Here is a 97,208-nt window from a genome sequence, read left to right on the forward strand (position 1 = left end):
CGGGTCTCGCAGCCTGCTACGTTATCGGCCAGCGTGCGGCCGTTGACGGTGAGCGCCTCACCATGCAGCTTGCCGGCACCGAGTAGCTCGTTGACCACCGCCGGTACACCGCCGGCGCGGTAGAACTCCTCGGAGAGATAGGCCCCGGCGGGCATCACGTTGGCTAGCAGCGGAATCGCATGGCCCAGCGCCTGCCAGTCGTCGTTGGTCAGCTCGATGCCCGAGTGACGGGCAATGGCGTTGATATGGATCGGCGCGTTGGAGGAGCCGCCCAGCGCCGAGCACACCACGATGGCGTTCTCGAACGCCTGGCGGGTGAGAATGTCGCTGGGGCGCAGATCCTGCCACACCATATCGACGATGCGTGCTCCGGTGTCGTAGGCCACCATGGCGCGCTCCTTGTAGGGCGCCGGAATCATCGCAGAGCCGGGCAGGCTCATGCCCAGCGCCTCGGCCATGGAATTCATGGTCGAGGCAGTACCCATGGTGTTGCAGTGCCCCACCGAGGGCGCCGAGTCGGTGGCCCGGGCGAGGAACTCGGCGTAGTCGATATCGCCCGCCGCGAGCCGCTTGCGCAGCTCCCAGATGATGGTACCGGAGCCGACCCGATCGGGACCGCGCCAGCCGTTGAGCATCGGCCCCCCGGAGAGCACGATGGCGGGAATGTTGACCGTGGCGGCGGCCATCAGGCTCGCCGGGGTGGTCTTGTCGCAGCCGGTGGTGAGCACCACCCCGTCGAGCGGGTAGCCGTGCAGCACCTCGACCAACCCCAGGTAGGCCAGGTTGCGATCCAGCGCGGCGGTGGGCCGCCGCGCGTTCTCGTGGATCGGGTGCAGCGGGAACTCGAACGGCACCCCTCCGGCCGCACGAATGCCCTCCTTGACTCGCTTGACCAGCTCGATGTGGTGGCGGTTGCACGGCGTCAGGTCGGAGCCTGACTGGCAGATGCCGATGATCGGCTTGCCGCCGGCGAGCTCCTCCAGGGTGAGGCCGTAGTTCATGTAGCGCTCGATGCACAGCGCCGTGGTACCGGGCGATTCGGGGTTGTCGAACCACCAGCGCGAGCGCAGCTGCTCGGGGCCGATCTTATTATTCGTTGCCATATTCTCCGCTCCATTGCTGGATTAACGACGCCGATGCAGCCCACCAGAAAGTCGAAGTTACACCCCTCGTCGGCCACAAACTCGTGAATCGAGAGACATGGAACCAACGTTAGCCGCCTTCTCCCGACTAGTCGACACATACAAAAGCATATGTTGAACAAATCCCTCGCCACAACGGTTGAAACCGCTCTGAGCAACCGGCGACGCCATGCACACCATGGCCGTGCTCGCTTCCCCGAGCATAAAAAAACCCAGGCCGGTACCCGGCCTGGGTGTCGTTCGCCTCAGCCGCCGTAGCGGCCGAGGGTGCGATCAAGCGCTGGTGCGACGACGCACCGGCGCATCGCCGTCTTCACGGCGGCGGCGCGGGGCACGCTCGGGGGCACCGCTGTCTTCGCTGATCTCCAGCGCACGACCGGCGACGCGGGCACGGGCCATCTTGGCCAGGATGCTGGGCGGCAGCGAGCTCGGCAGTTCCACCACCGAGAAGGCGTTACGGATGTCGATACGGCCGATCCGCGAACCTTCGATGCCACCCTCGTTGGCCAGCGCGCCGACCAGTTGGCCCGGCTTGACGCCATCCTTGTGGCCGACGGCAACGCGATAGCGGGTCATGCCTTCACTCGGAGTACGGTCGCGACGCGGGGCCTTGCCGTCACGCGGGGCACGCTCGCCGCCACGCTCGACACGCTCCTTGCGCGGCGCCTGCAGGCGGCCGATGGGCGCCTCGTCGGCACGTGCCAGGGCGGCAAAGGCACAGGCCAACTCGACCGGGTCATGGCCTTCCGCCACCAGACGCTCGACCAGAGCACGCTGCTCGTCGGCACCGGCAGTCAGCGTGCCGATGATACGCTGATGGAACACCTCGTCACGATGGGCGCGAATGGCCGCTTCGTCGGGCAGCGCCATCTCGGTCATGCGCTGGCCGGTGGCTTGCTCGATCCAGCCCACCTTGCGGCCTTCACGGAAGCCGACGAAGGTGATCGAGATGCCGGTACGCCCCGCCCGGCCGGTTCGGCCGATACGGTGGGTATAGGCTTCGCTGTCCTGGGGCAGGTCATAGTTGAAGACGTGGGTGATGCGCGGCACGTCGAGGCCACGGGCGGCCACGTCGGTGGCGATCAGCACGTCGACCTTGCCGCGCTTGAGGCGCTGGATGGTGCGCTCACGCAGGCTTTGGTCCAGGTCACCGGAGAGGCTGGCCACGTTGACGCCGCGAGCGGAAAGCTGCTCCATCAACGTGGTACAGGCGGCACGGGTGCGCACGAATACGATGGCGGCATCCACCGGCTCGACCTCGAGGATGCGTGCCAGCGCTTCCAGCTTGGCCCCGCCGTCGACCCGCACCAAGCGCTGTTCGATGTTCTCGCCCGTCGTGGTACGCGACTCGATGGCGACCTTGACCGGATCGACCAGGTAGCGATTGACGATGCGCTCGATCTCGGCCGGCAGGGTGGCGGAGAAGAACACGCGCTGGGCTTCCTTGGGGGTATCGGCGACAACGCGCTTGACGTCGTCGATGAAGCCCATGCGCAGCATCTCGTCGGCTTCGTCCAGCACCAGGGCGGAGAGGCCGTCGAGCTTGAGGCTGCCGCGGTCGAGGTGATCGATCACCCGGCCCGGCGTACCCACGACCACCTGGGCGCCGCGCTTCAGCGCGCCCAGCTGTTCCCGATATTCCTGACCGCCGCACAGGGTGGCCACTTCCAGACCCTGCAGGTTCTGGCCGTACTTGGTGAAGGAGACGGCCACCTGCTGGGCCAGCTCACGGGTCGGAGCCAGTACCAGCACCTGGGGCTCGCGGCGAGTCAGCTCGAGCCGCGACAGCAGAGGCAGCGCGAAGGCTGCGGTCTTGCCGGTGCCGGTCTGTGCCTGGCCCAGCATGTCACGCCCTTCCAGCAGCGCCGGAATGGTCTGTGTTTGAATCGGTGAAGGAGTTTCGTAACCCAGTGTTTCGACAGCGGCGAGAACGGCAGGCAGCAGAGCAAGATCGCCGAAGCTCGGCGAGGCGACAGAAGTCGAGGTCATCAATCACACCTTGGTAGGCCGGCACTCGCCGGCAAATCACATTGAGGCATCCCCGACGCCGCTCTTGGCAGGTCGGTGGCTCTGTCTTCACTGGCCGATAGGGCCTGGACAGAACGGATCACGTTATCGTGGGATGCCGGTCGCACCTGGCATCCGGTTCGCGCCAATAGGCGGGAACCGCTGTGGCGACCTTTTTGCGCCGATGTCGCCCGATTGGCGGCATCCTGTAGCGCTCCATCTTCACATCTCGGACGTTGCAGCAGTTGCTGTCGGTCTCGGTGATTGCCTCTCGAACGCGTGGCGCTCGGAGCGAATCGTCATGATGGCGGGGTCAACACATGCGAGGAGCGCGCATGCTAACATCAAGACTGGTTTCCTGACCAGTACTTTCAACGCTGCGCTTACACTCAACCTTCTTTTGCCTTCGAGGAGCCCTGCCGAATGCCCACGCTCTGGGTCGATGCCGACGCCTGCCCCAAGGTCGCGCGCGAGATCATCGTTCGCGCCGCCGAGCGCACCACCACACCCACCTGGTTCGTGGCCAACCACTCGATCCCGCTGCCGCCCTCGAAGTGGGTCAAGCCGCTGTCGGTGAGCCATGGTTTCGACGCCGCCGACAACGAGATCGTGGCACGTCTCGCCGCCGGAGATCTGCTGATCAGCTCCGACCTGCCGCTGGCCATGGAGGCCATCGACAAGGGTGCCGCGGTGATGACCACTCGCGGCGAGATGCTCGACAAGAACAACATTCGCGCCAAGGTACAGCTGCGCGATTTCATGGAGACGATGCGCTCCAGCGGCGAACACACCGGCGGGCCGAAAGGCTATTCGGACACCGACCGGCGCGAGTTCGCCAATGCCCTGGACCGCTGGCTGGCCAAGAACCGTTAACCCTTCTCGCGAATGCCCTGCCCCGGCAGCCGCTCCCGATCATGGGGCCGGTCGAGGTCGAGCAGCGGCCCCTTGGGCACGATACGGGTCGGATTGATAGTGTCGTGGCTGTAATAGTAGTGGCGTTTGATGTGATCCAGGCTCACCGTCTCGGCCACCCCCGGCCACTGATACAGCTCACGCAAGTAGTTCGAGAGGCTGGGGTAGTCCTCGATACGGCGGAAGTTGCACTTGAAGTGGCCATAATAGACCGCATCGAAACGCACCAGGGTGGTGAATAGGCGGATGTCAGCCTCGGTGAGCCACTCCCCGGCCAGGTAGCGGTGCTCGGTCAGCCGTCTCTCGACCCGTTCCAGCGCCTCGAACAGCGCCGTGACATGCTTCTCGTAGACCGCCTGTTCAGTGGCGAAGCCCGACTTGTAGACCCCGTTGTTGATGTGGTCGTAGACGTCATCGTTGATCGCATCGATGGTCTCGCGCAGGTCGGGAGGATAGAAGTCGAAGCGATTGCCGGTCAGGTCATCGAAGGCATCGTTCAACATTCGCAGCAGCTCGGCCGACTCGTTATTGACGATGCGTCCCTCGTGCTTGTCCCACAGCACCGGCACCGTGACCCGTCCGGTGTAGCGGGAATCGGTCAGCGTGTAGAGTTCGCGGTGATACTCGACGCCGTTGACCGGATCGCCGCTGGCGCCTTCGTTCTCGTGATAGGTCCAGCCTTGATCGAGCATCAACGGGCTGACCCAGGACACCCCGATCAGGTCGTCCAGCCCCTTGAGCTTGCGCATGATCAGGGTGCGATGCGCCCAAGGGCAGGCCAGCGAGACATAGAGGTGAAAGCGCCCCGCCTCGGCCGGCACGGCACGCTGACCTTCGGGACCGGCGCTGCCGTCACGCGTGACCCAGTCGCGCAGCTTGGCGGATTCACGCACGAACTCGCCACCGTGCTTCTTGGTGTCGTACCACTGGTCGTGCCACTTGCCGTCGATCAGCAGGCCCATATCATTCTCCGCAATCAAGATTTGCTAGCCAGAGTAAACTGCTCAGCCCCACGCTCAAGCGCAGTTTTTGCGTTCCATGCAACGAAAATTCCGAACGGTCAAATACGGTCCGCACATTCACTTGCCACGGCTTCCTTGAGTGCCTGCGCCATGGCCAGGGTGGCGGGGCCGGCCCGGTCCCGGTCGCGAAAGATCAGCTGCATGGGCACCTCGCGGACCCCACCGGCCGCCAGCGGCAGCGGCCGCAGCACCCCGCTCTCCAAGTCGTCGTAGATACGGGTTTCGGGCAGCCAGGCAAAGCCCAGTCCGCGCCGCACCATGTCGATGGAGGTTTCGAGATGGCTCACCGTCCAGCGCTGCTCGGCCTTGAGCCAACCGGCATCCATCGACTGGCGCAGCGCCGAGTCGCGCACCACCATCTGACGATGCCGCTGCAGGTCGCGCAGATCGAGCTGCCGCTCGAGCCCATGCAGTTCATGCCCATGATGCGCCACCGCGACGAAACGGATGGTGACCAGTGGCTCGCCGAGAAACCCCTGGGCTGCCAGACCCGATATGGCGATATCGGCGCGGCCGTCATAGAGCATCTCGATGCCGCCGTTGAGCACCGTTTCGTGGAGCTGCACGCGGACATAGGGGTAAGCGGCAGAGAAGCGACTCAGCGCCACCGCCAGCGCATCGTTGGGGAAGATCTGATCGATCGACAGCACCACTTCGGCCTCGAGGCCTTCTGAGAGCCGGCCGGCCACGTCCTCCAGCGCCTCGGCACTCTCGATCAGTTGACGCGCCCGGCGCAGCAGCAGCTCTCCCGCATCGGTCAGCCGTACCTGTCGTCCTACGGGTTCCAGCACCTTGACGCCAAGCTGCTGCTCCAGCTTGTGTACGGCATGATTGAGCGTGGAAGGACTCTTGTGAACCGCCTCGGCGGCGCGAGCGAAGCCGCCGTGATCGACGACCGCGGCAAGCATCTGCCACTGAGCCAGGGTGACGCGAGACATATTCGAATTCCTCGAATGAAAAGAGCAAAACATTGCGATTAATTTTCGAAAAAAACGGCCTAAAATACCAGTCATATCCTCAATGGAGATCGCAGCCATGGCCACCAGCCCCAGCTCCCGGCGCATCGAGCGTCTGTTCCGAAGCCACCCCAGTCAGGATGGCGACGGCGTCCATATCCAGCGTATCCACTGCTTCGACGGCGAGCTCGATCCATTTCTGATGCTCGACGAGCTCGGCTCCGACCGCCCCGACGACTACATCGGCGGCTTCCCACCGCACCCGCACCGCGGCATTCAGACGCTGACCTACATCGTGCATGGCGGCATCACCCATGAGGATCACCTGGGACACAGCAGCACCATTCAGGCCGGTGATGCCCAGTGGATGCACACCGGGCGCGGTATCGTGCACTCGGAGATGCCGCTCACCGACAGCCAGGGTTTGCATGGCTTCCAGATGTGGTTGAACCTGCCCGCCCGGGAGAAGATGAGTGCGGCGCGCTATCGCGACGTACGTAGCGACGAAATGCCGCGTCTGAAGAATGAGAAGGCAGAGCTGATTGCTCTCGGTGGCAGTTGGTCGACACCGGAAGGCGAGAGCGTGTCAGGCCCCCTGGACGCGCTCGCGGGAAGTGGCGGTGTGGCCCATGTCCGACTCGAGGCCGATGGGCAACTCACGCTTACGGCGCCGAGCGAGACGCTGGCCGTCTATGTTTTCGAAGGCGCTCTGCAGATCGAGGGGGAGAGTGTGGCCGCAGGCCAGCTGGCCAGATTAAGCCCCGGGGAGTCGCTGGTGCTTGCCAGCCCGACGGGCGCCCAGTGCCTGCTGCTGGCGGGCACGCCACACCGCGAGCCGATCGCGCATTACGGCCCGTTCGTGATGAACAGCGCCCAAGAGATCGAACAGGCCCTGCGCGATTACCGCAACGGCACCTTCACCGACTGAACAGGCGGTTCAGTAAAAGTTACCGAAAAGGGGTTGTCTTCCTTCTTTTCTTCACGTTCAATGAACATTGTTGAACAGTGTTCGACAATGCTTGACGGCCCGGAATCTCGTTACAGAGGCTCCGGGGCGCACCTTGCTGTATGTGCGTACAGTCTAGGCAGGCCATATATCATGGGTTAAGGTTCCCATGCCTTTTTATATTCTTGTCATCTTTTTTTATGGCCGATACCAATGTTGCGAATCCTTCATTCGCTGCCCCGCACGCATAAGTTGCTGCTGCTACCCGTTGCCACCATGGTGACCGTGCTGGGCGCACAAAAAATCGTTACCGTCGTAGAGAATTCCCAGCGTCAGGGCCAGGTTCCCGAAACCGTGCTGTTCCCCCTGTCGCCCGAGGCTCAACCGGGCCTTCCCGCACTCAGCAGTGACCGCTACTCCGTCGCCGACGCCATCGAGATCGCCACTCAGGCCATCGATGCCACCCGAGACTACATTCCGCTCTCCCAGCTCAAGCCGACCGAGATCATCGACCTCTCCGGGGTTGCTGTGGCCCAGGCAGAACAGACCCCGCAGCCCACTCCCGTCAGAGCCGCTGCCGAGCTCGATACCGCCACCACGCCTGCTGACGGCGCTATCGAACTGACAACGGAACTCGATCCAGGCGCGCTGCACATGGCGATGGTGATCGGCACCCTGGCCAACGGCATGCTCGACGACATCCATACCGATGACGAAGCACTGGCCGCAGCGGATAGCACCTCCTTCGGCGACGCCACCTCCTACGAAGACTTTCCTGACGAAGAGCTAGCGCTGTTCGAGGACGGCCCGATCCTCTTCGATCATGAGATTGCTGCCGCCGAACCCTTCGTGCCGGAGTGGCGCACCTATACCGTAGAGCAGGGCGATACCTTCGCCGTGCTGGCCCAGAACGAACTTGGCATGGGCTACAGCGAGGCCATGCGCCTGCTGGACAGCCTGCCGGACAAGCGCCTGCTGACCAACTGGCGGGTCGGCAACACCTTCGAATATCAGCTCGACGAGCAGGACCGTCTGATCGCCTTGCGCGTGATGCGCAATGCCCGTGAAGGCTTCCTGCTCGAGCGCGACGAAGACGGTTTCGACGTTGCCACCATCGAGCGGGCCGGCGAGGCCACGCAGCGTCTGTTCGCCGGTAGCGTGAGTGGCAGCTTTGCCCGCTCCGCTCAGTCCACCGGTCTCTCCAGTACCGAAGTGGCCCAGGTCACACGGCTGCTGGAGAAGAAGCTCGATTTCCGCCGCGACACCCGCCGCGGCGATGAGTTCAAGGTACTGGTCGAGTCCGACATCATCGACGGCAGCAGCTTCGACTCCCGCGTGCTGGCTATACAGTACACCGGGGCGCGCATGGACCTGACGCTGGTGCGAAACGGCGACGACAACAACTTCTATACCCCGGATGGCCAGAGCCTCGACCCGGCCTTCGCCCGCTACCCCTTCGAGGGCAGCTATCGCATGAGCTCGGGGTTCAATCCGCGCCGCACTCATCCGGTCACCGGCCGGGTCAGCCCGCACCGCGGCACCGACTGGGCCATGCCCATCGGCACGCCAATCATTGCCCCGGCCGACGGCCGCGTGGAAAAGGTGGGTAACCACCCGGTAGCAGGTCGCTACATCGTAGTGCGTCACGACAACGGTTATCGTACCCGCTACCTCCACCTGTCGCGCGCCATCGTGAGCCGCGGCGACCGCGTTTCCATGGGCGAGCGCATCGCGCTGTCGGGCAATACCGGTCGCAGCACCGGCCCCCACCTGCACTATGAAGTGATCGTCAACAACAACGCCGTCGATGCCATGAAGGTCGATCTGCCAGAGAGCAAGAGCCTGGAAGGCGAACGCCTGATGGCCTTCCAGCGCCAGGCCGAGCCGCTGCTGGCCACGCTGCGCTCCGGCCAGACCGGGCCGGCAGTGGCACAGGCCAGCGCCAGCGCCGAGAGCGACGACGATTGATCCGGTGTCCTCGCCGATGCACGCCAAACGACGCCCTGCCCAAGCGCAGGGCGTCGTTTGTTGAGCACCACTCCCAGGCCGTCTCCAGCTAACCCATGCGCCGCGCCATCCCAGCCCCGCCGCCAGCCAGTGGCAATCGCCTGACCGCCTTCTTCGGCGTGTTCCGCTACAGTCGTCGCGCGCTGGCCCTGGTATGGCAAACCTCCCGCCCTCTTACCCTGGGCCTGGCGGTGTGCACTCTGGTCGCCGGTGTGCTGCCTGCGGTGGCGGCCTGGATCGGCCAGCTGATCGTCGATGCCGTGGTCGAGGCCATGGCCTATCACCGCGAGACCGGTGCCGCGCTCACCTTCGAGAGCGCCTGGCCGGTGCTGCGCTACGTGCTGGCGGAAGCTGGGGTCATCGCCGCCATTGCCCTGGCCCAGCGAGGCTTGGCGGCTCAGCAGTCGCTGCTGCGGGCACTGCTGGGCCAGAAGGTCAACGTCATGATCCTGGAGAAGGCAGGCACTCTGTCGCTTGCCCAGTTCGAGGACTCCGAGTTCTACGACAAGCTCACCCGGGCGCGTCGTGAGGCTTCGATCCGCCCCCTGGGGCTGGTCAACAAGACCTTCTCGCTGTTGCAGAATGCCATCTCGCTGGTCAGCTTCGGCGTGCTGCTGGTGCAGTTCTCGCCCTGGGCCATCCTGATCCTGGTGATCGGCGCCCTGCCGGTGTTCGTCTCCGAGGCCAAGTTCTCCGGCGACGCCTTCCGCCTGTTCCGCTGGCGTTCACCCCAGACCCGCATGCAGATGTACCTGGAAACCGTGCTGGCCCGGGAGGACAGCATCAAGGAGGTCAAGCTGTTCGGGCTGGAGCCGCTGCTGCTGGAGCGCTATCGCCGCATCTTCGAGACGCTCTACGGCGAAGACCGCCGACTGACCATCCGTCGCGAGAGCTGGGGCTTCCTGCTCGGCCTGCTCGGCACGCTGGCCTTCTATGGCGCTTATGCCTGGGTGGTGGCGGAAACGATCTCGGGCGCGCTGACCCTGGGCGAAATGACCATGTACCTGATGGTGTTCAAGCAGGGGCAGGCGGCACTGTCGGCCAGCCTCACCTCGATCAGCGGCATGTACGAGGACAACCTCTACCTGTCGAATCTCTACGAGTATCTGGAGCAGCCGGTTACACCCGAGCCCGGCCGCCTCACCCAGGGAGCCCACCCCGGTGACGGTATTCGTTTCGAGCGGGTGGGCTTCACCTACCCTGGCGCCGAGCGGCCGGCGCTGCAGGACATCACGCTGCATCTCGCACCAGGGCAAAGCCTGGCCCTGGTGGGCGCCAACGGCTCCGGCAAGACCACGCTGATCAAGCTGCTCACACGCCTCTATGAGCCCAGCGCAGGTCGCATCCTGCTCGACGGCAGCGAGCTGCGTGAGTGGGACGTGGCGACTCTGCGCCGGCGCATCGGCGTGATCTTTCAGGACTTCGTGCGCTACCAGCTCAAGGTGGGCGAGAACCTCGGCGCCGGCGACGTCGAGGCGTTCGGCGACGAAGCGCGCTGGCAGGAGGCGGCCGAGCGCGGCCTGGCCGACGAGTTCATTCGCAACATGCCCGGCGGTTATCACACCCAGCTCGGCCGCTGGTTCAAGGGCGGCCAGGAACTCTCCGGCGGCCAGTGGCAGAAGATCGCCCTGGCCCGGGCCTACATGCGGGAAAGCGCCGACATCCTGGTGCTCGACGAACCCACCGCGGCCATGGACGCCGCCGCCGAAGCGGCCGTCTACGCCGATTTCCGCGAGCATCGCCGCGACAAGATGACCATTCTCATCTCGCACCGTTTCTCCACCGTGCGTGCCGCCGATCAGATCCTGGTGATCGACGACGGCAAGGTCATCGAGCGCGGCGACCACGCCAGCCTGATGGCGCAGAACGGCCGCTATGCCAGGCTTTTCCGGCTGCAGGCGGAAGGCTACCGCTAGATCATTCGTTGACCCTTGTTGAGCGATTGGCTATAAGAAAAGCGTCGCATCGTCGATGCGGCACAAACCATCGTTCATCACCCATCGAGAAACGTCCCTCATGCGCTGGCTAATTCCGGGCAACAAGGCAAATCGGCAACATCGCGTATTTCATAACGCGATGCGTACCCGTTTGCTGCTGCCGTGGGCCGGCCGTCAAAACGACGACACCTGAAGGACGCTGGCCGCGGCACTTGTCGCGGCCGAGCCTGGATAGCACCTTTCCCCGTCTACCGCGCACAAGTTCCCGGCCTCCCTCAAGGAGACCGAGATCATGGCACTGCTTCGTACTACCCGTCGTCTGCTGCGCGCCGTAGGCGCCCACTACGCCAATCGCCGTCGCGATGCTTCGCTGCGCGACTGCGACCCCCGCATGCTCAAGGACATCGGCCTGCGCTGGGAGCGCGGCAAGCTGGTACCGCTCCATCCGGAGCGTATCGCCGCCGCCATGAGTGACGTCGTAGCGACTTCCGGCGCTGCCACCGCTGCGCGCGAAAGCCGGCGCGAGATCTGTCCGCGCTGCGGAGCGCGCCTGGCTTAGCCATGCCCCGGCCACAGGACGTGGCCGGGGCATTATTCACTCCCGCTGGCTCACAGGGCCAGCGGGCGATCCAAAGCACGCAGCAGCTCGTCGTCACGCTCGTAGATGTCGGGGCGGAACGACAGCGCGCCGTCGTCGTCCGGATTGACGGTCCAGTAGTGCAGGATGACCGGCATGCGGTTGGCGAGCGAGACGTTGCGGGTTTCTCCGCTGTCGATGCGCGCGTCGATGTCCTGATCGCTGTCGGTATCGTCGAACAGCAGCCGTGCCAGTTCACGAATATTCTCGACGCGAATGCAGCCGGAGCTGAAGGCGCGCTGATAGCGCGAGAATATCCCCTGTGCCGGGGTGTCGTGGAGATAGACCATATGATCGTTGGGAAAGCGGATCGCGAGCAGCCCCAAGGCATTCTGCGGCCCCGGTGCCTGGCGCAGCACGATGTTGCCAGGATTGTCCCAGTCGACTCGCCAGGGGTCGAGCGGCTGTCCGGATGGACTGAGCACCTGGATGCGCTCACGCCATAGATAGCCCAGATCGCGGCGCACAGCCGGCAGCACGTCCTGGCGCAAAATGGTGGGCGGAATCGTCCAGGTGGGATTGACGGTCATGTGAGTGATCTCGGAACGCAGTGAGGGCGTACGCCGATAGGGCTGTCCCACCACGATACGCGAGCGCCAGATCTCACCGTCGGGCCGATAATAACTGAGCTCGTAGCCGGCGATGTCGACCAGCACGAAAGCCTCGGGCAGGCCGTGCAGCAACCAGCGGGCACGCTCCATGTTGAGTCTGATCTGGTCGATCCTGCGCTCCACCGGGACGTTGAGGGCTGCCCGGGTCTGGCGCCCGACGATACCATCGGGTTCCAGCAGATGGCGCCGCTGAAAACGGCGCACTGCGGCTTCCAGGTCGCTGTCGAAGCGCCGCGGATCGGCGGCTTCCCGCGCTTGTCCGGAAGCGGCACCGTTGTCTGTCACCCTGTTGCCTTCACCCCCATCGCCGGTCGTCCCACTCTCGAGCATGCTCGCCACGGCCAGACGCTCACGCAGGCGCACCACGTCGTCATCGACATCTCCCACACGCAGCGCACCATCGCGTTCCGGCAACCGCTCCCAACCGCCCTGCCGTTCGATGTCGCGATAGCGAGCCAACCCTTCCCGCAGCCGCTGATAGGGTGTGTAAGGCGGTCGCGCCTCCTCCAGAATGCGCTCGAACCGCTGCTGGTCGATGGCATCCGATATCGCGGCCAGATCCAGGTCGGGCGCCTCCACCGGCACCTCCCAATCCGCGCTCAGCGCCTTGGGGTCGACCTTGCCCCGCTGCAGATGCTCGAGCGCCGTGAACAACATGCGGCTGGCAAACAGCTCGTAGCGGATTTGCCGTTCGCTGACTGCGTCCTCGTCGCGCACGCTGCGGTATTCCGCCTCGATATCGTCGGGACGGTAGTCCTCGGGGGTCAAGCCATCCTCCTCGAGGGCGCGCAGCGTTGAAACGAGCCCGGCGACCGTTTCCTCATCCTGCCAGGCCGGCCGATGGTCGCGCTGGCCATAGAACGCCTGCAGCAAGCTGCTCTCATCGGCCAGCGCACGCGTCAGGCCCGGCCTGCCATTGGTATCGTCAACGCTCGACTGGCGCGTCCGCTCCTCCGCCGAGACTCCCGTCATGGCGACAAGCAGCATCACCAGCACTCCCATCCTTGTAATAAAGCGCATCGATCCCCCCTGCTCCGTTGATGGCTGGCCTGGCCTTCCTGGCGTCTCACTTCATAATAGTGCCTGGCTAGTGGCTGCAAGCCAGCCGGGCACGTGCATGATTCACGTTACTTCATATTTACCCCGCATGCGGCGCCGCCGCTGCGGTGTTGCAACGCCATAGGCACGCCGATGCGCTTTCTACCGACTCTGCGACTACCGCTCTCGACCCTGGCCGCCTCTCTGCTGGTCACCCTGCCCACCGCCCACGCCGGCAACTTCCTGAGCCAGGCGGGGCTTTCGTATTCCACTTACGTTCCGCTCGGCCAGACTCTGACCGAGCTGGCTCCCGGCGCCGACCCGCATGTGCTTCAGCTCGCCGCCCAGGCCCTGGCCTGTGCCCAGCCCGACGCCGAGCGCCTGGCCGTCATCGACTTCTCCCGCCCCTCCGTCGAGCCGCGCCTGTGGGTCTTCGACCTGGCCCAGGAGCGCCTGATGTTCGAGGAGCTGGTCTCTCACGGCCGCGGCTCGGGCGATGCCGAGGCCACGGTGTTTTCCAACACCCCCGAGAGCTATCAGTCGAGCCTCGGCCTGTTTCGCACCATGAACAGCTACTACGGACGCAACGGCTACTCCCTGCGTCTCGAGGGGCTGGAGCCAGGCGTCAACGACCTGGCCTATCAGCGTGCCATCGTGATCCACGGCGCCGATTACGTCAGCGAGGCCTTCATCCGCCAGACCGGCCGACTGGGGCGCAGCCACGGCTGCCCGGCGGTACGCCAGGAAGTGACCTATCCGCTGATCGACAGTATCAAGGAAGACCACTACCTGTTCGCCTATTACCCCGATCCCGAATGGCTGGAGAATTCCGCGTTCCTCAGCTGCGAGCGTGAGGCCACCCAGTTGGCCATGTACTGATCCACGCGGAATACCTGCCGACCGATCTCGCCCTCTGCCCCTTGGCACCAGCAGAGGGCATTTTCGTGCGGCACTGCACCATTGTTGCCACCCTGTGACCACTCAGCGGCTGCTCTCTTGCCATTCTCTTCAGGGTCGTCCGACCCCCGATCCATTCATCAAACCATAACCCGATGTTTTACATGAACAACAAGGCAATATGGCAAATGGATTGCTTGATATGAATCAAATTGCCGGGTAGGCGTGGACCAGGCTTCCAGGAAGCACGAGTGCGTCAGACCTGACCTTCAACGGAGAAGGGCGAACTCTTGTATCGACAATCCGTACGAGGTCATAGCCCATGGAAATTCTCAACAAGGCGAACCGAATTCGTCTCTTGAGCCTGCGCACACCACAGATGCGTGCCTTCCACTTCTCCTGGTTCGCCTTTCACATCTGCTTCTTCGGCTGGTTCGGCATCGCCCCGCTGATGGCGGTGGTGCGCGAAGACCTGAACCTGACCCAAACCCAGATCGGCAACACCATCATCGCCTCGGTCCTGATCACCGTGATCGTGAGGCTGCTGATCGGCGTGCTGTGCGATCGCATCGGGCCGCGCAAGACCTACACCGGACTGCTGTTGTTGGGCTCCATTCCAGTGATGAGCATCGGCCTCGCCAACAGCTTCGAGACCTTCCTGCTGGCGCGCCTGGCCATCGGCGCCATCGGTGCCTCGTTCGTCATCACCCAGTACCACACCACCATGATGTTCGCCCCCAACGTGGTAGGCACGGCCAACGCCACCAGCGCCGGCTGGGGCAACCTGGGCGGCGGCACCACTCAGATCGTCATGCCGCTGATCTTCTCCGGGCTGCTGATGCTGGGCGTCAGCGAGACGCTGGGCTGGCGTCTGGCCATGGTGGTACCGGGCGTGGTGATGTTCGTCACCGGCATCGGCTACTGGCTGTTCACCCAGGACGCTCCCAACGGCAACTTCGACGAGCTACGCGCACGCGGCGAGCTGCCCCCCGCCACCGGTGAGAACAGTGCCGGCAAGAGCTTCATGTCCGCCGCCAAGGATATCCGCGTGTGGGCGCTGTTCGTGGTCTATGCCATCTGCTTCGGCGTCGAACTGACCATCAACAACATCGCCGCCATCTACTTCTTCGATCACTTCGACCTGACGCTGGCCACCGCCGGCATGATCGCCGGCCTGTTCGGGCTGATGAACGTCTTCGCCCGCACCCTGGGCGGCGTGTTCTCCGACCTGTTCGCCCGCAACGGCGGCCTCAAGGGTCGCGTGCGCTGGCTGTTCATCGCCCTGATCTGCGAGGGCATCGCCCTGGTGGCCTTCTCGCAGATGCACGTGCTGTCGTATGCCATCGGCATCATGCTGGTGTTCAGCTTGTTCGTGCAGATGGCCGAAGGTGCCACCTACGGCGTGGTGCCCTTCATCAACAAGAAGGCCCTGGGCGCAGTGGCCGGCATCGTCGGGGCCGGTGGCAACGTGGGCGCGGTGGCCGCCGCCTTCCTCTTCCGTAGCGAAGCCATCACCTATCAGCAGGGCCTGTTCTACCTCGGCCTGATCGTGCTGGTGCTGGCCTCCTGCGCCCTGCTGGTGCGCTTCAGCGACGAAACGGAAGCCGAGGAAGCCGAGGCCTATCGCGAGGCGGTGGGCGAGGATACCGGCGCCGGCGCGCTGTCGCTGCGCTGATCGCAAGCACCGCGGCACCCGCTGCCGCATCGCTTGCCCAAACTGGCCGCCGCCCTCGGGGTGGCGGCTGTTGCGTATGAATGAGGTGAGCCATGACACCGGCCGAACGACTGCTGCTGGCAGCCAAGCGCTGCGAAATCGACGATCTCGAGCATCTTACCGCCGCCTGCGACATCGTCGGCGACGTCAGTCGTTTCATCCACGCGCTGCAGAAGGAACGTGGCGCGTCGAACGTCTATCTGGCCTCCGGCGGCCAGCGCTTCGCCGAGCATCGTCAGGAGCGCATCGACGAGTGCCAGGCCACCGAGCGTGCCCTGCGCTCCCGCCTGGAGGCACTGGGCGAGACCGCCGGTCGCCCCGCCACCACCGCCAGGCTGCTCAAGCGGGTCGCCTTCGTCTGGCACGCCCTCGAAGGTCTGGACGCACTGCGCCGCGATATCGCCGCACTCGGCACCGGCCCCGATGCGGCAACCCAATCGTACAATCAGCTCATCAGCGCCCTGCTTTCGGTGGTGTTCGAAGCCGCCGATACCGCCGGCGACCCCGACATCACCCTGGCGCTGGTCGCCGTCTTTCATCTGATGCAGGGCAAGGAGCTGGCCGGCCAGGAGCGCGCCTGCGGTGCCGCCGGGTTCACTGCCGGCAGCTTCGACGACGCGCATCGTCAGCTGCTGCTGCACCTGATCGACGCCCAGCAGCGCTGCTTCGACACCTGTCTCGAGTTCACCAGCGAGGCAGTACGCGAACAGTGGCAACTGGAGATGCCCGGCCGCACGCTGGCCGGCATTCAGCAGCTGCGGGAGATGGCCTGCGGCGACGTTGCGCTGCCGGAGAACGCCTGCACCCTGGGCGAGACCTGGTACGAACTGACCACCTGGCGCATCGATGCCATGCAGCGGGTCGAGACCTTCATGATCGGCGAGCTGACCAGCCTGTGCCTGACGCGAACCCTGGATGCGCGGCGTAGCCTGACCCATCGGGATGAGCTGAGCCAGCAGCTGAACGATGGCTTGCCGAGCGTGTGTCAGCAGCTGGTTGAGTTGCTCGACGGCAGCGCCAGCCAGGAGTTGGGCGAGGTGACCGCCCGGGTGGTGGGCTCCTCGCTCAATCGCTCGCTGGTGGAGCTGATGCGCGCCCAGGCCGGGCGTCTGCAGGCCCTGAGCGACGAGCTGGAGGACACGCGCCGGGCGCTGCGTGAGCGCAAGCTGATCGAGCGGGCCAAGGGCCTGATCATGTCCCACCAGAAGATGAGCGAGGAGCAGGCCTACGCCTTCCTGCGCAAGATGGCCATGGACCAGAGCAAGAGCATGGCCGAGATCGCCCAGACCGTACTGGGGCTGGCCGACATCCTTCAACCAGCGGCGGAAACGGGAATCGAGTCCTGAAAATGGCACAGGCGGCAATGGTGCATCGCACAACCCGAGCGCACCGTCGCGGCGCCTGCCAGTTGAGCGCATCCCTTGACAGGCATCATAGATAAATTTTTAACAAATTGATTTTAAACTAAGTAAATCGATAACAAGGCGCAATGGCACCCAAGCTGCAAAGTCTAATCGTCCGCTGAGTCAACGACGGTTCAGCGCTTCCATGCAGCACCAGGACCAGACAACGGCGTCTGCCCAGGTTCCCGTGACATCGTCATGCGAACCGGGGCAGGCGCCGTCTTTATTTGGCCAGACACTTCTTATTGGGAGCCATACCCATGAACAAGAGCAATAAAGGACCTGCCCTCGACCGCCGCCGTTTTCTTCAGCAGACCGCCAGCGTCGTGGGCGGTGCCGCCCTGCTCGGCAGCCTTCCTGGCGGCTGGGCCGTGGCCAGCGGACGGCCGGAAACCACCTCGGCCAAGCTGGGCTTCATCGCCCTGACCGACGCTGCACCGCTGTTCGTCGGAGTGGAAAAGGGCTTCTTCGCCGCCCACGGCATGACCGACGTCGAGGTACTCAAGCAGTCTTCCTGGGGCACCACTCGCGACAACCTGGTGCTGGGCTCCCAGCGCAACGGCATCGACGGCGCCCATATCCTCACGCCGATGCCCTACCTCATCGCCAGCGGCGCCATGACGCCCAACAACGTGCCGGTACCGATGAGCATCCTGGCGCGACTCAACCTCAACGGCCAGTGCATCTCGGTGGGCAGCGAACACGCCGACCTCAAGGTACGGCTCGACACCGGCGAGTTTGCCGAGGCCATCGCCGCCAAGCGTGCCGGGGGCGATGCGGTCAATGCCGCCATGACCTTCCCCGGCGGCACCCACGACATGTGGATTCGCTACTGGATGGCCGCCGGCGGCCTCGACCCCAACCGCGACATCTCGACCATCGTGGTACCACCTGCCCAGATGGTGGCCAACATGCGCGTCGGCAGCATGGAGACCTTCTGTGTCTGCGAGCCGTGGAATCAGCAGCTGATCAATCAGGGCATCGGCTACACCGCCAACACCACCGGCGAGCTGTGGAACGACCACCCCGAGAAGGCGTTCGCCATGCGCAGCGACTACGTCGAGGCCAATCCCAACGCCACCCGGGCGCTGCTGATGGCAATCATGGAAGCGCAGATGTGGTGCGAAGACCCGGCCAATCACGAGGAGATGGCCCAGATCTGCTCGCGCCGTCGCTGGATCCACGCCCCCTACGCCGATCTGATCGACCGTATTCAAGGCAACTTCGACTACGGCACCGGTCTGGTGATCGAAGACCACCCCCAGCGCATGCGCTACTGGCAGCACCAGGCTTCCTACCCCTTCAAGAGCCATGACCTGTGGTTCCTCACCGAGAACAAGCGCTGGGGCTACCTGCCGCAGGACTTCGACAGCCAGGCACTGATCGAGCAGGTCAACCGCGAGGACCTGTGGCGCGAAGCGGCCGCCGCGCTCGGCATCGACTCCGCCGACATTCCCGATTCCACCTCGCGCGGGGTGGAGACCTTCTTCGACGGCAAGACCTTCGATCCCGAAGATCCCCAGGCCTATCTCGACAGCCTCGAGATCAAGCGCCTCGCCTGATCTCGCACGAGAAGGAGACATCGTCATGAGTAGCATGCAACGCAGCAATACCCTGGCCAAGACGGCCTCGTTCCGCTGGACTCCCGACTTCGCCGCCGCTCAGCAAGTGCTGGTGCAGCGAGTGCTGCCCCCGGTGGTGATCATTGCCCTGCTCGGCATTCTGTGGGAGCTGCTCTGCTCCTCCCCCGGAGCCGTGCTGCCGCCCCCCTCCCAGGTGCTGCGCGATACCTGGGAGCTGATCGTAGACCCGTTCTACAACCACGGCGGCAACGACGTGGGCATGGCCTGGCAGATACTGGCCAGTCTCGAGCGGGTGGCCTACGGCTACTCCCTGGCCGTGGTGGCAGGCATCGCCCTCGGCGTGCTGGTGGGGCAGTCGACCTGGGCCATGCGCGGCCTCGACCCGGTGTTCCAGGTGCTGCGCACCGTGCCGCCGCTGGCCTGGCTGCCGATCTCGCTGGCCGGCTTCCAGGACAGCACCCCCTCGGCGATCTTCGTGATCTTCATCACCGCCATCTGGCCGATCATCATCAACACTTCGGTGGGCATTCGTAACATCCCCGAGGACTACCGAAACGTGGCCCGGGTGCTGCGCCTCAACGGCCTGGAGTATTTCACCCGCATCATGCTGCCTGCCGCCGCACCCTACATCTTCTCGGGACTGCGCATCGGCGTCGGCCTGTCGTGGCTGGCCATCGTCGCCGCCGAAATGCTGATCGGCGGCGTGGGCATCGGCTTCTTCATCTGGGATGCCTGGAACGCTTCGATGATCAGCGACATCATCCTGGCGCTGGTCTACGTCGGCATCGTCGGCTTCGTCCTCGACCGCATGGTCGCCTTCATCGGCAATCGCGTGACCCGCGGCACCGCCCAAGGCTGAGGAGCAACAACATGAGCAACCGCTATCTGAGTATCGAGAACGTCGACATGACCTTCCATGCCAAGGGCGTGGAGAGCCAGGTACTCAAGGGCATCGATCTGACCGTGGACCGCGGCGAGTACATCGCCATCATCGGGCACTCCGGCTGCGGCAAGTCGACCCTGCTCAACATCGTCGCCGGGCTCACCGAATCCACCTCCGGGGCGGTGATTCTCGACGGCAAGGAGGTCAACTCACCGGGGCCCGACCGCAGCGTGGTGTTCCAGAACCACTCGCTGCTGCCCTGGCTCACCGTCTACGAGAACGTGGCCCTGGCGGTGAACAAGACCTGTGCGCGCACCAAGAACAAGGCCGAGCGCCACGAGTGGATCATCAAGAACCTGGAGATGGTCGGCATGGGGCATGCGCTAGACAAGCGCCCGGCGGAGATCTCCGGCGGCATGAAGCAGCGCGTGGGCATCGCCCGGGCGCTGGCCATGGAGCCCAAGGTGCTGCTGCTCGACGAGCCATTCGGTGCGCTCGACGCCCTGACCCGCGCCCACCTGCAGGAGGAGGTGATGCGCATCCAGGACGAGCTGGGCAACACCGTGATCATGATCACCCACGACGTCGACGAGGCGGTGCTGCTCTCGGATCGTATCGTCATGCTGACCAACGGCCCTTCGGCGCGCATCGGCGAGATTCTCGACATCGAGCTGCCACGCCCCCGCGACCGTATCGCCCTGGCCGACGACCCGCGCTACAACCACTACCGCCAGGAGGTGCTGCGCTTTCTCTACGAGAAACAGCGCAAGGTGGAGAGCCTGGCCCAGCGGCGCGGCGCCGTCGGCGAGAAGGAGAAAGGCGAGAAGCAGAAAGACGAGAAGGAGAAAGCCAAGGAGAGGGCCAGAGCCAAGGCGTGAGCCTCGCCCTGCCCCAAGGCCAACGGGCCACCCAAGGGTGGCCCGTTTGTCTGTCTGTGCAAGAGCTAGAGTGAAGCGTCTTCGACCGTCACGCTCATGCCCAGCAGTAGATAGGAGAGCGTCTTGCCGTGGCCATCCAGATTGAGGGCGCCGTTGACCCCACCTTGCAGCACATCATCGATCACCAGGTTCATGCCGGCCAGGCCCGGCATCAGGTAGCGGCGCACGCAGCTGGCACCGCGATGGGCGAACAGCGCCAGCACCCGCTCTTCGGTGACCTGCTCCACCAAGGTGTCGTAGTGGCTTGGCTCATAGGCAAACAGCGCCAGGTTGAGCCGGTCGCCCTTGTCGCCGGCGCGGGCATGGGCCAGGCGGTGCAGGGCGACCGCATGCCCCGCCCGGGGGCTTGCGGCCTGGTTCACGTCAGCGTGCCGCATGGGCAATCCTCCCCTTGTTGACCGGACTAGTCTCGAACTCAGTGGTATCGAACTGGGTTGTATCGAACAGGGCGGCAAAGGCTTCCACGTCGCTGCGCTGCACCAGGTAAGAGGCGGTGCATACGCGCCGCTGAAACTGGCGACGCACCCCGCCTCCACCGGCCGGACCGGCACAGTAGAGCGCCAGCAGCTCCTGGGTCGCGCGCTCCACCCAGCGCCGCTCGACGTGCTCGGCGGCCAGGCGCAGCCGATAGTCGCCGCTGGCGGCTGCCGGCACGCTGCGCTGCAGATCACCGGCATCGCTGTCGAAAACGCTGGCGTGGCCGACGATGTCCAGCCGCGTGCGCAGCTCCGGCGGCGCGCGGAAGGTCAGCCGCTCGCGCAACACCTCGGCGGCCAGCTGCGCCCGAGCCAAGGCATTGGGGCCGGCGTAGGAGATCTCCGCCTCGCCCTGCCAGCCGCCCTCGTAGCAGACGGTGGTCTTGAGCCGCTGCGGCGCCGGCTTGCCGCGAATTCCGCGCACCGCCACCCGGTCGGGGCCGATCTGCTCTACCCGTACGGCGGACAGATCCACCACCACGTCGGGGGTCAGGTAGTTGGCCGGGTCGTGCACCTCGTAGAGCAGCTGCTCCTTGACCGTGCGCTCGGTGACGGTGCCGCCGGTGCCGGCGGGTTTGGTCACCACCAGGCTGCCGTCTTCCTCCACCTCGATGATCGGATAGCCGACCTGGGCCAGGCCCGGCACCTCCTTGCAGCCGGGGTCGGCGAAGTAGCCGCCCGTGACCTGAGCACCGCACTCGCCCAGATGACCGGCCATCATGCCGGCGGCCAGGCGGTCCCAGTCGTTCCAGGCCCAGCCGAAGTGGTGCACCAGCGGCGCCAGGAACAGCGCCGGGTCGGCCACACGGCCGCTGACCACCACCTCGGCACCAAGCTCCAGCGCCTCGACCAGCGGTGCCGCACCGAGATAGACGTTGGCCGAGATCAGCACCTCCTCGCCGGGCAGTTCGCGACTCTCCGCTTCCCATCGCTCGAGATCGACTTCACCGAGCCGTGAGCGGATGTCATCGCCGTACACCCGGCCGATCCTCGCCCCGCCACGCTCGCTGCGGGCAGCCAGTTCGGCCACCACGCCACAGGCGCCGTCCGGGTTGGCTGCGCCGAAGTTGCCGAGAATGGCGATGCCGTGCTTCAGGCAGTCGTCCAGCACCGGGGTGAGCAGCTCCTCCAACAAGGGTTCGTAGCCCGCCGTCGGGTCGTCGCGCAGGGCGCGGTGGGCCGCGGCGAGGGTACGCTCGCCCAGAGTCTCGAAGATCAGCGCGGCGGGCTGGCCACGGTGGATCAGCTCTTTCACCACGGGAATGGCGGCATCGGTACGGTCGCCGGAAAAGCCGGCCCCGCTGCCCAAAAGAAAGGTCATGAGTGGGTCTCCTTGGCCGTCATGCCATGTGCACCCGGGGCCTTCTCAGCGGCCGGAGCCGATGCCAGGCGCTGACGCCGCCGGGCGTAGAGCGCCACCAGCAGCAGCAATGCGCCGGTGGTGGTCAGCCAGCCGGGAATCAGCGCCAGGCCCACCACCAGCCCCAAGCCCGCCACATCGAGCAGCCGGCTGCCGGTGACGGCGACCCGCGACATCAGCGTGGCGAAGGCAAGCACGAACACCACGCCCTGGGAACTGGCCAGCAGAATGTCGATGGCGCTGCCGAAGCCGGCCAGGGCGGGATAGATCAGCAGCAGGAACGGGATCACATAGATCGCCGCCGCCAGGCGCACTGCCTCTCCCGCCGCCGGCAGCCAGTTGGTACCGGCGATGCCCGCCGCGACGAATACCGCCACGCACACCGGCGGCGTGATCACCGACAGGGTGGCGAAGTAGAACACGAACAGGTGGGCGATCAGCGGTTCGACGCCGATACTGGTGAGCGCAGGGGCAAGCACCGAGGCCACCAGCACGTAGGCCGCCGTGGTGGGAATGCCCATGCCCAGGATCAGACACACGCCGCCGACGATGAAGGCCACCAGGAACAGCGACTGGCCGCCCACGTTGACGATCAGGCTGGCCAGGGTCACGCCGATGCCGGTCATGCCGATCATCGCCACCAGCATCTGCGCGCCGGCCAGCAGCACGCCGATGATCACCATGCCCTTGCCGGCATCGATCAGCCCCGAGAGCAGCTTGCCGGCGATCTCGCGCAGCGGGGTGCGCGCCAGCAGGGCAAAGGGCACGAAGGTCAGTATGGTCATCAGAATGCCGTAGAAGGCCGACATCTGGATCGAGCGCCCGGAAAGCACGCCGTAGAAGAGCCCGCCCAGCGCCGCCAGGATGGGAATGATCCGCTCCGGGCGCAGCACCTCGGGCCAGGTGGGCAGCTCCTCGTCGGGCACCACCTGCAGGTTGCGCCGCCGCGCCACCAGATGAATGGTCAGGAACACGCCGAGATAGAACAGGATGGCCGGCAGCAGCGCCGCCAGGGCGATGCGTAGGTAACTCTCGCCGAGAATCTCGGCCATGATGAAGGCCGCCGCACCAAGGATCGGCGGCGCGATCTGCCCGCCGGTGGAGGCCACCGCCTCCACCCCCGAAGCGAAGGGCGCCGGGTACTTGAGGCGTTTCATCATCGGAATGGTGAAGTTGCCGGTGGTGGCCACGTTGGCCACGGCGCTGCCGCTGACCATGCCGAACAGCCCCGAGGCCACGGTGGCCACCTTGGCCGCGCCGCCCGGCGAGCGCCCGCTGATGCGCAGCGCCAGGTCCATGAAGGTCTGGCCGCCGCCGGTGTGCAGCAGCAGGCAGCCGAACAGCACGAAGGCGGCGATGGTGGTGGCGGCCACGCCCACCAGCATGCCCCACACGCCGAGATCGCCGAGATAGAGGGTCTCGGTAATGTAATAAAGATCGAAGCCGCGGTGCCCCAGCGGCCCGGGAATCGCCGCGCCGAGCCAGGCGTAGGCCAGGCCCGCCAGCACCAGCAGCGGGAAGATCACGCCGATGGCGCGCCGCGACAGCTCCAGCACCGCCACCACCAGCACGGCGGTGAACAGCATGTCCCGCGGCGTGGCCCAGGGCAGCTCGACCAGAATGCGCTCATAGTTCATCACCACGTAGCCGCAGGCCAGCACCACGCCGGCTGCCAGCCCCAGGTCGCAGGCCAGCCCCAGCGGGCGCCAGCGCTTTCCCGCGCCCAGCGGATAGAGTGTCAGCCCCAGCAGGATCACCAGCGCAAGAAAGATGCCCCTCTGCACCATGCTCTCGAAGGGGCCGGTCGCCGAGGTGTAGAGGATCAGCCCGCCCAGCAAGAGGGCCAGCAGTTTGGTCAGGTTCTCGCGCATGGCAATCGTCTCCCCTGGCCGTTACTCGACGGGCCGCAGCGCGTCGGGAATCTCCAGGCCCTGCTCCTCGAAGTAGCGGGCCGCCCCGGCGTGCAACGGCACGGTGCCCACTTCCAGCGTCATCTTCGCCAGGTCGGCGTCGCGCACCGCGGAGAAGGCGTTGGCCTGGGGCTCGGGGTTCTCCATCACCGCCTTGACGATCTGATAGGCGGTCTCCTCGTCGAGGTCCGGGTGGGCGTGTACGGCTACGCCGAAGGCCCAGGTGGTGTAAGCCGGAATGCCATCGCCGGCGCCCTCGGGCACGTCGACGATGGCCACGTCGGGCATTTCCTCGCGCAGCGTGTCGGCCTGCTCGTCGGTAAGCGAGATCACGCTGATCGGGGTGAAAGTGGCGATATCCATACTCGAACCGTCGAGGCGGTTGCCGACGCCGGACTTGGCCGAGCCCATTACCCGACCATCCTTCATCGCATCGACGATGTCGGTGGTGGAGCCGCGCACATAGTTGGGCGAGATGCCCAGGGTGCGCATCACCGCCTCGGTGGTCTTCTCGGTGGCAGAGCCGGTGATGCCCGGATTGAAGCGCACGCCCTCCAGCTCATCGAGGGTGGAAACGCCGGCATCCTGACGCATCACCACATTCTGCGGGGCGACGGTATAGACCCACAGCAGGCGACTGTCGACAGGTCGACCGTCGAAGTCTTCCTGACCGGCATAGGCGTGATAGCCGGTGTTGGTGGTGACCAGGCCCATGTCGATCTGATTGCGGCTCAGGCGGCGCAGGTTGTCGACGGTGGCGCCGGTTTCCGCCACCGAGGCGCTCACGCCCTCGACCTGGCTGTTGATGATCTGGTTGACGGCGACGAAGTAGCCGTAGTGGCTCGACGAGCTGGAGGTCGAGCCGATCAGCAGGCGCTCGTTGGCTTGTGCCATGCCCGCAGTGAGAAAGGTGGCGCTGGCGGCGGCGGCCAGCAGGGTCTTCAGCGTTGGCTTCATGAGTGGCTCCTTGGGCCCGGCTTGCGGGCTTGTTCTTGTCGTGTTGCAGGTGGGTTTCCCCATGAAGCAGCTTGGATTGGCGTATCTGTTTTGTATATTGAATTGTTTTTAAATTGTGTTTTACTTTCTAAATGAGACCCAGCATCAAGCAGCTGCGCGCCTTCGTCGCCGTGGCCCAATCGAGCAGCCTGGCCGAAGCCAGCGAGCGCATTCACCTCTCCCAGCCGGCGATCTCCATCGCCCTGCGCAAGCTGGAAGAGGCGGTGGGCGGCGCGCTGTTCTCGCGCACCACGCGCCAGCTCAGCCTGACCCCGGAGGGCGAGGCCTTCCTGCCGGTGGCGGTGCGCCTGCTCAACGACTGGTCCGAGGCCTTCGAGGATCTGGAGGAGCGCTTTTCCAAGCAACGCGGCAAGGTCACCGTGGCCGCCCTGCCCACCCTGGCGGCGGGCCTGCTGCCGGGCATCATCGCCGCCTTCCACGCCCGCTATCCGCGCATCAACCTGAGTCTGCACGACGTGCTGGCCGAGCAGGTCAGTCAGATGGTGCGTGAGGGGCGCGCCGACCTGGGCCTTTCCGTGGCGCCCCACGACACCGAGGAGCTGGCCTTCGAGCCGGTGCTGATGGACCGCTACGTGGCGGTGTGTCCCAGCGGCCACCCGCTGCTGGAACATGAAAGCCTGGCCTGGCGACAGCTGGCCGGTCATCCGTTCATCGGCATCAACCGTCTCTCCAGCTCGCGCCAGGAGATCGACCGCATCATGGCCGAGGTGGGCGAGCCGCTGGAGATCCTCTGCGACGCCAGCCAGATCGCCACCGTGGGTCGCATGGTCGCCGCCGGGCTCGGCATCAGCGTGCTACCGCGGCTCAGCTTCCGTCAGATTGCCACCCAGGGCATCGAGTACCGGCCGTTGACGACGCCGGACGTGGAAAGGCCGCTGGGTATCGTCATTCGTCACCGTCACCCGCTCTCGGCCGCCGCCGCCGCGCTGCGCGCTCTGATTCAGCAGACGACCTTGGATCTAGGCGGCTAGCGTTTTGCAAGCGGCTATCCTGTGAAAACGACACCTGTCCTGCAGGAGCTGCACGTGGCCGAGCCCAACAGCGTCATCGCCTTTTATGACGAGCGTGTCCTGTCCCACCAGCCGGATGGCGAAGCCTCCTTCCTGCCCGGCCGCATGGACCGCCGCATCCGCCAACTGCTCGCGTCGCTCAATGTTCCCTGGAAGTATCCGGAACACGCCGGGCGGCTGGGTGCCATTCTCAACCTGCTAGAGCTCGAACCGATCCCCGGCCTGCGCTTCAAGAGCGGCAAGCCAGCGATCAGGGAGCAGTTGGGACGCGTTCATACTAGCTCCTACCTGGACCACATCTACGAGTTGCGCGGTAAGAACGCCTGGCTAGACGTGGACACGACGGCGGTCTCCGCCGGCAGCGTCGACGCGGCTGAGGTCGCCGCCGGCACGACCATCGCAGCGGTAGAAGCCGTCATGCAGGGGCGAAGCAAAAGTGCCTTCGCCCTGGTTCGACCACCCGGCCATCACGCCGAACCCGTCCGTGCCCGTGGCTTCTGCCTGTTCAACAACGTGGCGGTGGCCGCGGCTCATGCCAGGGCCGAGCTGGGCTGCGAACGCGTACTGATCGTCGACTGGGATGCTCATCACGCCAACGGTACCCAGGATATCTTCTGGGCCGACCCTGACGTCATGCTCTTCGACATACACCGCGCCTCTCCCTTCTACCCCGGTACCGGTAACCTCGAGGATGTCGGGGTGGGCCTCGGAGAAGGCACCACCGTCAATGTGCCCATGCCGGCAGGCGCCGGCGATCGGGCCTACCTCAGAGCTTTCGAGGACATCCTCATCCCCGCTGCAGACTGGTTCCAGCCGGACCTGATTCTGGTATCGGCCGGCTTCGACCCCCACCCTTTCGATCTGGCGCTCAACGTCTCCTACGAGGGATTTGCCGCCATGACGAGCATGCTGCAGGTGCTGGCCAAAAAACACTGTGATGGCCGGCTGGTCTTCGTGCTGGAAGGCGGCTATCACCTGCTCTCGCTGTCACGGGGGGTGAGGACGGTACTGGAGGTGCTAGCCGGCGCAGCCGCCCCCGAACCCGGGTTCATCGGCGTTGCCGAGGCCAAGGCAGCGGCGGACTTTCACCGTCGCGCCTTCGTCGCCGATGACCCCGACGCTCAATAATGCGCCCCAGCGATCATGCTCACCCAGCCCGCCAGGCGTTTGTGCCAAGGGCGCTCTTCCCAACGCTCGACGGTATAGCGAATGGCATCGTCGAGATCGTCCTCGACCAGCCCGCGCACGTAGCGGGCGAAGTCCTCGTCGTAGACGTTGACGTTGCCCTCCTTGTTGATGCGAAACGAGCGATTGTCGATGTTGGTGGAGCCGATACTGGCCCAGCGGTCGTCGACGCTGATCAGCTTGGCGTGGTACATGGAGGGCTGATACTCGTAGATCTCCACACCCGCCTCCAGCATCGGACGCCAGCGATTCACCGAGGCGTGCCTGACGAAGCCGTAATCGATGCTGTCGCCGGGCACCAGAATCCGCACCTCCACCCCTCGCTCTGCGGCTTCGATCAGGGCATCGAGGAAGCTGGGATCGGGATAGAAATAGGCCGAAGAGATGGTAATACGCTCTCTGGCGGCGGCAATGGCGTACTTGAACATCATGCGTATGCGATGCATGCCTTCACGAGGCTTGCTACTGACCATCTGCATGAGCAGCTCGCCCCGGGGTTCGAGCTCGGGGAAGTAGTCGTCGCCATGCAGCAGCTCCCCGCTCGCCTCGAGCCAGACCTCGACGAAGGCCGCCTGCATGTTGCCCACCAAGGGTCCGGTAATGCGGAAGTGATGGTCGCGGTAACCCGGAGCATCATCGTCCGGCAGCCAGCTGTCGGTGACGTTGGCGCCCCCGGTAAAGCCGATTTCGCCATCGACGACGAGCAGCTTGCGGTGGGTGCGGTGATTGAACCGCGGAAGCTGATACCAGGAGGGCTCGCGCCAGCGAATCACCTCCACCCCCGCCTCTGCCATGCGCTCGAGATGCTCCTCCTCGGCGGGCATGGTACCCACGTAGTCGAGCAACGCGCGCACGGCCACGCCCCGTTCGGCCGCCTCGGCCAGCGCGTCGGCGAAGGCCGCCGCCGCCCTGTCGCCGAAGAATTCGAAAACCTCGAAGTTGATGGAGTCTTGCGCCTCAGCGATGGCGTCGAGCTTGGCCGCGTAGATCGCCTCGCCGCCCTCGATGTGCTCGATGTGATTTCCCCCGACCAGGGGATGCGGAAGAATATGCTCCAGCGTCCTGAGGAAGCGTGGGTCATCCAGGCCATACTCCACGACCACGGGTTCGACCAGACGCTTGGGCATGGGGGTCAGGTTGGAAAGCAAGACATTTCCGGCAGCAAAAAGGATCGCTACCGAAAGCGCGGTGCCCCCAATCCACTTGAGCTTCGTGCGTCGCTTCAATGTGCCGCCTCCCTGGCATCACTTGACTCCCCACACCGTAGCAAATTTTCCCCTCTCACCGCTCGCCGGGCTGCGTTGGACGTGCAGGCATTCAGCGTGTAAAGGACATGAGTGGCCTGGTGCCGGTATGGCTACACTGCTGGAGTCGGTAACCCTTTCCGTCGTGGAACAGCAGGAGAAAACGGATGAAGGATGGAATGAATGCACGCGGCAGTTGCTTGTGCGGTGCCGTCAACATAACGGTCGCCACCCATAAGCAGAATGTCGGCGCCTGCCACTGCAGCATGTGCCGCATCTGGGGCGGCGGACCGCTGCTGGCACTGGAGTCGGTCAGCGAGGTCGAGATCGAAGGCGAGGACAACGTAACGGTCTTCTCCTCCTCGGAATGGGCGGAGCGGGGTTTCTGCAAACGCTGCGGCACCCACCTCTTCTACCGGCTCAAGACCGGCGATCACTATGCCATTCCGGTGGGCCTGGTGGATGGCGGCGAAGCCTGGACCTTCGACAGCCAGATCTTCATCGACCAAAAGCCCGAGTACTACCGTTTCGCCAACGAGACCCACAACATGACCGGCCAGGAAGTCTTCGATGCCTATCAGGGCAGCTGAAACTTGCTACATTCGGCAACGCCCCTGATTAAGGAATTGCTCTACAGTATCCAGGCGATGCCAAGACCCCAACCCCAGACAAGGAGCTGCCCATGCCCATCTCGGTAGGCGACAAGATCCCTGACGTCACTCTCAAGACCGTAGGGCCCGACGGCCCCGAGGATATCTCCACGAGCGACATCTTCAGCGGCAAGCGCGTCGTGCTGTTTGGCGTACCCGGCGCTTTCACCCCAGGCTGTTCGAATACCCACATGCCGGGCTTCGTGATCAAGGCCGACAAGGTGCTGGAAAAAGTGGATACGCTGGCCTGCATGTCGGTCAACGACGCCTTCGTGATGCGCGCTTGGCAGAAGGATCAGAACGCCCAGGCGATTCTGATGCTGGCCGACGGCAACGCCGAGCTGACCCGTGCCCTGGGCATGGAGAAAGACGCCAGCGGCGCCGGCATGGGCATTCGCAGCCTGCGCTTCGCGCTGATCGCCGAGGACGGTGTGGTCAGCTACGTGGGTGTCGATACCGAGCGTGGCGTGGTCGACAAGAGCAGCGTCGATACCATTCTCCAACACCTGCCGAGCTGAGCGCCCTAAAGCTTCCCGCCCATCCGCCGATAACCCTAAATAAAGCCGAATGCGGCAAAGTTTGTCACCAGGGTGGGGGGAAGCTGCTTGGACGACTCGATAGGCGACGTAGAACATCAGCCGGCGCAGACACTGGCTCAGTCAGATCCCGAGCCGGCAACACTGCTGCTGGTCATCGAAGACCCAGAGACACTATCGCAACTCTCTGAGATGGCGGAGCAGGTGGGCTTTCACGTCCTGCGAGCGGTAAGCATGAAGGACGCAGTGGCCACTCTGGAGCTTGAACCCGTCGATCTGGTGCTATGCGACGCGAGTACGTCCGGCCATGATGGACACACAGGGCTGGGGCTCATCCAGGCACGTTGGCCGGACAGTATCCGTCTGCTCCTGATCGATGTCGCCACCGGCCTCGATGAGGCACTCCGCACCATCGATGAAGGGGGGGTCTACGGCTGTATCCTCAAGCCTTGGGACGCGGACAGACTCCGCCGGCTACTTCGCCGGTCGCTGGAAGAACTTGGCGCCCGGCGCGAACGGCTGCAGCACGAGGCATCGCTGCAGGTTCAGAACGAGAACTTGCTCGCACTCAACACCACGCTGGAACAACGCATCGAGGCAACCCAGCAAGAGCTCAAGCAAACATCCGACATGCTGGAGAAGGCGTACGATGAGCTGCTTCACATCCATGTGACGACAGCGCGCGTGATAGCCGACCTTCTCCAGCAGCGACTGCCGCGTCATCTGCAGACGAACGACCAGGTTTCCGCCCTGATCACGGCGTTCTGCGAGACACACGCACTCGATCATACGCTGCAGCACGACCTGGAGCTGGCAGCGGCCCTCTATAACATGGGCAAGCTCACCTGGGACGACCATTTGCTTGTCACACCCTCCGAGCAGCTGTCGGCCCAGGAGCGGACTACCTATCAGAGTTACCCGGCCAGCAGCGAGAGCCACTTGATGGCGATGGCGCAACTGAAGCGAGCAGCCAAGATAGTGCGCCATCACCGCGAGCGCTGGAACGGCAGCGGTTTTCCCGATCGCCTCGAAGGCAATGCCATTCCTTATGGTTCACGCCTGCTGGGGCTGGCCGTGGACTTCATCGAGCTGCAGCGCGGCATGGTCCTGCCGCGCGAGGTTCCGCGCCCGCAAGCATTGGCGCTGCTGCGCAAGTTTGCCGGACGCATCTACGATCCCGATCTGTGCCACGATTTCGTCAAGCTGTGTGTCGAAAAGGCGCCAGACCTGCAGACCGGTGGCAAGGCGGTCATTTCGCTGGAAACCAGTCAGGTAAAGCCGGGCATGATCCTGGCCCAGGACATCTACTCCGCCAGCGGCATGCTGCTGCTGCACGAAGGCAAACGGCTCGACAAGCACCTCATGGAGAAGCTCAAGAACTTCGAGGAAATAGAGGGGAGAAACTACACGGTACTGGTCTACCGTTCATGAGTACCCGGGCGCGACGAACGCCCGGGTCGCCTAACGGCCGCCCAGCACCTCGATGTCGTCCCCCAGCACATCGTTGATGTAGAGCGCCTGCAGCGTCACCACGGCCACCACCGCAATAGGGGTGGAGAGAATCACGCCGGCCACCCCGGCGATGGCCGCGCCGGCCAGCTGCACGATGACGGTATAGGCGGGCGGCAGTCGCACCAGTCCCTTGGCAGCCAGCGGCATCACCAGGTTGGACTCCAGGGTTTCAACCACGAAATAGAGAATCAGCGCGTACAGCGCCAGCTGGGGCGACTCGAGAAACGCGATCAAGAGCGTCGGAATGGCACCGATGACGGGCCCCAGGTAGGGGATGAAAGTGAACAGTCCCGCCACCAGGCCCAGAGCACCGGCCATGGGAACACCCAGCAAGGCCAGCCCCAACGCCACGAAAACGCCCACGAACAGCATCGACACGAGCCGGCTAAGCAGCCACAGGCGCAGCGCCCTGCCCTGCATGCACAGCACCTGGGCCAGCCTGTCGCGTTTGGCGGGCGGGCACAGCAGCAGCACGTTGCCGATGTACTTGGCCGGGCTGAGCACCAGATAGAAGCCGATCAGCAGAATCAGAAAGAAGCTGGCAATGGCACCGAAGGTGGTGGAAAAAAAGTTGGTGAAATAGTCGATGACGGGGGCACCGATGAGCTGCGCCGGCTCTTCGACTTCCGCCATGGCAGCCTCGATACCGGGCAGCTCACGAAAGTTGTTCAGAAATTGCAGGAACGCCTGGGGCAGTTCGGCGAGCAACTGCGGCAACTGCTCGCCGAGACGCGGGCCGATCAGCGCCCCCAAACCGACCATGATCAGGCAGATCATCAGCAACGCCAGCATCAGCGCCCAGGGGCGACTCAAGGGCAGATAGCGCTGACACAGCCGTACCGCACCGTCGATGGCCACGGCAACCAGAATGCTGGCGAAGACCAGCAGCATCACATCGATGAGCTGACTGGCGAAAAACATCAGCACCGCCACCAGGCTGGCCAGCCCGATGACGATCAGCGTGCGTCGGGTGAAACGTGAGAGCGCACTCTCGTTCCGCTCGATTTCCTGCATGGCAGCTCCTTGCCGTGAGAGAGGGCATCCTGCCCAACTGCGTCGTGAATCAGCCTAGCCTGTGTCCGAAAACTGGCTGCGCTCGCCGACTTTTCAGACATAGCCTAGCTCTCTTCAGCATGCTGCACCTAATAAGCAGAAGCCAAGAGCGTGTTCCTGAGTGACGAGCGTTACGGTGTCGTCGGCGCTGCCAGCGCCTTGGCTCCGGCGGGGGTTGTCTCGGTCATGCGTACCACGCTGCCCACCACGATCAGGCAGGGTGAAGGCAGCGGCGAGGCGGCCAGTTTGGCCGGCATGTCGACCAGGGTACCCACCAGCGAGGCTTGCTCGGGCAGGCTGGCGTTGGCCACCAGCATGATCGGCCAGTCGTCGGGCAGCCCGTTGCGGCGCAGCCCGGCGCAAATAGCCTCGACCTTGGTCAGCCCCATGTAGAAGATCAGCGTCTCGTCCTGGCGCGCCAGGGTGGCCCAATCGGGCTCGCCGTCCTTGCGACACAGCTGAGCGGTGATGAAGCGCAGCTGCTGGGCGTGGGCGCGGTCGGTGAGCGGAATGCCCATGCCGGCCGCCGCCGCCGAGGCGGCGGTGATGCCCGGCACGATCTCGGCCTGAATGCCGGCCTCGGCCAGTGCGGCCAGTTCCTCACCCATGCGCCCGAACACGCCGGGGTCGCCGCCCTTGAGCCGCACCACGGATTTACCCTGCTGTGCCAGTTTCACCAGCAGCGCACCGATCTCGGCCTGGGGCACGCTGTGGTGGCCGCGCTCCTTGCCCACGTAGTAGCGCTCGCGGCCGGTGGGAATCAACGCCAGCACGTCGCCACCCACCAGGCGGTCGTAGACCACCGCATCGGCCTGCTGCAACAGACGCGCGGCCTTCAGCGTGAGCAACTCGACGTCACCGCTGCCCGCCCCCACCAGGTAGACACAGCCGGCGCGGCAATCGCCGTCCAAGGTCACGGTGGGTGCCGGCGTGGTGCGCGACCCGCCGAACGGCGAGCGCACGATATGGCCGAGGCCGTGCAGGCGCGACAGTGCGGCCTGACCCAGCGTTTTCGGCAGCAGCGCCTTGAGCCAGGCCTCAGGCGACAGCAGGGTCTTCAATTGGCTCAGCGAGCGCATGGGCCTTCTCCTCTTCGATCAGCGATTTCAGCTCCGGAATGCAGCTTCCGCACTGGGTGCCACAGGCTAGCCGGGCGCCCAGCGCCTCGACGCTGTCGTCGCCTTCACGGATGGCTCCTAGGATAGCGCGTTGACCCACCTGATGGCAGCTACATACCACCGGTCCCTGATTGGCGGCGCCATCGTCGCAGCCGGCCAGCAGGCGGCGGCGGTGCTCGGCGGCCATGCTCTCGCCACTGGCCGCCTCGCCGAAGCGCTCGGCGAGCCAGGCCAGGTTGGGCAGCTCCCGGGGCGGCCCCGACATGAACCACCAGCGCAGCCGCCCGGCGTCATCGACACCCGCGGCACGCAGTCGCCCGCTGGCCGGGTCGGTACACCACAGGGTGGGCGGCACCGGCAGGGTCGCCTCGAGCCAGCTCAGCCACTCCGGCGAGGCGCTTTCCACCTCACCGTGGGCGCTGGTCGGCTCTCCGCCGGCCAACTGCCAGCGATGGGCGGCGCCCAGCGGAATCCGCGCCCAGTACCGGCTGCGGTCGCACCAGCGCGATTCCGCCACGTCCAGGTCGTCCGCCACCAGCAGGGTGGCCTCCCACTCCACCGCCAGCGGCGCCAGCGCCACCGCCCCGTGCTTGGATTCCGGCTGGCCGGAAACCGGGTCGACATGGTTATCGATCAGCGCCCCGGAGAGGGCCGAGCCGCTGAAGTAGCCGTTCCAGTGCATCGGCACGAACACCTCGCCGCGGCGCTGTCCGCGCGACACCCGCACCCGGCCGACATAGCGGCCGCCGACGCCTTGCAGGCGGGCCAGGCCCTGCTCCTCCACTCCCAGCGCAGCGGCATCTTCCGGGGCGATCTCGATGAACGGCTCGGCGCGGTGGTTCATCAGCCGCGGCGAGCGGGCGGTGCGGGTCATGGTGTGCCACTGGTCGCGAATACGCCCGGTGTTGAGCCGCAGTGGGCGCGCTGCGTCCAGCTCTTGGGCAGGCGGACGCGAACGTACCGCTACCATCCGCGCCAGCCCGTTGGGCGTGGCGAAGCGGCCGTCGGTGAACAGCCGCGCGGTACCGCGGGGGGCGGCGGCATTGACCGGCCACTGGATTGGTTCGAGGGCATCGTAGGCGGCGCGGTCGAGCCCGGCCAGGCCGGAGATGTCGAATACTCGGCGCCGCTCATCCGACCCCTCCCCGTTCTCGAAGCCCGAAAGCCGGGCGTGTTCGTCGAAGATCTCGCTGGGGTGGGTGTAGCCGAAAGCCTCGCCGAAGCCCAGCCGCTTGGCCACCTCGCACAGCGCCCACCAGTCGTGCCGAGCCTCGCCCGGCGGTGACAGGATGCCGCGCTGGCGCGAGATGCGCCGCTCGGAGTTGGTCACGGTGCCATCCTTCTCCGACCAGCTCGAAGCCGGCAGCACGATGTCGGCATAGGCCAGCAGGTCGGCATTGGCCATGCAGTCGGAAACGATCACCAGCGGACATTTCGCCAGCGCCGCGCGTACCCGGTCGGTGCGCGGCAGGCTCACCGCCGGGTTGGTGGCCATGATCCACAGCGCCTGCACCTCGCCGCGCTCGATCGCTTCGAACAGCGCCACCGCCTTGTGCCCCGGCCCTTCGGGCAGGCACGGCACCAGCCCTTCGGTGGCCCAGAAACGCGTCACACGGTCCCGCGCGCCGGGGGTGTCGTAATCCATATGGGCGGCCAACTGGTTGGCCAGCCCGCCCACCTCGCGCCCACCCATGGCGTTGGGCTGGCCGGTGATCGAGAACGGCCCCGCCCCCGGCAGGCCGATCTTGCCGCCGGCCAGGTGACAGTTGATGATGGCGTTGCCCTTGTCGGTACCGCTGCTCGACTGGTTCACCCCCTGGGAGAACAACGTGACCACATGCAGGTGGCTGGCGAACCAGTAGAAGAAGGTCTCCAGACGTTCCGCATCCAGGTCGCAGTCGGCGGCGATGGCTTCCACACCGGCATCCTGCTCCCGCGCCGCGGCAAGCGCCTCCTCGAAGCCCTGGGTATGCGCCTCCAGATAGACCCGGTCGAGCTTGTTGCGTGCAGCCATCCACGCCAGCAGCCCGGTGAACAGGCGGGCGTCGCTGCCCGGCTTGAGCCCCAGGTAGAGATCGGCAAGCTCGCAGGTATCGGTCACCCGCGGGTCGATCACCACCACCCGCAGCAGCGGATTGCGCTGCTTGGCCACCTTGAGACGCTGATAGAGCACTGGATGGTTCCAGGCCAGGTTGGAGCCCACCAGCACCACCAGCTCGGCCTCTTCGAGATCTTCGTAGCAGCACGGCACCGCGTCGGCGCCGAAGGCGCGCTTGTGGGCCGCCACCGCCGAGGCCATGCACAGGCGCGAATTGGTATCCAGGTGCGGCGTACCGAGAAAGCCCTTGAACAGCTTGTTGGCGACGTAATAGTCCTCGGTGAGCAGCTGCCCGGAAAGGTAGGCGGCAAGTGCCTCGGGGCCGTGAGCGTCACGCACCTTCCGCAGGCGGCTGGCCACCGCATCCAGCGCAGTGTCCCAATCGCTCTCCACACCGTCGACGATGGGCCGGGTCAGACGACCGCCATGACCCAGCGTCTCGTGCAGGGCCGAGCCCTTCACGCACAAACGACCGAAGTTGGCGGGGTGCTGCGGGTCGCCCTGCACGTCGACGATCTCGTTCTTCTCGACGCTGGCCACCACGCCACAGCCAACGCCGCAGTAGGGGCAGGTGGTTCGGGCTTCGCGCATGTCGATCTCCTCTGGAGCACTCTTGAAACGACGATCTCGAAACGACGACGCCCGCCAACTCCCCCGGATCATGCTGAGGGAAAGTTGGCGGGCGTCGTTGCCGCTCGGGCGCTGACGGTGCGCCCATGTCGATATTTACTGATATGGATCAAGCAGAAAGCGTGCCATGGCGAGAATAACCATCCCCTTTCAGGCAGATGTCACGCTTTGCCTTGACGCCCAGTGACTTGTTTCATGCTGCTTCGCACCATGACCCGGCGCTCCGGCCCGGCCATGCACCAGGCTAGTGCCGAGCGGCCAATGCAGGCGCCACCGTGCAGCCTTACGCCCGCCAGGAGAGTGACGTCGAGCGTGACCATGGGTGCGAAAAAAGCGTAACTGGAATGTTTCTTGCAGGTTTCTTGCCAGGTGCTCGGTAGCAAAACCAGAGCCAGCCCCGATAACGTCAGACACGAGCGACGCCTATGCCCTCACCCCTTAACATTCTGCTGGTCGACGACGAGGTAGTACGCGCCGCCATGGTCGAGGAAGCGCTGATGGCCGAGGGGCACCGGGTCATCTGCCGGCTGACGAGCCCCGCCAGCCTCAACGAGATGGTCGCGCGTCACCAGCCCGACGTGGTGATCATCGACATGGAGAGCCCCGACCGCGACACCCTGGAGAGCATGGCCCTGCTCAACCGCGAGAACCCACGGCCGGTGGTGTTCTTCGCCGACCAGCACGACTCCGACATGCTGCAGGCCGCGCTCAAGGCCGGGGTCAGCGCCTACGTGGTCGATGGCCTGGTGCCCGAGCGGGTCAAAGCCATCGTCGAGGTGGCCATTGCCCGCTTCGATGCCTTTCACAGCATGCGCCAGGAGCTCGACAAGGCACGCAACCAACTGGCCGAGCGCAAGCGCATCGAGCGTGCCAAGGGCCTGTTGATGAAGCATCAATCCTGCGACGAGGAGCAGGCCTATCGCATGCTGCGCAAGCTGGCCATGGATCGCGGCCAGCGTATCGCCGAGGTCGCCGATAACGTCATCGACGTTCTCGAGCGCCTGAACCTGACATCGCCCCAGGGGCGAACCGCCGACAAACGGGGTCCCCGCTCATGAGCCACCCGCACCATCACGCCACCTCGCCGGAACTGGCACGCCTCACCCTCGGCTTCGTGCCGCTGCTCGATGCCGCTCTGCTGATCGTCGCGCGCGAACGCGGCTGCTTCGCCGACCAGGGGCTCGACGTCTCCCTCTCGCGGGAGAACGCCTGGGCCACCCTGCGCGACAAGGTCGCTGCCGGCCTGCTCGACGGCGCCCAGATGCTCGCGCCCATGCCGCTGGCCATGAGCCTGGGGCTGGGCCGGGCCCCCTGCGACACCCTGGCCCCGCTGCTACTCAGCCGTAACGGCAACACCGTGACGCTTTCCACGGCCCTGAGCGAGGCCAGCGGCGCGACGCTAGGCGACGCCCCGGTCGTCAGCGCGCTGGCACTTGGCAACTGGCTGCGCGGCCCTGGCAACGGCAAGCGCCCCCGCCTGGCCATGGTCTATCCCTACTCCTGCCAGCACTATCAACTACGCGAATGGCTGACCCTCGGCGACATCGATCCCGAGCGCCACGTGGAGCTGGTGGCCCTGCCGCCGCCGCGCATGGTGGAGGCGTTGCGCAGCGGAGAGATCGACGGCTTCTGCGCCGGCGAGCCATGGGGCACCCTGGCCCGACACTGCGGCGCCGGACGGCTGGTGGCAACCGGCGACCAGCTGTGGCCCGACCACCCGGAGAAAGTACTTGGCGTGACCCGCTCCTGGGCCGAGCACTACCCGGCCACCCTGGGTGCCCTGCTGCGCGCCCTGGTGGCAGCCAGCGAGTGGCTGGCCGCCTCGCCGGAGAACCGCCGACAGGCGCTGGCATGGCTCGCCCTGCCGCCCTACCTGGACCATTCGGTACGGCATCTGGAGTCGCTCGAACTCGACGTTGAGCCCATTCGGCAGCGCCTCTTCGGTGCCGGCATGCTGCGCCCCACCCCGCAGGATGCGCTGCACTTCGCCGAGCCCATCGCCAGGCAGCTGGAAGCCCAGGGGGGGCGCTTCTCGCCCGGTCAGTTGGCCGCGTGCTACAGCCCTGTGCATTTCGATGCCGCAACGCACCATTGATGTGCACGGCCGGTATGGACCAATGTCCGTATCGGCCCTGCTCAGCTACCCCAGCCCAATGAAATAGAAGAGAAAATCATCCGCCAGGCACATCCTGGCCGGCTTCTTGAAACTGATGGGCAAACGGCGATCAAAGAAGGTCGCCACACACAGCAAGCGACAACGACGTCTCTGCGCACCCGGTTCGATCATCGCATCGTCCAGGGGCCGCGCCGAGGCGTCGTTGCGTTTGTGCCCAGCCACTGGGCCACCACCACGACAAGCGCAGCGAAAGGAGGTGTTCGCATGCCACAGCGACATCCCGAGACATCGACAACCGACCGGCTGGTCATCGTCGGCAACGGCATGGCCGGCCACCGCCTGGTCGAAGCGCTGCTCGCCCGGCCCGAGCGGCCCGCGATCACCGTGATCGGTGCCGAAACCGCACCGGCCTACAACCGCATCCTGCTCTCACCGCTGCTGGCCGGCGAAATGGAGCGCGACGCCCTGACCCTGCGCAGCGCTGAGTGGTACGCCGAGCAGGGTATCGAGCTCATTCTTGGCGAGCGGGTGGAGAGCATCGACCGCACCTCACGGCGGCTGACCACCGACGCCGGCCGCGAACTCAGCTACGACCGCCTGGTGCTGGCTACCGGCTCCACCCCGGCCCGCCCGCCGGTGCCGGGGCTGGAGCTACCCGGTGTGCATGTGTTCCGCGACCTGCACGACGCCGACGCCCTGGCACGTGCCGCGGAAGCCGGTCGCAACGCCGTGGTGATCGGCGGCGGCCTGCTCGGCCTGGAAGCGGCAGAAGGCTTACGCAAACGCGGCATGCAGGTGAGCCTGCTGCAGCGTGAAGACCGCCTGATGAACCGCCAGCTCGACCTCACCGCCGCCCGGCTGCTGGAAAGCGAGCTGCGCGGTCGCGGGCTCGACATTCACACCGACGCCCAGCTCGAGCGCCTGGAAGCCAATGCCGAAGGCCAGGTATGCGCCGCCCTGCTCGCCGACGGCACCCGTCTGGCCGCGGACTGCGTAGTGGTGGCCATCGGCATCGTGCCTCAGGCCGAGCTTGGCCGGGTGGCCGAGCTCGAGGTCAACCGCGGCATCGTGGTCGACGAATGGCTCACCACCAACGACCCGGCCATTCACGCCCTGGGCGAGTGCTGCGAGCACCGCGGCAATCTCTACGGCCTGGTCGAGCCGATCTGGCGCCAGGTCGAAGTGCTAGCCGATAAACTCTGCCGCGCTAACGCCGAGCGCGCTAGTGCCGAGCGTGCAGAGAGTGCCCAGGGCTACGTCGAGAAACCGACCGCCACCAAGCTCAAGGTAAGCGGCATCTCGCTCTACGCCTTCGGCCCCACCGAGCCCGAGCCCGAACACGAAGTGCTCAGCTATCGCGACCCCCAGCAGGGCGATTACCGCCGCCTGCTGCTGCGTGACGGCCGCCTGGAAGGTGCCGTGCTCTACGGCGACACCGCCTCCGGCCCCTGGTACTTCGAGCAGGCCCTGGCCGGGCGCGACCTCAGCGACTGCCGCGCCGCCCTGCTGCTCGGCGCCGCCGACGCCCAGGCCCTGCTCGACGACGCATCGAACGAATCACCGCAACGCCCCGCGAAGGAGGCCGCATGAACACGCCCGTCAAACCGCAACTGATCGTCATCGGCAACGGCATGGTCGGCCACCACCTGGTCGAACAGCTGGTCGAACAGGGCGCCCTCGAGCGCTACGCCGTCACCGTGTTCGGCGAGGAGCGTCACCTGGCCTACGACCGTGTGCACCTCTCCGAGTACTTCAGCGGGCGCGACGCCAGCTCGCTCGCGCTCTCCACCGCCGAGTACTACGCCGAGCACGGCATCGAGCTGCGCCTTGCCGAAGCGGTCACCGAGATCGACCGCAACAAGGGCGAGGTGGTCACGCCCCAAGGGCGCTACCGCTACGACCGCCTGGTACTGGCCACCGGTTCCTACCCCTTCGTGCCGCCGATCCCCGGCAACGACCGTGAGGGCTGCCTGGTCTACCGCACCCTGGAAGACCTCGACGCCATCCGCGAAGCCGCCGAAAGCGCCGCCACCGGCGTGGTGGTGGGCGGCGGCCTGCTCGGCCTGGAAGCCGCCAACGCCCTGCGCGGGCTCAACCTCGACACCGCCGTGGTAGAATTCGCACCGCGGCTGATGCCGATGCAGGTGGACACCGAAGGCGGCGGGCTGCTGCGCGAGAAGATCGAATCGCTGGGCGTGCAGGTACTCACCGGCCGCGCCACCCAGGAGATCGTCGACGGCGAACGCAGCCGCCACCGCATGGTGTTCCAGGACGAAAAAGTGCTGGAAACCGACCTGATCGTCTTCTCCGCCGGCATTCGTCCCCGCGACGAGCTGGCCCGCGACTGCGGCCTGGAGATCGGCGAGCGCGGCGGCGTAGTGATCGACGACAACTGCCTGACCAGCGACCCGGCCATCCTCGCCGTCGGCGAAGTGGCACTGTGGAACAACAGCATCTTCGGCCTGGTTGCCCCCGGCTACCAGATGGCCAAGGCCGCTGCCGCTACGCTGCTAGAAGGCAACGAACCCTTCAAGGGCGCCGACATGAGCACCAAGCTCAAGCTGATGGGCGTCGACGTGGGCTCCATCGGCGACGCCCACGGCGACCGTACACCCGGAGCACGCCAGTTCCGTTTTCTCGACCCGCTCAAGCAGCAGTACCGCAAGCTGGTGGTCTCCAGCGACGGCAAGCGCCTGGTCGGCGCCATGCTGGTGGGCGACAACAGCTACTACGATACCCTGCTGCAGTACTACGCCAACCGCATCGAGCTGCCCGAGGACCCGGCCTCGCTGATCCTGCCGGCCGGCAGCAGTGCCGCCCCCGCGCTGGGGCCGGACGCCCTGCCGGACACCGCCATGATCTGCTCGTGCCACAACGTCACCAAGGCGGACGTGTGCGCCTCCATCGACGGCGGCGCGGTCGACCTGGGCGCGGTGAAGGGCGCCACCAAGGCCAGCACCGGCTGCGGCGGCTGTGCCGCCCTGCTCAAGACCCTGGTGGATCACGAACTCGAAAGCCGCGGCGTAGAGGTCGACAAGTCGATCTGCGAACACTTCCACTACACCCGCCAGGAGCTCTACGACATCGTCCGGGTGGAAGGCATCAAGACCTTCAGCGAGCTGATGGAGAAGCACGGTTCCAAGGTGGGTCATGGTCTCGGCTCTTCATCAGCCCCGGGGCTTGGCTGTGACATCTGCAAGCCGGCGGTGGCCTCGATACTGGCCTCCTGCTTCAACGAGCCGATCACCGACGCGGCCCACATTCCGCTGCAGGACACCAACGACACCTTCATGGCCAACATGCAGAAGAACGGCACCTACTCGGTGGTGCCGCGCATCGCCGGCGGGGAGATCACCCCCGACAAACTGGTGGTGCTGGGCCAGGTGGCGCAGAAGTACGAGCTCTACACCAAGATCACCGGCGGCCAGCGCATCGACCTGTTCGGCGCCCGCCTGGAGGACCTGCCGGCGATCTGGGGCGAGCTGATCGAAGCCGGCTTCGAGACCGGTCACGCCTACGGCAAATCGACCCGTACCGTGAAATCCTGCGTGGGCAGCACCTGGTGCCGCTACGGCGTGCAGGACAGCGTGGGCATGGCAATCCGGCTGGAGGACCGCTACAAGGGCCTACGCGCGCCGCACAAGCTCAAGTTCGCCGTTTCCGGTTGCACCCGCGAGTGCGCCGAGGCCCAGAGCAAGGACGTCGGCGTGATCGCCACCGAGAACGGCTGGAACCTGTACGTGTGCGGCAACGGCGGCATGCGCCCCCGCCACGCCGAGCTGTTCGCCACCGACCTCAGCGACGGGGAGCTGTTCCGCTACATCGATCGCTTCCTGATGTTCTACATCCGCACCGCCGACCGCCTGCAGCGCACCTCGGTGTGGCGCGAGAACCTGGAAGGCGGCCTGGACTACCTCAAGCAGGTGATTCTCGAGGACAGCCTCGGCATCGGTGAAGAGCTGGAGCGGCAGATGCAGGCCGTCGTCGACACCTACGAGTGCGAATGGGCCAACGCCATCAGCGACCCGGAGAAGCTCAAGCGCTTCCGCAGCTTCGTCAACGACGCGCGCCCGGACCCGGACATCATCTATACCACCGAGCGCGGCCAGCTTCGTCCAGCGTGATGGAAATCGCTGCGCGAGCGAAGCGCGTTGTTGCGCGGCACCCCGAAGGCTCGCCTAACCCCCCCGTTATGTCTCGCCTTCGGTCCGCCGCGCGCCTAGCGCTTCATCTCGCTCGCCGATTCCCCGACACCATTGCTAGGAATTTCTTATGACAATCGCCAACGCAGCAGCCAAGACCATGACCCAGACCTGGCAAACCCTCTGCACCCGCGCCGACCTGGTGCCCTATTCCGGCGTCGCCGCCTGGGTGGAAACCCCGGAAGGCCCGGCCCAGGTGGCCATCTTCTATTTGCCTGGGTACGCGCAGGAACTCTACGCCGTCGACCACCATGACCCCTTCTCCAACGCCAACGTGATCGCCCGCGGCATCGTCGGCGACCTCAAGGGCCAGCCCGTCGTCGCCTCACCGATCTACAAGCAGCACTTCCGCCTGGAAGACGGCCAGTGCCTGGAAGACGAGAGCGTCACCCTGCGCACCTGGAAGGTGAGCTTCAAGGGCGATGAGGTGTGGATCGAGGCGTGAGAGGCTCCTGTCCTTCCAGGCGATTGCATCATCCGCCCTGGAAGGCCAGGTGAATGTCGCTGCCATAGCGCCGGATAATGTCGAGCTTCATCGCACGGTGCGCCTCCATGTCGTTCACATGCCTGGATTTCGCGAGCGAACGCCGGGCCAACTCATCGGAAATGACATCCATGAGCAGCTCCGCAAGCAGCAAGCGTGCCGAGTCGCGGAAATAACCTCGCCCGTCGACGTAAAGCTGGACCGTCGGGGCGGCTGTATTGATGAGAATCCGCCGCTCTGAGGGACTGTAGATGGCGCGAGCCGGTTCGCTCTCGAGTCTGCGCAGCTCGTAGCCGGTGAACATGGCTTCACCGTGGTCGTGGGAAGCCCGACGTTTGCCCCTGCGTCGCGGAGAATGGTGCGGATGGTACGAATGCCCTACCCCATGCTCGGCCACGACCAGCTCGCACCAAGCCAGGTGACTGCCTGCCCGAACCATGATCTCACCGCGATCACCGGGCACGTTACCAGTGACGGTCCACTCGACGCGGCCGTCCGTGGCGAGATCGCGCAGCGTCCCATTCTGCACTGCCGGATCGATGCGCATGGTTTCCGGCAGCTGACTCTCGAAACTCAGGACCACATCAGAGTCGAGTTGCCTCGCGTCAACCAGCAGCCTGACGTGGAACGGATGCCCCGCTTGCCGGTAATAGAATGGTGTTGAGAAGCGCAGTGCCGCGGGATGCTCCACATCCTCGACGAACTCCTGTTCCTCGCCCACAGCGGCCGTCGATACCACGATGCCAAGATCCTCGATAGCCGCCCGGTTCATGCGCTGGAGGATCTGCTCAATCATGAGTGCCGTGCGACCAGAAGTTGTCGCGTGCTCCAGTTGCCTGAGCTGGTCCTTCTCAGCCTGCACGCACGGCGCAATCAGCCGGCTGACGGCTCGAGAAAACGCGGCGACGAACGGATCCTTGGGATTCAGCCCCTCGCGTTCGTCGCTGATGATCGCACCGCCCTGGCCGAGCCGCTCAATGAGCCCTGGACAGCGGACGGTGCCGAAGAGGTACTCAGTGCCGGTCTGGTTCTCATAGTCGAAAAGCTGGCAGTCGAGCACTGCCGTACCCGAGATCACCACCAGCCCGTTGGCTCGCTCGTCCCCGCGCTGCGCAAGCTCCGCGTTTACCGCACGCTTTAACGTCAGGGTGAGCGGATAGGATTTCCGCTCGAACTCGAAGCGCTTTTCCAGATCGGGGCCGAGCAATACCCGTGCAGGCGGTTCTGCGAAACGCACCGGACCTTCGATCTCCATGACCTGGCCGTAGCGCACATGGGCAACCTCGATGTGACGCCGTGCCACCACGTCGCGCAGATAGACATTACTCGCCACGGCCCGCACGACGGATCGGTAACGCGGAATGTGTACCAGCGGGTTCTCGATGACGATCGCGACCCTCGTACCATTGCCAGTGACATCGAGCCGCTCATAGTCACGCAGCGTTGCGGGGCGGTCGCCGCCGCCATCGTCGTAGAGATAGCCGCCGTTCTCGCCTCGGAACAGTTCGATTCGGGTGAAGCGACCATCGCGGATCGTTTCCAGCCAGCCGTGACCGAGCCCATAAATCCCCTGCTTGAGGCCTCGGCCGAAGTAACCTCGCCCACCGCCCTCGCCACGCGCCAACGGGCTATGGGCCCCGCCGTAGGTGAGGCTATAGCAGGCATGTTCGAGGGACATGCCCTCGGCCTGGTCCGCGACGATCAGGATCGCGCCCGCCCGGTGCGGCTCGTAAAGCACGCGGATCCGGCCTGAAGCAGGCTGGCTGGCTTCTTCCAGCCGCGTGTAGCTGTCGTCGCTGTTGGTGATCAGCTCGACCAGCGCCTTGCCGACAGAGGCGAATCGACGCGAGTCGATGTCGATGACGCGCTGATCAACCGGGATCGGTTTTACGGCCATGACCATTGTCCTCGGCAAGGTGCAATCACTGGATCACTACTCGCGGGCTGAGCAGATGGCCAACTCGCTTCCTCACTTAGGAGCATATCTCACCCGCCAGAGAACTACCTGCAAGACGACCATTGCGGTTTTCGCCTTGGAAACGAAAAAGCCGCCGACGCTGGGGAAGCGTCGGCGGCTTTGGTAAGCCCGTGATCATCTCAACCGCGAAAGGCGGCCTCGATCTTGGCGATGTCGATTTTCCGCATCGTCATCATGGCGTCGAATGCGCGCTTGGCGGCAGCGCGGTCCGGGCTGGTGAACGCCTTCGTCAGCGCAACCGGGGTAATCTGCCAGGAGATGCCCCACCTATCCTTGCACCACCCGCACTGGCTCTCCTCGCCGCCATTCCCGACGATGGAGTTCCAGTAGCGATCCGTCTCCTCCTGGTCTTCGGTCGCCACCTGAAACGAGAACGCCTCGCTATGCTTGAAGGCAGGCCCGCCGTTCAGCCCGAGGCACGCAACGCCCAGCACGGTGAACTCGACCGTCAACACGCTTCCCTCCTTGCCCGAGGGAAAATCCCCAGGCGCCCGGTGCACCGCATCGAGCGATGAGTCGGGGAAGGTCTCGGCATAAAACCTTGCGGCTTCCTCAGCGCCGCCATCGTACCAAAGGCAGATCGTGTTCTTTGCCATGTGCTTCATGATCAGCTCCCTTCTGTGGGTGATTGCTTTGGGTGCAACCTAATGTCGAACGGAGCTGGTCGGAATCGACAGGGGGGTGGTAGCAGGGTTTTGCGGCAGGAGCGTGTCGGCAGAGCGCCCCTTGGCTGGATTTGTGAAGGCTACTGTGGCAACTGATAGGAGACATTGCCATTATTCACCCTTATATACTTGCGCTGCTCCAAGTCTTTCACAATTAAACTTAGCTTCTGCTCCGACAGCTTCTCAGTAAATAGTGAATTGATAGTATTGGCGAGCGTCTTGATCTTCCGAGGCCGCGCTTGCCCCCGACCAGCCAAGTTTTTCACGATGGCGGAGATCATTTCGTCAGTAGAGGTCGCCGTGGACATTCTTACTACTGGAATTTCTGCCAAGTCTCGTTCACGTTGGATTTTGATGCCACGCGATTTGAGATGCTTGATTAGCGTGTCAAAAACAGTATCGCGGGAGATAATGTGAAAGTACGCACTTGAGTCCTTAGCCGCCAGCTCACCAATGTAATAGGCAATATGAAAATCGAGAGCGTTTTTCCCGGAGCCGGTGATCTTTATGTACTGCGCCGCATCCCCAAGCTCCTGCATAGCCGCAGCCAGATCAAATGGTATTTTCTCTTGATTAGCACCAACGAAAACCACCACTTTGAAAGAATGCTGCTTGAGAAGCTCCAGGTTACTCGGCTGCACATTCTCAAAATCAATCAGGACATAGTTTGTTGTCAAGCAGACTCTCCTTGTTTTTGGTCATAACTCCAGCTCCGGCCTCATGCAATGATTAGGCTCTTGATTTCGTTTCACTTGAAGCCGAGCCTCATGCGCCAGCAGCCTCTGACCCCGAGACTAGTTCGACTCCACTTGCCCGAAGCCTTGCGTAGACATCGCCGCTACGATAATCCCATCCATCGGGCATACGGGTGCGGAGGCCGAGTTCAACATCAATAAGGCGTGCCTCCGCCCTAGTTATTCGAGCGATCTTAAGATTAGCAGCAATGACCTCAGCGACATGTTCGATCGATGCGCCCGCGTCGAAAAGATCCACACAAATGTCTCGAATTACGGAGCGCGGAACTAAGTGTTCTCGGTAGTCGCTGCCCTTCGTCGAGTGTCCCACGTAGGTAAAGCGATCATCTATGAGCCAATCGAATAGCCGGGTGTCGCCTCCACGGAACTCCTCCCATTGCTCGAAGAGGAATCCTGCGAGCCTTTTAAATGCCCGAGCTTTTAACTCATCCTCTGTGAAGTTCCCCACCTGCCCTCCCCCGCCTAACTCTCACGCGCTTGTACATTTGCGGAACCAATAATACTGTATGCTTTCCAATGGACCAGGTGAAGGCAACCATTCGAGCGAAGCTCTATAACCCACGCACCGAAAAAACCAACTTCTACGGGATTTGCTACTTCATTCGCATTCATGACGTGCGCAGCCCTCTGATATGAGAAAATCGAAGCATTCAGGCACGCTACCGCCAAGGAATGCCGCTTATCGGCCTCCCCTCTTAGCGATTACAGGCCGCCTACCCGCCTTTATCGGACGATGTTGCTATCCGATTCGAAGCACTGTTGTAAATTAACCTTGCCAAATAAAGCATCGGCAGGTGCCGTGGCATCTTGAGCCTGATATCCCGCCCTACGCCACATCCTGCACCTCCCGGCACTTGGGATAGTCCGAGCAGCCCCAGAATTGGTTGCCGGCGTTTGCCCCTCGCTTCGATGTGCGCAGCACCATGGAGCTGCCGCACTTGGGGCAGGTACGGTCGGAGCTGGATTCGAAGCGGGCCTGGAGCCGTTTCACGTGCTGACGGTGCGTTTGTCGCGTGGCTGCCAGGCGGCCGGTGGTGATCTTTTCCAGCACTTGCTCTACCTGGGCTTGCGTCAGCACGGGCTCGCGGAACGATTTGATGTAGCGCACGTAGCCGCCGCCGATGGTGACGTTGTCGGGCATGCGGGTCTTGAATACGGCGCTCCCGGAGAAGACCACCAGCGAGTGAAGGGTGTCTGGCGGCACGTCGAGCAGGGCTTCCAGCGCCTTCACGTGCTTGTAGTTCTGGCGCAGCGGGTTCTGGAACTTGAAGCTCTTGCGGTAGAGCTTCTGGGTCCATTGGGCCTGGCGTTCACTGCCGAAGATCCAGCCCGCCATGTGCTTGGTCTCGATGACGAAGATGCCGTAGCGGGAGACCAGCACGTGGTCGATCTGGGTGGTGCCGTCGGGCGTGGGCAGCGTGACGTCGTGAACTCCTCGGTACTCTTCCGCGGGCAGCCGCACCTTGGCGATCAGCTTGACGAAAGCTTCGCCGAACATGCCCTTGAACCAGCGGGACTTGAGCACGCCCAGGAGCACGATGAGGGGCAGCACCCACCATAGCGGCCTTGCGGCTTCAAAGAGGATCGAATAGTCCAAAGGCTTCCTCTCGCTTCAGCGATTCGGCTAGTGACGCTTGCTTCAGTCTGCTTAGGCTACGCTAGCGCTTTCTATCGTGTAATTCTACGTAACGAGACTGGATATTGACCTGAGTCGCTTCGGGGTAGGCGAAAGCCTATACGATGTAAGAAACGGCTTACGCCAGGCTGACCAAAGGAACTACGGCGAAACGCCACGCAATATGGCAAATTGGCGCGTGGCCTTCACGCCTTGGCACGCTGGCTTGCATGGATGTGCTGACTGCCGATTTTGCGTTCAAAACCTCAGCAGGGTTCCGTGCATGCACCCATATCAAGAAGGTCAAGAACATCGCCGGGCGGTGCTGCAGGCCATGCTGCTGGTCACCATCGCCAGTGCGCTCGTCTTTGCGGCGCTCAATTTTCCCGACGGCATGATGCTCGTCGGCGGTATCCAGGTTGCCCTTGCTGCTCTCGCCGCTGGCCTGCTGGTCGTGGTTCGTCGCACACGGCGGGTCCAGACATGGTGCCTGCGCTTTTTGCTGATACTGCTGTCGGTAACGATTCTGCTGCTGAGCCGGCCGGAGATCTCGCCGTTCGCCTTCATCTGGCTGCTGGTCATCCCGCTCGTCACGCACCTTCTGCTCGGTTCCAGGCTGGGCCTGCTGCTCTCGGTGGGCTATATGGGGGTTGGCGCCGCCCTCTTCTTGTACCGCTTTGGCGGCAGCCCCGAACTCGTTCGGGTGGAGGTGATGTCCAACGCCATCATCGCCGCGCTGACCACCCTTGGCATGCCACACTTCTACGAACGTACTCGTGAACGGTCCGAGCTGAAGTTGACGCGTCTGGCCACGGTAGACCCGCTGACCGGGCTGGCCAATCGCGCGCGCCTCATCGACGTCTTCCTCTGGGAGCAGGCACAAGCGCGGCGCAATGGGACCCCACTCGCGTTGCTGATGCTGGACCTTGATCGCTTCAAGCGGATCAACGACGAGCACGGGCACGAGGCCGGCGACGCAGTGCTGGTCGCCTTCGCTCGTATGCTGCAGCAGCGCCTGAGGGAGATCGACCTGATCTCACGCTTTGGCGGCGAGGAATTCCTGGTACTACTGAACAACACCGATGGTAAGCGAGCTGTGGCCGTTGCCGAGGTGCTGCGGCAGAGCCTGGAACAACTCGATATCGAATACCAGGGCAAGATCCTCAAGCTCACCGTCAGCATAGGCGTCGCCGAATATGGCCCCGATGGGCTTGACCTGGATACGCTCAGCCGAGTCGCCGACAAACGGCTGTACCAGGCGAAGGCGAGTGGAAGGAACTGCGTTCGCGGCCCAATTGCGGAATCCGGTGTTGAGCGAGAGGCGGCGCTCAGCGAGTAGCCGGGAAGCGCAGCGGTGATGACACTACATGAAGCCGTGCAGCGGGGCCGATACGATGTTCCCTGAGGACGCGGTGGCCAGTTACAGTTCAAAAACCGAGCCAATGCGCCTGCAACCGAGCTTTTCGTAATATCCATCCTCATCCGAAAGTACATAAACGCTTTGGTTCGGATGCGCTTTTTTTAACTTCCCGAGAAGCTCTCTTCCGAAGCCCTTGCATCTGTAACGCGGCGCAACGTAAAGCTCGCTTACGTAAATACCGAACTCATCAACCAAGGCACGGAGATACCCACATACCTCGCCATGACTTTTATAGATATAGGTTTCGCTGTTCAACAGTGCAGCCTTGAATGCCCCTAACGCTTCCCCGTTAACAAACGCGTTCCAGTCTGGCTCGGATTCCAGAAGTGCGATCAACTCTGATTCGTGATCCTTATCGTACCGAAGGATATTGCCTGCTAATTTCATCATACAACCCTACACTGAGATTTCTGCAATTCTCGTACTCAACCATTCTCATCTACCTCCACCACAGCATGATAAGGTGCACCGGAACCAGTCACCGGTCTGCCGTGGCTGGCGCCCCTTTACACCGGGCGGCTGTTGCCTCTCCAGTCAGCGCTTACTAACCCAGAGCGAACTGCCTCCCCTTGCAGTGATCGAGCGCTTCAGTATAGGTAGCGCACCGGCAGGCCGGAGGTGGATGCCGGTGATCATGTCCACCCTCTCTCCTTGCTAAGCCGTTGCGTTTTGGAGCAAGACTATCATCTGCCCTGGTGGTTGACTGAGTGTTCGCACAAAGGAGACATGGATGGCAGCGTGAGGATCGGATATAGCTTGAGAAAGACTTCCTGAAAGGAGAAAGGAAGTGCGGCGCAGCGTATCCATGCAGCGGCTGGACGGGCTTGTCGATCCACGACAAGGGCTGAGTATGGTCGAGGCTCAGGCGCGGAGCGCTCGCTACGGCCCCAATACCATCATCCCAGGCGTGCGCAGCGGCTGGCGCACCACTCTGGCGGATACGCTGCATGACCCGATGCTGTGGTTCCTGCTGGCCACCGGCGCGCTGTTCACGCTCATCGGCAGCTACACCGAGGCGCTGGTCATGCTGCTGGCCCTGGTGCCGCTGTTCGGCATGGACGCCTACCTGCACCGGCGTACCCAGGCGTCGGTGGAGGGGCTCAGCGGTCGGCTCGCGACCACCGCCAGGGTGCTGCGCGATGGTTCGCAGCAGACCGTGGCGGCCGAGGGGCTGGTGCCAGGCGATCTCGTGCTGGTGCGCTCCGGTGAGTTCTTTCCGGCCGATGGCCTGATCGTCGCGGGTGAAGAGCTGCAGGTGGATGAGTCCACGCTCACGGGCGAGGCCTGGCCGGTACACAAGCAGGTGGTGGAGCGGGAGCTGTTTTCCAACATCCGTGAGACTGCGGTCGAGGATGTTTACTGGGGTCTTGCCGGCACCCGTCAGCTGACGGGGCACGCCTGGCTGCGCGTCGCCCTGACCGGCGCCGAAACCCTCTATGGCGAAGTGGTACGCTCGGCGGTAGCGGGCACCCACGCCCAGACCCCGTTGCAACGCTCGGTGGCACACCTGGTCAAGGTGCTGATCGTTGCGGCAATCGTCTTCTGCCTGGCACTGGCGTGGCTGCGCTATCACCAGGGCCACGGCCTCGTGGACGCGCTGCTCAGCGCGCTGACCCTGGCCATCGCCGCTCTGCCCGAAGAGTTTCCCGTGGTGCTCACCTTCTTTCTCGGCGTGGGCGTCTACCGCCTCGCCCGGCGACGCGCCCTGGTGCGGCGCAGCCTGGTGGTGGAGAACATCGGCCGCGTGAGCTGTGTCTGCTCGGACAAGACTGGCACTCTCACCGAAGGACGGCTGAGGCTGACGCACCTGCTCCCGATGTCGAATATCAGCGAACAACGCTTACGAACGCTGGCGGCGACCGCTTCCCAGGCCGACAGCGGCGACCCGCTGGACGAGGCGGTATTATCGAACTGCCCGCCGCCGGTGGAGCAGCACATACTGGCTCGTTTTCCATTCACCGAGGATCGGCGCAAGGCGACCATGGTGAGCGAGCAGGAGGATGGCCTGCTGGTCGCGGTCAAGGGTGCGCCGGAAGTGGTGCTGGGTCTCTGCGAGCTGCCGGAGGCCGAACGGCGCGACTGGCTGGCAGCGGTGGAAGTCTACAGCAATGACGGCCACAAGGTGATCGGCTGCGCCTACCGCACCCTCGCCAGAGAGAGCTGGACAGGGGGCGAACCTGACCGGGGGCTGAGCTTCGCCGGGCTGCTGGCCTTCGAGGACCCGGTGCGCCAGGGGGTTCCGGAGGCCATTGCGGCCTGCCGGGAGGCAGGCATCCGCGTCATCATGGTCACCGGAGATCATCCCGGTACGGCTATTGCCATCGCGCGTGAGCTAGGGCTTGGCGGTGAGCAACCGCAGCTGATCACGGGAGACGAACTCGCGGCACAAATAGCGCGCGGCGAGCCCATCGCCAGCGAGATCGACATCGTCGCGCGAACCCTGCCGGCACAGAAGCTGGCCCTGGTGCGCGCCCTACAGGCCGGTGGCGACGTCGTTGCGGTGACCGGCGATGGGGTCAATGACGTACCCGCCCTGCAGGCCGCCGACATCGGCATCGCCATGGGGGAGCGCGGTACCCGAAGCGCCCGGGAGGTGTCGGCCATCGTGCTGCTTGACGACGACTTCGGCAGCATCGTCGGGGCCATCGCCGAGGGGCGCCGCCTGTTCACCAATCTGCAGCTGAGCTTCCAGTACCTGCTGATGGTGCACATTCCGCTGGTGATCACCGCCGCTTTGATCCCGATGCTGGGCTATCCCCTGCTCTACCTGCCGATCCACATCGTATGGCTGGAACTGATCATTCACCCCACCGCGCTGCTGGTGTTTCAGAACCTGCCGTCGGCTCATGCCATGGAGCCACCCCCCACGAAAGGAACTCAGCCGCGCTTCTTCGACCGACGCGCGTGGTGGGTCATCCTGGCAATGGGCGCAATAGTGACCCTGGTGGTCACGAGCACGTATCTGAATGGCCTCGGCGCCGACTACGCCGTCGACCATGCCAGGACCGTGGCGCTGCTCTCGCTGATCTTCGCCGGGGCCGGTATCACGGCAGCGTTGAGCCGCCTGCGCAACATCGCGGCATGGCTCATGGTGGTTGTTTCCCCCGCCCTGTCGGCCCTGCTCGTTCACACGCCCGGGCTGGGCACATTGCTGCATCTGCAGCCGCTGCACCTGGAAGATTGGCTACTGGTGCTGGGTGGCGGCCTGCTCGCCGCCCTGCTGGTACGCCTGGGCTTATGGCGGCGGGAGCCACGCGCTTGAAGCCGCAGGCACTGCAATGCGTGCTTCAACGAAAGAAACGCCGCTTGGCCAGCTCGGTGCATACCAGGTAAGCACCGAGCAGCATGAGCATGAACGCCAGCAGGCTCCCTTGCAGGGGCACGAAGCCGAACAGCGCGCTGATCAGCCCCAGGTAGGGGATGCAGAGCGCCAGCGAAGGTACGACGCCCGTCCAGGATCCCCTGGCACGCCGCGGGCGAACTCCGTCTCCGGGGCGCGCGCGGCGAGTCGCTCGGCAATGGCACCGAAGGCCGTGTCGCGCCCCGTCCTGACTACCAGCATGCGGGCCGTGCCGCTACGCACCGAGCTGCCTAGATAGGCGCAGTTGGTCCGCTGACCCAGCGGCGCCTGGGGGCTGACGATACCCGGCCGCTTCTCAACCGGGAAGGATTCACCGGTCAGGCTGGCTTCCGTGACCAGGAAGTCGCGGGCCTCGAGAATGACACCGTCGGCAGGAATCAGATTGCCTGCGGAGAGGTGGATCACATCGCCGGGCACCACCCCATCCGCGGGCAGGGTGACGAGCTGCCCATCGCGAAGTACCGGCACGGTCAGCGCCAGCCGGCGCTGCAATGCCGCGAGCGCGGCCGAAGCGCGGTATTCCTGTGAGAAGCCGAGCAACGCACTGCCCAGCAGAATGGCGAGAATGATGGCGGCGTCCGTCCAGTCATGCACCACCAGCGAAACCAGCGCACCGAACAGCAGGATCAGTACCAGGGGGCTGCGGAATTGGTGAGCAAACAGGCGTAATGCCTGACGGTCGGGCTCACTACGCAGGCTGCGTTGCCTCGCTGCTGACAATCGCTCGCCGGCCAGCTCGGTGGAGAGGCCCTGCTCGCTGCTGCCGGGCTCCGCCAGCAGTTGCCTGGCATCGCGGCTCCAGTAGGCGTCTTCTTTCACACTGAGTGACATCGCCGCTCTCCCCTTTTGTCAGCGCAGCGCCCGCCGCGCGAACCATAGACCTGGCAGCATGGGTAGCCAGAGGGTCATGCCGCGCAGCAGCAGCGTGGCCGTAAGGGCAGCCTCGAGAGGAACCCCGAGTAGCGTGAGCACTAGAGCGCGCAGGCTGAGACCCACCTGGGCGTGGCGAAGGATTTGATGCCAGACAGCTGCGGCGCTGACGTAGGTCAGCAATTGAAAGCCAAGGGCCACGAACAGCCAGCCTGGCTCGGCATTGCGTGCCAAGCGAGCGAAGCTTTCCAGTTCGCCGAGATGGGTAACGACGAGCACCAGGCCCAGCAATAGTACCAGCCCGACATACCAGGAACGCAGGTGCCGCTTCAGGAAAGCGATAACGCGTCGCCGCGGACCGGCGCTACCGTTCGAGGACAGTCGCCTGGTCATGGCGCCTGTCGACCTGACTTCAGGGCGGCGGCGGTTCCGTCATGCCAGGTCATTCGGCACCCCCACCGCTCGGGGAATGGACTGACGGTGCGGAGCCAAGGCTAGGCCACCTTGTTGTGCAACCGCGGCCGAATGATATCCCCCACGAGAATCGCCGCCGGGTAGAGCACCTGTTCCTCGGTCTGCGCATGCAATGCCAACTGTTCGGCAAGTCTCTCATATTTGGTTGCATGCTCGGCCCGCGCCGCAAGGCGAAGCCTTTCCACGGCAGCACGGATTGCCGTGTGCTCTTCGAGCATCCGTGGCAACTCGGCGCGAAGCGAATCTGTCATGGATAGCGCTGCCGCCAGGACCGCCTCCGGCAGTTGATCACCCGCCGCCAGGGAGGCAAGAAGCCCTAGCGGCGGTAACGCAATTTGTTCTTCTCGCACGAAGTGTGGATGCAACACCCTGGCGAGTTCCTTGGCCGCCATGCCGACTTCCCCGGAAGCCTGGGTCGCTTCCACCAGCGTTGCATGAATTTCCTCGTGCTCGGCTTGCACGGATTCAGGTATTGGGATCGTACCTATGTTCATGTGTGCCTCCATTGCCCTTGGTTGGGCTGCCCCCGCTCACCTGCCCGAGCCGAGCGAGTGAGCCACGAATGCCCAGAAGCGCTGCGGCGGGCCGAGTCAGGAGCAGCGCCTGGTTCGGCGGCTTTGCGTCCCGGAGTTATCGCCTGCCGGCTTCCTCTGCGACGCCGACGACGTCACCCGTCGATCAATTGGTAAGCCGAGGTCCAGAAGTCGAGAATGAACGCGGGAATGGCCAGCACATCTGGCCGACGCTGGGTCATGAACACGCCCACCATCCGTTCCTTTGGATCGACCCACCAGGACGTGCCGAAGGCGCCGTCCCAACCGAATCGCCCGGGAACGCCCGCAAGGTCACGGCGCGCGGTGAACACCGCCATGCCGAGGCCCCAGCCATGATCATTCCAGAACCCCGCGAAGAACGGCGAAGCGGCCTTCTGCTCGGGCGTGATGTGGTCCATGGTCATCAGCTCGACTGTCGGCCGTGACAGCACGCGCTCGCTGCCATATGCACCGTCGTCCAGCATCATCCGCCCGAACGCGAGGAGGTCGTCGACGGTCGAGACGAGCCCGCCACCGCCGGATTCGAAGGCGGGAGGCCGTCCGAAGAGCCCACCGTGGGCCTCATGCAGAACGACAACCTCGCCGGAGAGGAAATCTCGCCCGTAGCAGATCGGCAGTCGGTCCAACTTCGCCTCCGGCACGTGGAAGCCGGTGTCCGTCATTCCAAGCGGCTCGAAGATGCGCTCGCGGAGAAACGTCGCCAGCGACGTGCCGGAGACGCGGGCGATCAGTACCCCCAGGATTTCGGAAGCCGTATGGTAAAGCCATCGCTCGCCGGGCTGGTGCGCGAGCGGAAAGTTGCCCAGGCGCTTCATGAAATCGTCTGGCGTGACGGTGAACGGCCACTCGGCCAGGGTCAGGCCTGCCTCTGACATCGTCTTCTGGAGTGGACAGGTCGGTGAGAGGAAGCCCAGTTCGCCGTAGCCGGACCGGAACGTGAGCAGGTCGCGCAGCGTGATCGGACGGTTCGCCGGTACCGTGTCGTCGAGCGGGCTCTCGATCGTCCGCAGGACTCTGCGGTCTTTCAGTTCCGGCAGCCATTCATCCACCGGATCGTCGAGCCTGATGCGGCATTCCTCTACGAGGATCATGGCGCCGACGGCCGTGATCGGCTTCGTCATGGATGCGAGCCGGAAAATCGTATCGCGTCGAATCGGAACGTTGCTGTCAAATGCCTGATGGCCGACCACGTCCACGTGCTCCCGGCCACGGTAGTGAACCAGCGCAACGAGTCCGGGCAGCAAGCCACTTTCGACATGGCGACGCAAGGCGGCGTGCATCCGTTCGAGCCGCGCCGGGGAGAATCCACCATTGTCCGTCGCGGGTGGCCGCATGGCTCCCTGTGCATGACTCTGAGGATGAAGAGGATGATCGTGCATGGCGGTGATCCTCGGCGATTCATTGGGCAACTGCCACGCAGACTCCCAGTGTCTGCCCACAGTGGTACTCACTGCAGCGCCAAGGGCGGTCCGAGCGACTCCAGCCCGTGCACGCGCCACAGCTCCGGGTCTGCGGCGGCATCGCCTTGTACGCGGTCACCCTATGCCCCCATCGGGTTGATGGATTGAAGGCCCAGCGACGAACACCGAGCGGTCGGCAAGCCGCTTCATAGCCGCGCCCGTTTCAGCAACTGAGCGTTGATCGCGACGATCACGGTGCTCACCGACATGAGCACCGCCCCGAGCGCCGGGGCGAGCAGTATCCCCCAGGCGGCCAGCACCCCTGCGGCCAGCGGTATCGCGACAATGTTGTAGCCGGCGGCCCACCAGAGGTTCTGGAGCATCTTGCGGTAAGTGGCGCGCGATAGGGTGACGATCCGAGGGATGTCCCGCGGATCGGAGCGCACGAGGACAATGTGCCCGGCCTCGACGGCCACATCGGTCCCGGCGCCGATGGCAATGCCGATGTCGGCGATCGCAAGGGCCGGGGCGTCATTGACACCGTCCCCGACCATGGCTACGCGCTTGCCCTGGCGTTGCAACTGCTGGATCTTCGCCGCCTTGTCATCCGGCAGGACCTCCGCGAAGACGGTTTCGATGCCGAGTTCCGCGGCGACGGCGTCGGCCACGGCCCGGGCGTCGCCTGTCAACATCGCCACCTCGATGCCCCGCTCGTGAAGTGCGCGAACGGCCTCGCGGCTTTCCCTGCGAATGGCATCGGCCACGACGAAGACCGCCAGGGCCTCGCCGTCACGCAGAAGATAGATAGCGGCCTGGCCGCGGTTGGCCGCCGCGTCGGCCTGCTGGCGAAGCCTTTCCGCAGCCCAGGCCCGCTCCGTCTTGAGCAGCGTGGGCCCGCCGACTCGATAGTCGATGCCGTCGATCGTCGCCGAGGCGCCCTGCCCCGGGATCGCATGGAAGCCGTCGGCGGGTGGGAAGGCGATGCCCCGCTCACGGGCCGACGCCGTGATACCGCGGGCAATGGGGTGCTCGGACTCGGCCTCGACACCCGCGGCGATGCGCAGCGCCTCCGCCTCGGTGATCCCGTCGGCCACCTCGAGGTCCACCACGCGGTGCTGGCCGAGGGTCAGCGTGCCGGTCTTGTCGAAGACCACGGTATCGAGCAAACGCGCCTCCTCGAGGCCACGGCGGTCACGCACGAGCAGCCCCGCGCGGGCGCCGAGGGTCGTCGAGATCGCCACCACCAGCGGTACCGCCAGGCCGAGGGCGTGCGGGCAGGCGATTACCAGCACGGTCACCACCCGCACGACGGTGAAATCGATGGGCGCGCCGACGAACTGCCAGGCAGCCAGGGTGATGACGGCGGCGAGGATGGCGACGCCGGTCAGCATCTGTGCCGCGCGGTCGGCCAGGTGCTGGGAGCGCGACTTCGACGCCTGTGCCTCGGCGACCAGTCGCATGATGCCCGAAAGTGCCGTGTCCTCGCCGGTGCCGGTGACCTCGACACGCAGGGCCCCCTCGCCGTTGATCGTGCCGGCGATCACCTCATCACCTTCTTCCTTCCGCACCGGCCGCGATTCGCCGGTGATCATCGCCTCGTCGAGGTCGCTCGTCCCCTTCCGCACGACGCCGTCGACCGGCACGCTCTCGCCAGGACGGACGAGCACCAGCTCGCCTTTCTTCAGCTCGGCGACAGCGACCCGCTCCTCGTTACCCTCGACCACGCGCGTGGCTTCATCGGGCAGCAGCTCTGCCAGCTCCTGCAACGCGCCCTGCGCCTGGGTGACCGACTTCATCTCGATCCAGTGACCAAGGAGCATGATCGTGACCAGCGTGGCCAGCTCCCACCAGAGCGGAAACGCGTCGAGGAGGCCGGCCTGCACCGCCCACGAGAAGAGGAAGGCAACGGTGATCGCCAGCGAGATCAGGGTCATCATGCCGGGTAGCCTGTCCCGCAGCTCGTACGCAGCCCCCTTCAGGAAAGCCCATCCCCCATAGAAGAAGATCACCGAGCCCAGCACCGGGCCGATCCACGCTGAACCGACGATGGCCGGTGCCTCGTAGCCGAGGAGCATCTGCACGTGCTCTGCCCAGACGACGACCGGTAGCGTCAACACCAGACACAGCCAGAACCTCTGGCGGAACATCTCCGGCGTGTGGCCAGCGTGCCTGTCATGGACACCATGACGGGTGGGCTTGTCGCCCGGCTGATGGTGCATGTGCGTGACTGAACTTTCGGCCGGTAACGCCATGTCTCAGCACCTCTGTGCGGTTTGCCGAGATCGAACGGACATCGGCCCGCTGTGCCATCGCTCGACATGCTATCTGTATAGCAATGGGGTAGTCGCCGTACCTTGACGATTATCACGAATCAGGTCATTTCTCGGCGCTTGACGACTGTTCCCTTCGGAGGCCCAACGCTCCTGGCTTCAACGCACTCGACGAGGATGGAGAGAAGCGCTACATCAATAGATATGACTGCGAATTGAAAAAGCCAACCCAACGACGCGGTCCGTATGACCCCACCAGAACGGTCGTTTGCAAAACTTCATTCACACGACCTCTTTTGGAGTACAGCGATGACCAGGCGCATTGCGATTATCCAGGGGCACCCGGATCCGGCAGGCCACCACCTCCTGCACGCGATGGCAGATGCCTATGCCGATGGTGCGGCTTCAAAAGGACATGAAGTGCACCGCATTGAAGTAGCGCAACTCGAATTCCCTATGCTGCGCACGCAATCGGAGTTCGAAACGGGAGCGTTGCCGCCGGCTCTGGAGCAAGCTCGCGACGACATGAGGAATGCTCAGCACTGGGTATTCTTCTTTCCACTTTGGCATGGAACCATGCCGGCCATGCTCAAAGGCTTTCTCGAACACATCTTCCGGCCGGGCTTTGCCATGGAATACAAGGAAGGCGGTTTTCCAAAGCGCCTGCTCGCCGGCCGTTCGGCCCGCATCGTCGTGACGATGGGTATGCCCGTACTGTTCTATCGCTGGTACTTCGGCGCGTTCGGGGTACGCGGCTTCGAACGCAGCATGCTGAGCTTTGCCGGTATCAAGCCGATCCGCGAGAGTCTTTATGGCCTCGCATATACCGATGAAAAAAAGCGCACTCACTGGATCGAAGACATGCGTAGACACGGTCGAAGAGGCAACTAACAAGCGCCGCTGAGCCGCTTCCCACGGCTTAGCCCGGTAATGAACGAACCAGATGATGACGTGAAGTGAGGCGGTGTTGACGATGTCATCCGACGAGGAGCTTGGCGAGGAAAAGGGCCACGCTTGTCATGAAGTGAGCCCGCAGACGACTCCCGAGGTCGAGATGCTCGACGCCTACTCGCGAGCTGTCATCGCCGTCGTGGACGCGGTGAGCCCCGCTGTCGTCAGCCTCTTTACCGGCGGCAACCCGATCCACGGCGCAGCCGAGCACCAAGGCGCCGGCTCGGGCGTCATCATCACCCCCGATGGGTACCTGCTGACCAACAGCCATGTGGTGGGCAAGACCAAGCAGCTAAGAACGGTTTTCACCAGCAGACGAAGGGCCGCCGCTGCGCTGGTGGGTCGAGACCCCGACACCGATTTGGCCGTCCTGCGGGCCGAGGCTACTGCCCTGCCCTATGCCACGCTGGGAGACTCCAGCCAACTACGCGTAGGCCAATTGGTGATTGCCATGGGCAATCCGCTGGGTTTCGAGTCGACCGTTTCCACCGGTGTCATCAGCGCCCTCGGGCGCGCCTTTCGCAGCCAGAATGGACGGTTGATCGAGAACGTCATACAGCACACCGCCCCCCTCAATCCCGGAAACTCTGGTGGTCCGCTGCTGGACTCGCGAGGCCGCGTGATCGGCATCAACACGGCCATCATTGCCGCTGCCCAGGGCATCGGCTTCGCCATTCCGGCGAATACCACCAAATGGGTGATATCACACCTGATTAGTCACGGTCGGGTAAAGCGCAGTTACCTGGGTATCCACGCCCGCGACCGGAAGTTGGACCGGCGGCTGGCACGGTTACTCAGCCTGGAGCAGGAGACAGCGGCCGAAGTCATGACGGTGGATGCGCAAGGTCCGGCCAGCAAGGCAGGGCTCAAGGAGGGGGATCTCATCGTCGCCATCGACGAGAAAGTCCTGGCCGGCGTCGACGATCTCCAGCGGTCGTTGGCAGAGCACAAGCCAGGAATAGCTGTCAGGCTGATGTTCATCCGCAGACTCGAGTTACGCAACGCGATACTCGTGCCGGTGGAAGCGAACTGATACGACTCATGTAGGGCAGTTGAAGCTCTCGCATAATGCAACCTAAGTGCTTAAAACAACCGTCTCACCCGGGAGCCACGGTGGGATCCGCCGGCTGTTCATTGCTTTGCTTCGTCGCGAACGATACGCCCATCCACCAGTTCGATGACTCGGTCGCAGCGCGCCGAAATTCGCGGATCGTGACTGACGATCAGCACCGCGCAATCGTGCTCGGTATTGAAGCGACGAAACAGCTCGAACACCTCATCGGCACTGGCGGTATCGAGATTGCCGGTGGGTTCGTCCGCCAGCAGCAGCACCGGCTCGCTGACCAGGGCCCGGGCGATCGCCACGCGCTGCTGCTGGCCTCCCGAGAGTTCGTTGGGGCGCCGGGCTGAGAAGGCGGCGAGCCCAACCGCGGCCAGCAATTCCCTGGCCCTGTCGATCATCGCGGCAGTCGGCCGACCTTGCCGGATCATAAGCGGCATCAGCACGTTGTCCAACACGCTGAAGGCCTGGATCAGGTGATGGAACTGGAAGACCAGGCCGATCGTGCCGCCACGCAAGTCGGTACGTTCCTGGTCGTCCATGGCACTGGTCGGCCGCTCGAGCACGAACAGCTCTCCCGATGTCGGTGTATCGAGCAGGCCGATGAGGTTGAGCAGCGTACTCTTGCCCGAACCGGAGGGCCCGGTGAGGCTGGCAAAGGTGCCACGATCGAGGCGCAGGTCGATCGCATGCAGCACTTCGTTCTCCACCGGGGTGCCTACGTCGTAGGCCTTGCACACGCCGGCCAGCCGCAGCACTTCGTTGCCCTGAACCTCGTGGCTCTCAATCTCATGGCTCCTAGACATGACGAATGGCCACTGCAGGGTCGAGTCGGGCCGCGCGGCTGGCGGGCCAGGCGGCGGCAGCGAGGCCCGCCATACTCGCCAGTGCCATGGCCGCCGGAATGAGCCACGGGTCGAAGCCGATCACGAACAGGCGGGGGCCGAACACGTCGAAGGCCAGCACCAGCAGCGAGCCAAACAGCGCCCCCAATCCCCCGCCAGCCAGCCCCAGCAGTGCGCCCTGGATCAGAAATACGCGCAGGATTCGTCCCCGGCCGAGGCCCATTGCCCGCAGGATGCCGATCTCACGGGTTCGCTGCACCACGCTCACTGCCAGCACGCTGGCGATGCCGAATGCCACCGACAGGCTGACGAAGCTGCGAATCATGGTCGTGGAGAGGGTCTGGGAGCGCAGTGCATTGAGCAGCTGCGCATTCGTCTCCATCCAGCTCTCCGCGCGCTGTCCGGTCAGCGCCCCGAGGCGAAGCGCCAGCCGGTCGGCAGCGAACACCTCCGCTACGGTGAGTTCGAGTGCCGACACTCCTCCGGGCAGGTCGAGCAGGCTGCGAGCCTCGTCCAGGTCGAGGTACATGAGTCGATTGTCGATCTCGCGTACACCCAGCTCGAAGACACCCGCCACGGTCATGATCACGGTGCGCTCCCCGGCGGTGTCGAGGCGCATCCGGTCACCGCTCTGAAGGCCCAGGTCATCGGCCAGCTCCCGGCCGATCAGGATCTCTCCGGGACGCAGCCGGAATACGCCTTCGACCATGTGATCGGCAATGGGCAGTATGCCCCGCAGCCGCTCCGCGTCGGCCCCGATGATCGAGACCGAGCGATTGGCGCTGCCGCGCACCGCCAGGGCCGGACCACTGATCGTCGGCGATACCGCAGTCACGCCCGGCCAGCGGTCGAGCACGGGCACTAGCGCTTGCCAGTTGTCGATGGAACGCAGGCGCTGCGGTCTGCGATCCTCCAGCACCAGGGCGATCGACGCCGGGTCCTGTAGCGGCAGTACGCGATTGAACTCCTCGGGCGGCAGCAGGCGAATGTGAGCCTGCGTACCCAGGGTCCGCTCGATGATATTGGCCTGCAGCCCGCCGATAAGGGTACTGATGAAGACCACCACGGCCGCCCCCACCATGATACCGACCAGCATCAGGGCGGTCTGGGCGCGTCCATCACGCAGCAGGCTCCAGGCAATGAACCCTTCGATCCACATGGTCGTCACCGAATGAAGGAAAAAGGTTCCCGGGACGAGGCGGGCGCCCCCTGCTCCGGGTGGTCGGTTAAGTGAGGCCGGATACGCTGCCCCGGGCTGAGGCCAGGATCGGTCAGCACGATCTCTCCCGCCGTCAGCCCTGCGGTGATCTCGGAATGAAGCAGCCCCCTCAGCCCCAAGCTCACGCTACGAGGTGAAACACGGCCCGCCTCGACCCCGTACACTCGGGCAGAGGCGCCCTCGACCCCGAATATGGCATCGTTGGGCACCACCAGCGCCCGCTCACGGCGCGCAGTTTCGACATTGACCGAGACGGTCATGTCCTCGCGCAGAAACCAGGGTTCCTCCTCCATGACCAGTCTGACGTCCACGGTGCCGCGGGCGGCGTCGACGATCGGTGCGATCAGGCTGATCGTGGCGTCGAACGGCTGGTCGGGATAGGCGTCGGTGACGCAGCGAGCACGCTGCCCCACGGCAAGCTGGCCGAGGTGTCGCTCGTCGAACGGCACCCGCAGTTCGCGCTGACCGGTGCGAGCGATCTCCAGCAGTACCCTGCCGGGCTGCACCACATCCCCCGGCTCCACGTTACGGGTCAGTACCGTGCCGGTGACCGGAGAGTGGATGACGGCACGCTCCAGGGCGGCCTCGGCGGCGGCCAGCCGTGCTCGCAGCAGCGCTTCTTCCGCACCGCCCGGTGCCAGCGCCTCCACGTCGAGGCGCGAACGCTCCAGGGCGGCCCGGGACGCGGCTTCGCGCTCTTCGGCCTGCTCTACCGCCTGGCGCGAGACCATGTTGCTCTCCACCAGGCGGCGCGCACGCTCATATTCGCGCCGTGCCTGCTCGAAATGCGCCCTGGCGTCGGCAAGTCCGGCTTCGGCCTGGGGTCGGCGTGCGCTCTCCAACTGGCGGAGTGCCGCACGGGTCTCGTGCACGCGCTCGACAAGTTCCGATGAATCGAGCACCACCAGGACGTCGCCGGGCTCGACTTGCTGCCCTTCGCGTACCAGGCGCTCGGTCACCCGCCCCACGATCTCGCTGCCGATCTGCGCCCGCGACGAGGCCACCACCCGGCCGCTAGCCACTACTTGCTGTGTCAACGCGCCCTCTTTCACTTCATACGCCGTGGCAGCGACAGGCATCCGCCAGTAGACGAGCCCGGCGGCCAGCATGGCGACCAGCACAACGAGGAGAACGATCCATCGGCTCATGGGCATCTCACGTTCTGCCGCTATCCATGGCACGAAGTTAGGAAGAAAGCCCCGTTCCGCCGCTGCTTCTTGTTCATCTCATGCCACCGCCCAAGCACTCAATGAGATTCACCTGATCATAGCCCACGCAGCCTGAATAGGACGGAAGTAGGCAGAGGCTCTTGATCCCAGGTAAGTTTGATGAATATCAATGGCCGAAGCGACGAAGCCTGCAATACTGGTGCTTGAGTTCACCGGACCACTACGGCGGCGATTGCCCGCGGCCACCCCGCCTCGATCATGGAGGCCATGTCATGTCGCCCGATTCACCCAACCCGTCCGACCCTGATGTCACTCCCCGGGACGCCCCCTGTGAACGACTACCCGCTACTGCGGAGCGCCCCAACCCAGGGTTCTACTCCACCCATGCCATGGACCGGGCCTTCAAGGCCAACCTGGCCAGGCTGACCGCCGGCATCACTCCGGCCGGCCTGGCCAGCGTCTATTTCGAATGGCTGGTCCACCTGGTGCTCTCCCCAGGCAAGCAACTGGAGCTGGGCGAGAAGTACACCCGCAAGCTCACGCGGTTCGGACAATACCTCAATCGCGTGGCGGCGGGGTCCGGTGCCGCTGCCTGTATCGAGCCGCTGGAGCAGGACCTGCGATTCAGCGGCGAGGAGTGGCAGCGTTGGCCGTACAACTTGATCTATCAATCCTTTCTGCTGACCCAGCAGTGGTGGCACAACGCCACCAGCGAGATCGACGGCCTGTCACCGGAGAGCGAGCGGGTGGTGAACTTCATCACACGCCAGATACTCGACCGGTACTCGCCATCCAACTCCCCGTGGCTGAACCCTGAAGTGGTTGCTACCACGATGGCGACCGGTGGACAGAATCTGGTGGTGGGTTGGCAGCACTTCATCGAGGACTGGGAACGGGCCGTGTCCGGCAAACCGCCGGTCGGTGCCGAGGCGTTCCGCGTAGGCAAGAACCTGGCAGTCACGCCCGGCAAGGTGGTCTACCGAAATCACCTGATCGAGTTGATTCAGTACGCACCTACGACGAAACGGGTTTACGCGGAACCGGTGCTGATCGTGCCCGCCTGGATCATGAAGTTCTACATTCTCGACCTTTCTCCCTCCCAGTCATTGGTCAAATACTTGGTGGACCAAGGCCATACCGTCTTCATGATCTCCTGGCGCAACCCGAGCTCGGAGGATCACGACCTCGGCATGGAGGATTATCGTCGGCTGGGACCGATGGCGGCGCTGGATGCAATCTGTGCCATCACTGGCAACCACAAGGTGCACGGGGTGGGTTACTGTCTGGGCGGTACGCTGCTCTCCATCGCGGCGGCGGCCATGGCACGGGATGGCGACGAGAGGCTGGCCTCCCTGACCACCCTGGCCACTCAGGTGGACTTCACCGAAGCCGGCGAACTGATGCTGTTCATCGGCGAGAGCCAGGTCTCGTACCTGGAAAACATGATGTGGGATCAGGGCTATCTCGACGGCTACCAGATGGCCGGCGCTTTCCAGATCCTGCGCTCCAACGATCTGATCTGGTCGCGCATCGTGCATGACTACCTCCTCGGCGGGCGCCAGCCCATGAATGCTCTCATGGCCTGGAATGCGGACCTGACTCGCATGCCCTACCGCATGCATTCCGAGTATCTGCGCCAGCTGTTCCTGAACAACGATCTGGCCAATGGGCACTATCGGGTGGATGGCCGACCGGTCGTGATTCAGGATATTCGGGCGCCACTGTTCGTCGTCAGTACCACCACCGATCACGTGGCACCCTGGAAGTCCGTCTACAAGATCCATCTGCTGGCGGATACCGACGAGGTCACCTTCGTGCTGACCAGCGGTGGGCACAACGCGGGTATCGTCAGTGAACCGGGGCATCCGGGCCGCCGCTTTCGGATGTCAGTGCCACAGCATGAGAAGGCGTATCTGGATCCGGAAACCTGGCTGCAGATCACGCCCGAGCAGGACGGCTCCTGGTGGCCGGCGTGGCATCAGTGGCTAGCGGCCCATTCCACCGAGCAGGTACCGCCGCCAGGCATGGGTAGCCAACAGTACCCTCCCCTGACCGACGCGCCGGGAAGCTATGTGTTGGCGCCATGAGAGGTGGGTTGCGCGGCGCGCCAGATCACCACGGCTCGGCCCAGGAACATGCCGCCGAGCAGGCCGTATACGAGACTGACGACGCTGGCAAAAGCGGCCGTACCGGCGAGGGGAAGCTGCATGCCGATAATCACGCCGACGGCAAACTTGGCGCAGAAGATCGTCAGCATGAGCGCGAGCGGAAGCCAGCTGCCTGGCTTCGCCCCAGCATAGCGAGGCACAGCCAGCCCCTCCAGTCAGTGCTTACTAACCCGGGAAAGGCCTTCTAGGGGGCGACTTCCAACACGGCCCTCCTACCCTTGCCCACAAATTGCCCGGACGTCTTCCAGGTCCACCTGTCGTGACAATGCCAGCTTATAGCGAACCAGATCCTCTTTAAGCATCATTGGAAGCTCCACGCCGAGGAGGTACCTGGTTTCATAGCGAGAGAAATCGATATCAAGCGGAATCCATGTCTGGCTTTCCTTATCGAAGATGCTCGCTCCAGCGGCACACCCTACTTCGATCTTGATGTCTTCATATTTGAACTGTACGTAGGTCAGGTCCCAGCCTTCCTCACGATAGTGAGCAGCAGGCTTGGTTATGAACTCCTGGCCTGCCTCCACCACTTCTGAGAAGCGATCATCGGGAACGAACAAGTCGACGTCGTTCAGATCGCGCTCGGAACCGTACCCCTTTGCCGCCAGCCCGCCACAGATCAGAAAAGGTATGTTTCTGTTCCGCAGCAAACCTGCGATCCATTTAATGGCTTCCTGATGCACGCTGCCTCCCATTACAACCCAGTCAGTACTCACTAACCCATCACGCCCGAATTCAGCGGCTATTCAGCCCCTTTCCGGCTAGAATATCGGGCATGCACTTCTCGATTCGTGACGCTCGCGTGCTGGATTGCTTGGCGCCGGAAAAATGCAGAATGTAGCCTCTCTGGCGGCCAGGGGTGAGCGCTTCGAAGGCAGCTTTCAGGGCAGCGTTTCCATCCAGCGCGGTCTGAAATTCTTCCGGGTACGTCAGCTCATGTTTCTCACTGAAGTCCACCTTGGCACCAGCCTTCTCCAGCTCGATGGCCTCAAGGAGATAGGCTTCCAGTATGGCGGCTTGCGCTTCTATCTCGCTCAGTTGTGTGAAGCGGAACTGGCGCATCGCCTGGGAGTGCTCCCCGGGAGCGACGAGGATATCTGCCGGGTCTTTCAACAAGCTGCCCTTGAAAAATCCGAGTGCACAATAGTCTTTCATACTGAAGATGATGGCTACGTTGCCGTTCTGCACCGAGTAGCAAAGCTTGCCCCACTTCACACTTTCTCTCAGTTGGCATGAGAGCGCTATTGCGCGCAGCCTCTTGCGCTCATCATGCCATTGCGGCTGGCTCAGCAAGGCTTCCACTTTTGGATTGGTTTCGTTCATTGTCCTTGTTCTCATTATTGGCGACGAGGCTACCCAGTCAGTACTTACTCACTCCTGAGCCCTGCTATATGAACCACTCCAACCCTTCATAGGGAGTGTCTCGCAGTGCCGCCAGTCGACTTTGCAGATCGCCGGAGTGAATCTCCAGCTTGTGGCCATCCGGATCGAGAAAATAGAGGGAGTCGCCTTCGCTGCGATTCTCCTTCCAGATCGCTACCCCCTGCTCGCGAATGGCGTCGGTACAGCGGGCGAAGGCCCCTTAACTGACGCTGAAGGCGACGTGGGTATATTCAGGCAGCGGACCAGTGCGCGTCTCGTCGTCGAGCGACAGGCAGATCCAGTCATCGCCAGCCTGAAGATAGGCGCCCCGAGCCCATTTCACCACCGGCTGGAGCCCCACCACCCTGGTGTAGAAGTCGAAGGAGCGTTCAAGATCGCGAACTGCAAGCGTCAGGTGATTGATGCCGGTGATCATGCCCCTCTCCTCAGTCAGCCTCGGTCAGGGGTTTCTTCCTTGAGCGGGCGTACCACCCGGCAAGGGTTGCCCGCGGCGAACACGTCCTCGGGGATGTCTTTGGTCACCACGCTGCCGGCACCGATGACCGAGCGGGCGCCGATGGTGACGCCGGGGCACAGAATCGCCCCACCGCCGATCCATACGTCATCGCCGATGGTGATCGGCTTGGCGGCTTCCAGGCCGCTGCGGCGCTCTTCGGCATCGAGCGGGTGGGTGGCGGTATAGACCTGTACGCCCGGGCCGAACATGGTGTGGTTGCCGATGGTGACTTCCGCCACGTCGAGGATCACGCAGTTGAAATTGAAGAAGACCTTTTCGCCCAGCGTTATGTTGCCGCCGTAGTCGCAGTGGAAAGGTGGCTCGATGAAGGTGCCCTTGCCCATGGCACCGAACAGCTCACTCAGCAGCCGCTTGCGCTCCTTTCCCTGTGCGTCGCTGGTGTCGTTGAAGGCCTTGGTCAACAGGCGGGCACGATGGCGCTCACGAAGCAGCTGCGGGTCGCGGGGGTCGTAGAGCTCGCCGGCCAGCATTTTCTCTTTTTCGATCATGCGGTCTCCTTGTTATTGGCGGAATGACAGCTATCGACAATCAGCCGCCAAACAGCTTCCACGCCAGCGGCAGGAACAATGCGCTGAATAGGCCGACCAGGCTCATGCCGAGAGAGGCGAAAGCGCCGGCCTTGGGGCCGAGTTCGAAGGCGCGCACGATGCCGATGGCGTGGCCGTTCACACCCAGCGCGAAGCCGAGTATGCGCTGGTCGGTGATGTTGAGCAGACGCGCCAGCAGCGAGACGAAAATGGTGGTGAGCACTCCGGTGATGAGCAGGCCGCCCAGCATCAGCGAGAGCGAGCCGCCGATCTGCTCCTGAATGCCCATGGCCAGCGGTGCGGTGACCGATTTGGGCGCCAGCGAGGCCAGCACCGCGGGTGGGGCGCCCAGCAGCCAGGCGATGAGCACGGCATAGAAGGCCGCCAGCACGGCGGCGAGCGGTAGACTGCAGAGAATCGGCTTCCACAGGGCGAAGATGTGCTGCCGCTGCTGATAGAGCGGTACTGCCAAGGCCACGGTGGCCGGGCCCAGCAGCAGGGTGAGCCAGGCGACGTTGCGCTGATAGTCGGCGAAGTCGTAGCGCAGCAGCCACAGGCCGGCTGCCGTGAATACGGCACCGATCAGCACCGCCGGGCACCAGCTCGGTCGGCCCATGCGCTCGAACAGGGTCACACCGCCAAGGTAGGCGGCAAGGGTCAGCGCCACGGCGAGGGTAGGAGTGTCGAGCAGCGAGTCGTAAAGCGCGTTCAAGACAGGCGCCCCCGCTCGTCGCCGCTGTCGGCTTCCTTGGGCATGAATCGCAGCACCAGCCACAGCGTGGTGAGCACGCTGAGGAAGGTGCCCACCCCCAGCGCGATCATGACTGCCGTCCAGTGGCCGGCGAACTCGTCGATGACGAAGAACACCCCCACTACCCCGGGCATGATCAACATGGCGAGCAGGGGGATCAGCGCCTGGCTCGCGGTGGCCACGCTTTCGTTCAGACGCCGCTTGACCAGCAGCCAGGCCAACAGCAGCAGAAGCCCCGCCATGGCATGGGAAACCGGCAGCGAAAGCAGCTCGACGACGGCATGGCCGAGCAGTTGGAAACCGAGTAGCCAGAGGAAACCGCGCAACAGCTTCATGCCATCTCCACACCAGGAAAAGAGAGCGCTCCGAACGATCTTACGGCAGGTTTGCTGCCGGCCCGGAGCCAGCGATAAAGATTAGCATGCTTACGCTACATCGGGGTGGCTGAAGAGACGGGGTAGCGTGACCCAACCGCGCTAAACCTTTCGCTCGAAGATTGAGTCAAACCGGCAGGCAACGTGGCCCGGTGGAGCGTAAGGACGAAACCCATGGAATCGACACACAAAGAATCCCCGAAGCGGCTCATGAAACATCGCTTGCACCATGACGAGCTCCCCCAGGAACATGAAGATCCGCTCATCGGTCACTTGCATCGAATCATTCGCTATGCCGTCAAGGCTCTCTCGGTTCTGATGGTCTTCGTGATCATCTGGGGCGTGATCGATGTGGTCTACATGCTCTATACCCGACTCATGACCCCACCGTTCATGCTGTTCGAGGTGAGCGATATCTTCGCCATCTTTAGTGCCTTCATGGTGGTGCTGATCGCCATCGAGATATTCATCAACATTCGGCTCTACCTGGGCACCAACATGCTGCCCATCCAACTGGTGATCGCCACGGCGTTGATGGCCATTGCTCGTAAGGTGATCATCATGGACACCGACTACATTACCGCAATGGAGATCATGGCCATTGCCGCCGTGGTGCTCGCACTGGGCATCACACACTGGCTGGTGACACGCAGGCCCTGATTATCGAGTGAGTATACCGGGTAGGCCCGCTGGGACTTCGCCTTGGGCCTACCCCGGGGTGGGACGATTCGGCGCTCTTTCGACATACAGCCAGGCGGGCATACTGGCCTGCTTCAACCAAGGCAGTCTGGCCAACACGGCAATGATTACCAGGGCGAAAGCAAGCCGCGCCCACAGCAGGCCGGAGAGGTCCGCTCCCATCAGCATGATCAACAGCGTGTCTTCGATCAGGCTGTGGCACAGGCCGAGGAAACAGAGCGTGAGCACGATGTCCCGAGGGGTCAGGCGTCCCGAGCGCGCCTCACGCAGCAGCAGGCCGGCACCGAAGGTGAGTCCCAGGGTAATCCCGATGACGGTGATGTTGGCTGCCGCCGGGCCGATGCCCAGCAGCCGCAGCAGCGGATAGAGCAGTTTGTGGATCAGCCGCTCCACGCCCAGCCAGCGCAGCAGTTTGAGCAGGCTCATCAGCGCGAAGATCACCACGAAGATGGTCGCCAACGTCACCGCCTGCCCCTGCAGCCAGGCCGTCAGTGTCGCATCCTGGACCGCGGGTTCCCACACCACTTGGTTGGCATGCTGCAGCCAGCCGCCCCATGAATAGCTCAGATGCAGCAGCCAGCCCAACAGCCAGGCACCGCCTGCACGCAGCAGCACGGTCAACCACCAGGGCACGCCGCACATGCGCGCTACTGCCCCCTCTATCGGCAGTGAATGACCCACGGCCATGAGCGCGCCCAGCACCGTGACCTGCGCCACGGTCAGCGGCGTATCCCGCGTAACCTCGAAGAAGATCACCAGGCCGGTGTAGAGGTTGGTCAGCAGCGTGGCGGCCCATACCACGCTGAGCGGCTCCGGCAGCCCCAGAGGTGACATCAGCGGAGACAGCCACTGGCTGAGCAGTTCGGTCATGCCCAGCATTTCGAGCGCTTTCACGATCAGCAGCGCCGGCACCAACACCTTGAGCAGAGTCCAATACACCTTGGCGGCTTCACGCAGCAGACTACCCCCCGTACCGAAAAGAGAGGTAAGGCGTCGTTGTGTCATAGGTGGGTTCCGTCAGTCAGTTAGCCAGCTGCTTACTTTACTCATTTGCCGCACAAGGCGATGGCGTTCTTCAAGCGAAACGGGAAGAATGTGGCTTTTTGAGAGTCGCGAGGGACATTTCCTGCACCATGGACAGACTCGACCTGAGGATCCTCGATCAGCTGCAATGCGATGCCAGCCTAACCAACCAGGCCCTGGCGGAGCGTGTTGGACTCTCGCCCTCCGCATGCCTTAAGCGCGTACGCCGCCTGAAGCAGAGCGGCATCATTCAGCGTGAAGTGGCGATCCTCGCACCCGAAACCCTTGGTGCCGGTCTGCACATGGTGGTGGAAGTCACCATGTCACGCGACGACAAATCTCTTTATGGCCGTTTCATCAAGCAGATGGAAGCATCGCCTGAAGTGACCCAATGCTATCAGGTCACTGGCGAGGTGGATTTCGTGCTGATAGTCAGCGTACCCGACATGGCAAGCTACGATCGCTTCTGCGACCGCGCTTTCGATGCCAGCGACGACGTGCACAAGTTCCGCACACTGATTTCACGCAAGCGCACGAAATTCGAGACGCGAATGCCGCTGGGTGGTTAGCGCGAGCTACTCGTCCTTCGGCCCGACCCAGACGAAGGGGTTGTGGGCAACTTCCCACAGATACCCATCTGGGTCGGCGAAATAACCGGAGTAGCCGCCCCAGAACACCTTCTGGCCCGGCTTGACCAGCTTGGCACCGGCGGCAACCGCCTGCTCCAGCAGCTCGTCGACCTCTTCATCGGAAGACAGGTTGTGCGCCAGGGCGATGCCGGAGAAACTGCTCCCCTCGGGAGATACGCCGGCATCCTCGGCCAATGCCTCGCGGCCGTAGAGCCCAAGCCAGGTGCCGTTGAGGGTGAAGAAGGCCACCTCGGGTGGCGATTCCATGCGCGGCAGGCCCAGCCCCTCTTCGTAGAATCGAATCGACGCCGCGAGATCGCGCACGCCGAGCGTGATCATGCTGATTCGTGGCTTCATGTTGCCTCCCGTACTGCGCAAGGTCTGCTATTTGCTAACTACGGCTGAGAGCTCAGCCTCGGCGCGGGCGACTGCCTTATGCTGCCACTGGCTACGCCGCATGCGGTAGAGACGCACCGGTTGCTGGTTGAGGCTCAGCGTCTCGAAACGATCGAAACCCACCTTTTCAGCCACCCGCAGCGAAGCTGAATGATCCGGCTCCACCAGCACGATGATCGAATCGAAGCCCCGCTCTTCGAAGGCGTGATCCAGCGCGGCGACGGCCGCCTCGGTGGCAAGGCCCTGGCCCCAGTAGGGCCTGGCGAGCCGGTAGCCCAGGTTCCACTCGGTCGTGCCCTTTACCTGCTCGGGCGAGACACCGCAGAAGCCGACGAACTGATCGCTTTCACTGCTCACCATGGCCAGCGGGCCGGTGCGGTACTGGATGTAGCAGCCGAAGCACCAATCCAGGAACAGGCGTGTCGCCGCCTCGTCGCAAACGCCGTGCAGCGAATGGCGCATCACCTCGGGGTCGGCAAGCATATCGGCAAGCGCGGGCACATCGGCAGTAGCCAGCGGTCGTAGCCGTAAACGCGGCGTTTCCAATTCGAACATGGCACCTCCCTGGCAGCGCTCGTTTATCGGTGTCGGCTGGACGGCCCTGGTTGCAATGGCACGGCGATATCGAAGTGCAGCACGTCTTCTCGCTTACCCAGCTTCGTGTAGAGTTCAATGGCAGGGGTATCGCCATGATCCGCCTGAACGAAGACCACGTAGGCACCATGCTGAGCGGCGAGGCTCTGCAGGTGCTCGATCAAGGCGGTAGCGATGCCCTGCCGGCGATGCGCTTTCCCTACGGCTAGATCATAAATATAGATCTCACTCCGCGCTTGCTCGAACTTGTGCAGCACGTAGGCAGCCAGGCCACCGACTACCTCATCGCCCTTGCGGGCCACCAGGGCAATAAAGGTGTCGCTGCCCAGCAGCCGCTCCATGTAGGCCTGCCCCGGGCGCGCGGCGCCATAGGTTTCCACCTCGTTGAAGGCCTCGCCGAAAACCGTGAGCAGCGCGTGCATCAACACCGTGTCATCGGGTGTTAGCCGGGTCAGAGAGAAAGGAGCGGGGGGCATGGGCTTGATGTTCTCTTGGCGAACCGTCCGTTGGCTTAGCGAACCATCCTCTGGGCTTGCTGCCTTAGCGCTTCGAACTCCTCTGCGCTGACGGCATTGCGCTCGGCATCGAGAATATGACCGCCAATGTCGGCAATGGCCTGGGTGATCTGTATCAGCGTTTCAGGATTGCGTGCCACGCTGCGCTTGCTGATGAAGTGGATCAGAATGGAGACCCCGGCCACGGTGGGCTGGTCATCGCCATCGTGAATGGGCGGCAAGGTGCCCGGTGGCGAGGAGTTGGCGATGGTCAGCTTGTAACCGGCGAGCTGGTCGCGGATGGTGTAGACGCCGAGCTTGGCGTCGTAGTGCGCGTTGTACTCCTTGAGCAGGCGGGCAAGACGCCGATTGGTGTCCAGGCCCGGCCAGTCGAGGATCACGAACAGGCACTGCTTGATCTCCTTGCTCGATACGACCTGAAAACGGCGCATCGGCTCGGGGGCCGGCTCCGGCTCAGCGGACGGCGCGGGGCCGGTGGGTTGAGACGGCACTGGCTGAGTATCGACCACTCGGGCCTGAACCCGCGGAGCGAGTTCGGCATCGGCACGTTGATTTCGACTCTTGATGAACGCGACGAGACACAGCACTGCCAGCAGCACCGCCACACCCGCCACGATCAAAACGCTTACGACCGGATCCATCCTGCATACCTCGACCTTCACTGGCCCACGCTATTACCCCTGCCACCTGCTCGCACCCCGACGGGCAAACGCGTAGCCATTGTTATTTTGCGTAATGTTACGCTTTCTTTCCACGCCGCGCATGCCGACTTCTCAACGCTGGCGGCCGCTCAAGGTGAGCTCACGACTTTACCATAGGAAACGCATGACGCTGCGTTGAAGCATTTCGATGGCACCGCAGAGCGAGAGACTCCATGCTAAGGGTAACTCAGCCAAGGAGGAGCCCCGCCTAACACGTGACGCTGGTCGCCAGTCACCGAACTGTCATGCCATGGAATGATGTGAAGATCAGTGTTGTTGGTGCCGTCAACTCAGGAGTGCTGCCCCGATGGTACGACTCGACAAGAAAGCCAAGCGGTTGTACGTGCTGGATACCAACGTTCTTCTGCACGACCCCGCTGCCTTGTACCAGTTCGAGGAACACGAGGTGGTCATCCCCATGACCGTGCTCGAGGAACTCGACAAGCTCAAGAACGGCCTGCGCGAGATTGCGCGCACCGCCCGCCAAGTCAGCCGCACCCTCTCCGACCTGACCAATCAGGTAACCTTCGACGAAATCCAGCGGGGCATCCCGATACCCCGCGCCGGCGGTACCACCCTCGGCAAGCTCCGCTTTCTCTGCTATCCGGAACTGAAGCCACTGGAGCACCTGGAAGAAAGCCCCGACAACGTGCTGCTGGCCGAAACCTGCCGGCTGCGTGACGAGCGCCCCGATGCCTCGGTAATTCTCGTTTCCAAGGACATCAACCTGCGGGTCAAGGCCGCCGCCCTGCACGTGCCGGTAGAGGACTACCTGACCGACCGCGCCTTCAGCGACAGCGACGTGATGCTCGAAGGCGTGCGCATCTATCCCGATGCCGAAGGCAGCAACGGCCCTTGGGACCAGATGGAGGTCGAAGTCGAGGTGGAACGAGTCGACCACCACCACACCTTCTATCGCCTGGACGGGCGCATTCCAAGCGACTGGCATCTGGGCATGCTGGTTTCCGACAGCGAGAACGGTGCCAGTTTCGAAGCCATCGTGCGCGAACTGGGTCCCAACCAGGCGCGGCTGCAGCTGCTGACCAACTACCGCCATAAGGATGGCGTCTGGGGCGTCCACGCCCACGACAGTCGCCAGAACTTCGCCCTCAACCTGCTGATGGACGACGACATCGATCTGGTCACCATCGCCGGCAGTGCCGGTACCGGCAAGACCTTCATGACGCTGGCTGCGGCCTTCCAGCAGACCCTCGACGCCAAGCGCTTCGAACGCATCGTCTTCACCCGCGCGCCGATCTCGATGAGCGAAGATATCGGTTTTCTGCCCGGCACCGAAGAGGAGAAGATGTCACCGTGGATGGGCGCGTTCCACGACAACATGGACAACCTGCTGCGCGACGAACACGACGGCAGCACCAGTTGGAGCCAGGATGCCACCCGCAGCCTGATCGGCTCACGCGTACAGATCCGCGCTCCCGGCTTCATGCGCGGACGAACCCTCAACGACACCTTTCTGATCATCGACGAGGCGCAGAACTTCACCCCGAAGCAGCTAAAGACCCTGCTCACCCGCGCTGGACGCAACACCAAGATCGTCTGTCTGGGCAACGTCGGCCAGATCGACACGCCCTACCTCACCGCCAACACCTGCGGCATGGCGGCGGTGGTTCAACGCTTCAGCAACTGGCCCCATGCCGGCCACGTGACGCTGCGCAGCGTGGAGCGCTCGCGGCTGGCCCTGGCCGGCGAGGAGCTGCTGTAGCCTGGAATCGAGCGATACAGTTGCACAAGCACACAGCGTCGGGCCTGGCATCGCCGGGCCCGATGCCGTAGTTCAGAGACCGCCAAAGTGATTAGCCCGGCCACAGTGTTTATCCCGGCCACGGCGACTAGCCCAGCCACAGCCCCACTAGCAGAACTACGGCCACCCCTACCATGAGCGGTACGGCCAGACGGCGGAAGCTGCGCTCGAAGCGCGGCAGTTCGCTGATTGCCACAGTGGCTCGTTCCTCCCACGCCTGCAGGCGCCCGCGCAGCAGCGAGCCGCGACGCTCCCCTTCTTCAGCCAGATCGCTGAGCAGGCGCAGCAGCCGACTTGCCAGCCACGCATACCACCACCACAGATCCCCCGGCAGGAGCCGCTGGGCTCGCCGCCACTTGCGCTCGCTGCGCAAGGCGGCCAGCAGCATCAGCGCTGCCACCACCAGCCCCAGCGATACCGGCCACAGCAGGCCCGGCCACTCCGCCAGCGGCGGCCAGTTGGGGTGCCGGCCAGCGAGCGGCACCCACAGCGGCACGCTCGAGGCAGCCAGGATGCAGGCCAGCCAGGCCAACGGCATGGGTGAGTGCAGAGGGATGCGATAGCTGCCTCGCTCCTGCCACTGCCGCCACAGTGCTCGCGACATCAACAGGGTGGTACCGACGGCCGCCACGCTGAGCCAGGTAACCAGCCCACCGTGACCGGCGTCATACAGCAGCTCCTTGAAGGTCCACTTCGTTGCCAGGCCCGAGGTCATGGCGCCCGCCAGTGACAGCGCCGGCAACAGGAGCAGCAGCCAGACCAGCCAGCCCGGCAGCCGGGGCGGATGCTCGCTGATGCCGACCCCGAGGAACAGGGCGCCCTTGGTCAGGCCATGATGGGCAGCGAACAGGGTAATGGCGACCAGCAGCCCCGGCCACAGCGGCGGCGAGACCATGCCGACTCCGACCAGCGTGGTGATCATGCCCATCTGGCTGACGCTGGAGTAGGCCAGTACCGCCTTGGGATGACGCTGTATCACGCCGTAGAGCGCTGCACCCAACGCCCCTGCCAGGCCCAGCACGATGACGACCCTGCCCAGCGACTCGAGCCCGACAGCTCCCAGTGGCAGCGTACTGATCCAGCCGACCAGGCCGGCCTTGACCATCACCCCGCTAAGCACGGCGCTGGCCGGCGTCGGTGCCACCGGATGCGCCAGGGGCAGCCATACGTGCAGCCCAATCACCCCGGCCTTGACGCCGAAGCCCAGCCACAGCAGCGTCGCCATCCAGGCGCCCTGCTCGGCCGTAGCGATACCGGCACGCAGCTCGGTCAGGGTGAGCACCTGCGCGGTACCGGCCGACCACAGCAGCCCGCCGAGTATCAGCCCCTCACCGAACACCGCCATGATCAGGTAGGCACGGCCACCCAGGTGGGCGTCGCGGTTACCGGCATGCACCACCAGGCCATAGGCGGCGAAGGTCATCAGCGCGAAGCCCAGATAGAAACTGGGGATGTCCTCGGCCACGATCAGCAGCAGGTTGCCGGCCAGGGTCAGCGGCCACAGCAAGGCAAAACTCAACAGACGACGGAAGGCATCGCCATCGCCCGATTCCGCGGCCTGCTGCTCGGCGACCAGGTAACCCCGGGCATAAAGACCTGCCAGCCCCCACAACAAGGCACTGAACAGCAGCCAGGGTCGGCCAGAGTCATCCAGCTTCCATTGACCTCCTAGTAGCCAACCATCCATCAGCAGCACGGCCTCTTGCGGCCAAAGTGCCAACAGCAAGGCAGGCACCGGGGCAGTGATCCACCAATAGTCGAGCAGCGCGGGGCGCGGGCCGGGGCGGCCCAGAGCACCCTGTTCCATGACCAGGCGCAGCACGTTGCGCAGCGCCAGCCCCAGCGGCCAGAGCAGCGTCACGGCCAGCAGCAAACTCGGCATCATGGCGTGTACTCCTCGGCGGTCACGAAGGTGGCCAGATCCAGGGGACTGAACGGCAGCCCGGCGAGCAGCCCCGCCATGATGCTGAACAGGGCCGTGGCAACCGCCGGCCACAGCAGCCAGCCGCTGGTCTCGAAGCGGCCGAGATGACGCTCTTCCGGCCACTCGCCGATGCCGTGGGCCGGCCCCGGGCGGAACCACAGGCGATAGAGAATAGGCAGGAAGTACGCCGCGTTGAGCAGGCTGCTGGCCACCAGGACGAGGATGACCCAAGGCATGTTCGCCTGCACCGCGCCCATGCCCAGATACCACTTGCTGATGAAGCCGGCCACCGGCGGCAGCCCGATCATGCCCAGCGCCCCCACGGTGAAGGCGATGCTGGTGAGCGGCATGCGCCTCCCGGCGCCGTTGAGTTGGTCGATACGATGAACGCCGAGCTCCTCGGCATAGTTGCCGGCGCAGTAGAACAGCGTGACCTTCATCAGCCCTTGATGCATCAAGTGCACCAGTCCGGCAATGGTACCGAAGGGCCCGAACAGGCTGATGCCGAGCACGATGTAGGAGACCTGGCTGACCGTGGAGAAGGCCAGCCGCGGCTTGAGCTCATGCTGCGCCAGGGCGCGCATCGAGCCATACAGGATGGTGACGGTGGCGATCACCGCCAGCAGGGTGAGCAGGCCCAGCTGATAGGTCAGGCCGATGCCGTAGACGTCGTACACCAGTCGCACGATACCGAAGGCGCCCGCCTTCACCACCGCCACTGCATGCAGCAACGCACTCACCGGGGCCGGCGCAACCATGGCCCGGGGCAGCCAGCCGTGCAGGGGCACCAGCGCCGCCTTCACTCCGAGCCCCAGCAGCATGATCAGGAACAGCACGGTCAGCAGTCCATGGGCCTCGGGCCCGAGATCGGCAAGCATCTCGCGCTCGCCAAAGGACACGTCGCCCACCATGACGTGCAGCGCCACCACCCCGAGCAGCAGCACCAATCCTCCGGTGAGGGTATAGCGCAGGTAGATAGCGCCAGCATTCAACGCCTTGGTGTGCCCTCGGTGCACCACCAGCGGGTAGGTGGAGAGCGTGAGCAGTTCATAGAACAGCAGGAAGGTGAACAGATTACCGGCCAGGGCAATGCCGACGGTACTGGCCACGCACAGGCTGAAGAAGCCGAAGAAGCGCTTGCGGTTTGGCGAGTCTTCCAGATAGCCGATGGCATAGACCGTGGTGGCCAGCCACAGCAGCGAGGAGAGGCCGGCGAACATCAGCCCCAGCGCGTCAACCTGCAACAGGAAGGTGACGTCCCTCACCACGGTGAAGCTGAAGCGGTAACTCTCACCCTGATAGAGCCCCCACACCATCAGCGCCACCAGCACCACCTTGATCATGGCGGCACCGAGGTTGAGCGCGGTACGCGCACGCCACGCTCGCTCCGGCAGGGCAAAGATCAGCGGCACCACCAGCAGTGAGGTGGCCAGCGTGGCCAGCGGCAGCCAGGCCTGACTCACGCCCCACCTCCCGCTGCCCGCAGCAGCATCAACGGCCACTCCGCCACCAGCCCCAGCAGCAGCGACGCCAGCGCCAACATCAGCGCGCAGAGCTCCATGCTCCACGGCACCCCGCGGTAATCCAGCGGCTCGGCATCCTCGACGAAGGAGTAACGAAACACGCGGAAGATATAAGCAGCGCTGAGCAGCGTGCCCAGCGCCAGCGCCGCCATCCACAACCAGTAGCCCGCCTCCAGCGAGGCATGCAGCAACAGCCATTTGGCGGTGAAGCCGGCGCTGGGCGGCAAGCCGATCAGGCTGATGGCGGCGATACCGAAGCTGAGCAGCGAGAGCGGCATGCGCCGACTGGCGCCGGCCAGGCCACTCACGTGGGATTCACCGGTGGAGTAGATCAGGTTGCCGGTAGCCAGGAACATGCCAGCCTTGGCCAGACTGTGCGCCGCCAGCTGCAGCCAGGTGCCCTCCCAGGCAACTTCCGCCACCTGAGGGGTGGTACCGATCAGCAGCGAGAAGCCCAGCAGCAGATAGCCGAGCTGAGACACCGTGGACCAGGCCACCACGTCCTTGAGCTTGGCCGCCCGCCAGGCCAGCAGCCCACCCCATACCACGGCTGCTGCACCCAGCCCGCCTACCAGCCAGGCAGCTACGCGAGCCTCGGGCACCAGTACCAGCCAAAGCTGCAGCGCGATGAAGAACGAGCCCTTGACCACCAGGGATGCATGCAGGGCGCTCACCGGCGTCCAGGCCGAAGCGTGTACCGGTGCCAGCCAGGCGTGCAGCGGAAAGGCGGCCGCCTTGAGCAGCAGCCCGGCACTGAGCAGGGCCACGGCCACCCACAGCACCATACCCGGCTCCGCAGCCAGCGCCAGCCCGGTCAGATCCAGCCGGCCCCAGGCCCCGAGCAGCAGCGCCACGCCCAGCAGAAAGGCCAGCGATCCCACCAGCGCCAGCAGTAGATAGCGCATGCCGGCCGCCAGCGCATCCACTCGCCCGGGCAGCAACATGAGGCCCACGGCAGCCAACCCCATCAGCTCCAGGCCGATATAGAGGGTTAGCAGATCGCCGGCCAGCCAGATGAGGGACAGGCTCGTGGTCAACACGCCTTGCAGCGGCCATAACCAGAGCTGCTTGCCCTCTTCGCCGATCTCTTCCAGCAAGTACGCCGGGGCGTAGGCGGCACTTGACAGCGTGATGACCTGAGTCAGAAGCAGCAGCAGCAGGGTCAGGCCATTGGCGCGCCACTGCAGCGTCAGAGAGCCAAGCTCGATATGCCAGGTCTGCCCCCCTTGGGCAAGTACCAGGTGAGCCAACCACGCCAGCGCCAGCAACGGCAACAGAGAGAACGACACGATCGGCCAGCTGCGTCGTGGCGGCCAGCACGCTGCCAGCCCGCCCAACAGCACGGGCAATCCCAGTACCAGCAGCACGGCGCCGAAATCGCCGCCCAACCTCTCGATCATGCGCCGCCCCGCTCTGCTCCGGCAGCGCCATGCGCGCTACGAACTTCGAGTGCGCTGAGCCGCCTGATCAGCAGCGCCCCAAGTGCGGTGCCGAGCAAGGCGACCAGCAGCCCGGTCACTACCAGCCCATGCCCCGCCGCCGGGTGCCGCTCCCCCACCAGCCCCATCAAGATCAGGAAGATGCCGGTGCCGATGACGTTGAATGCCAGCAGCCGACGCAGCAGGTGCCGGTGCAGTGCAAAGGCCCACAGGCCCAGCCCGATCAGGCCCAAACCACCAGCCCGCAGCGGCCCCGGGGCATCGGCCAGGTTTGCCAGCGCCATGCCGAGCATCGCCAATACCGCCAGCGCCGGCAGCAGGCGCAGCAGCCCGCGACGCCAGGTCAGCGGCACCGGATCACGCCAGCGTGCCAGGCGCCCCTGGGGCACCCCAGCCCACGGCTTCACATCCAGAGCATGAAACAGAAAGGCACCGGTGAGCAGCGCGCCTAGCAGCAGCTCGAGCAGCGCCAGCCAGGCAAAGCCCATGCTCCACCAGGTCAGCGCCACGCTCACGGCGAAGACCACGAACCAGGCACAAGCCCGTACCAGCTGGCGGTCGAGCAACGCCAATGCGGCCAATGCCACCATGATCAGAGCGAGCAGCGCATCAAGCAGTGGCGGCATAGGCCGGTGCCTCAGTGATGCCGCCGGTTGACCACCTTCTCGATCAAGGCTTCGGCTTCATCGCCCGGACCTTTTTCGAGCATGTCGACGGCTTCATGATAGTCGCAGAGGTAACGCTTGCAGGAGGCGCAGTGCACCTCATCGGTGGGATTACGCACCTGATTGACGCGATAGAGGTGGCTGCCGCAGGAAGGGCAGGCCACCGGCAGACGAATGTCTTCGGACGTATCGGGCATCATCACAGTCTCCTTGTGTTCAATGACCTTTATGACCAGCACTCTTTTCAATACCTTGGGACACATCCTGCCTGACTCAACCCCGGAAGGCCAATTCAGGCAGGCGACTCTCTCCCAAGCCTGTCAGAGTCCGAGCTTGTCTGCCACATAGTCGGCGTCCTTGTCACCCCGCCCCGAGAGGTTGATGAGGATATGCTGGTCCTTAGGCAGCGTCGGCGCGACGCGCATTGCCCAGGCCACGGCATGGGCGCTCTCCAGGGCCGGGATGATGCCTTCGACCCGTGACAGGGTGAGGAAGGCGTCGAGGCATTCGGCGTCGGTGGCCGTCTCGTAGTCGACCCGCCCCAGCTCCTTCAGGTAGCTGTGCTGCGGACCCACGCCGGGGTAATCGAGTCCCGAGGCGATGGAGTGTACCGGCATCGGATTGCCCTGCTCGTCTTCCAGTACGTAGCAGGCCATGCCGTGAATCTCGCCGGGCTTGCCTAGGGTCAGTGTGGCCGAGTGGCGCTGGGTATCGAGACCCTCGCCGGCGGGCTCCACGCCCACCAGGTGCACGGCTTCGTCGTCGAGAAAGGCGGTGAACATGCCGATGGCATTGGAGCCTCCACCCACGCAGGCGGTGACGTGATCCGGCAGCCGGCCGTGGCGCTCGAGGAACTGCTCACGCGCTTCGCGGCCGATGATCGACTGAAAGTCGCGCACCATCTTGGGAAACGGGTGCGGCCCCACCACCGAGCCGATGGCATAGATATAGTTCTGCGGATCCTTGAGGTACTCCTCGAAGGCGCTGTCCACGGCGTCCTTGAGCGTTGCCGTACCGCGGGTGACCGCCACCAGCTTGCAGCCCAGTATCTTCATCTTGGTGACGTTGGGGTGTTCCTTCTCGATGTCCACCTGGCCCATGTGGATTTCGCAGGGAATGCCGACCAGTGCACAGGCGGTGGCCAACGCCACGCCGTGCTGGCCGGCGCCGGTCTCGGCGATGACCTTGGTCTTGCCCATGAACTTGGCCAGCAGCGCCTCGCCCAGGCAGTGATTGATCTTGTGCGCGCCGGTGTGATTCAGATCCTCACGCTTGAGGTGAATCTGCGCTCCGCCGAGCTTTTCGGACAGCCGCCGGGCATGAAAGATCGGGCTGGGGCGGCCCACGTAGTCGGCGAACAGCTCGGCCAGCTCCTGCTGGAAGTCGTCGCGCACACGGATCTCTTCGTAGGCGGCGTCGATCTCGTACATCACCCGCTTGAGCTCGGGTGGAATGAGCTGGCCGCCGAAACGACCGAAGAAACCTTGGGCATCGGGCAGGTTGGCGAAACGCGAAGTGCTCATGGGGGCGATCCTGAATGGCTGATGGCAAAAGAGAGCCGCTGGAAAGACGGCGGACAAGAAATATCGAAACATCTTGCCCAGCGCCATTAGCCATGTCGAGGCATACCTTGGGTGCGGGAGGCTCAGGCCGCGATAACCAGCCCAATGTTGAGCAGCGTCAAGCTTGCCAGCAGCAGGGCGACGTTCAGCCCCATCAGCGGCAGCAGCGCTGCCAGCTCGCCCTGCTCGACCTCAGCCGGCAGCGACCACAGGCCACGCACCAGCCAAGCGACGGCGGGCGACGCCAGCCACGTCAGCCAGGCTGCACTGGGTAGCGCGCCGAACAGCCAGGCCACCGGCACCACGGCGAAGGCGGCCGCCAGCAGCAGTGCCACCAGCCGCGCCGAGCGCAGCGGCCCCAAGCGAATCGCCAGGTGGTCGCGCCCGACCCTCCGATCGGCCTCGATATCGGGCAGCTGGTTGATCAGCAGCAGCGCGCTGACCATCAGCGTGGGGATGAGTGCCGCCGCTACCGCCGTGGCACTGAGCGTGCCGGTCAGCGCCTGGTAGGCGCCCGCCACCATCAGCAGGCCGAAGCCGACGCCGGGCGCCAGCAGGCAGAGCCAGGGGCGACGGGTCAACCAGGCGGTATAGGCCACCACCAAGCCGATGCCCAGCAAGCCGTAGAGCAGCATCACCGGACCTGCCCGCCACAAAAACCAGAGGCCTATCGCCACTACGCCGGCCAGGCACAGCATGGCCGCATTGCGCACCGCACCGGCGGCCTCGGGCCGCTCCGGCAGCGAGCCGCTGCCGCCGGAGAACGGTGTACGCTCGGTCAGCTCATCCAGCCCGGAGTGGAAATCGTGGTGCTCATTGAACAGGTTGACCGCGGCGTGTGCCAGCAGCGCCCCGAGCAGCACCAGCAGGGCATCGAGCGGGGCCACCGCGTGGCCGTCGGCCCAGGCCGCGGTGATCGCCAGGCCCGCGCACAGCGGCGCCAGCACGAGGAAATTCGGCCGGCTGCTGCGCAGGCAGGCCTGTACCGTGGTCGCAGAGATCGTCATGGAATTTGTTGGTCTTAGCCCAGCCGGGCATTCAACCAGGCGGCGATGTCGCCGACCTGCTGCGGACAGACTGCGTGGGCCATGGGGTAGCTGCGGTAGTTGACCGGATACTCCAGCGCCTGCAGGCGCTGCTGGGCGGCCTTGCCCAGCGCTTCGGGCACCACCGGGTCGAAGGAGCCGTGATGAATCTCGATGGGCAGCCCGCGATTGGCTTCGTTCAGCTCGATGGTCTCGGCGGTGGCGAAGTAGGTCGACAAGGCCAGCAGGCCACCCAGCGGAGCCGGGAAGGAGAGCGCCGCCTGGTAGGCCACCGCCCCGCCCTGGGAGAAACCGGCCAGGATGATGCGCCGGCTGTCGATGCCGTGATCGATCTGCTCCTGCACCAGCGCCTGGATGCGCTCGGCCGAGGCCACCAGCTGTCGGGTATCGACGCGACGGTCGAGGCTCATCTCGTAGATGTCGTACCACGCCGGCATCACCATACCGCCATTGATGGTTACCGGCAGCCGCGGTGCATGGGGCAGGATGAAACGCACGTCGAGCCCCTCTGTCAGCGTCAGCGCCGGCACCAGGGGCTCGAAGTCGTGGCCGTCGGCGCCCAGACCATGAAGAATGAAGACGCAAGCGTCGGCCGGGCGGCCGCTTCTGGGCTCGATGATCAGTTCGCCGGGATAGCTCATGGCGGGTTCCTTCGTCGTGGTTCGTATCAACCCGACACCCTACCGCAAAGCCATGACCACGGCGAGCGCCGGCCGGCTCAGAACGGCCACACCAGCGGAATCAGCACCAGGGCGATGATCGCCGTCAGCACGTTGAGTAGGCCGCCCACGCGCAGGAAGTCGCCGAAGCGGTAGCCACCGGGGCCGTGCACCATCAGGTTGGTCTGGTAGCCGATGGGCGTGAGGAAACTGGCCGAGGCGGCAAACATCACCGCCACCACGAAGGGCATGGGATTGACGCCCAGGCTCTCGGCGCTGGCCATGACCACCGGGAAAGTGATCACCGCTGCCGCGTTGTTGGTGACCAGCTCGGTCAGCAACGCTACCAGCAGATAGGTGCCGATCAACAGCAGCCAGGGGTTACCGTCGGCCACACCCAGTGCCAGCCCTGCCAGGGTGGCCGCCGCGCCGGAACTCTCCAACGCCGCGCCCAGACCGAAGGAAGCGGCGATGGTCAGCAACACCTGGGTGTCGAGCCCGCGCTTGGCCGCCCCCACCGAGCAGCAGCCGGTGATCAGCACCAGCACCGCGCCCAGCATGGCGGCATTCATCATGCTCATCACGCCGAAGGTGGCAAGCGCCACCACCCCAGCCAGGATGCTCCAGGCCAGCCAGGCCTTTTCGTGATTGGGACGCGCCTGGCCGTTGACCTGACTGATCAGCAGGAAGTCGCGCGACTGGCGGTGGCGCTCGATGAAAGGCGGGCGCGCCTCCAGCAGCAACACGTCGGCAGGCTGCAGGCGCACCTGGCCGAGGTTGCCCGCCACTCGCTCGCCGCCCCGGCACACCGCCAGTACCGCGGCGCCATACAGCGTACGGAAGTGGCCATCGCGGATGCGCTTGCCGACGAACTGGCACTGGTCGGAGACCACCGCCTCCACCAGGCGCCGCTCCTTGAAGTCCTTCTCCAGGCTCGACTCGCCGTGGCGCGACGGTCTGAGACCGCGAATCTGCTGCAGCTCCACGGCGCCGTCTGATGTGCCGGCAAAGACCAGCCGATCCCCGCCCTTGAGCCGTTCGCCCGGCCCCACCACGCTGACCACGTTGCCATCGCGCTCGATCTCCACCAGGAACAGCTCGCAGAGGTGACGCAGGCCGGCCTCCTCCACGGTACGGTCTACCAGCGGGCCCTCCGGGTCGACCTCCATCTCGATGGTGAACTCGCGGGGGTTCTCGAACGCCGATGCTGCACCGCGTCGCTCCGGCAATAGCCGCGGCGCGACGACGATCAAATAGAGTGCCCCGATCAGGGCCACCGGGAGCCCCACCCAGGCGAGATCGAACAGCCCCATCGCCAGCCCCGGATAGCGCTCTACCAGCAGGCCGTGCACTACCAGATTGGTGCTGGTGCCGATCAGCGTGATGGTGCCGCCCAGGATCGAGGCGAAGCTGAGCGGCATCAGTAGCCGGTGCGCCGGCAGCTTCAGGCGCTGGCTCCAGCTGAGCACGGCAGGAATGTAGGTAGCAACGACAGGGGTATTGTTGAGAAAGGCGCTGAGGGCGGCGACCGGTACCACTAGCCTCACCAGCGCGCCGCCCTCGCGGCGGGGGCGCCCCAGCACATGGCGAATGATCAGGTCGATACCGCCGGTCTCGCGGATACTGGCGACTAGCACGTACATGAAGGCCACGGTGAACAAACCGGTACTGGAGAAGCCACCCAGAGCCTGGCTCGGGTCGATGATGCCGAGCGTCAGCAGCAGAATGACCGCCCCCAGCAGAACGATGTCCGGGCCGAGGCGCGAAAAGGCCATCAGGGGGAAAACGGCCATGACCACGGCCAATGAGATCCAGGCGTCCAGCGGCATGTGCGAGGGTTCCGTTCACAAAGGTGCTGAGCCATTGTGACGGCAGCCGCATATTCTAAAAAGTTATTTTTAGAAATTCATTAAGACCCAAAACGCATATACCATGCACACGAGAAACGCGCACACAGTAACGCAAAAGGCCCGCTTACGCGGGCCTTTCGTCGCCACCGAGGTGGCACCTCAGTTCATGGTAAGCCGAAGCTTAGCCGATGACCTTGATGTTGGAAGCCTGGAGGCCTTTCTTGCCCTGAGTGACGTCGAAGGAGACCTTCTGACCGTCCTGCAGAGTCTTGAAGCCGTCAGCCTGAATCTCGGAGAAGTGAGCGAACAGATCGTCGCCGTTGTCGTCCGGAGAAATGAAGCCGAAGCCCTTGGTGTCGTTGAACCACTTAACAGTACCGGTAGCCATTATCGAATTCCTCTAATAGCATTGATTTTCCGGGAAATACCCGAGTTGCAGTGGGTAAAACAAGAAACTTTTCACCGGGAAATCAAGACGCCATGAGCGTTTCGATAACCACTTGCGATGTTCGACTTGCTAACCAACTGCACGCATCTTGCGCTCTTCGTACCCACACGTCAAATACTATTTTGTGTGGGTGACGGTAATGTTACCTCGATTTGAGAATCCAGGCAGCCGCCTTCTCGGCGATCATCAGCGTCGGGGAGTTGGTGTTGCCGCTGGTGATGGTGGGCATCACGCTGGCGTCCACCACCCGCAGTCCCTCGACGCCGCGCACCCGCAGATGCGAGTCCACCACTGCCATGGGATCGTCGTCGCGGCCCATCTTGGCCGTGCCCACCGGATGGAAGATGGTGGTGCCGATATCACCCGCCAGGCGCGCCAGGTCTTCGTCGCTCTGGTACTGCAGGCCGGGCTTGACCTCCTCGGGGCGATACCTGGCGAAGGCCGGCTGCTCGGCGATACGCCGGGTGACCCTCAGCGAGTCCGCCGCCACACGGCGATCCTCCTCGGTGCTGAGGTAGTTGGGCGCGATGGCCGGGGCCTGACGCGGGTCGCGGCTCTTGATGCGCACGCTGCCCCGGCTGGTGGGGTTGAGGTTGCACACGCTGGCGGTGATCGCCGGGTAGTCGTGCAGCGGCTGACCGAAGGCCTCGAGGCTGAGCGGCTGGACGTGGTACTCGATGTTGGGATGCTCGTACTCGTCGCTGCTACGGGTGAAGATGCACAGCTGCGAGGGGGCCATGCTCATCGGCCCGGTGCGACGCAGCAGGTACTCCATGCCGATCTTCGCCTTGCCCAGCCAGGAGGCGGCCAGGGTATTGAGGGTCTTGGCCCCGGTGACCTTGTAGACCGAGCGGATCTGCAGGTGGTCCTGCAGGTTCTCCCCTACCCCGGGCAGCTCGTGAACGAGCGGAATGCCATGCTCGGCCAGGAGGTCGGCCGGGCCGATGCCGGAGAGCTGCAGCAGCTGCGGCGAGCCGATGGCACCGGCGGCCAGGATCACCTCGCGTTTCGCCGTCATCCGGCTGACGCTGCCGTTGCGTTCGAGCTCGACCCCGGTGGCGCGGGGCTTGCCGCTCTCATCGGTGTCGAACAGCAGGCGGTGCACCTGGGTGGAGTGCCACAGGGTGAAGTTGCTGCGTTTTTCGCATACCGGACGCAGGAAGGCCTTGGCGGCGTTCCAGCGCCAGCCGTCGCGCTGGTTGACCTCGAAATAGTCGACGCCCTCGTTGTCGCCGCGGTTGAAGTCGCGCGTGCGTGGGATGCCCGACTGCACTGCCGCCTCGGCGAAGTCATCGAGCACCTCCCACTTGAGGCGCTGCTTCTCGACCCGCCACTCGCCGCCGTGGCCGTGGTAGTCGCGGTGGGCGGCATCGGCATCGCCGCTCTCGTCCAGGCGATAGTGGTCCTCGTGCTTCATGAAGTCCGGCAGGCAGTTCTCCCAGCGCCAGGCGTCGTCGCCTACCAGCTCGGCCCAGCCGTCGTAGTCGCGGGCCTGGCCACGGATGAAGAGCATGCCATTGATGCTGGAGCAGCCGCCCAGGGTCTTACCGCGCGGGTAGATCAGCGAGCGGCCGTTGAGCCCCTTGTCCGGCTCGGTCTTGAAGCACCAGTCGGTACGCGGGTTGTTGATGCAGTAGAGATAGCCCACCGGGATGTGCACCCAGTGGTAGTTGTCGCGGCCGCCCGCCTCGATCAGCAGCACCCGGTTGGCCGGGTCGGCGCTGAGGCGGTTGGCCAGCAGGCAGCCGGCGGTGCCGGCCCCCACCACGATGTAGTCGAATTCCTGCTCTGCCATGGCGTGCTCTCTCTCGGCATGCCACCGGCGCCCTTAGCCGACAGCAAAGCCTCTCTCTATATGTACGGCAGTTGATGCCCGTTCGAGGCTGATCCGAGGGGAAGACCTGCGAGGAGGCGCTGTGAACCCATCCCTGGGCGCTACATTTGCCTTCCCTGGCAAATGACCTCCTCTTCGGTCTCCCCTCGGCGCCTCTCACTGACTCCGTTCTTATCCGTCAGCAGGACTCACTTATGGGTTGGCATGGCGAACTCGGCGCCTGCGTTGATCGAGTCGGACCAGCGCTGCATGATCGACTTCTGCTTGGTATAGAAGCGCACGCCCTCTTCGCCGTAGGCGTGGGTATCGCCGAACAGCGAGCGCTTCCAGCCACCGAAGCCGTGCCACGCCATGGGCACCGGAATCGGCACGTTGATGCCAACCATGCCGACCTGAATGCGACGGCCGAACTCGCGGGCCACGCTGCCGCTCTCGGTGAAGCAGCTCACGCCATTGCCGAACTCGTGGTCGTTGATCAGCTGGATGGCGGTGGCCACGTCGGGGACCCGCACGCAGGCCAGCACCGGGCCGAAGATCTCTTCTTTATAGATGGTCATCTCCGGGGTGACGTGGTCGAACAGCGAGCCGCCCATCCAGAAGCCTTCGCCGCAGCCGTCGCCGGTGGTGGCGGCATCGAACTCACGGCCGTCGACCACCAGCTTGGCACCCTCGGCAACGCCCTTCTCGATGTAGCCAGTAATGCGCTGGTGGGCCTGGGCGGTGACGATGGGGCCCATCTCGGCGTCGAGCTCAAGGCCGTTCTTGACCTTCAGTGCGCGGGCGCGCTCGGCCAGGCGTGGCACGATCTTGTCGGCCACGTCGCCCACCAGCACCGCCACGCTGATCGCCATGCAGCGCTCGCCGGCGCTGCCGTAGGCGGCACCGATCAGGGCGTCGACGGCCTTGTCGAGGTCGGCGTCGGGCATGACGACCATGTGGTTCTTGGCCCCGCCCAAGGCCTGGACACGCTTGCCGTGGCGCGCGCCGTTCTCGTAGATCAGGTTGGCGATGGGCGTGGAGCCGACGAAGGAGAGCGCCTGCACGTCGGGATGCTCGATCAGCGCCTCGACCGACTCCTTGTCGCCCTGCACCACGTTGAATACGCCGTCGGGCAGGCCGGCCTGCTTGAGCAGCTCGGCAATCAGCAACGAGGCGCTGGGGTCGGTGGGGCTGGGCTTGAGGATGAAGGTATTACCGGCGGCGATGGCGACCGGGAACATCCACATCGGCACCATGGCCGGGAAGTTGAACGGTGTGATACCGGCTACCACGCCCAGCGGCTGACGCACCGTCCAGTTGTCGATGCCGTTGCTCACCTGTTCGGTGAAGTCGCCCTTGAGCAGCTGCGGAATGCCGCAGGCGAACTCGACGATGTCGATGCCGCGGGCCACTTCGCCCTGGGCGTCGGTGAAGACCTTGCCATGCTCCAGGGTGATGGCGCGGGCCAGCTCGTCCTTGTGGGTATTGAGCAGCTCGAGGAACTTGAACAGCACCCGCGCGCGGCGGATCGGCGGGGTATCGGCCCAGGCCGGGAAGGCGGCCTTGGCGGCGGCCACGGCGGTCGCCACATCCGCGCGGGAGGCCAGCGCCACTTGCCCCGTGACCTGGCCGGTGGCCGGGTTGTAGACGCTCTGATGACGACCCGACTCGCCGGTCGTCATTTGTCCGGTGATATAATGGGCGATGGTGTTCTGAGTCATGGGTGCTTCCTCTTGTCGTAGGCTGCCCTCGGCTGGACGGCACGTCTTTCGGCACGTCCAGCGAACAGGCACACGGCTGTGACTGTCTAGACTACCGCGCCGAGGGCAAGGAACAATTGAGTAATTCAAAAGCCAGATATAAGCTTCTTTTATATCCTGACCGACTCTCCGCCATGCACGACCTACCCACGCTCCGCGCCTTCGTTACCGTGGCTCATGAGGGCAGCGTCTCCCGCGCTGCCGAGCGCCTGCATCTGACCCAGCCGGCGGTCAGTCTCAAGCTCAAGCAGCTGCAGGAAGCCCTGGGACTGACGCTATTTCGACGCCGCCCCCAGGGCCTGGCGCTGACCGCCGACGGCCATGCCCTGCTGCCAGCGGCGGAGCGGGCGCTGGCCGCCATGGCCGCCTTCGAGCAGAGTGCTCGCGCCCTGCACGGCACCCTGCGCGGCCGACTGCGCATCGGTACCATCGTCGACCCCGAGTTCATTCGTCTCGGTGCCTTTCTGCATCGCCTGGTGGAGCGCGCACCGCAGCTGGAAACCGTGCTGCAGCATGGCATGAGCGGCAGCGTGCTGGAGTGGATTCGCCGCGACGAGCTCGACGTCGGCTTTTTCCTCGCGCCGCCCGGTGAAGGTCCCGGGCCGGACGTGCCGGAGATCGCCCACCGCGAGCTGACCCACTTCCACTACCATGTGGTGGCTCCGCCCGGCTGGGGCAGCCGCGTGGCCAGCAACGACTGGAAGAGCCTGGCCGCTCAGCCGTGGATCGTCACGCCAGCGCTTTCGGCCCACCATCGGCTCTTGCACGGCGCCCTCGACCCGCTCGGGGTAACGCCTCACGGCGTGGCCCAGGTGGATCAGGAAGCATGCATGCTCGATCTGGTGCGCGCCGGCGTGGGCCTGAGCCTGGCCCGCGACGCCTTGGCCATGGCCGAGCGTCAGGAACGCGGCCTGGTGGTGGTCGAGGGCGTTCGCCTGCCCTGCGCGCTGTGCTTCATCTGGCGGAGAGAACGCAGCGAGGAACCTGCCGTGGCCGTAGCGCTGGAGGTGCTGAGCAGCGTGTGGGGGGACAGCTCGACCTAATACGCACCCAGATAGGTAGTACTACGTATATCGCTGCGTAGAGGCGGTCTCTAGTCTCGTAGTCATGGCGCAAGCCTGTAGGACAATGACAACAAGCCTGGAGATGTCCCCTTGAACATCGCCCACTTTCTCGACCACAGCGCGAGGGTCGGCCCCGAGCGCCCCGCGATTTATCATGGTCCGGCGCTGCACTCCACCTATGCCCAGCTCAGGCAACGCGTGCAGCGCCTCGCCGGCCACTTCGAAGCGCTTGGGCTTACCCCGGGCGAGCGCGTGGCGGTCTACATGAAGAATCGTCCCGCCTATGTGGAAACCCTGCTCGCCGCCTGGTACGCCGGGCTGGTGGTCGTGCCCATCAATGCCAAGCTGCACTGGTGCGAAGTCGACTTCATTCTGGACAACAGCGGGAGCCAGCTGCTGGTCAGTGACCGAGCACCCGACCTTGCCCTGGCCAGCGCCGTCGTGCTGCTGGCAAGGGAGACACTGGAGGGCCCGCTTGGCGGCAAGCCGCTTCCAGCCCCTCTGACTCGAACGTCATCCGACCCGGCCTGGATCTTCTATACCAGCGGCACCACCGGCCGCCCGAAAGGCGCCACGCTTTCCCATGGCAACCTGGCCTGCATGGCCAACTGCTACCTGACCAACGTGGATCAGCTCGATCCGTCGCATATCCTGGCCCACTTTGCCCCGCTGTCCCACGGTTCCGGCATCTACTTGGTCCCCTACCTGATGCGCGGGTGCGCCAACCTGCTGCCGCTCAGCGCCGGCTTCGACGAGGCGGAGTTCGTCGAACTGCTAGACCGCTACAGGGGCCTCGCCATGTTCCTGGCCCCCACCATGATCCGCCGCCTGGTCGACCACATCGCTTCGGGGCAGGCCGAGCTGCGGGTCGAACACCTTCAGGTCATCGTCTACGGCGGCGGGCCCATGTACGAGCGTGACCTGCGCGATGCGCTGGCCATCTTCGGTCCTCGCCTCGTACAGATCTACGGCCAGGGCGAGAGCCCCATGACCATCTCGGTGATGAGCCGGGACGCTCATGCCCCCTATGCGGAGACAGCCGAGCTCGCCATCGATCGCCAGACTCTGGTGCCGGTCGGCCGCCCCCACCCCCAGGTGGAAGTCGCCATCCTGGATGAAGGGGGCGCGCCACTGGCTGACAGCCAGGAGGGAGAGATCTGCGTGCGCGGCGACAGCGTAATGCTGGGTTATTGGGACAACCCGGAGGCGACGGGCGAAGCCCTGCGCGGCGGTTGGCTCAGGACCGGCGACATCGGCCGCATGGAGGCGGACGGTACGCTCTATCTGACCGATCGCGTCAAGGACGTGATTATCAGCGGCGGTACCAATATCTACCCGCGCGAGGTCGAAGAGGTGCTGCTGCAGCATCCCGCCGTCCACGAAGCCTCGGTGGTCGGTGCCCCCCACCCCGAGTGGGGCGAAGAGGTCGTCGCATTCGTCTCGCTGCATCGCCCGCTTGCCCCCGGCGAGCTGGATCAGCACTGCCTTTCCCGCATGGCCCGCTTCAAGCGCCCCAAGCGCTACGAGGTTCTCGAGGCCCTGCCCAAGAACGCCTATGGCAAGATCGTCAAGACGGAATTGCGCCAGCGCCTGGCTCAGTCGCAACAGGAGGATACCCCATGAAGACTCACATCATCGGCTCGTCACACAGCCCGTTCGGCAAGCTGGACGCCTCGCTGGAAACCCTGATTGCCGAAGCCGCCAGAGACGCCCTGGCCGATGCCGGTGTCGAGGCGCGCGACATCGACGCCATCTATGTTGGCCAGTTCAACAGCGGCATGTGTGAGCAGGAGTTCCCCGCCTCGCTGTCGCTGCAGGCCGATCCCGACCTGCGCTTCAAGCCGGCTACCCGCTGCGAGAATGCCTGCGCCAGCGGCTCCGCGGCGCTTTACCAGGGCATCAACCTGATAGAGGGTGGCCTGGCGAAGCGTGTACTAGTGATCGGCGCCGAGAAGATGACCGACGCCAGCCCGGGCGCCATCGCCGAGGGCCTGCTGGGGGCAAGCTATCGCCCCGAATCCCGCGGCATCGAGGCAGGTTTTGCCGGCATATTTGCCCAGGTGGCCCAGGCCTACTTCGAGCGCTACGGCGATCAGGGCGAGGCCCTGGCACGAATTGCCGCCAAGAACCACGCCAACGGGGTGCACAATCCCCTGGCCCAGTTGCGCAAGGATCTCGGTTACGCGTTCTGCCGCGAAATATCAGACAAGAACCCGGTGGTCGCCGGGCCGCTCAAGCGCACCGACTGCTCGCCGGTCTCCGACGGCGCCGCCGCCCTGGTGCTGTCGCATGCCGAGGCGGCACCGGCCGGACGACGCCAGGTGCGCTTTCGCGCACGCAGCCAGGTCACCGACTTCATGCCGCTGGCCAAGCGCGACATTACCCAACTCGAAGGCGCCAGCCACGCCTGGCGACAGCTGCTCGCCAGTGCCGAGCTGAGCCTGGACGACCTTTCGCTGGCCGAGGTGCACGACTGCTTCACCATCGCCGAGTTGATGATCTACGAGGCCATGGGGCTCGCCGCCTACGGCCAGGGCGCCCGCGCCATCGAGGAGGGCTGGGTGATGCCCGACGGGAGACTGCCGATCAACCCCTCCGGCGGGCTCAAGTCCAAGGGGCACCCGGTCGGGGCTACCGGGGTCTCCATGCACGTGCTGGCGGCCCGACAGCTGCTCGGCGAGGCCCCCGGCGTGCAGATCCCGGATGCCCGACTGGCCGCCGTCTTCAACATGGGCGGCATGGGCGTGGCCAACTATGCCAGTGTGCTGGAGCGGGTCAGCGATTGATTCCATTCCTTGCGATAGCTCTCTCCAACAACAAGCGAGGCAATACGCATGTCACACCTTACCGACAAGAACATCCTGGTCACGGGAGCCCTTGGGGGCATCGGTTCCGCCATCTGCCTGGCCTATGCCCGCCAGGGCGCCGGCATCATCGCCCACGACCGGGTGGACCCCACCGAGGTCGCAGTCAAAACGCTCACCGCCGAGCTGACGGCGGCCGGTGCCCGTGATGTATGCTACCTACAGGCCGACCTGGGCAGCCGCGAGGCTATTCACGCCATGTTCGCCCGCCTACGCGAGGACAAACGCGATGTCGATGTGCTGGTCAACAACGCCGCCATTCAGAAGACCTCTCCCCTTGCCGACTTCCCCGACGACCTATGGGAATCGATCATCGCCATCAACCTGGTGGCCGTCTATCACTGCACCAAACAGGCTCTTGTGGACATGCGCCGCAAGGGTTGGGGGCGTGTCATCAACCTGGCGTCGGTGCATGGCCTGGTGGCCTCGGTGAACAAGTCGGCCTATGTGGCGGCCAAGCACGGCGTGGTGGGATTGACTCGCGAAGTCGCGCTGGAGACCGCGGGCCAGGGCATTACCGTGAATGCCATCTGCCCGGGATGGACCGATACGCCGATCATCGCACCGCAAATCGAGGCGCGACAGCAGCGACTGGACAGCAGCCGCGAGGAGGCGATTCGCCACTTGGTATCGGAGAAGCAGCCGGATGGCGGCCTGATTCCGCCGGCCCATGTCGCCGACCTTGCCCTCTTCCTTGGCGGGGAAACGGCACGCCATATCACCGGTACGGCGATGCCCATCGATGGCGGCTGGACCTGTGTCTAGCAAGGCGTAATTGCTCATGACGACCTCACTGCCCATCGGGCGCGAACTGATGGCACTGGCCTTCGAGCATTCAGCCAGCGCCATCGTGGTCACCCAGAAGCGTCGCATCCTGGAGTGCAACCACGCCTTCTGCGAGCTCTTCGAGTATCCGCGCAGTGAGCTGATCGGCCAGCTGATGCTCAAGCTCTACCCGAGCTTTGCCGACTTCAAGACCATCGGGGACCGCGGCTACAAGGAGATGCTCAGGACGCCCGACTACGCCGATGAGCGCTTCATGCAAACCCGTTCGGGAGAGGTCTTCTGGGCCAAGACCCGCGGGCGCACCCTGACCCCCGAGGCGCCGTTCGACCTGGCGGTGTGGACCTTCATCAAGATCGATGTTCGCCCACCGGGGGAGAACCGCCTCTCGATGCGCGAAAGGGAAATCTCGAGCTTCATCGCCAATGGCCTGACCTGCAAGGAGATCGCCCGGGAACTGGGCATCTCCCACCGCACCGTGGAGGCCCATCGTGCGCGCATCATGAAGAAGCTCGACTGCCGCAACACCGCGGAGATGGTGTCACGCATCATCCAGCTCTCCTGAACGGCCATGACCATATACGGACTCCGCTACGTAGTAGTACGTATATCGACACGGGACGCCGCTCCCTAGGATGAGAAATCAGGAGCGATACGCCAATCGCTCAAGGGTGGCCGATGCCGCCCGGCATTGACCCAGACCCAACAATTACAAGGATTACAATATGAATACGTCGAAGTCCCTGCTCACCACCTGTTCGTTGGCAGCGGCCGTCGCCCTGGGCACTCTTTCCACCCAGGCCCTCGCCGACAAGGTACGCTGGACCATGACCACCACCTGGCCCGACAGCCTGGCCTTGATCGATGCGGACCGCCGCTGGGTCGACACGGTCCATCGCATCGCCGGCGATGAACTGCAGATCGAATTTCGCGCCGGCGGCACCCTGATGCCGCCCGGCGAGGTGTTCGATGCCACTGAGACCGGCAGCATCGAAGCCGCCGGGGAGACCGGCGTCTACTGGGCAGGGCGCTCCCCCGCCTTCGCCCTGCTGGGCACCACGGCAAGCCTGTTCAACGCCGTCGACTACCTGAACTGGATCCAGCACTGGGGTGGCTATGAGCTCTACCAGGAGGTCTATAACCAGTTCAATATTCACTACCTACCCTATGCCATCCTGAATAACGAAACAGGCTTCATTGGGCGCACAAAGATCGAGACGCTGGCCGACTTCGAAGGCAAGCGCCTGCGCCTGGGTGGGCGTGACCAGGGGCGCATCCTGGAACAGCTTGGCGGCTCCCAGGTGACCCTGGCCGGCGGCGAAATCTACCAGGCCATCGAGCGCGGCGTGGTCGACGGCGCCGAGTTCTCCTCCCCCGGCGTCGATTACCAGGCCGGCTTTGCAGAAGTCGCCAGTTACTGGTCCACTCCCGGCTGGCACCAGTCCGCCACCGTGTTGGGCGTAATGATCAACAAGGATGCCTGGGACGCCCTCTCCGAGGAGACCCAGGAAAAGCTCGAGCTCGCCGCCCAGGCCAACCTGGCCTGGTCGATTTCGCACTTCGAACAGAGCGCGACGGAAGGCACCCTGAACTTCCAGCAAGCCGGCGTGGAGATTTCCCAGCTCTCCGCGGATGAGCTGGCCCGGATCCAGGAAATCACCAACGAAGTCTACCTGCGCGGCGCCTGCGAGGACCCCACCTACGCCAAGGTGCTGCATTCGATGCTGAGCTACATGGACCATTACGCCAACTGGCGTGATCTCTCCGCGCCCTTCAACATGAGCCGCACCATGGACAACCTGCCCTCGCTCGAAGAGATCGAAGCCTGTCTGTAAGGCTGTACCGGCCGCCCCACCCGGGGCGGCTGTCGTTCCGACGTCGGAGACTGGACCCATGAATGCGATTGCCAAGGCGATCGACACGCTCAACGAG

The 97,208-nt window shown here is 64.4% G+C and carries 84 protein-coding genes and 1 pseudogene (1 of these 85 running past the window's edge); 35 read left to right on the plus strand and 50 right to left on the minus strand.

The features are described from left to right. Together HOP53_RS08345 and HOP53_RS08350 are read right to left on the minus strand one after the other, a co-directional pair. Window positions 1-1,103, minus strand: partial view of an IlvD/Edd family dehydratase gene (locus HOP53_RS08345; protein WP_234269585.1) — the 5' portion only. The gene continues 700 nt to the left of window position 1, outside the view; only the first 1,103 of its 1,803 coding nucleotides appear in the window; it begins with the start codon at window positions 1,101-1,103; the stop codon falls past the left edge of the window. A 312-nt stretch (window positions 1,104-1,415) separates the two neighbouring features. After that, entirely contained in the window at window positions 1,416-3,131 is a 1,716-nt protein-coding gene (locus HOP53_RS08350; protein ID WP_234269586.1) for a DEAD/DEAH box helicase, read from the minus strand. A 441-nt stretch (window positions 3,132-3,572) separates the two neighbouring features. Between HOP53_RS08350 and HOP53_RS08355 the strand changes: the two genes are divergently transcribed. Then, entirely contained in the window at window positions 3,573-4,022 is a 450-nt protein-coding gene (locus HOP53_RS08355) for a YaiI/YqxD family protein (protein WP_234269587.1), read from the plus strand. Here the strand turns inward: HOP53_RS08355 and HOP53_RS08360 are convergent. Together HOP53_RS08360 and HOP53_RS08365 are read right to left on the minus strand one after the other, a co-directional pair. Continuing rightward, a complete protein-coding gene (locus HOP53_RS08360; protein ID WP_234269588.1) occupies window positions 4,019-5,023 on the minus strand; it encodes a glutathione S-transferase family protein in 1,005 nt (334 codons plus the stop codon). The two genes, HOP53_RS08355 and HOP53_RS08360, sit on opposite strands and share 4 nt — an antisense overlap. A 98-nt stretch (window positions 5,024-5,121) precedes the next feature. Then, window positions 5,122-6,021 carry a LysR family transcriptional regulator gene (locus tag HOP53_RS08365; RefSeq protein ID WP_234269589.1) on the minus strand — a complete coding sequence of 300 codons (900 nt, stop codon included), beginning with the start codon at window positions 6,019-6,021 and terminating at the stop codon, window positions 5,122-5,124. 97 nt (window positions 6,022-6,118) lie between these two features. On the opposite strand from HOP53_RS08365, the gene HOP53_RS08370 reads away from it, so the two are divergent. The 4 genes from HOP53_RS08370 to HOP53_RS08385 all read left to right on the plus strand — a co-directional run bounded on the left by HOP53_RS08370 (window position 6,119) and on the right by HOP53_RS08385 (window position 11,488). Next, window positions 6,119-6,967 carry a pirin family protein gene (locus HOP53_RS08370; protein ID WP_234269590.1) on the plus strand — a complete coding sequence of 283 codons (849 nt, stop codon included), beginning with the start codon at window positions 6,119-6,121 and terminating at the stop codon, window positions 6,965-6,967. A gap of 231 nt (window positions 6,968-7,198) precedes the next feature. Continuing rightward, the gene (locus HOP53_RS08375; protein WP_234269591.1) at window positions 7,199-8,953 is read left to right on the plus strand and encodes a peptidoglycan DD-metalloendopeptidase family protein; all 1,755 of its coding nucleotides are present in this window, start codon (window positions 7,199-7,201) and stop codon (window positions 8,951-8,953) included. 95 nt (window positions 8,954-9,048) lie between these two features. Beyond that, the gene (locus HOP53_RS08380) at window positions 9,049-10,908 is read left to right on the plus strand and encodes an ABC transporter ATP-binding protein (protein ID WP_234269592.1); all 1,860 of its coding nucleotides are present in this window, start codon (window positions 9,049-9,051) and stop codon (window positions 10,906-10,908) included. Between the two features lie 313 nt (window positions 10,909-11,221). Next, window positions 11,222-11,488: a YjiS-like domain-containing protein gene (locus HOP53_RS08385; RefSeq protein WP_234269593.1), complete on the plus strand. Its 267-nt coding sequence runs from the start codon at window positions 11,222-11,224 to the stop codon at window positions 11,486-11,488. A 50-nt stretch (window positions 11,489-11,538) separates the two neighbouring features. Here the strand turns inward: HOP53_RS08385 and HOP53_RS08390 are convergent, their stop codons facing one another. Beyond that, window positions 11,539-13,197 carry a L,D-transpeptidase family protein gene (locus HOP53_RS08390; RefSeq protein WP_234269594.1) on the minus strand — a complete coding sequence of 553 codons (1,659 nt, stop codon included), beginning with the start codon at window positions 13,195-13,197 and terminating at the stop codon, window positions 11,539-11,541. Between the two features lie 171 nt (window positions 13,198-13,368). Between HOP53_RS08390 and HOP53_RS08395 the strand changes: the two genes are divergently transcribed. From HOP53_RS08395 to HOP53_RS08420, 6 genes are all read left to right on the plus strand, one after another. Continuing rightward, window positions 13,369-14,094: a murein L,D-transpeptidase catalytic domain family protein gene (locus tag HOP53_RS08395; RefSeq protein WP_234269595.1), complete on the plus strand. Its 726-nt coding sequence runs from the start codon at window positions 13,369-13,371 to the stop codon at window positions 14,092-14,094. Window positions 14,095-14,434: 340 nt separating this feature from the next. Further along, the gene (locus HOP53_RS08400; RefSeq protein ID WP_234269596.1) at window positions 14,435-15,787 is read left to right on the plus strand and encodes a NarK family nitrate/nitrite MFS transporter; all 1,353 of its coding nucleotides are present in this window, start codon (window positions 14,435-14,437) and stop codon (window positions 15,785-15,787) included. A gap of 92 nt (window positions 15,788-15,879) precedes the next feature. Further along, entirely contained in the window at window positions 15,880-17,172 is a 1,293-nt protein-coding gene (locus HOP53_RS08405) for a nitrate regulatory protein (protein ID WP_234269597.1), read from the plus strand. 317 nt (window positions 17,173-17,489) lie between these two features. After that, entirely contained in the window at window positions 17,490-18,791 is a 1,302-nt protein-coding gene (locus tag HOP53_RS08410; RefSeq protein ID WP_234269598.1) for a CmpA/NrtA family ABC transporter substrate-binding protein, read from the plus strand. 25 nt (window positions 18,792-18,816) lie between these two features. Then, window positions 18,817-19,671, plus strand: coding sequence for a nitrate ABC transporter permease (ntrB, locus tag HOP53_RS08415; RefSeq protein WP_234269599.1), 855 nt, complete (start codon window positions 18,817-18,819; stop codon window positions 19,669-19,671). Window positions 19,672-19,682: 11 nt separating this feature from the next. Then, window positions 19,683-20,573, plus strand: a complete 891-nt coding sequence (locus HOP53_RS08420; RefSeq protein WP_234269600.1) for an ABC transporter ATP-binding protein — start codon at window positions 19,683-19,685, stop codon at window positions 20,571-20,573. Between the two features lie 65 nt (window positions 20,574-20,638). Here the strand turns inward: HOP53_RS08420 and HOP53_RS08425 are convergent, their stop codons facing one another. Genes HOP53_RS08425 through HOP53_RS08440 form a run of 4 tightly spaced genes read right to left on the minus strand, consistent with a single transcriptional unit; the run spans window position 20,639 to window position 25,336 of the window. Further along, window positions 20,639-21,010: an AtuA-related protein gene (locus HOP53_RS08425; protein WP_234269601.1), complete on the minus strand. Its 372-nt coding sequence runs from the start codon at window positions 21,008-21,010 to the stop codon at window positions 20,639-20,641. After that, window positions 20,997-22,430 (minus strand): acyclic terpene utilization AtuA family protein, encoded by a 1,434-nt coding sequence (locus tag HOP53_RS08430; protein WP_234269602.1) that lies wholly within the window; start codon window positions 22,428-22,430, stop codon window positions 20,997-20,999. Before HOP53_RS08430 ends, HOP53_RS08425 begins: the two co-directional genes overlap by 14 nt. Beyond that, a complete protein-coding gene (locus tag HOP53_RS08435; protein ID WP_234269603.1) occupies window positions 22,427-24,340 on the minus strand; it encodes a TRAP transporter permease in 1,914 nt (637 codons plus the stop codon). Before HOP53_RS08435 ends, HOP53_RS08430 begins: the two co-directional genes overlap by 4 nt. Before the next feature lie 21 nt (window positions 24,341-24,361). Beyond that, window positions 24,362-25,336 carry a TAXI family TRAP transporter solute-binding subunit gene (locus HOP53_RS08440; RefSeq protein WP_234269604.1) on the minus strand — a complete coding sequence of 325 codons (975 nt, stop codon included), beginning with the start codon at window positions 25,334-25,336 and terminating at the stop codon, window positions 24,362-24,364. Window positions 25,337-25,467: 131 nt separating this feature from the next. On the opposite strand from HOP53_RS08440, the gene HOP53_RS08445 reads away from it, so the two are divergent. Both HOP53_RS08445 and HOP53_RS08450 read left to right on the plus strand, forming a co-directional pair. Beyond that, complete coding sequence (locus HOP53_RS08445; RefSeq protein ID WP_234269605.1) at window positions 25,468-26,367, plus strand: LysR family transcriptional regulator; 900 nt, start codon at window positions 25,468-25,470, stop codon at window positions 26,365-26,367. A gap of 54 nt (window positions 26,368-26,421) precedes the next feature. Next, window positions 26,422-27,534, plus strand: a complete 1,113-nt coding sequence (locus HOP53_RS08450; protein WP_234269606.1) for a histone deacetylase family protein — start codon at window positions 26,422-26,424, stop codon at window positions 27,532-27,534. On the opposite strand, the gene HOP53_RS08455 is transcribed toward HOP53_RS08450, so the two are convergent. Further along, window positions 27,528-28,817, minus strand: a complete 1,290-nt coding sequence (locus HOP53_RS08455; RefSeq protein ID WP_234269607.1) for a phospholipase D-like domain-containing protein — start codon at window positions 28,815-28,817, stop codon at window positions 27,528-27,530. The two genes, HOP53_RS08450 and HOP53_RS08455, sit on opposite strands and share 7 nt — an antisense overlap. Before the next feature lie 185 nt (window positions 28,818-29,002). Here HOP53_RS08455 and HOP53_RS08460 point away from each other — a divergent pair, with 185 nt between their 5' ends. From HOP53_RS08460 to HOP53_RS08470, 3 genes are all read left to right on the plus strand, one after another. Then, window positions 29,003-29,425 (plus strand): GFA family protein, encoded by a 423-nt coding sequence (locus tag HOP53_RS08460; protein WP_234269608.1) that lies wholly within the window; start codon window positions 29,003-29,005, stop codon window positions 29,423-29,425. A gap of 92 nt (window positions 29,426-29,517) precedes the next feature. Further along, window positions 29,518-30,003, plus strand: coding sequence for a peroxiredoxin (locus HOP53_RS08465; RefSeq protein WP_234269609.1), 486 nt, complete (start codon window positions 29,518-29,520; stop codon window positions 30,001-30,003). Window positions 30,004-30,090: 87 nt separating this feature from the next. After that, a complete protein-coding gene (locus tag HOP53_RS08470; protein WP_234269610.1) occupies window positions 30,091-31,452 on the plus strand; it encodes an HD domain-containing phosphohydrolase in 1,362 nt (453 codons plus the stop codon). Window positions 31,453-31,482: 30 nt separating this feature from the next. On the opposite strand, the gene HOP53_RS08475 is transcribed toward HOP53_RS08470, so the two are convergent. The 3 genes from HOP53_RS08475 to HOP53_RS08485 all read right to left on the minus strand — a co-directional run bounded on the left by HOP53_RS08475 (window position 31,483) and on the right by HOP53_RS08485 (window position 36,393). Beyond that, on the minus strand, window positions 31,483-32,547 hold the full coding sequence (locus tag HOP53_RS08475; RefSeq protein ID WP_234269611.1) for an AI-2E family transporter: 1,065 nt from the start codon (window positions 32,545-32,547) through the stop codon (window positions 31,483-31,485). Window positions 32,548-32,717: 170 nt separating this feature from the next. Continuing rightward, window positions 32,718-33,665 carry a uroporphyrinogen-III C-methyltransferase gene (gene cobA, locus HOP53_RS08480; protein ID WP_234269612.1) on the minus strand — a complete coding sequence of 316 codons (948 nt, stop codon included), beginning with the start codon at window positions 33,663-33,665 and terminating at the stop codon, window positions 32,718-32,720. Next, entirely contained in the window at window positions 33,625-36,393 is a 2,769-nt protein-coding gene (locus HOP53_RS08485) for a nitrate reductase (protein WP_234269613.1), read from the minus strand. The genes cobA and HOP53_RS08485 overlap by 41 nt, the downstream gene beginning before the upstream one ends. 464 nt (window positions 36,394-36,857) lie before the next feature. Between HOP53_RS08485 and HOP53_RS08490 the strand changes: the two genes are divergently transcribed. The 5 genes from HOP53_RS08490 (at window position 36,858) to nirD (ending at window position 43,195) form a co-directional block, all read left to right on the plus strand. Further along, window positions 36,858-37,490 (plus strand): ANTAR domain-containing response regulator, encoded by a 633-nt coding sequence (locus tag HOP53_RS08490; RefSeq protein WP_234269614.1) that lies wholly within the window; start codon window positions 36,858-36,860, stop codon window positions 37,488-37,490. Further along, complete coding sequence (locus tag HOP53_RS08495; RefSeq protein ID WP_234269615.1) at window positions 37,487-38,527, plus strand: CmpA/NrtA family ABC transporter substrate-binding protein; 1,041 nt, start codon at window positions 37,487-37,489, stop codon at window positions 38,525-38,527. The genes HOP53_RS08490 and HOP53_RS08495 overlap by 4 nt, the downstream gene beginning before the upstream one ends. A 285-nt stretch (window positions 38,528-38,812) precedes the next feature. Further along, on the plus strand, window positions 38,813-40,138 hold the full coding sequence (locus HOP53_RS08500; RefSeq protein ID WP_234269616.1) for an NAD(P)/FAD-dependent oxidoreductase: 1,326 nt from the start codon (window positions 38,813-38,815) through the stop codon (window positions 40,136-40,138). Next, window positions 40,135-42,672 (plus strand): nitrite reductase large subunit NirB, encoded by a 2,538-nt coding sequence (nirB, locus tag HOP53_RS08505; protein ID WP_234269617.1) that lies wholly within the window; start codon window positions 40,135-40,137, stop codon window positions 42,670-42,672. The genes HOP53_RS08500 and nirB overlap by 4 nt, the downstream gene beginning before the upstream one ends. Before the next feature lie 148 nt (window positions 42,673-42,820). Beyond that, entirely contained in the window at window positions 42,821-43,195 is a 375-nt protein-coding gene (gene nirD / locus HOP53_RS08510; protein WP_234269618.1) for a nitrite reductase small subunit NirD, read from the plus strand. Between the two features lie 28 nt (window positions 43,196-43,223). Here nirD and HOP53_RS08515 read toward each other — a convergent pair whose 3' ends face one another. The 4 genes from HOP53_RS08515 to HOP53_RS08530 all read right to left on the minus strand — a co-directional run bounded on the left by HOP53_RS08515 (window position 43,224) and on the right by HOP53_RS08530 (window position 48,229). Next, a complete protein-coding gene (locus tag HOP53_RS08515) occupies window positions 43,224-45,131 on the minus strand; it encodes a hypothetical protein (RefSeq protein ID WP_234269619.1) in 1,908 nt (635 codons plus the stop codon). 200 nt (window positions 45,132-45,331) lie between these two features. Continuing rightward, window positions 45,332-45,817, minus strand: a complete 486-nt coding sequence (locus tag HOP53_RS08520; RefSeq protein ID WP_234269620.1) for a VOC family protein — start codon at window positions 45,815-45,817, stop codon at window positions 45,332-45,334. Window positions 45,818-45,957: 140 nt separating this feature from the next. Then, window positions 45,958-46,554, minus strand: coding sequence for a PIN domain-containing protein (locus HOP53_RS08525; protein ID WP_234269621.1), 597 nt, complete (start codon window positions 46,552-46,554; stop codon window positions 45,958-45,960). A gap of 904 nt (window positions 46,555-47,458) precedes the next feature. Beyond that, window positions 47,459-48,229 (minus strand): nuclease-related domain-containing protein, encoded by a 771-nt coding sequence (locus HOP53_RS08530; RefSeq protein ID WP_234269622.1) that lies wholly within the window; start codon window positions 48,227-48,229, stop codon window positions 47,459-47,461. A gap of 301 nt (window positions 48,230-48,530) precedes the next feature. Between HOP53_RS08530 and HOP53_RS08535 the strand changes: the two genes are divergently transcribed. Next, window positions 48,531-49,586, plus strand: a complete 1,056-nt coding sequence (locus tag HOP53_RS08535; protein WP_338073295.1) for a GGDEF domain-containing protein — start codon at window positions 48,531-48,533, stop codon at window positions 49,584-49,586. A gap of 81 nt (window positions 49,587-49,667) precedes the next feature. On the opposite strand, the gene HOP53_RS08540 is transcribed toward HOP53_RS08535, so the two are convergent. After that, window positions 49,668-50,003: a GNAT family N-acetyltransferase gene (locus HOP53_RS08540; RefSeq protein WP_234269624.1), complete on the minus strand. Its 336-nt coding sequence runs from the start codon at window positions 50,001-50,003 to the stop codon at window positions 49,668-49,670. A 451-nt stretch (window positions 50,004-50,454) separates the two neighbouring features. On the opposite strand from HOP53_RS08540, the gene HOP53_RS08545 reads away from it, so the two are divergent. Beyond that, window positions 50,455-52,929, plus strand: a complete 2,475-nt coding sequence (locus HOP53_RS08545) for a cation-translocating P-type ATPase (RefSeq protein WP_234269625.1) — start codon at window positions 50,455-50,457, stop codon at window positions 52,927-52,929. Between the two features lie 141 nt (window positions 52,930-53,070). Here the strand turns inward: HOP53_RS08545 and HOP53_RS08550 are convergent, their stop codons facing one another. From HOP53_RS08550 to HOP53_RS08570, 5 genes are all read right to left on the minus strand, one after another. Further along, window positions 53,071-53,859, minus strand: coding sequence for a P-type ATPase actuator domain-containing protein (locus HOP53_RS08550; protein ID WP_234269626.1), 789 nt, complete (start codon window positions 53,857-53,859; stop codon window positions 53,071-53,073). An 18-nt stretch (window positions 53,860-53,877) separates the two neighbouring features. After that, a complete protein-coding gene (locus HOP53_RS08555; RefSeq protein ID WP_234269627.1) occupies window positions 53,878-54,291 on the minus strand; it encodes a hypothetical protein in 414 nt (137 codons plus the stop codon). Between the two features lie 101 nt (window positions 54,292-54,392). Further along, window positions 54,393-54,866, minus strand: a complete 474-nt coding sequence (locus tag HOP53_RS08560; protein ID WP_234269628.1) for a hemerythrin domain-containing protein — start codon at window positions 54,864-54,866, stop codon at window positions 54,393-54,395. Between the two features lie 173 nt (window positions 54,867-55,039). Further along, on the minus strand, window positions 55,040-56,305 hold the full coding sequence (locus HOP53_RS08565; RefSeq protein WP_234269629.1) for a serine hydrolase domain-containing protein: 1,266 nt from the start codon (window positions 56,303-56,305) through the stop codon (window positions 55,040-55,042). A gap of 227 nt (window positions 56,306-56,532) precedes the next feature. Beyond that, window positions 56,533-58,578, minus strand: a complete 2,046-nt coding sequence (locus HOP53_RS08570; RefSeq protein WP_234269630.1) for a heavy metal translocating P-type ATPase — start codon at window positions 58,576-58,578, stop codon at window positions 56,533-56,535. 327 nt (window positions 58,579-58,905) lie between these two features. Between HOP53_RS08570 and HOP53_RS08575 the strand changes: the two genes are divergently transcribed. Together HOP53_RS08575 and HOP53_RS08580 are read left to right on the plus strand one after the other, a co-directional pair. Beyond that, on the plus strand, window positions 58,906-59,487 hold the full coding sequence (locus HOP53_RS08575; protein ID WP_234269631.1) for an NAD(P)H-dependent oxidoreductase: 582 nt from the start codon (window positions 58,906-58,908) through the stop codon (window positions 59,485-59,487). An 82-nt stretch (window positions 59,488-59,569) separates the two neighbouring features. After that, complete coding sequence (locus HOP53_RS08580; RefSeq protein WP_234269632.1) at window positions 59,570-60,580, plus strand: S1C family serine protease; 1,011 nt, start codon at window positions 59,570-59,572, stop codon at window positions 60,578-60,580. 98 nt (window positions 60,581-60,678) lie between these two features. On the opposite strand, the gene HOP53_RS08585 is transcribed toward HOP53_RS08580, so the two are convergent. Genes HOP53_RS08585 through HOP53_RS08595 form a run of 3 tightly spaced genes read right to left on the minus strand, consistent with a single transcriptional unit; the run spans window position 60,679 to window position 63,819 of the window. Next, a complete protein-coding gene (locus HOP53_RS08585) occupies window positions 60,679-61,413 on the minus strand; it encodes an ABC transporter ATP-binding protein (protein ID WP_234269633.1) in 735 nt (244 codons plus the stop codon). Continuing rightward, window positions 61,406-62,611: an ABC transporter permease gene (locus HOP53_RS08590; protein WP_234269634.1), complete on the minus strand. Its 1,206-nt coding sequence runs from the start codon at window positions 62,609-62,611 to the stop codon at window positions 61,406-61,408. Before HOP53_RS08590 ends, HOP53_RS08585 begins: the two co-directional genes overlap by 8 nt. Window positions 62,612-62,616: 5 nt before the next feature. After that, entirely contained in the window at window positions 62,617-63,819 is a 1,203-nt protein-coding gene (locus HOP53_RS08595; protein WP_234269635.1) for an efflux RND transporter periplasmic adaptor subunit, read from the minus strand. A 293-nt stretch (window positions 63,820-64,112) separates the two neighbouring features. Between HOP53_RS08595 and HOP53_RS08600 the strand changes: the two genes are divergently transcribed. After that, a complete protein-coding gene (locus HOP53_RS08600) occupies window positions 64,113-65,927 on the plus strand; it encodes a PHA/PHB synthase family protein (protein WP_234269636.1) in 1,815 nt (604 codons plus the stop codon). Here HOP53_RS08600 and HOP53_RS08605 read toward each other — a convergent pair. The 7 genes and pseudogenes from HOP53_RS08605 to HOP53_RS08635 form a co-directional block, all read right to left on the minus strand. Further along, window positions 65,909-66,148, minus strand: a complete 240-nt coding sequence (locus HOP53_RS08605) for a DUF6622 family protein (protein WP_422677598.1) — start codon at window positions 66,146-66,148, stop codon at window positions 65,909-65,911. The two genes, HOP53_RS08600 and HOP53_RS08605, sit on opposite strands and share 19 nt — an antisense overlap. Window positions 66,149-66,220: 72 nt before the next feature. Further along, window positions 66,221-66,688 carry a nucleotidyltransferase gene (locus tag HOP53_RS08610; RefSeq protein ID WP_234269638.1) on the minus strand — a complete coding sequence of 156 codons (468 nt, stop codon included), beginning with the start codon at window positions 66,686-66,688 and terminating at the stop codon, window positions 66,221-66,223. A 52-nt stretch (window positions 66,689-66,740) separates the two neighbouring features. Continuing rightward, window positions 66,741-67,328, minus strand: coding sequence for a YdeI/OmpD-associated family protein (locus tag HOP53_RS08615; RefSeq protein WP_234269639.1), 588 nt, complete (start codon window positions 67,326-67,328; stop codon window positions 66,741-66,743). A gap of 64 nt (window positions 67,329-67,392) precedes the next feature. Next, a pseudogene (locus HOP53_RS08620) lies at window positions 67,393-67,803 on the minus strand (fosfomycin resistance glutathione transferase). 14 nt (window positions 67,804-67,817) lie between these two features. Beyond that, window positions 67,818-68,393: a sugar O-acetyltransferase gene (locus tag HOP53_RS08625; protein ID WP_234269640.1), complete on the minus strand. Its 576-nt coding sequence runs from the start codon at window positions 68,391-68,393 to the stop codon at window positions 67,818-67,820. A 40-nt stretch (window positions 68,394-68,433) separates the two neighbouring features. Further along, entirely contained in the window at window positions 68,434-69,144 is a 711-nt protein-coding gene (locus tag HOP53_RS08630) for an LrgB family protein (protein WP_234269641.1), read from the minus strand. Then, window positions 69,141-69,518, minus strand: a complete 378-nt coding sequence (locus HOP53_RS08635) for a CidA/LrgA family protein (RefSeq protein WP_234269642.1) — start codon at window positions 69,516-69,518, stop codon at window positions 69,141-69,143. Before HOP53_RS08635 ends, HOP53_RS08630 begins: the two co-directional genes overlap by 4 nt. A gap of 249 nt (window positions 69,519-69,767) precedes the next feature. Between HOP53_RS08635 and HOP53_RS08640 the strand changes: the two genes are divergently transcribed. Then, window positions 69,768-70,217: a phosphate-starvation-inducible PsiE family protein gene (locus HOP53_RS08640; protein WP_234269643.1), complete on the plus strand. Its 450-nt coding sequence runs from the start codon at window positions 69,768-69,770 to the stop codon at window positions 70,215-70,217. A 48-nt stretch (window positions 70,218-70,265) separates the two neighbouring features. On the opposite strand, the gene HOP53_RS08645 is transcribed toward HOP53_RS08640, so the two are convergent. Continuing rightward, window positions 70,266-71,261 (minus strand): nucleoside recognition domain-containing protein, encoded by a 996-nt coding sequence (locus HOP53_RS08645; RefSeq protein ID WP_234269644.1) that lies wholly within the window; start codon window positions 71,259-71,261, stop codon window positions 70,266-70,268. Window positions 71,262-71,389: 128 nt separating this feature from the next. On the opposite strand from HOP53_RS08645, the gene HOP53_RS08650 reads away from it, so the two are divergent. Continuing rightward, window positions 71,390-71,848: an Lrp/AsnC family transcriptional regulator gene (locus HOP53_RS08650; RefSeq protein WP_234269645.1), complete on the plus strand. Its 459-nt coding sequence runs from the start codon at window positions 71,390-71,392 to the stop codon at window positions 71,846-71,848. Between the two features lie 6 nt (window positions 71,849-71,854). Here the strand turns inward: HOP53_RS08650 and HOP53_RS08655 are convergent, their stop codons facing one another. Genes HOP53_RS08655 through HOP53_RS08670 form a run of 4 tightly spaced genes read right to left on the minus strand, consistent with a single transcriptional unit; the run spans window position 71,855 to window position 74,054 of the window. Further along, complete coding sequence (locus HOP53_RS08655; RefSeq protein ID WP_234269646.1) at window positions 71,855-72,265, minus strand: VOC family protein; 411 nt, start codon at window positions 72,263-72,265, stop codon at window positions 71,855-71,857. 27 nt (window positions 72,266-72,292) lie between these two features. Beyond that, window positions 72,293-72,859, minus strand: a complete 567-nt coding sequence (locus HOP53_RS08660) for a GNAT family N-acetyltransferase (protein ID WP_234269647.1) — start codon at window positions 72,857-72,859, stop codon at window positions 72,293-72,295. A 23-nt stretch (window positions 72,860-72,882) separates the two neighbouring features. Further along, the gene (locus HOP53_RS08665) at window positions 72,883-73,374 is read right to left on the minus strand and encodes an AAC(3)-I family aminoglycoside N-acetyltransferase (RefSeq protein WP_267955224.1); all 492 of its coding nucleotides are present in this window, start codon (window positions 73,372-73,374) and stop codon (window positions 72,883-72,885) included. Window positions 73,375-73,409: 35 nt separating this feature from the next. Further along, window positions 73,410-74,054, minus strand: a complete 645-nt coding sequence (locus HOP53_RS08670; protein ID WP_234269648.1) for a cell division protein ZipA C-terminal FtsZ-binding domain-containing protein — start codon at window positions 74,052-74,054, stop codon at window positions 73,410-73,412. Between the two features lie 367 nt (window positions 74,055-74,421). Here HOP53_RS08670 and HOP53_RS08675 point away from each other — a divergent pair, with 367 nt between their 5' ends. Next, entirely contained in the window at window positions 74,422-75,837 is a 1,416-nt protein-coding gene (locus HOP53_RS08675) for a PhoH family protein (RefSeq protein WP_234269649.1), read from the plus strand. 127 nt (window positions 75,838-75,964) lie between these two features. Here the strand turns inward: HOP53_RS08675 and HOP53_RS08680 are convergent, their stop codons facing one another. The 12 genes from HOP53_RS08680 to HOP53_RS08735 form a co-directional block, all read right to left on the minus strand. Then, window positions 75,965-77,761, minus strand: a complete 1,797-nt coding sequence (locus HOP53_RS08680) for a complex I subunit 5 family protein (RefSeq protein ID WP_234269650.1) — start codon at window positions 77,759-77,761, stop codon at window positions 75,965-75,967. Then, window positions 77,758-79,263 carry a proton-conducting transporter transmembrane domain-containing protein gene (locus HOP53_RS08685; RefSeq protein WP_234269651.1) on the minus strand — a complete coding sequence of 502 codons (1,506 nt, stop codon included), beginning with the start codon at window positions 79,261-79,263 and terminating at the stop codon, window positions 77,758-77,760. The genes HOP53_RS08680 and HOP53_RS08685 overlap by 4 nt, the downstream gene beginning before the upstream one ends. After that, complete coding sequence (locus tag HOP53_RS08690) at window positions 79,260-80,723, minus strand: complex I subunit 5 family protein (RefSeq protein WP_234269652.1); 1,464 nt, start codon at window positions 80,721-80,723, stop codon at window positions 79,260-79,262. Before HOP53_RS08690 ends, HOP53_RS08685 begins: the two co-directional genes overlap by 4 nt. Next, window positions 80,720-81,388 carry a hypothetical protein gene (locus tag HOP53_RS08695; RefSeq protein ID WP_234269653.1) on the minus strand — a complete coding sequence of 223 codons (669 nt, stop codon included), beginning with the start codon at window positions 81,386-81,388 and terminating at the stop codon, window positions 80,720-80,722. Before HOP53_RS08695 ends, HOP53_RS08690 begins: the two co-directional genes overlap by 4 nt. 11 nt (window positions 81,389-81,399) lie before the next feature. Further along, entirely contained in the window at window positions 81,400-81,624 is a 225-nt protein-coding gene (locus tag HOP53_RS08700; RefSeq protein WP_234269654.1) for a hypothetical protein, read from the minus strand. A gap of 123 nt (window positions 81,625-81,747) precedes the next feature. Continuing rightward, window positions 81,748-82,950, minus strand: coding sequence for a tryptophan synthase subunit beta (gene trpB / locus HOP53_RS08705; RefSeq protein ID WP_234269655.1), 1,203 nt, complete (start codon window positions 82,948-82,950; stop codon window positions 81,748-81,750). A 122-nt stretch (window positions 82,951-83,072) separates the two neighbouring features. Then, window positions 83,073-83,996, minus strand: a complete 924-nt coding sequence (locus HOP53_RS08710) for a prenyltransferase (RefSeq protein ID WP_234269656.1) — start codon at window positions 83,994-83,996, stop codon at window positions 83,073-83,075. A 14-nt stretch (window positions 83,997-84,010) separates the two neighbouring features. Beyond that, a complete protein-coding gene (locus HOP53_RS08715) occupies window positions 84,011-84,676 on the minus strand; it encodes an alpha/beta hydrolase (RefSeq protein WP_234269657.1) in 666 nt (221 codons plus the stop codon). A gap of 77 nt (window positions 84,677-84,753) precedes the next feature. Further along, window positions 84,754-86,523: an SLC13 family permease gene (locus HOP53_RS08720; RefSeq protein WP_234269658.1), complete on the minus strand. Its 1,770-nt coding sequence runs from the start codon at window positions 86,521-86,523 to the stop codon at window positions 84,754-84,756. Window positions 86,524-86,725: 202 nt separating this feature from the next. Further along, the gene (locus tag HOP53_RS08725) at window positions 86,726-86,932 is read right to left on the minus strand and encodes a cold-shock protein (RefSeq protein WP_010629501.1); all 207 of its coding nucleotides are present in this window, start codon (window positions 86,930-86,932) and stop codon (window positions 86,726-86,728) included. Between the two features lie 202 nt (window positions 86,933-87,134). Then, entirely contained in the window at window positions 87,135-88,787 is a 1,653-nt protein-coding gene (locus HOP53_RS08730; RefSeq protein ID WP_234269659.1) for a GMC family oxidoreductase, read from the minus strand. Between the two features lie 227 nt (window positions 88,788-89,014). Next, window positions 89,015-90,526 carry a CoA-acylating methylmalonate-semialdehyde dehydrogenase gene (locus HOP53_RS08735; RefSeq protein WP_234269660.1) on the minus strand — a complete coding sequence of 504 codons (1,512 nt, stop codon included), beginning with the start codon at window positions 90,524-90,526 and terminating at the stop codon, window positions 89,015-89,017. Between the two features lie 173 nt (window positions 90,527-90,699). On the opposite strand from HOP53_RS08735, the gene HOP53_RS08740 reads away from it, so the two are divergent. The 6 genes from HOP53_RS08740 to dctP all read left to right on the plus strand — a co-directional run bounded on the left by HOP53_RS08740 (window position 90,700) and on the right by dctP (window position 97,111). Next, on the plus strand, window positions 90,700-91,608 hold the full coding sequence (locus tag HOP53_RS08740) for a LysR family transcriptional regulator (protein ID WP_234269661.1): 909 nt from the start codon (window positions 90,700-90,702) through the stop codon (window positions 91,606-91,608). A 111-nt stretch (window positions 91,609-91,719) separates the two neighbouring features. Next, a complete protein-coding gene (locus tag HOP53_RS08745; RefSeq protein WP_234269662.1) occupies window positions 91,720-93,252 on the plus strand; it encodes a class I adenylate-forming enzyme family protein in 1,533 nt (510 codons plus the stop codon). Continuing rightward, complete coding sequence (locus tag HOP53_RS08750; protein ID WP_234269663.1) at window positions 93,249-94,415, plus strand: acetyl-CoA acetyltransferase; 1,167 nt, start codon at window positions 93,249-93,251, stop codon at window positions 94,413-94,415. Before HOP53_RS08745 ends, HOP53_RS08750 begins: the two co-directional genes overlap by 4 nt. Window positions 94,416-94,463: 48 nt before the next feature. Next, a complete protein-coding gene (locus HOP53_RS08755; RefSeq protein ID WP_234269664.1) occupies window positions 94,464-95,258 on the plus strand; it encodes a 3-hydroxybutyrate dehydrogenase in 795 nt (264 codons plus the stop codon). 16 nt (window positions 95,259-95,274) lie between these two features. Continuing rightward, the gene (locus tag HOP53_RS08760; RefSeq protein WP_234269665.1) at window positions 95,275-95,841 is read left to right on the plus strand and encodes a LuxR C-terminal-related transcriptional regulator; all 567 of its coding nucleotides are present in this window, start codon (window positions 95,275-95,277) and stop codon (window positions 95,839-95,841) included. Between the two features lie 160 nt (window positions 95,842-96,001). Continuing rightward, the gene (gene dctP / locus HOP53_RS08765; RefSeq protein WP_234269666.1) at window positions 96,002-97,111 is read left to right on the plus strand and encodes a TRAP transporter substrate-binding protein DctP; all 1,110 of its coding nucleotides are present in this window, start codon (window positions 96,002-96,004) and stop codon (window positions 97,109-97,111) included. Window positions 97,112-97,208: the final 97 nt, after the last annotated feature.

Source organism: Billgrantia ethanolica, from assembly GCF_021404305.1.
GTDB lineage: Bacteria > Pseudomonadota > Gammaproteobacteria > Pseudomonadales > Halomonadaceae > Halomonas > Halomonas ethanolica.

Bases quoted from the DNA above. Each gene is read 5' to 3' on its own strand.
- HOP53_RS08720 (WP_234269658.1), bottom strand. From the start codon at position 86,523: ATGCCGCTGGACGCCTGGATCTCATTGGCCGTGGTCATGGCCGTTTTC.
- dctP (WP_234269666.1), top strand. From the start codon at position 96,002: ATGAATACGTCGAAGTCCCTGCTCACCACCTGTTCGTTGGCAGCGGCC.
- HOP53_RS08645 (WP_234269644.1), bottom strand. From the start codon at position 71,261: ATGACACAACGACGCCTTACCTCTCTTTTCGGTACGGGGGGTAGTCTG.
- HOP53_RS08580 (WP_234269632.1), top strand. From the start codon at position 59,570: ATGTCATCCGACGAGGAGCTTGGCGAGGAAAAGGGCCACGCTTGTCAT.
- HOP53_RS08595 (WP_234269635.1), bottom strand. From the start codon at position 63,819: ATGAGCCGATGGATCGTTCTCCTCGTTGTGCTGGTCGCCATGCTGGCC.
- HOP53_RS08395 (WP_234269595.1), top strand. From the start codon at position 13,369: ATGCGCTTTCTACCGACTCTGCGACTACCGCTCTCGACCCTGGCCGCC.
- HOP53_RS08755 (WP_234269664.1), top strand. From the start codon at position 94,464: ATGTCACACCTTACCGACAAGAACATCCTGGTCACGGGAGCCCTTGGG.
- HOP53_RS08690 (WP_234269652.1), bottom strand. From the start codon at position 80,723: ATGATCGAGAGGTTGGGCGGCGATTTCGGCGCCGTGCTGCTGGTACTG.
- HOP53_RS08615 (WP_234269639.1), bottom strand. From the start codon at position 67,328: ATGAACGAAACCAATCCAAAAGTGGAAGCCTTGCTGAGCCAGCCGCAA.
- HOP53_RS08560 (WP_234269628.1), bottom strand. From the start codon at position 54,866: ATGAACATAGGTACGATCCCAATACCTGAATCCGTGCAAGCCGAGCAC.
- HOP53_RS08660 (WP_234269647.1), bottom strand. From the start codon at position 72,859: ATGTTCGAATTGGAAACGCCGCGTTTACGGCTACGACCGCTGGCTACT.
- HOP53_RS08495 (WP_234269615.1), top strand. From the start codon at position 37,487: ATGAGCCACCCGCACCATCACGCCACCTCGCCGGAACTGGCACGCCTC.
- HOP53_RS08370 (WP_234269590.1), top strand. From the start codon at position 6,119: ATGGCCACCAGCCCCAGCTCCCGGCGCATCGAGCGTCTGTTCCGAAGC.
- HOP53_RS08405 (WP_234269597.1), top strand. From the start codon at position 15,880: ATGACACCGGCCGAACGACTGCTGCTGGCAGCCAAGCGCTGCGAAATC.
- trpB (WP_234269655.1), bottom strand. From the start codon at position 82,950: ATGAGCACTTCGCGTTTCGCCAACCTGCCCGATGCCCAAGGTTTCTTC.
- HOP53_RS08565 (WP_234269629.1), bottom strand. From the start codon at position 56,305: ATGCACGATCATCCTCTTCATCCTCAGAGTCATGCACAGGGAGCCATG.
- HOP53_RS08445 (WP_234269605.1), top strand. From the start codon at position 25,468: ATGAGACCCAGCATCAAGCAGCTGCGCGCCTTCGTCGCCGTGGCCCAA.
- HOP53_RS08485 (WP_234269613.1), bottom strand. From the start codon at position 36,393: ATGCGCGAAGCCCGAACCACCTGCCCCTACTGCGGCGTTGGCTGTGGC.
- HOP53_RS08535 (WP_338073295.1), top strand. From the start codon at position 48,531: ATGCACCCATATCAAGAAGGTCAAGAACATCGCCGGGCGGTGCTGCAG.
- HOP53_RS08740 (WP_234269661.1), top strand. From the start codon at position 90,700: ATGCACGACCTACCCACGCTCCGCGCCTTCGTTACCGTGGCTCATGAG.
- HOP53_RS08585 (WP_234269633.1), bottom strand. From the start codon at position 61,413: ATGTCTAGGAGCCATGAGATTGAGAGCCACGAGGTTCAGGGCAACGAA.
- HOP53_RS08675 (WP_234269649.1), top strand. From the start codon at position 74,422: ATGGTACGACTCGACAAGAAAGCCAAGCGGTTGTACGTGCTGGATACC.
- HOP53_RS08390 (WP_234269594.1), bottom strand. From the start codon at position 13,197: ATGCGCTTTATTACAAGGATGGGAGTGCTGGTGATGCTGCTTGTCGCC.
- HOP53_RS08555 (WP_234269627.1), bottom strand. From the start codon at position 54,291: ATGACCAGGCGACTGTCCTCGAACGGTAGCGCCGGTCCGCGGCGACGC.
- HOP53_RS08430 (WP_234269602.1), bottom strand. From the start codon at position 22,430: ATGACCTTTCTTTTGGGCAGCGGGGCCGGCTTTTCCGGCGACCGTACC.
- HOP53_RS08760 (WP_234269665.1), top strand. From the start codon at position 95,275: ATGACGACCTCACTGCCCATCGGGCGCGAACTGATGGCACTGGCCTTC.
- HOP53_RS08640 (WP_234269643.1), top strand. From the start codon at position 69,768: ATGAAACATCGCTTGCACCATGACGAGCTCCCCCAGGAACATGAAGAT.
- HOP53_RS08625 (WP_234269640.1), bottom strand. From the start codon at position 68,393: ATGATCGAAAAAGAGAAAATGCTGGCCGGCGAGCTCTACGACCCCCGC.
- HOP53_RS08440 (WP_234269604.1), bottom strand. From the start codon at position 25,336: ATGAAGCCAACGCTGAAGACCCTGCTGGCCGCCGCCGCCAGCGCCACC.
- HOP53_RS08420 (WP_234269600.1), top strand. From the start codon at position 19,683: ATGAGCAACCGCTATCTGAGTATCGAGAACGTCGACATGACCTTCCAT.
- cobA (WP_234269612.1), bottom strand. From the start codon at position 33,665: ATGCGCTCGCTGAGCCAATTGAAGACCCTGCTGTCGCCTGAGGCCTGG.
- HOP53_RS08575 (WP_234269631.1), top strand. From the start codon at position 58,906: ATGACCAGGCGCATTGCGATTATCCAGGGGCACCCGGATCCGGCAGGC.
- nirD (WP_234269618.1), top strand. From the start codon at position 42,821: ATGACAATCGCCAACGCAGCAGCCAAGACCATGACCCAGACCTGGCAA.
- HOP53_RS08650 (WP_234269645.1), top strand. From the start codon at position 71,390: ATGGACAGACTCGACCTGAGGATCCTCGATCAGCTGCAATGCGATGCC.
- HOP53_RS08400 (WP_234269596.1), top strand. From the start codon at position 14,435: ATGGAAATTCTCAACAAGGCGAACCGAATTCGTCTCTTGAGCCTGCGC.
- HOP53_RS08435 (WP_234269603.1), bottom strand. From the start codon at position 24,340: ATGCGCGAGAACCTGACCAAACTGCTGGCCCTCTTGCTGGGCGGGCTG.
- HOP53_RS08360 (WP_234269588.1), bottom strand. From the start codon at position 5,023: ATGGGCCTGCTGATCGACGGCAAGTGGCACGACCAGTGGTACGACACC.
- HOP53_RS08460 (WP_234269608.1), top strand. From the start codon at position 29,003: ATGAAGGATGGAATGAATGCACGCGGCAGTTGCTTGTGCGGTGCCGTC.
- HOP53_RS08375 (WP_234269591.1), top strand. From the start codon at position 7,199: ATGTTGCGAATCCTTCATTCGCTGCCCCGCACGCATAAGTTGCTGCTG.
- HOP53_RS08490 (WP_234269614.1), top strand. From the start codon at position 36,858: ATGCCCTCACCCCTTAACATTCTGCTGGTCGACGACGAGGTAGTACGC.
- HOP53_RS08680 (WP_234269650.1), bottom strand. From the start codon at position 77,761: ATGATGCCGAGTTTGCTGCTGGCCGTGACGCTGCTCTGGCCGCTGGGG.
- HOP53_RS08750 (WP_234269663.1), top strand. From the start codon at position 93,249: ATGAAGACTCACATCATCGGCTCGTCACACAGCCCGTTCGGCAAGCTG.
- HOP53_RS08695 (WP_234269653.1), bottom strand. From the start codon at position 81,388: ATGCCGCCACTGCTTGATGCGCTGCTCGCTCTGATCATGGTGGCATTG.
- HOP53_RS08655 (WP_234269646.1), bottom strand. From the start codon at position 72,265: ATGAAGCCACGAATCAGCATGATCACGCTCGGCGTGCGCGATCTCGCG.
- HOP53_RS08715 (WP_234269657.1), bottom strand. From the start codon at position 84,676: ATGAGCTATCCCGGCGAACTGATCATCGAGCCCAGAAGCGGCCGCCCG.
- HOP53_RS08385 (WP_234269593.1), top strand. From the start codon at position 11,222: ATGGCACTGCTTCGTACTACCCGTCGTCTGCTGCGCGCCGTAGGCGCC.
- HOP53_RS08635 (WP_234269642.1), bottom strand. From the start codon at position 69,518: ATGAAGCTGTTGCGCGGTTTCCTCTGGCTACTCGGTTTCCAACTGCTC.
- HOP53_RS08410 (WP_234269598.1), top strand. From the start codon at position 17,490: ATGAACAAGAGCAATAAAGGACCTGCCCTCGACCGCCGCCGTTTTCTT.
- ntrB (WP_234269599.1), top strand. From the start codon at position 18,817: ATGAGTAGCATGCAACGCAGCAATACCCTGGCCAAGACGGCCTCGTTC.
- HOP53_RS08465 (WP_234269609.1), top strand. From the start codon at position 29,518: ATGCCCATCTCGGTAGGCGACAAGATCCCTGACGTCACTCTCAAGACC.
- HOP53_RS08700 (WP_234269654.1), bottom strand. From the start codon at position 81,624: ATGCCCGATACGTCCGAAGACATTCGTCTGCCGGTGGCCTGCCCTTCC.
- HOP53_RS08550 (WP_234269626.1), bottom strand. From the start codon at position 53,859: ATGTCACTCAGTGTGAAAGAAGACGCCTACTGGAGCCGCGATGCCAGG.
- HOP53_RS08670 (WP_234269648.1), bottom strand. From the start codon at position 74,054: ATGGATCCGGTCGTAAGCGTTTTGATCGTGGCGGGTGTGGCGGTGCTG.
- HOP53_RS08475 (WP_234269611.1), bottom strand. From the start codon at position 32,547: ATGCAGGAAATCGAGCGGAACGAGAGTGCGCTCTCACGTTTCACCCGA.
- HOP53_RS08520 (WP_234269620.1), bottom strand. From the start codon at position 45,817: ATGAAGCACATGGCAAAGAACACGATCTGCCTTTGGTACGATGGCGGC.
- HOP53_RS08350 (WP_234269586.1), bottom strand. From the start codon at position 3,131: ATGACCTCGACTTCTGTCGCCTCGCCGAGCTTCGGCGATCTTGCTCTG.
- HOP53_RS08725 (WP_010629501.1), bottom strand. From the start codon at position 86,932: ATGGCTACCGGTACTGTTAAGTGGTTCAACGACACCAAGGGCTTCGGC.
- HOP53_RS08355 (WP_234269587.1), top strand. From the start codon at position 3,573: ATGCCCACGCTCTGGGTCGATGCCGACGCCTGCCCCAAGGTCGCGCGC.
- HOP53_RS08590 (WP_234269634.1), bottom strand. From the start codon at position 62,611: ATGTGGATCGAAGGGTTCATTGCCTGGAGCCTGCTGCGTGATGGACGC.
- HOP53_RS08500 (WP_234269616.1), top strand. From the start codon at position 38,813: ATGCCACAGCGACATCCCGAGACATCGACAACCGACCGGCTGGTCATC.
- HOP53_RS08570 (WP_234269630.1), bottom strand. From the start codon at position 58,578: ATGGCGTTACCGGCCGAAAGTTCAGTCACGCACATGCACCATCAGCCG.
- HOP53_RS08380 (WP_234269592.1), top strand. From the start codon at position 9,049: ATGCGCCGCGCCATCCCAGCCCCGCCGCCAGCCAGTGGCAATCGCCTG.
- HOP53_RS08730 (WP_234269659.1), bottom strand. From the start codon at position 88,787: ATGGCAGAGCAGGAATTCGACTACATCGTGGTGGGGGCCGGCACCGCC.
- HOP53_RS08600 (WP_234269636.1), top strand. From the start codon at position 64,113: ATGTCGCCCGATTCACCCAACCCGTCCGACCCTGATGTCACTCCCCGG.
- HOP53_RS08425 (WP_234269601.1), bottom strand. From the start codon at position 21,010: ATGCGGCACGCTGACGTGAACCAGGCCGCAAGCCCCCGGGCGGGGCAT.
- HOP53_RS08365 (WP_234269589.1), bottom strand. From the start codon at position 6,021: ATGTCTCGCGTCACCCTGGCTCAGTGGCAGATGCTTGCCGCGGTCGTC.
- HOP53_RS08515 (WP_234269619.1), bottom strand. From the start codon at position 45,131: ATGGCCGTAAAACCGATCCCGGTTGATCAGCGCGTCATCGACATCGAC.
- nirB (WP_234269617.1), top strand. From the start codon at position 40,135: ATGAACACGCCCGTCAAACCGCAACTGATCGTCATCGGCAACGGCATG.
- HOP53_RS08665 (WP_267955224.1), bottom strand. From the start codon at position 73,374: ATGCCCCCCGCTCCTTTCTCTCTGACCCGGCTAACACCCGATGACACG.
- HOP53_RS08710 (WP_234269656.1), bottom strand. From the start codon at position 83,996: ATGACGATCTCTGCGACCACGGTACAGGCCTGCCTGCGCAGCAGCCGG.
- HOP53_RS08735 (WP_234269660.1), bottom strand. From the start codon at position 90,526: ATGACTCAGAACACCATCGCCCATTATATCACCGGACAAATGACGACC.